Source organism: Vibrio sp. ED004, from assembly GCF_023206395.1.
Taxonomy (GTDB): domain Bacteria; phylum Pseudomonadota; class Gammaproteobacteria; order Enterobacterales; family Vibrionaceae; genus Vibrio.
This window is the reverse complement of record NZ_CP066149.1, coordinates 3,628,840-3,744,182: the sequence shown is the minus strand read 5'-3', so window position 1 is coordinate 3,744,182 and position 115,343 is coordinate 3,628,840. Positions and strand designations below refer to the sequence as shown.

Below are 115,343 nucleotides of genomic sequence, written 5' to 3'. Positions count from 1 at the left end.
GAACATACCGATTTTCTTGATGAGGTAGATGAGCGTTAGTTACTCACTTATGTTCGTCATTGAGAGAGTCTGTTCATGGGTATAGCGTGATGGTTTTCATGCTGTTAAATGAACGACAAACGATCAATCGCTACAAGCCTTCACTCAACGTTATGAGTGGAGGCTTTTCTCATAATCACGTTCAGAGTTCATTATATTAAGAACTGAAAATGTCCAGAATTACTTAATCTGCACAGTTAAGAAACCAAGTAACTTTCTGGTTGACCAGTCTTGCTTTACCACCCTTATAAGCTATTAGTTACATATTCATCATTTTAATGAATTTATTAATTACAAAACAAAGATGAATATCAACGTCACCGGCTTAAAGGGAATTAACCATGAATAATCCATCGGAACCTCAGCGTCGTTCGCTGTCTCTTTCTATTCGCAGTAAGTTCATTCTAATCAACCTCACCCTATTCATTTCTGTGTTCATCTATGCCATCTATGAGCAGATGAGTTTGGACAAGCTCGAGTCATTAGAACGGGCTGCGAATGAAAATCTCAGGAGCTCGGTTGATCTCTTAATGTTGAGGCGACACGAAAAAGACTTCTTAGCTCGCAACGACCAAAAATACGCAGAACGTTTTGATAAAACGGCCAACACGTTAAACCAAAGGCTGGTCACCTTGAACCAAATCCTCACCTCGCATGAACTTCACCTATCCGATCAAATGACTCGGATTTCAGACACTCTCTATCAGTATCAAAAGCAGTTTCATCAGATAGTCGAACAAGTGAATGACATAGAACGCACAACCACCCCACTGGGTTTTGTTGCCGTGTTAGATAGTAAAAGAACAGATTTAAAATCGGTAATTGAGCATGAATCCAGTTTGTCACTAGAACTCGCGTTGTTGGAACTGATTGAAAAAGACTTTCATTACCTTGCTCATACTAATGACCAAACCAACCGAGCTTTAGAAAATGCGCTCAAAGATTTTGAACCTTACGCTCAAGCCTCTATTGCGACAGAACAAGCGTTTGCAGACTACAAAGCTGCCGTTGAAACGCTCCTAACTGCCAATACCAACCTAGGCTTATCTGCCGAGCTTGGCCTAAGAGGCGCGCTGCGCAGCAACGTACATGAAACGGAGCAAGCGATTGAAGCCGTTCAGACAGAAATAAGCCAAGCCATTACTTCGGCGAGTACCCACACCAAAAACACACTCCACCTTTTCGGCGCGGCTATCGTCGCTCTACTCTCTTTGTTATTGGTGTTCATTGGTCGAAACATACTTGCACGTATAAAAGCAATCAACGTGATGATGGAGTCGATTGCGAATGGCGATGGTGATTTAACGGTTCGAATGAACGCAAAAGGCACCGATGAATTAGCGCAACTTGCACATTCGTTTGATACCTTCATCAATAAACTGCATGGCAATATCAAAGAGCTGTCGAGTGTGATGAAAGTGTTGACCGATAGTTCGTGTAGCTCTGAGGAAGCAGCCATCAAAAGCATGAGCAACGCAGAGAAACAGAAACAACAATCTGAATCAGTAGCGACGGCAGTTAATGAGTTGGTGATGACCAGTAATGAGGTCACTGCGAACATAGAAAATGCAGCAACTAATGCCGAGAAGATCAAAGACAACGCACATCAAGCGCTGCAAGAAACACAATCAACCAACGACAGCATTAATGTTTTGGTAGAGAACATTGCAGAGTCACAAAACTTGATTGTTCAGCTTGAAGAACAGAGTCGTGAAATCAATCAGGTCGTCACCACCATTCAAGGGATTGCGGAACAAACCAACCTACTAGCACTTAACGCCGCGATTGAAGCGGCACGCGCTGGCGACCATGGACGCGGCTTTGCAGTCGTTGCTTCTGAAGTGAGGGAGCTTTCGTTGATGACCAACGATTCAACCCATCAAATAGAATCGACCATTCACGGTTTAACCTCTGGAATCACCAAGACTGTCGCTAAAATGTCATCAAGCTTAGAACAAACCGAGTTGGTGAAACACCAAACTAAAGATGTGGTTAACGCGATTGAAGGAATACACTTTCAGGTTGGGGAGATGTTCGACTTGAACAGCCAGATAGCGACTGCGTCTGAAGAGCAATCCATGGTATCTGTTGAGATTGATCGTAACATCACCGACATCGCTCACCTCGCGAGTGATACACATACTGTGGTGTCAGGGTCAGTGCGTTGCAGTGAACAGGTGTCAAACGTGAGTGTGAAATTAGAAAAGATTGTGGCTCAGTTTAAGTACTAATGCTTTCTCGCCTTGCTTGTAGGACATAACCAGTTTAGGCAACAAACCGCGGAAATAAAAAACGCCCTTATAGCTTTCACTATAAGGGCGTTTTAGTAATCGTAACTGCGGTTATCAATAGACAAGCAGCTCTAGCCTAAAAAGACATGTCTGCTAGATATTAGCCACGTGCTTTTAGGAATTCAGCGTAAGTACCGCGGAAGTCGTTGATCTTGCCGTCACGGATCTCAAGGATACGAGTTGCTAGAGAGTCTACGAATACACGGTCGTGAGATACGAAGAACAATGTGCCTTTGTAGTTCTCAAGAGCCAAGTTAAGCGCTTCGATAGATTCCATATCCATGTGGTTCGTTGGTTCATCCATAAGAAGGATGTTTGGCTTGTGCATCATGATCTTACCAAGAAGCATACGACCTTGCTCACCACCAGAGATAACCTTTACAGACTTCTTGATGTCGTCTTGGCCAAACAGCATACGACCTAGGAAGCCACGAACAACTTGCTCATCTTCGCCTTCTTGGCGCCATTGGCTCATCCAATCAAACAAGTTCATGTCAGTCTCGAAATCGTGTGTGTGATCTTGAGCGTAGTAACCGATGTTTGAGTTTTCAGACCACTTGTACTCACCAGTGCGCGGCTCTAGAGCGCCAGCTAGTGTGTTAAGTAGTGTTGTTTTACCTACACCGTTTTCACCGATGATAGCAACACGCTCACCTACTTCGAAGATACCGTCGAACTTGTTGTATAGGTCTTCTTCAAAACCTTGAGATAGGTTTTCAACCACAAGTGCGTTACGGAATAGCTCTTTAGACTGTTCGAAACGGATGAATGGGTTTTGACGGCTAGACGCTTTAACTTCGTCTAGTTGGATCTTATCGATTTGCTTAGCACGAGACGTTGCTTGCTTCGCTTTAGATGCGTTAGCAGAGAAACGAGAAACGAATGTTTGAAGTTCAGCAATTTGTGCTTTCTTCTTAGCGTTGTCAGACAGTAGACGTTCACGAGCTTGTGTTGCAGCCGTCATGTACTCATCGTAGTTACCTGGGAATAGACGAAGTTCGCCGTAATCAAGGTCAGCCATGTGTGTACAAACAGAGTTTAGGAAGTGACGGTCGTGCGAAATGATGATCATTGTGCAGTTACGTTGGTTTAGCGTATCTTCCAACCACTTGATGGTGTCCATATCCAGGTTGTTCGTTGGTTCGTCAAGAAGCATGATATGCGGGTCTGCAAACAGTACTTGAGACAATAGAACACGAAGTTTCCAACCTGGTGCTACTTCGCTCATTAGACCGAAGTGCATAGATTCTTCAATACCTACAGCAAGAAGAAGCTCACCCGCTTTCGCTTCTGCCATGTAACCGTCCATTTCAGCGAACTGAACTTCAAGGTCGGCTACTTTCATGCCGTCTTCTTCGCTCATTTCTGGCAAAGAGTAAATGCGGTCACGCTCTTGCTTAATTGCCCAAAGCTCTTTGTGACCCATGATAACCGTGTCGATTACCGTGAATTCTTCGTAAGCAAATTGGTCTTGGTTTAGCTTAGCAACGCGCTCGTTTGGATCGTAGCTTACGTTGCCAGAAGTCGGCTCTAGTTCACCAGATAGGATCTTCATGAACGTCGATTTACCACAGCCATTCGCGCCGATTAAACCGTAGCGGTTGCCTTCGCCGAACTTAACTGAAATATTTTCGAAAAGTGGCTTAGCGCCGAATTGTTGGGTGATATTTGCTGTGGAGATCAATGCCATTACCTTCTTAATGTGAAAAACGTCGCAACGTTACTTGTTCAGGGCTTTAACTGCAAGTATTGATTGCATTTACCCGCTATTAAGTGAGTGATAACCTAGCCAAATCATAGTTTGAGCTGACTCACATTTTTGATTTCTATTTTAAGCGCAATAAAACGCCCATATTCAATAGATCGAAAGTCGCGAATGGCTGAGCAAAATCCGGTTTATATAAAGACATATACTGTGTAAATAATTAAATATATCGCACAATAAACCGTTACAACCAAACCTACTTAATACAAAGCTATTTACAACATCATCTGATGCTCCAATATTAGCCTAACCTCTGACAATTTCATGACAAAGACCTAAGAATCAGGGATAAAGTACTCGCCCCTAAAAATGGGTTCGATTTCACAAAGTGAAATTAACTAACTATAGTAATCCTAACCTCATAATTTTAAGAGACTTTTATGCGTTCATTCATGCGCTTCTTATTATTCACTTTAGCCATCGTTTCTTGGCCGAGTCTTGCTAACTTAGACTACGACTTACAATCCCAACCTCAGGTGTCTGAAGCGGCCCAAGATCTGGCTAACCGGATTGATGAACTCCCCGACCCTCTGTTTATGAATACGGCAGACAAACGCAAGGTAAACATCCTGTTGTCTCAAGTGTTGCGTATCCAAAAGCAACAGATTGCGACGTTCGATCAGCAGCTAAAAACGTATCGTGAGAAGAACGATGCCGAGCAATGGTTTGAGGTTGAGTCGAGTTACATCACGCTAAACAGCCTGAACGTCAGCAAGCAATATCTGCTTGAGCAAACTACAACGGCCAACAAAGAACGCCTTACTGGTTTCGGCCCTTATGGTGTGACTCAGTTTAAGCAAGAGTGGCAATTGACTCAGCTGAACGTTGAGTACCTTGTCTATTTCCAGACTCGTAGCTTCAAGGCGTTGATCAAAGACATCTTCATTTCACCGGTTCCGGTGATTTGGGCGTCTCTGAAAGTCTTGTTTATCTACTTTGGTTTGGTGTGGTGGCTTTCAAACGGCACTCGTTTAATCGAACTGTTTAGAATCAACTTCCTAGAAACCAAACAAAGCCCACCGTTTTGGGTTCGTTTGATCTGGTATGTGAGCCGCGCACACAGAGCGATCGCTTGGTTAATCGCAATTACGATTTCTTTGCGTATTCTGTCGAGCTTGCCAAGCCTGCAGCACCTAATCTTCCTAGAGATTTTCACATGGTGGATTCTTGGTGGCTCAATTGCGATCAGCTTCATTCTTGAGTTTGCGTATCGCATTAGCCGTACCTCAAACAACGAAGTGAGAGCGCTTCGACTATCGAGTATCCGTCGCTATGTATGGAGCTTCATTGTCGCTGGTGTGATCATGCAGGTCTCTATCAGAACATTAGGTAAAGGCACGATTTACAGCTGGATCTACAGTGCCCTGTTCTTCTGGTTCGTTTTGGTGACCATTTCTGTTCTAAGGCTATGGAGAGCAAAAGTCTTTGAAGCACTCGAACACATCACTGACAGACCAGTATGGGTGAACTGGGCGGTTAACCGTCAGAATACCTTTGTGCTTAATATTGTCGCAACAGCGATTGGTGCGTTTTGGTTGATGGTCTACAGCTTCCAACATCGCATTATGGCGCTGTTGTCCGGCTTTACTCTGTTTAGTCAGGCGCTGGCTTACCTGTTTAGAATTGAAGTGGCTAAACAGTCGGATTTGGATAAAAATCAACAGAATCTAGTGAGAATAAAGGGTGACCAAACCTTTGAATACATTCTACCGGGTTCAATAGACAGTGAACTGATTGACTACGCGGGCGATGAGGTCAAACAGCTTTCTCGCTACTTGATGTCTGACAGCCCTGCGATTTGTATTCTTTCGGGCGAGCGTGGCGTTGGTTCAACGACTTTGCTTTACACCCTATTGCACAAGGTATCGAACGCTGAGCCTATCTACGTAAGTTGCCCTTATGCGGGTTACCAAGAGCTGCTTTGTCACTTGGCGGTAAGTATTGGTTTAGAAGAGGAAGCGACTGAGATTCAAATCTTGGCGCACCTACGTAAGAGTGAAACAACCTACTTAATCGCGATTGATAATGCACAGCGTCTTGTTAAACCTATGGTTGGCGGTCTGTCTGATTTGATTCGCTTAACTAACTTATTGCGACGTTCTAAAAAGAACCACCGCATTGTGATGTCGATTGCGAAATCGAGTTGGCGCTTTGTAGACAGAGCGCGTGGTGAGCGTCTGTTGTTTGATTTGGTGTGCTTCCTTCCTCGTTGGACAGAGAAGCAAGTCGGTGAACTGCTAACAAGCCGTATCAACACACAACTAGAAAAGCCTCTGTCATTCGATGGTTTGGTCGTTCCTAAACAGTGGGACCAAGATGAGATGTCAGAGGAAGAGCGCGCACGCCAAGGTTTCTATCGTATCTTGTGGCACTACTCAGACGGTAACCCTACTGTTGCCCTGCGTTTCTTCCGTTTGTCTCTTAATCGAAACAAAGAGACGGATCAAGCAGTCGTGAGATTGTTCCATGTACCTGAAGCACAAGAGCTGGAAAACATGCCGAAACCTATGTTGGCTGTGTTGCGCTCTATCGTGCAACTGGAAATTGCGTCTCCTGAAGTACTGTCTGAGTGCACTCAGTTAAGCATTGCGGAAATAACCGGGATTCTGCGCTACTTCGAGAGCCGTGGTTACATTGGTTGGAATGAAGACAAGGCCAAGATTTCCGATCACTGGTTCCGCCACATTACTAACGTACTCGACCGTCAACATTTATTGGTGAAGTAAAATGAAGAAGTTATTTGTCCTATTACTTGTTGGCTTAGCGACGGCGGTAAGTTTCCCGACTTACGCAACGGAAGAGTTAGCCAATGTAGAAAATATCTCGAAGATCGCGAGCTTGATAAGGTGGAGTGGCGTGTTTTTCTCCATCCTCGTGATTGCTGCGATGTGGTTATTGCTTAAGTTCATTAATTCGATGGTGACGAGCTTTGGTAGCCAATTCGTGCAATACCGAATGCTGCTGCAAAAGCTTCAGTCGTTTATGCAGTTCTTCATCTATGTGAGCACGGGTCTTATCGTGTTCATGATGAGCTTTAGAATCAATGACCAAATACTGGCTCTGATTGGTGGTACCCTCGCCGTGTCAGTTGGCTTTGCGCTTAAAGACTTGGCAGCATCATTCATCGCCGGTATCACGGTAATGATTGATAGACCATTCCAAGTTGGTGACCGCGTCACGTTTGAAGGTAACTACGGCGACATTATCACTATCGGTTTACGTTCTGTACGTATGAGAACGTTGAATGACGACATCATTACGATTCCGAACAACAAGTTCTTAAACGAAGTGACCACCAGTGGTAATTATGGTGCCTTGGATATGCAAGTGGTGATTCCGTTTTATGTCGGAATGAATGAAGACATCACCCTAGCCCGTGACTTGATTCAAGAAGCGGCGTCTTCAAGTCGTTACATCCACTTACCAAAGCCCGTGACTGTTCTGGTTAAACAGACGATCACCGACAACTACCTCGCGATACAGTTGACGTGTAAGGCTTATGTGGTGGATACCGCGTATGAGAAGTTGTTTGAGACCGACATTACCCTGCGTGTGATGAAAGAGTTTAAGAAGCACAACATCAACCCACCGAAGATTTCAGTGGCAGCGCATTAGTCGCAGTTGGTTTAATGCTCGGAGAGTGAATTAATCTCCTAGTCAGTGATAAACGAAAACACCTCCGAACTTATCTCAAGTACGGAGGTGTTTTTTTATGAGGTTTTGTCTTTGTAAACGCTAAGTGCTTTTGGGTTACACCTTAAAGTACTTCAACTGTTCTGTTAAATGCTCTGTGGTGTTGGCCATTTTCTGACTATCCTCTGCCAGCGATTGTGAGGCTTGCAGTACCTCATTAGCCGCTAAGTGAATACCAGTGACACTCTCACTCATTTCCGTCGCTACTGTGCTCTGTTGTTCCGACGCTGCGGCAATCTGCGCCACCATGTCATTAGCGTTGTGCAGCTCATTCACTATCACATCCAATTGCTGACGTGTTTCGTTCGAAGCCACGACACTGTGATCTACTTTCTCATTACTGCTTTGCATCGCTTTAAAGGTACGCTCAGCTTGCTGAGTCAATTTTTCAATCGTACTTTGAACTTCGTTGGTCGAGTTCTGAGTACGACTCGCTAGATTACGCACTTCATCAGCCACAACTGCAAAACCCCTACCTTGCTCACCCGCACGTGCTGCTTCTATCGCTGCGTTGAGTGCTAACAAGTTTGTTTGTTCTGATACATCACGAATCACACCAACAACTTGGCTAATCTCAGTCACACCAGATTGCAGATCTTTGACTAGGTTATTCGCTGTCGAGATGTTCTCTGAAACCTGAGAGATGGTTGTCGACGTTATCTGCATGTTTTCGTCGTTCTGATTTGCATGGTCGACGACCTTATTGGTGCTTGCGGCTGTGTTCTCTGCATTGACTGCTACATCTGAGATAGTGGCGCTCATCTCTGTCATCGCAGTAGACAGCAATTCAAGTTGCGCGTGTTGGGAGTTAACACTGGTTGCAGCCTCTTCACTCGCTTGCGCGATATGACTCGCCATATTGCTCGATAAGTCCGCTGACTCATTGGCTGTGCGAAGCGTACTTTGCAGTTTATCGAGCATGGTATCGATCTGATGGCTCATATCACCGAGCTCATCTTTACGTGTCATGTTCATGCGCACACGAAGGTCGCCATCGGCAATCTTATGGGTGTTATCGATAAGCTTATTCAGTGGAACAAGGATGTTGTTGGAAATAGCGTAGCCCATAGCGAATAGTAAGCCTGATAAAACAACCGCTACCATTCCTTCCTTAATGGCTAAGGCATAGAACGCCTCTTGGATATCCGCGACTAAGATTCCAGAGCCGATTACCCAGTTCCATTCTGGAAATAACTGAACGTATGAGATCTTGTCTTTGAGTTCACCTTGAGGGCTCATCCATTGGTAATCAAGAAAGCCTTTCTCTTCCAGAGTACGCGAAATAGTCACCATCTCGCGCCAGTGATGCTTACCTGCGCCATCTCTCAGGTTTCCGGCATTGGTGCCGTTAAGCTCTGGCTTTAGCGGATGGCTGATGATGTTGAGCTGCTGGTTCAGAATCCAGAAGTAATTGGTGTTGTCATAGCGAAGCGTCTTGATGGCTTGTAGCGCACGATCCTTTGCGACCTCTTCACCTAGTACACCGCGTTGGCTGTAATAGTAGCTTGCCAAACTTACCGCGGTTTCGACTTGCGCACTGAGCTTATCTTGTCGCTCTTCCATAGAGCTCGCTCGCTGCTGCATTAAATTAAAGGTGGATGCCATTGCCAGTAGAACGACCGATAAAATGACGATGGAGACGAGTTTTGATTTGATAGATAGGTTACTTAATTTCATAGCTGACTGACTTTATTATTTGTTTTGATTATGGATTTTCGACCAAGTTATCAAAAATTCGTACAGTCCAGATGATATGCATCAAGATCGAAAGATATACACTGTGTTACATAACCAAAAAGAGGTATACGTCAAACAGGCAAAGGTTGAGATTTGGCTGGCGATAGATTAGTAGTGCGGGATTTTCGTGCTTGGGTTAAAACGTTCGCGTAATAGCCCAAGCGCGTTAGAAATATTATCGGGTGATAATATCGGTGAATTGGTTGTTAGTACTTATAGATTTGATACAAGCAATTGAGGTGTGGCTTTTTGTTGAAGATAGATACTAAATCGACTTCCTTTACCGACTTCGGATTCAACACGTATTTCACCGCCCGTTTGGCTCAAGATACTTTGAGAAACGGATAAGCCTAAGCCTGTGCCATCTCGCTTGGTGGTGTAGAAAGGCGAGAAAATGCGTTTCAGCTGCTCTTCCTTGATGCCGCAACCTTCATCTTCCACATGAACAATTGCCCCATGAGACACGCCATTCTCGACCCAGTCTTCACTTGAGATCGTTAATGTGCCCTGTCCGTCCATTGCGTGAATCGCGTTCATCTGTAGATTAACCAGAATTTGCAGCAATTGGTTTCGGTTAACTTCGACAGACGTTTTCGCGTGTAACTGTGATACGTACACAATCCCTTTCTTCTTGGCACCCGTTTTCACAAGCGTAATGCTCTCATCCACGATTGGGTTGATGTGTTGCCAAGTGATCTCATCTTGTACACCGCCGTGTCGGCTGTATTGAAGCAGGCTTCGTGTGATGTTTCGGATACGGTCAATCTGCTCCATGATGGCGTGGACTTCTTCTTCTACGCGGCTCACTTCATCACCTAGCTCAAACTTCATTAGTTCAACGTTGCCAAGAATCACAGCGGTTGGGTTATTGATCTCATGGGCAATGCCCGCGGTCAATTCACCTAGCGCAGCTAACTTTTCATTCACCACCAGCTTATCTCTGGCTTGATTGAGCAGTTTGATGTGCAGTTCGAGCTCTTCAGTTTTCTCTTTCAAGCTTGCCGTACGTGAGTGAACTTTGCATTCCAGTTCAGAAGCCGCTTGTTGAATCTCTTGATTACGTTCATGAAGTAAGTCCAACATTTTGTCGAACTGCTTAGCAAGCAATGTGAGTTCGTGTTGATCATCTAAGCCGAGCGTACCAATTCGCTTGTCCTGCCCCATCTGCACTAGCTTGACCACTTTATGGATGCGTTCGATTGGGTTGAAAAGATCACGCGCGCCGCGGTGAACGATCAAACCAGACGCCAACAATAAAAGTACGATGGTAATGCTGATTTCGCCAAGGTTAGTCAGATACGTTTCGATAAGCGGCCAAATCAGATAACCGGTATAAAGCATGCCAATCACATTATCGAACTGGTCATGAATGGGTTGATAAGCCGTGATGTACCAAGCGTCATAAACATACGCACGGTCTAGCCACTCTTTGCCTTCGTTTAAAACTTTGGAGTGAACTTCGTGTGAAACACGCGTACCAATCGCACGCCCTGCGCTGTCTTCGCTGCTTAAAGGTACATTGGTGCTGACACGTAGTTCATCAAGGAATACAGTGACAGTACCAATACGGCGGTTGAACCCATCGCGTTGCGGATAGATCAAGTTGCTGATTTGATCGACAAGCTGTGTGCTGTTGTTGAGCAGAATGCCGCCATCAAGAAAGCCGATCACGTGTTCATTCTTATCTCGAATAGAAACCACGGTGCGACTGACTAAGCCTCGTGTTTCAACGCTCTTCCCTTTGAGCATCGGCACTTCAGCTTTCTTTGCGAGATCACGATCTAAGGTATTGAGTTCATCTTGACTCAATACGCTGAAAAACGATTCTTTGTGGGTCAGGTTTAAGTATTCGAGCTTCTTCTCCATGCTCTCAACACTTCGCCAGCGAAGAAAGTCGAGTTCATAGCGAGATTTGTTTTCAGAAACCCAACGAATAAGATCCTCTTGCGAAAGATCACTCGTGAGTTTGACTCGGAAGTTGTATGACTCAGCAAAGGCACGAACGTTATAAGCCTGTTGGCTTTGAATCAGATGAATACTGTTGTCCGCTACGTCTAGGCGCTCATCAACATCGATCAGCGCACCCTGCCACGTGTAATGAATTGACCAATACAACGTGATAGCAACAAGTGCACACAACGTAAGAATGATCGGTGCAGATGTCAGAAACAGTAAGCGGTAACGCACCATAGTTTTGAAACGGAACGCCCACTTTGACCACCACTGACGTCTAATCGGCATATCCAGAGCCTTCTGTATTCCAATCTTTGTATTTACGCTCTAGCGTTTTGCGTGCAACGCCAAGATCTCTCGCTGCAGCAGACTTATTGCCATCATGGAAACTCACCAACTGTTCTATATGCGATTTTTCGACTTCTTTAAGCGTCCAAGTGTTTGGGTAGCCCTCCGCGGCGTCAGAGTTATTCAAGTTTGGCACTTCCGCGCCGTGTGACACCGTCACTGATATACTGGCTGGTGCTGGGTCGCCATTTACTTCACGCCAATAGTGAGCTGGTGGCTTGTCTAGCAGAATGCAGCGCTCTACTAAGTTCTTAAGTTCACGGATATTGCCCGGCCATTCGTATTCGTTCATCGCCAAGATGTCTTCATGTGCCCAGTTTGGAACGGGCATGCCTAGCTCACTTGATAATAGACGAGTGAAGTATGGAACAAGCTCGATTAGATCAGACGGACGCTCTCTTAGTGGCACCACATCAATCTTCAATACATTCAATCGATAGAAGAGATCGCGACGGAAGTGCCCTTTATCGACCTCTTCTTGAAGGTTACGGTTGGTCGCTGCAACGACACGTACGTCGACTGCAATCTCTTTCTCACTGCCGACAGGTCGGATTGTGCGTTGTTCTAACACACGTAAAAGCGCTGCTTGCATTGGCAGTGGCATTTCACCAATCTCATCAAGGAAAAGTGTGCCGCCGCTCGCCACTCTGAATAAGCCTTCACGGTTCTTCTTCGCACCAGTAAACGCGCCAGAGGTGTGACCAAACAATTCGCTTTCCAAAAGTTCTGGAGCAATAGCGCCACAGTTAATTGGTACAAACGGCCCTGTTCGCTTGCTGGCTTCATGCACGCCACGTGCAACCAACTCTTTACCTGTGCCCGATTCGCCTTCAATAAGAACCGATGCTCTTGATGGCGCGAATTGGCTGATGAGCAGCTTAAGTTGCTTGGTTTTGTCTGAACTGCCGATTAGCTCGGTTTTAATATGACGGCTAACATCGCGCTTCAACGCGTATTGCATTCTTTGGTCTAGGCGTTTATCCATGCAGCGCAGCACAGCTTGTATCATCTGCTCTAGGTTGAACGGTTTTAGGATAAAGTCAGAAGCGCCAAGCTTAAGTGCCGAGATGGTCATCTCTAAATCGGCATAGCCAGTCATAAAAATCACATCAGCTTTTCGGTCACTGTCGTTAAAGGCTTCTTCCCATTCAATACCAGAACGGCCTGGAAGGTTGATATCTAGAACAATGAGGTCGAAGTGTTCGTTGCAACGCAGAACCTCGGCTTCTTCTACTGAACCTGCGCTCGATACCTTGCCAAAGTACTTACCTAGTGCTTTCTTAAGAATTGCCTGCATCCCAATTTCATCATCAACAACTAAGACAGAAAATGCCTGATATTGAGTCAATGTGTTTGAATTGAGATGAGACGTACTTGAACTAGGTAAAGACATAATGATCAGCCGATAGGGAAAGTTGGGACAGAGTGTACCAATTAACCTTTTGATCAACAGGGTCAAAGTGCGACATTTTGTCCTAGCTCATGTTTTGATTCAATTTATAGGGGCAAATGGCGCAGTTTTGTCCGAAATAACAGCAATTTAATGAAATCTGATGCATCATTTATTGGCATTAAGCTTGCTTATAAGGTGATGATTTCTAATTACAAGAATTAGCATCTTATGTACATGCCCTTCTTTGAGCCCTTTAAAATGAAGGCATGTCATTCATTTATAACAGAATGGACATAATAATAATGAAAGCAATTCCCCTAACTATTGCAGCTCTATCTATCGTCAGTTACTCGGCTAGCAGCGCAGAAGACACCACGCATATCAAGCTTGCGACAACGACAAGCACTTACCACTCTGGCCTACTGGATTACCTACTGCCTGAATTCGAAAAAGATTCTGGCATCAAAGTAGATGTTCTTGCTGCGGGTACGGGTAAATCTCTTCGCATGGGTGAAAATGGCGATGTGGATTTGGTGATGACTCACGCACCAAAGGCTGAAGCGAACTTTGTTGAAAAAGGCTACGGCGTTTTACCTCGTAAACTGATGTACAACGACTTTGTGATTGTTGGCCCTCAAAGTGACCCGGCAAAAGTTGAATCTCAAAAAGCAGTCGCTGATGTCTTCAAAGCAATCGCAACCAATAACGTGACGTTTGTGTCTCGTGGTGACGATTCAGGTACGCACAAGAAAGAGATGGGCATTTGGGCACAAACCAAAATGGAACCAAACTTTGGTGGCTACCGCAGTGTTGGTCAAGGCATGGGCCCTACTCTGAACATGGCGTCTGAAATGCAAGGCTACACCATGACAGACCGTGGCACGTGGTTGGCTTACCAAAACAAATTGGATCTTAAAACCCTTTTCCAAGGCGACAAGAACCTATTCAATCCTTACCAAGTAATCCTTGTTAACCCTGAGCGCTACCCAAGTATTAACTACCAAGCAGCGAAAGTATTCAGTGATTGGTTGGTGAACCCTAAAGGTCAGAAACTGATTAACGACTTTAAACTGCATGGCAAACAGCTGTTTGTAGCAAGCGCAGAATAGTTTTTCGTAAGCGTAGATTCGTTTATAACAAGCTGAGAATGGTTTGTTGTAAGTGCTAATTCCAATTAGCACTACGCTTAACTAATCAGTTAACTGAAGCGATTAAAGAAACAATAGCTGGCCAATATAGGCTCAATAATATTGTGTCAGCTATGATTAACATCAGTCATTACCGATAAAGACCTATTATCGATTCACACGAGATACTTCATGACCCTATGGCAAACAACGCTTGATGCATTAAATTTACTAGTCAGTTTTGACCAAGAACTGTGGCAAATTGTAGCGGTATCCTTCAGCGTATCTTTGTCCGCCATTTCATTGGTGATTATTCCTGCAATCATCATGGCTTTCATATTGGCTTATACCGAGTTCCCCGGTAAATGGGCGCTGCTGTCGGTGATCAACACCTTACAAGCTATCCCTACCGTGGTAATTGGCTTGCTGATGTACATGATGCTCTCTCGTTCCGGCCCATTAGGTGACTGGCAATTGCTGTTCACTCAAAAGGCGATGATTCTGGGTCAGATGCTGATCTGCTTCCCTATTCTGGTTGCTATGATGCACGGTGCGCTGCAAGCCAGTGACCGTCGAGCAGTAGAAACGGCACGTACTCTTGGTGTCTCAACGACTCGAGTCGCGTGTACCTTGATTTGGGAAACCCGTTTTCCTCTACTTGCAGCTGCCATTGCTGCCTTCTCTCGTATCGTAACTGAGGTGGGTTGTTCAATGATGGTCGGTGGCAACATTATGGGAATGACTCGAAATATCCCAACGGCTATTGCTATGGAAAGTCACAAAGGCGCATTCGCACAAGGTGTCGCGCTTGGCATGGTTTTATTGGCATTGGCATTAGCCCTTAACTTTTTCCTTTCCAGTGTGAGAGGAAAAGGCTATCTAAGAACTTAGGAACGCTGTCATGAGTATAAAAATAACAACGCAGCAAATTTCAATGCGCTACAAAGAGCGTGTTTTGTTCCATATCCCTGAGCTGTCGATCGGCCCTAACGACGCTATTTATCTGAAGGGTGACAACGGTGTTGGCAAAACAACCCTACTTAAAATCTTGTCAGGTTTGATCAAACCAAGCTCTGGCCGTATTCAATGCCCAACACAAAGTTGGCAACACAACCTGTTTCCTAGGCTAAAATTCAAAGACATCATCTATCTTCATCAAACCCCTTACCTATTTGATGGCTCTGTGTACCAAAATGTCGCTTATGGCATTCGCTTTAACAAAGAGAGCCAAAAAGATAAGCGAGCTCAAATAATTAATGCTTTGAGGATGGTAGGTTTAGAAACCCTAGCAGACGAGCACATTTCCGTGCTGTCTGGTGGTGAGCGTCAACGCGTAGCAATGGCAAGAGCTTGGATTCTTAAGCCTTCAATCTTGCTGATGGACGAACCAAGTGCTTCTTTAGACAAAGAATCTATTGAAAGATTGGTGATTATGGCCGAAGATCTTCTTCAGAGAGGCGCGAGTTTAGTCATTACCAGTCACCAAACCAACGCGTTAACCGATTTGTGCAAGAAGCAGTGGTGGATCAAAGACAATACCTTGACCGAATCACCGCTTCTGCAAGTAATTAAAAAGAACAAAGCACAAGAGAATATTTATGTTGCTTCCAACGCAAACTAGTTGGGTTATTTTGGCTGGCGGACAAGCCAGCCGTATGGGCGGAAAAGATAAAGGACTCGTTGAGCTCAACGGTTCCCCGCTTATTCAATACGTTATAGACAAGCTGTCACAACAAGATGTCAGCATCACCATCAATGCCAACCGTAACTTAGACAGTTACCAAGCATTCGCTCCGGTTGTTTCCGATTCATTCCCTGATTACCCAGGTCCTTTGGGTGGTATTCACGCTGGCCTTAAAAACGCGGCGACAGATTGGGTTGGCTTTGTTCCTTGCGACAGCCCTCAAATCAGTGACGACCTTGTCGAGCGTTTTTGCGCTGCGGTAAAAGAAGACAGCGATATTCTTGTGGCTCACGATGGTGAATATAAACAGCCTGTGTTTACCCTATTTCACAAGCGTGTACTTCCAAAGTTAGAAGCCTTTTTAGAACGTGGCGACCGCAAGATCATCTTGCTGTACAAAGAGTGTGTGACTGAGTACGTCGATTTTAGCGACGCGCCAAACTGCTTTGTAAATCTCAATACACCAGAAGAACTCACCCAATTCGGAACGCTTCAATAATGAAAGATTCAAAAAAACGCCCTAACCTTCCCTTATTGGGTTTTGCTGCCTACAGCGGTACAGGCAAAACTACCGTACTTGAAGCGTTACTGCCTTTGCTTACCAACGCCGGTTTGAAAGTGGGTGTTCTTAAACATGCTCACCACGATTTCGATGTAGATACGCCGGGTAAAGACAGCTACCGCCTGCGTAAAGCTGGCGCAAATCAAATGCTGATCGCTTCACGTAACCGTCACGTGATGATGACAGAAACGCCAGAAGCCGAAGTAGACTTTGATTATCTGCTTACACGTTTTGATACCAACACGCTCGATTTAATTTTGGTTGAAGGCTGCAAGAACATCGCCTTCCCTAAGATTGAGCTTCACCGCGACGAAGTGGGCAAACCTTGGCTTTATCCAAACGATGACAACATCATTGCTATCGCTGCGGACAGCAAAGTTGAATCCGACCTGCCACAAATGGCGATCAGCGACTTAGACGCGATTCGTGATTTCATCATCGACTATGTTCAATCGTTCGACCCTGCTTCGAAAACAAGTAAAGTCGCTACGTGTGCATCATCAAAAGACAATACGCCAGTTGTGTGTTGTGACTCTTTCTCTCCAGCCGGCCTAACGGTGACTCAAGGCCAACAAAAGATTGTTGATAGCATTGATGCACTAGAGCTGATTGAATCTGTTGCGTTAGAGCAAGGCTATGGTCGTGTATTGGCTGAAGATGTTATCTCACCAATCAACGTGCCTCAGAACACTAACTCTGCGATGGACGGCTATGCCATTCGTGGTGAAGATTTAGAGCTAGATAGCTACCGTGTTGTTGCCGAAGTGATGGCTGGTCACTGCTACGACCAAACCGTTCAACAAGGTGAAGCCGTTAAGATCATGACTGGCGCGCCAATGCCTGAAGGTGTTGATGTGGTTGTGATGCGTGAGCAAGCCGTTCAAGAAGGCGGCACAGTTAGTTTCCCAGATGCGAAAATTTCAGTAGGACAAAATGTCCGTATGGCGGGTGAAGACCTCGAGATCGGTCAACCTGTCTTTACGCGTGGCACACGAATCGAAGCACCAGAAATGGGGATGATGGCGTCACTGGGTTTCGGTACCTGCCCTGTTCTCCGTAAAATGAAAGTGGGCGTGTTCTCGACGGGTGATGAAGTTCAAGCACCTGGTAGCGAGCAGAAGCCAAACTCTATCTACGATTCAAACCGTTTTACTATTATCGGTATGCTTCAAAAGCTAGGTTGTGACATCGTCGATTACGGCATCATTGAAGATGACGAACAGAAGATGATGGATGTACTTCACGCGGCTTCTTTAGAAACTGATATGGTTCTGACGTCTGGTGGTGTGTCTGTTGGTGATGCTGACTACATCAAACTTGCGTTGGACAAGTTGGGTGAGATTAATTTCTGGCGTATCAACATGCGCCCGGGTCGCCCTCTTGCTTACGGTAAAATTGAAGATAAACCTTTCTTCGGCTTACCGGGTAACCCAGTTGCTGTGATGGTGTCGTTCATTAACTTTGTTGAGCCTGCAATTCGTAAGCTGCAAGGTCAAACGAACTGGACACCAGTGAAAGCGAATGCGATTGCTACAGAACAATTACGTTCTCGCCAAGGTCGTACTGAGTTCAGCCGTGGTGTGTTCTCAATGAACGAATCTGGTGTGCTTGAAGTGAAGACGACGGGTAAACAAGGTTCAGGTATTCTACGTTCAATGAGCGAAGCAAACTGCTTAATCGAAATCTCACCAGCGGTTGATACTGTCAAAGTCGGTGAAAGAGTGACGATCATTCCATTGCAAGGTCGTGTTTGATTTTGCACATCCTTGATTTAACATAGCTTGCCAAGAAAAAGACGAAGCCCACTTATATTAAATATAAGCGGGCTTCTTTTTTGGTTCGTACTGAAAAACTAGATTGATATACCGAGTAGCTTAAACGACCGTTGGCTTATCTAACGGACAATTGGCTAAGTCGCAGTTATTCAGATAACAGTCGATTAGATTATAATTGTTACGGCCACTTTCTTTTACTCGGTACAGTTGCTTGTCTGCGATGTCACAGATCATTTTGAAGTTGCTGTCGACGTTGTCGCTAACAAGCTCAACGTTTACCCCGCCGATTGATAAGGTAAGCTGCTTGGCTCTGATCGCTTTTGGGCTAACTAACGCCAACTCAGACAAGGTATCTCTAAGCGTAACGACTTTCTCTTCGATATCTTCGCTACTTTGACCAAAGCAGATTGCCATAAACTCATCCCCGCCATATCGGAACAAGTAATCGTTCTTGGTCGAGAATGTACTTCTCAGTAAACGACTAAGAATACGAAGCGCTTCATCTCCTTGTAAGTGACCGTGAAAGTCGTTGTAGGCTTTGTACTCATCAATATCAATCATCAATACTGCAAGTGACCGTTTGTGCGTATAAGCATTACGAATCAACACAGGTGTAATTTTGTCGAGTCGATATCGATTCGATAAACCCGTTAATGGGTCTGTCGTGCTCAACACCTCAAGCGTTTGATTGACACTCTCTAAGCGCTGTCGTTGCTTTTGATTTTCAAGCGACACGGCAATAAAACTCGCCAAATGCTCGATTAACTGACAATGGTGTTGTTGGTACTGATTGGGTAAATGATGCTGTACGGACAACAGCCCTATTACTCGTTCATTGAGAATGATCGGCGTCAGAATGATGGAGTTGGTATCTGGCTTGTCTTTGACAACCACCAAGTCATCGTCTTTACGTGAGGCCTTGTCGACATAGGGCTCTAATGCATCATCGGTGACGCTGTTCAAATGCACGGTCGCGCGCTTACGAATCACATAAGTACCGACGGTTTGGTTATCTTGGCAAGTGACCTTAAGGTTTTGTACCAAACCTTGAGTATCGACAAAATACTGATAGTCGAGTATGTCGGACTCGTCATCGTACAGCGCAATACCGAATTCGAACGTCGGCAGAATCGTGTTTATCTTACTTAGGATTTCAGGAAGCACGCTATAAAGGTCTGGAGCGGTAGCAATGAACTGACCGATATCGGTAATCGCGCCCATGTACTTTTGCATTTGGGTAAACACTTCGTGCTGTTGCTTGTCTCTTAAAGTATCCACGCTTTGCAAAATACGATCGCTTTGTTTGCGTTCGTAAGCCTTGAGGTATTTTTCTGAAAGCTCAATATGTTCTGTTTGCAGTGATGCGAGACCATTACAATCTTGTCGATGGTGAAAGATTTTCGCCTTGGTCTTCGCGTAAATACTGTAGAAGTGGTAACTGTTTTTGAGCTCAAAGTTCTGCTCTAGGAAAAGGCATCGCTCTTGAGCTTGTTCAAGCTCTCCTATTTCCACCAAATATCGAAACCAACACACCAAGTTTTCCATTCGATTATGGTCGTCGTTGATTTTCAGGAAATACTGTTCCGCTTGATAGAACGCATCAAGCACATCACTTGGAGTAAAACCGCCCTGTTGAACTTCATCTTGTTGAACCCTACCTTGCTGAACCATAGTTTGGGCTAGGTATCCGTGACACAGTGCGAACGTTCTATTGCTTGAGAGTAACTCGGCTATCTTCTTCGCTTCAGCGATTGCTCGAATCGCTTGGTCAAACTCTCCGGTATACGCACAACCATAAGCGAGGTTAAGGTAGCTCACCGCACAATCTAACTGGCGGTTAGCATTCTGAGATGACGTTACCGCTTTACGTGCATATTGTTTGGCTTCTTCGAACTTCCCTAAGCTCAAATGCATGTCACTTAGGTTGCAGTAGATGAGCGCTCGAATGTTGTCATCAACAAGATGTAAGTTCTCTAACGTCTTTGCATAACACGCATAAGCCGATTGGTAGTCGCCACAGTCGTTATAAACCGACGCCAATAGACCATTGACGAAAACAGTGAGTTGAACTTCTTCTGGTTGGGTTGCATTTAGGCAGGTTTTATAATGTTCGACAGCATCAAGTAGATTGTCTTGGCGATCACTTTTGTACGCCTTCAGAAAAAGCGCAATAGACTCGGGAAACGGTTGGATTATGGTCACGGCATATCTTTCTTACTCGCGCGTCGACTTCTTCTAATCCTTTGATTCCAGGATAGTTTTGAATTCGAGTGATGATTCCCATAATCTGAGGGTAAAGCGCATTGATCATAAATTAGATTTAAGCCGATCAAACATATAAATTGTACATAGTGTACCATAAAATATTTTTGCGACTTACTGCACGCTTTATTGATATCGCTAATATTTCAAGATTTTTTATCATAACCTTGAGCCACGTACTGTTTTTATGTAGAGTGCGCGAAAGTAATAATCCTATTGGAGAGCATCATGGCTCGTACCATTCTGTATACCTATAAAGACGAAGACAAAGAGTTACTGTTTTCTAAGCAAGAACACCGCACGATCCAAGAAGCTGTAGCTGCAGCCGAAGGCATCGATATCTCTGAGTATCTTAAAACTGAGCAACAGCTTGAGTTGATTTCTGATACGAAAGCGGTTCGTAACTACCAAGACAACTACTTCCGCAAGCTTGGCTTTTCGAAGCTTACGTTGAAGCAAAAAGACAACCTTGGTGTTGGTAAAAAGAAGAAGTAAGCCCTCTAGCTCTTTTTCTTGGTATTTAGTTCTAGGCTCTAGTTTCAGGCTTTTCGTTTTGGCGTTACTAGTTAAGAGTTAAAGAAACCAAAACACCAAACAATAAAAAATGCCGCAACCTCTTTCGAGATTGCGGCATTTTTATTTATGCTTTTCAACTAGCTCAACGTTAAGTCGCGATTACTTAATGTTAAGGAATGCAGCACCACGAACGCCGCCTGAATCACCGTGTTTCGCTTTGATGATCTTAGGACACTTCGCTACAGACAGTAGGTACTTAGGCACACGCTTTGGCATCTCTTCGTAGATAAGCTCGAAGTTTGAAAGACCGCCACCCAATGCAACAACATGTGGGTCAAGACCAGTAAACAGGTTCGCGAAACAGATAGCCAATAGCTCCATGAAGCGATCAACGTGCTCAGCTGCTTTTGCTTCGCCTTCGTTGTATGCTTGAATGATCTCAATCGCTTTCTTCTTCTCGCCGTAGTAGTGCTCGTAAATCAACTCAAAGCCACGACCAGATAGGTAACTGTCTAGACAACCTTTCTTGCCACAACCACAGCCTAGTAGCGGTGCGTTATCGCCAAGGTGGAACCATGCATCGATAGGAAGGCGCATATGGCCTAGCTCACCTGCAACGTGGTTACGACCAGAGAACACTTTACCTTCGTAAACTAAACCACCACCGAAGCCAGTACCTAAAATTAGGCCAGCAACTGATGGTTCATCTTTAAGCTCATCATCCCACGCTTCGGAAAGCGCGAAACAGTTTGCGTCGTTCTCGATTTTTACACTACGGCCAATAAGCGCTTCTAAATCTTTACGTAGTGGCTTACCTGTTGAAGCAGGTACGTTAACAACCAGCATTGTGCCGTCGTCTGCGTTTTCCATGCCAGGAAGACCAAGGCCAATTTTGCCTTCGCAAGAGAGTTCGCTATCGTACTTTTTTACCAAACCAGCAATTGTATCAAGCAATAACTGATAATCATCTGTTGGTGTTGGAACACGCTCTGTTGCTACTCGCTCAAGTTTCTCATTGAATGCACCAAACTCAATTTTTGTGCCGCCAACATCGAAGCCGTAATACATGAAATCTCTCCAATTTTTCCCTAAATTCGGGCAAATAAATTCTTTAAATAAAACAACTGAGGAACATTATCCATAACACTCCCCCTACAAACCGTGATAGATAACAAACTTATCTCGTGTTCGAGTCTGTTTGAACAACAAGTCAGCACAAAGCGGTTAAAGGTTAGAGTGAAGTCTCACTTTTACTGTGTTCTATGAAAGCGTTCAGGCTAGGTTTGGTCGGATCTGACTTATAACGCGTCTTACTTAGCATGTAGCTTTCACGAAATGCTTCAAACCAAAGCTGTAAAGTCTTCGCGCCCTGCTCTTCACCTGCTTGTTTTAATACCAAGCTCGCCACTTCGGCTGTAGATAGATGTTGGTCGTTGTCTGATTTACGCATCATGTATTGAGAAACCGACTCAGGCTCGATCGATAACACAGGTAAATCTTGTAAGTATTCCGAGCGTCTGAAGATACGTCTTGCTTCACGCCAGCTACCATCGATGAAAATCAGCAGCAGCTTTTTATTTGGGTCACGCATTTGTGGTAAGTCTTGAACCACTCGCGTTTTGTCATCGGTGTAATCTTCAGGGAACACAATGACAGGCTGATACTTGTCGTCTTTCAGTACATCCAACATCTCTGCGTTGGGTTCAGTTCGATGCCAAAGGTAAACATGGCTGTCTTTTACAGTGTCCACAATCAAACGGCCTGTGTTACTCGGCTTTAAGATTTCGTTGTCTGACAAGATCAACATGGTCGCGACGTTCGTATCTATATCTGGTTGGTGTTCACAAATACAACTGTCTTGTTTGATTTTGCAGTACTCACATCGCACAACTTTACATCCGCGCGCATTAAACGGTTTGGTAGAAAGAGATAAACGGTGTTGGTATAAACGGTGGAAAGCGTGGATTCTCATGGACAATAACGATAGATAGAACTAGAAAAGTGGCACGATTGTACTTACAGTGGCTTGATAATGATAGAAGGAATTCTTATGCAAGACCCATCGCTACTTCGCCTTGTCTGTTTTATCACCGCTTTCATCTTGTGTGCATTGTGGGAGTACCGTGCTCCTCGAAAAACACTGACTCAAAACAAGTGGTTTCGTTGGGGTAACAACTTCTCGTTGATGGCGGTTAACAGCGTTTTATTGGCAATATTAATCCCCGTAGCTGCGTTTCAAGCGGCTTTGATTGCTGAGCAAAACCAATGGGGACTGTTTAATAACATTACGCTTCCTTTTGAAATCACCGTGTTTCTCTGTGTCGTGTTGTTAGACCTTGCCATTTACACGCAACATCTTGTCTTTCACCGTATTCCGCTACTTTGGAAACTTCATCGTGTTCATCACGCAGATCTAGATATTGATGTAACGACAGGCACGCGCTTCCACCCGATTGAGATGATCTTATCGATGCTGATTAAAGTGGCGTTGATTTTTGTACTCGGCGTACCGGCTTTAGCGGTCGTGATATTCGAAGTGGTGTTGAATGTGAGCGCGATGTTCAACCATAGCAATGGGCGTTTGTCATTATGGTTCGACAAACAATTACGCAAAGTGATTGTGACCCCTGACATGCATCGAGTGCATCACTCTGTGATCGTCAAAGAAACGCATTCGAATTTTGGTTTCTTTTTATCGGTGTGGGACATTTGGTTCAAAACCTATCGCGCTCAACCTAAGCTTGGCCACGACAAGGTAAGCATTGGCGTTCCTGAGATACGTGATGGAAAAGAACAAAGGCTAGATAAGTTGATTACCCAGCCATTTAGATACAACGAGAAACCGAATAATTAGACGGAAACCAAAATATTACGTTAAACCAAGAAATTACGCTTTGAGTTCACGCAGGTAGCGGTAATTAGCTGCGATTGTTTGTACGCTGGTCAGCCTTCGGTTTGATCTGATCTGGGTGGTGATCAATGGTGTTGCATCACTTATCTTCTTCCAACACATCATGCCTACTCTGTTTATGTAAGCACGTCATCATCAGTAAGTAGTTAACGAATAAACGAAAGGCAGAGTATCGAACTCTGCCTTTTTGTTTTTTCTAATAGTTGAATACTGAAACTGTCAGACTTTGCGGTTATTTTGCTGAATCAAATTGGTATTTATGAAGCATAGCTTGTTGGTGTCCCGCGATTTCTGCCACCTGTTCTGAGCTTTCAATCATGGATTCAAGCTGTAATTTAGTATTCTCACCTTGTTCAGAAACACGGGTGATGGAATGTGTTACATCGACCGTTGCACGTGCTTGTTGTTCTGTTGCCACCATAATTTGTTCAACACGTCCTTTAATCTGGCTAACTGCAACCTCAATTTTTTCAAAAGCTTGCTTCACATCGCCACTGGTTTGCAGTGCATTGGCCATTTCACTTCGAGATTCAGTAACAGACGTTCGAGAACGGTCAGCCGCAGCCACCAGCTCATTCATCATATTGCGAATATTGGTAGTTTGTTGAGATGTGCCACTCGCCAATTTACGCACTTCGTCGGCAACGACAGCAAAGCCGCGCCCTTGCTCTCCTGCTCGCGCTGCTTCAATTGCCGCATTCAGTGCTAACAAGTTGGTGTTTTCTGCGATGCCACTGATCATGTCGACCATTTCACGAATCTGTTTCACGCGGCCATCAAGGTCGGCCATTGATTCTTCGTTCATGCTTAGTGAATGTTCTAACGCTTGTAAACGTTGCTGGTTAAGCCCCACCACCTGGCTACCATTGACTGACTCGTCTTCGGCAACTTGTGCATCGTCATTGGATGCGTTCGAAATACGTGCAATTTCACCGATTGACGCTTCCAGCTCAGTAATCGTAGTGATCATATTCTGTAGCGATTCGTTTTGTTCGTTCAAGCTAGAGTTGGTTTGCTCTGCAGCGTCGTGGCTTACCTCAGCAGTTTGGTAAAGCGTTTCACAGTTACGAGTCACCAAGCGAACCGAGTCTGCGGTCGAATCGACAACGGTATTCAGCTTAGAAGCAATTACTTGTAACTCTAATGGCCCCACCAACGCACTGTGCTTCGAGAAGTCGTGATCTGCGAGCAAGCTCAATTGTTGAGTAATGTTTTTCAGCCCTTTGTTTACCCAGCGGCGCAGTACTAACCATGAGATCACAATGATCACGGCGATCACTAGTCCACTAATAAACAACACACGGTCAATGTTGGTAATGGTTTGATTTACGACCAGTTCGCTTTCATCGATCAGGTGTGCAGCGGTCGAAGATAACTGGTTCAATGTATTAATAACGGTATTCGCCAAGGTAATCACTTGGGCTAGGTTCTGCTCTTGCTGCTTAACCAGTTCCAATTTAAGCAGTATTTGTCTAATCACGCCTTCTTCTGTGAAGCCCTCTTTTACCATCTCATAAGGTGCGGTAAGGCTTGCGAACTCCGCGATGTCTGGATGCCAATCAGCAAAGTCACTGTAAGCCAAGTTAAGGCCAGCGATTCGGTTTCTCAGTTGGCGGTATTCGTCTTGTGCTTTATCGATGTCAGATTGCATCATTAGCATTAAGAAGGTGTTGGCCATTGCTGACGCGCTCGATGTAAAGCGGTTCGCGGCATCACTGGCTTCTGGGTTGTCTTCGACTAAAAACGAACTGATGCGGTTCATTTCAGGCCCGATAGAGCCGACACCGTAACGAAACTCTCCCATTTTGCTGTCGATCAGATTCTGTTTACTTTGAATATCAATTTGCGCCAACAGAACCGTATTGGTCATCTGTTGCAGTTGCGCCATATCATCAATAAGGATTTGTTGCTGTTCTAAAGAGATCGCATCAGGAAAAGATTGGGAGATAAAAAGGAGTTCCTCTAGGATTGCGTTACTCTCGGAAGCGAGTTGATCAATGGAGTCTCGTGTTGCGTTAAGTGTGTCTAAATCGGTTGATTGGGTGCTGTAAGTAAGAAGTTTGACTTGTTCTAATACGCTTTGCGTTAATTCTGCGTTGTGAAGTGCGAGTGGTAACGCCTGTTCCGATAGCGTATCGAAATACCCTCCTACTCGCTCAACACCTCTTATACTGACCATAGATAAAAAGCTGACAAGTAACAGAATGGAAATAAAGACAGCACTAACGGTTTGGATGAGCGAGAATGTATAACGTGAGGGTTTTATTGATAAATTTGTGTCGGGCATGTGAAATCCAGTTTGACTACGAAAAGAGATATCCTTAAGTTAGTCCGTATACTAGAAGTCCTTGATGACGTTTTTATTTCATTTTTTTTTCAGAAGAGTTACATATGAAATTCAGAAAAATGCTTGCAGTTACAATAACTTTCGCAACATTAGCTGCATGTAGCTCAAACCCGTCCTCCTCTCAGCTTAGTAAAACCGCACAGAAACCTTTATCAAAGTCAGAACAATTGACTACAAATGCTTATATGAGCGTGTATGAGCAGTGGAAAGGTGTGCCGTACCATTTCGGCGGAACGTCATTTAGAGGTGTAGATTGCTCCGCTTTTGTACAAATAGCCGTCCAAAATGCGACCCAACAAGCCCTACCAAGAACCACAAAAGACCAGAGCCAAAAGGGAAAAGAAATTGCGTATGAACAGGCTACGAGTGGCGATTTGGTGTTTTTTAAAACATCGATGACGGTGCGACACGTTGGCGTTTATTTAGGAAACAATCAATTCCTACATGCTTCTACATCGAAAGGTGTGATTATATCGAGGCTGGACAACCCTTATTGGGCTTCCAAGTTTTGGCACTTTAGGCGTTTATAGCGGTTCAAGAGATTCACCGCTGGACGACATAACATCAAATGTTACGGCTTAAACGCCTTTTACTATTTTAGATTGATACGCGAATAACTAGTCGTATTTAGCGACAGCCGTATCAAATAGGTTTTTCACTAACGCGATGTATTCGTCTAGGAACACGATCTGTTCGTTAGTCGCCTTCTTAGCCCACACACCTGCCAATACTTCACCTAAATCCGCAACAACGGCGTCTGCTTCTTTCAGCAGTTGAAAACGTACACTCGCGTGCAGTTCAGGGTTTTGTTCGAAGATAGCCATGATGTTCGTTGAAATCATGTCTGTAATAATGTCTTCGACACTTTCATTTCCTGTATCACCATTACCATTGGTAAATACATCTAGGTTGAATGATAGGTGCTCGATTAAAGCTAGATAGCCATCGGTTTCTACAACCACAATAAATCTCCGTTTTAAGCTCTTAAGCAGATTAACACGTTCTAGGCTAATACTATGTAAATGAAGCCATTTGTCATCATTTTATTGCTAAAAGTAATATTAAAATGATCTTTGCTAGCATTTAAGCTCAAAATTGAATCAATCTACAAACAAAGCAGAGAAATAGGACTTAACAACGGTTTCAAGTGCGATCTTGATGGGCACTCACCCCGCCTTCTACACGACGCAATTAGTGGACTATTAGTAATAGCTAAAATTTAAGCGTAGACAATAGCAAGCCACCTGCGATTTTCTAGTGAACGACCTCGAATTTGATGTCGAGTGTGAAGCTAGTTCCAAACAAGAACGCCTTGTTGTCAGACATTTTTTGTCGATTAATCAAAGGCATTGAATCAGTGCCAGTTCACAAATCCGCTAATTGATTCATATTGATATGAATTAGAGCTGAGAACATTGACCAGTACGTCTATAAATTACTCAGATTTATCCTAAACTATTGCTATTAAACGATAGTATTTCAAATCAACAGTTCTGTGAGGATTTCCTATGTGGCAGGCCATTTCTCAACAGCTTTCAGATACGCTTTTGTTCAACTTTCAGATTACTGAACGTACGAAGGTCTCTGGTGGTGACATTAACGATTGCTATATGATCAGTGATGGTAATGAACGTTACTTTGTTAAAGTGAATCAGCGTGAATTTCTACCCAAGTTTGAAATTGAAGCTGAGAACCTGCGTTTATTAAGAAATACCTCCACCGTGTATGTGCCCGAGCTTGTTCTTATTGGGAAAACCAAAGAGTGCTCGTTCATTATCCTCAATTATTTACCAACCAAACCACTAGAAACGGGCAACAACAGTTTCGATTTTGGTGTTCAACTTGCCCAGCTTCACCAATGGGGAGAGCAAAAAGAGTTTGGTTGCGATCAAGACAACTACATCGGCAGTACCCTTCAGCCTAATCCGTGGCATAAAAAATGGGGACGTTTTTTCTCAGAGCAACGTATCGGTTTTCAACTTCAACTGCTGAAAGAGAAAGGCATTAAGTTTGGTGACATCGACGATATTGTTGACGTGGTGAATATGCGACTTGCAGGCCACAACCCTCGCCCTTCTTTGCTTCACGGCGATCTTTGGAATGGCAATGTCGCTAACTCTGCGTTTGGCCCAATTTGCTACGACCCGGCTTGTTACTGGGGTGACCATGAGTGTGACTTGGCGTTAACCGAATTGTTCGAAGGTTTCCCTAAAGAGTTTTATGAAGGTTACCAAAGCGTCATGCCGCTCGACGTTGGCTATACTGATCGAAAAGATATTTATAACTTGTACCATCTTCTCAATCACTGTAATCAATTTGGCGGTCATTACTTGGCACAAACCGAAGCGTGTATTCAGAAGATTCAAGCCGTTTAATACCAATTACAGCTGTTTATAACCGAATACGATTGGTATCAGTTACAGTGAGGAGAATTTGCCATGCATAAATACACAGAGAAACATGTCTCCTGTCCGCATTGTGGGCACGGTATTAACATCACGCTTGATGCATCAAATGGTAGCCAAGACTTCTATGATGATTGTCCTGCGTGTTGCAATGCCATTCATTTGGATATGCAGGTCGACGAGGTAAGAGACAGAATCAACCTTTCGATTGATGCCGATGACGAGCAAGTATTCTGACAATCAGTTTCTCGTTTAAATAACGATCAAAAAAGAGCACCTCATGTGCTCTTTTTTAATTTGGTAACCGGTGTAATTTTATCGCCACCGACGCAATGCACTTAGTGGCTATTTTTGGTTCGCTAATACGCGCTCGACAGTATCAACAATTGCCTGTGTTTGAGGGTCGAACTCTATGTTTACTTGATCGCCTACTTCACGGACGCCAAACAGAGTGCGATTCAGCGTTTCTGGGATCAGATGAACAGAGAAACGGTTATCTTCCACTTCGCCAATAGTTAATGAGCAACCATCAACACCAATGTAACCCTTGCTCAACACATACTTCATTGATTCTTGCGGTAGTTCGAACCAAAGCGTTCGGTTGTTTTCTGTTTTAATCACATCAACTAGGTTAGCCATCAGAGTAATATGACCAGACATGCTGTGCCCGCCAATTTCGTCTCCAAACTTTGCTGCACGCTCAACATTCACTTTGTCACCTACATTAAGTTGGCCTAAGTTCGTCAGTCGCAATGTCGCTTGCATTAAATCAAAAGCAATCTGGTTTCCTGAAATTTCCGTTACCGTTAAGCAACAACCGTTATGAGCTACTGAAGCACCAATGGCTAATCCTTCAACCATTTCGTCACTTAGCTCAATGGTATGAGTTTGAAACGACTCTTTTTTGTTGATAGCAACCAGTGTTGCCATGCCTTGAACGATACCTGTAAACATAAGATTCCTATTTAGCATTTTAGTAACAGTTTTTCATAGCAGTTATTGTGACATTTCTTTATGATTCGTCCAGTGGAAGCTTAAGATCATTGTCTCTGATTCCTTCAGAATGTCCTTTCCTACACTATTATTCTAATTTTCCCTCTTATTTGGAGTTGTTTGTGCATCGTTACAAAGAAGAATCCTCGAATCTAATTAAACTTGCGACCCCAGTATTGATCGCATCCGTTGCACAAACTGGAATGGGTTTTGTTGATACCGTAATGGCCGGTGGCGTAAGTGCTATCGATATGGCGGCGGTTTCGATTGCAGCAAGTATCTGGCTACCATCAATCTTATTTGGTGTTGGCCTATTGATGGCGTTGGTTCCTGTCGTTGCACAACTGAATGGTTCTGGTCGACAAGTAAAAATTCCATTTGAAATTCAACAAGGCGCATTTTTAGCGCTCGTCATCTCTCTTCCAATCATTGGCGTGCTGTTCCAGACACAATTGATATTGGAGTGGATGGACATTGAACAACTCATGGCAGAAAAGACCATAGGTTATATGAACGCGGTGATGTTCGCTGTACCTGCATTTTTGCTGTTCCAAACCTTGAGAAGCTTTACCGATGGAATGTCTTTAACTAAGCCTGCAATGGTGATTGGTTTTATTGGCTTGCTATTAAACATCCCGCTTAACTGGATGTTCGTATACGGAAAGCTTGGTGCTCCTGCCTTGGGTGGTGTTGGTTGTGGCGTTGCAACGGCTATCGTGTACTGGGTGATGTTTGCACTGCTGTTCGCTTACGTTTTAACTTCAAAACGTTTAGCGAAAATCAACATCTTCGGTACGTTCCATAAGCCGCAACTTAAAGCTCAGATTCGCCTGTTTAGACTTGGCTTCCCAGTCGCGGCCGCTATCTTCTTCGAGGTAACCTTGTTTGCCGTTGTTTCCTTGTTGGTTGCCCCACTTGGCTCATTGATTGTTGCCGCGCACCAAGTTGCGATCAACTTCTCTTCACTAGTCTTCATGATTCCAATGAGTATTGGTGCCGCCGTGAGTATTCGTGTTGGCCATAAGCTAGGTGAAAACAATACCGAAGGTGCGAAGATCGCGACACACGTGGGCATCATTGTTGGTTTAGTGACTGCATTAATGACGGCAGCATTGACGGCCATTTTCAGAGAGCAGGTTTCATTACTGTACACAGAGAATACCGCGGTAATTACCGTTGCAATGCAATTACTGTTGTTCGCAGCGGTTTATCAATGTACCGACGCCATTCAAGTTATCGCTGCAGGTGCTTTGCGTGGCTACAAAGACATGCGATCGATCTTCAATATTACCTTTGTGGCTTACTGGTTGCTTGGTCTTCCTATCGGCTACATCTTAGGAATGACAGATTGGATTGTTGAGCCTATGGGAGCACACGGTTTCTGGGTTGGCTTCATAATTGGTCTATCTTCAGCAGCGACCATGCTTGGTATGCGCCTTCATTGGATGCATAAACAAAGTGATGAGGTGCAACTGGAGTTCAGTTCTCGATAATCTAGCCAGCAACAATTTTCGTAACTAGCATTGGTGTAACCCGCTAAGACATAAAACAAAAAAGAGCTCTGATTTTCAGGGCTCTTTTGCTTTCTAAATTATTAAAATCAAATGATTAAACAACTCAATAGTCACTCTTCTCTCTGACAAACCTTGCGAACTTTGGCTTTCCGTTTTGAGTGAGGCCGTTGTAGCGAAAAGTAATACGACTACCAATCTCGGGTGGCGACAATCTCATTTTGTCAGTAAACCCGCTGCCAATGTAAAACTCAACGCCCTGCTCGTTGTGAACTAAGATTGAGCCCATCATTCCTTTGTATTTGCCCGTTCCGGTTTTATAACCAATCACTGTGGCTTCAGCATCATGGTGCCTTTTGAGTTTTAATAAGTCATTGCTGCGACCTGCTTGATAACGGCTAGTGATCTTGCGAAGCATCAAACCCTCGCCGTCTCGCTCATCTACGTTGTCTAGTTGGTGAAACAACGTTTCTTCATTCTTAATGGGTGAATGTTCAACATAACCGACGTGTGATTCATCGATCACGCTCACCCAATGCAATATGTTGTAATAACGCTTTTGGTAATCTCCGGCTGCACCTGGCATATCGAACAGCATGAAGTCGATCTGTAGCCAAGCGGTATCACTAGGTGTGTGATCTAACACCGTTGATTGAACAAGATGGAATTTCCCTCGTCCAGCCCAAAGCTCTCCCTCTAAGTGCACTTCTGGCAAGCTCTCTGTAAACCACTTTGGTGCGTAAATTCGATTACCATTTCTTGTATAAAGATGCTTTCCATCCCATAAAGCTCGAATACCATCGAGTTTCTCACTCGTCCAATACTCAGAGACATCTATCCCCTGTTTATAGGTATTGGCTAATACTAACTGTTCAGGCGGTAAATAAGATGAGTGAGATGGCAATGAAAATGCCAAGAGTGTTGCAACCGCCAGTTTGGTTAATCTCATCATCTATTCCCTATCCGCTTCCTGTTTTGATCTGCTATTTACTCGAGTATTTTTTCCTTCAAGTATTTTTATCCTATGTGGTCTCGAATTACGGTACGTGAGATTTCCTTAGAGATGCGATCCAATCTTCAGTCTTATTTAATCTGGCGTTTCATTCGCAATATCAATCAATTGTGACTCTCAAAAATTCATTCATTTTTACTTCTCATATTGAGAAGTGGCGTTTCTCAATATGACACTCTTCTAAGATAAAACTCTAACCTATTGAAAATAAACAATATAAAAGTTGGCACATTCAGTGCAATTCTAAACTCATGCATCCAAGGAGATATCATTATGGAATTACGCAAAATTGACCTAAACACAACGACACTGACTCTTTCTATTTTCGGTGATTTAGACGCAGCGGGTAGCCGCGATGCACAGACAGACATTGACGATGTGATTTCAAATGATGTTCACAAAGAGATTGAAGTCGATTTCAGTGAAGTGCAGTTTTTGGACTCTTCAGGTGTAGGTGCGATTGTTTATATGTTCAAACGCTTAACTGAACGTGAAAGAAATATGCGCCTAGAAAACGTATCAGGTCAGCCACTAGAAATTATGAATCTACTGCGTATTGGCCACGCTATCCCTGTTAACTCAAAAAATCCTACCAATTCATGAAGATCCACTAAGCTAGAAGTAACTAAAAATAATAATAAAAAGAAAAAACAAAGGACGTTGGCATGAAAAAACTTAAAAACTACATAGCCCTTTCTCTGTCTGTCCTAGTTCTGGGTTGCACAAGTTACCCAGAACAAGGCACCGGAGGTTTAGCGGAAAGTTACGACTCGATTAACTATCAGAACTCTGACTTCTCTCCTGTCATGCCCGACGAGCCGCTTGGTCCTGAACACGGACTACGTTTTGATTGGCAACTCGCAAAACTACATTTAGATGCCTTAATCCAAGAAGGTGCCCGCTGGTGCTTCCCTGCTGCCGTTGTTCAAGCCATCGAAAAGCAAAATCGTATCGCACGAGAACTGCAAGGTGGTCTGTTACTGGACGCTGCCAACGACCTTGTTATCCAAAGAAAACGCCTTAACGAACTTGAAGTCCAACTCGACTACGTCACATCGCAAGCACGCTGTGAACCGCCAAAAAATGAAAACCAATTCCGTATGCAGTTGTCTGTGATTGAACAGCTGTATGACCTGTTAAATGTTGATAACCAATTCGCGCAAGACTCTACCGAAGTGAATCCTAAGTACATGGGGAAACTGGCTGAAGCGTCTTACATTCTAAAAGAAAACAAATCGTTAGACTTAATTGTAACCGGACACGCAGATGCGACAGGCACTGAAGAATACAACGATAAATTAGCACTTGGACGAGCAAAACAGGTCGAACGTTACCTCACTATCTTTGGCCTTAGCCCACAACGAATCAAGGCTGTGTCTGTGGGTGAAACGGTACCGCTTTTTGATGGTGAAACCGCAGGTACTCTACTAACTAACCGCCGAGTGAGCATTGAAATTATCTCGCCTAAGAACGCAGCGAAGATGGGAGGTGCACTATGAAAACACTAATCACATTGTTCATCACATTCTCTCTTTTCTTTGCGAGTTTTGTTCAAGCTAATGACGAGTTTTCAGACGCTGTGCAAGTCGGTGACCTTATCCAAGTTAATGTTCCTGGCGAAAGCAGCCTAAATACTGGCTTTCAAGTCGATAAACGTGGGCGTATCACTCTTCCTGAAGTTGGAACAGTATTTGTTGCAGGTTACGACACTGAGCAGCTGAACAAAGTTGTCCTAGAGGCTCTGTCTACCGCTTATAAAGATCTTTCGAATGCATCTGTATATGTAAAAGAGCAACAGATCATTATTTATGTTCAAGGTTACGTAGAACAGCCGGGCGAATACACGCTTGCGTTAGGTTCTAGCATCCAAATGGCGTTGTATGCAGCGGGCGGTTTACGTCCGGGGGCACAGCTCGACAAGCTGATCTTAAAACGTGGCGCCGATAAGAAAGAGTTCAACTACAAACGTTTTCTGGATTCTGGTGATGAAGCTAATCTACCGCCCCTGCAATCGTTAGACTCTTTGTTTGTTCCAGCCTCTCCACTAGTAGGCAACATCGAGCAAGAGTTTGATGCAGCAAAGCTTGCTAACTCTGGTGACAGTGCGGATTCTCGCAACGCGATTAAAGTGTTTGGTGAGGTAAACGCACCCGGGTCGTTTACTTACAAAGAGAACACCGACCTAGTTGATGTGCTGATGCGCTCTGGCGGCGTAACCCGTTATGCCAGCGTCGAGCAAATTCGCGTCATTTCGAACAACACACCTACTTTGTTTAATCTTAAACGTTACCTAGATTCTGGGGATGAAAGCTTGTTGCCCGCTCTTCAACCCGGCTCAACCATTTTTGTACCGAAACAAGAAGAAGAGATTAAATCGGGTGCGAACATGGTTTACGTAATGGGTGAAGTTGCTGCTCCCGGCGCTTTCGAAGGTAAAAGAGACGCGACCTTCATGGATATCCTTGCGAATGCAGGCGGCCCGACTCGATTTGCAGAATCACGACAAATCCGTGTAATCAAAGCGGATGGCAGAGTGCTTAAGTTTGATTTAGCTGCGTATACAGAAGGCTTACCTAACTCTAACCCACCTAGCATTAAAGCTGGCGATGTGATTTTCGTTCCAGAGAAAACCGACATGAATGAGAAGTCTTGGTTGAAGATTACGCCAGACAGAGCGGTTAATGTTATTGGTGAGGTAAACCGACCGGGTCGTATTGAATGGTCAGATGAAATGAACTTCATGGGACTATTGGCTCACGTTGGTGGCCCTACGCTACGTGCTGACACCTCGAAAATTGAAGTTGTGACGGGTAGAAAGCTAGTCGTGTTTAATCTGGATGATTTTATTCGTAATGGTGCGCCACGAAATCAAATGCCTCAAATTCGAGCGGGTTCTATTGTGCGTGTTCACGACTTACCACAAGATCCTTCAGACAATAAATCACAATGGGTTCGTCAAAGCTCAGATGCGTCAATCTACATCTTCGGGCAAGTGAATGCACCTGGTCGTTACGTGTTTAACGACAACATGACCATCTTAGATATCTTAGATATCTTAGCAGAAGCGGCGGGCCCTGGCCCTACTGACAATGCTTACGTAGAGAAAATTACTATTGTGAACATGTCTTGTTGCCAAGGCCAAGCTCGAACCTTCGATCTTGTTGAGTTCAGTAAAACGGCGAACATCTACAACCTAACAGTGCTGCGTGCAGGTGATACGATTTACATTCCAGACCGTCGTGAAAGCTTTATCGAGAAAGCCCGTGTTGGCTTAGATGACATCCTCCGTATTACCACCACCATCGTGTTAATAGGAGCGTTATAATGACTATTTCAGCAACGCATGCCGAAGTTGAACAACTGTACTTAGCTTCAGAACTGAATGGACAACGCTCAATCTGTGTGACGGCTTGCCACTCAGGTGACGGCGTAACATCTGTCGCAACGGCATTGGCCGAACGCTTCTTGTTAGCAGGTCACTCTACCTTGTATGTTGACCTCAACTTATTTAACTCTGCGTTTAAGAACTTGCACATGCTTGAAGAAGAACACACAGCGCAGCTTATTGAGCACGTAGTGTCTCAACGGATGTTTATTGGTGTCCCTGCTCCGCAAGTTGCATCAACACAGCTTGCTTATAAAGATCCAGCGACACTTAAAAAAGCTGTGACTCAATGGTTAAGTAAATACGACCGTGTCGTCATCGATACCTCGCCACTGCTTAATATCAACAAAGGTAATATTCCAGCTCAATCTGTTGCAAGCGCGTGTGATTGTGCGTTACTTGTCGTTGCTTACGGTGAAACGTCGACTCATCACCTAGAGCAAGCCAAGAAGCTTCTCGATGCACAAAGCATTTCACTGATGGGTTGTGTGATGAACATGAAGAGCAACCCAAGCTTCGCTCAAGAGCTGATTCGACAAATTAATCGAATGAAGTTTCTGCCGTCTAAGCTTCGTGACCGCCTAGCCAACAAGCTTTATCAAAATGAGTTTTTGAACCTACCTATGTAGCATCTCTTATAAGGTATGACTGCTGTCATTTTAAAAGTGACAGCCTCCACTCTGGTTGGTGTTAGAAGCAACTTACGCTCTGCCTGAACAAATCTTAGTTTATTATTTTTGGCGAAATTAATGCTAAAAATAAGATTTTTAAGAACATTCAACGCATTTCACACACGCCAATTATGGTCTTACCACCTTCAATTCCACTCAAAGATCAACAGCCTTTGGCCTAACTTTCGCGGTAATGTGACACAGACTGTTAAAGCGCCATGTAAATCGCATCAAAGATGGAATTCGTACGATTATTCCCTAAGATTATAAATAGAGGTGGTTTTTGACGAATTTGTAATAGTTTGACAAAGTTATCCGATGGCTGTGAAACACAGTGGATAAATCAAGCAAATCACACTTTATGCTTTGTTGGTTTACCTACTCATACTCCCACCATCCCTCCTTCTGCTCAAATGGTTCAAATACACGGAAAGGATCACCATCGAGCAATTTAGTTAGTCAACAGACCTTGATTAGCTTGGTTGTATTATTAAAGAGAAAGGAAACTCAATATGAAATACAAGTTAAGCTCCGTATTTTTGTTAGTTGCAGCAGCCTGTGGTCATGCTAACGCTGGAGAATGTGGCAGCGTAACAATCGCAGACATGAACTGGAACTCTGCAACTTTAATCGCCAACATTGACCAATTTATCCTAGAACACGGATACGGTTGTGATGCTGAACTTATCCCTGGCGACACAATGCCAACTGGCACGTCGATGATTGAGAAAGGCCAACCGGATGTTGCACCAGAGCTTTGGAGTAACAGCCTTAAAGATGCCCTTGATAAAGGTGTTGAAGAAAAACGTCTTCGCTACGCAGGTAAAGCACTTGTGAATGGTGGTGAAGAAGGTTTTTGGGTTCCAGCCTACCTCGTTAAACAAAACCCAGAAATGGCAACCATTGAAGGTGTACGTAAAAACGCATCTTTGTTTAAGCACCCTGAAGACCCAGATACATCCGCATTTTACAGCTGCCCAGCAGGTTGGAACTGTCAAATCAGTGCCGCGAACTTGTTTGACGCACTTAATCTAGAAGACAGTGGCTTTACTATTGTCGACCCAGGCTCGAGTGCCGGTTTATCTGGTTCTATCGCGAAAGCTTACGAACGTGAAGAAGCTTGGTTTGGTTACTACTGGGCACCGACTGCGGTTCTTGGTAAGTACGACATGGTGAAAGTCGACTTTGGCAGTGGCGTTGATAAAGAAGAGTTCATCAACTGTACCACTCAAGAAGGCTGTGAATCACCAAAAGCGACCATGTACCCGCCTTCACCTGTCCACACTATTACCACTGAAAGTTTCGCGTCACGCGCACCGGAAGCGTATGACTACTTTACAAAACGTGGTTTCACCAACGATAAAATGAACGCACTTCTTGCTTGGATGGAAGACAACCAAGCCGATGGTGAAGAAGCGAGTATACATTTCTTAAGCGAATTCCCAGAAGTATGGCACCCATGGGTTTCAGACGAAGTCGCTAAGAAAATTGAAGCTGAGCTGTAACTGCTAGATTTTAAAACTAGCTATATTTCAGCAAAAACTAGACTTCACTAAAACGGAAATAACGTCGCTATACTTGATGTTATTCATAATTCGGAGCCTTGTTCTTACACGTATTCTGTGAGTATTAAGGACAAGTCGCACCGAACTATAAGGATATAAAATGGCCGACAGCAATTGGTTATCAAGCTTTCCAGAGATGGAACGCTCTGATTTACGAGCAATAAAAAAAGCGCTAGATGGTGCTTACCGCGAATTTTCCCGTGAATACGGCGAAACGATTGAATCATTATTTGACCCTCTTCTCTCTTTCCTTGTTTGGTTTGAAAAACTCCTCATTTCTACTCCGTGGCTGATCGTTCTTGGTGTGTGTACTGCCTTGGTATACGCCGCGAGTCGATCATGGAAACTGGCATTAGGTTGTGTCGTTTCACTGTTTCTCATTGGTTACTTTGGAATGTGGGAAGATACCATGCGGACACTCAGTATCATCACTGTGTGTACCTTAGTCTCGATTTTCCTCGGCATCCCGATTGGTATTGCGATGGCACGTTCTAATCGTGTGCAATCCGTCGTGACACCGTTACTCGATATCATGCAGACCATGCCTGCATTCGTTTACCTGATCCCAGTGGTTATGCTACTTGGTATCGGTAAAATCCCAGGTCTAATCGCTGTAGTTATTTACGCAATCCCTCCTGTAATTCGTCTAACTAATTTAGGCATCCGCTTGGTTGATAAAGAAGTGCTAGAAGCGGCAACCGCCTTTGGCGCGAGCAAGAAACAGCGTTTGTGGGGTGTTCAATTACCGCTAGCTATGCCAACAATTATGGCGGGAATCAACCAAACTATCATGATGGCACTGTCGATGGTGGTTATTGCGTCTATGATCGGCGTTAAAGGCTTAGGCCAACCAGTTCTTAAATCCATTACCAACCAATACTTCACTTTGGGCTTGATGAACGGTTTTGCCATCGTTGCCCTCGCGATTCTATTTGATCGAGCTTCACAGGCTTATGCGCGACGCACCAATGCGCACCTAGGAGGATTCAAACATGACTAAACCATTAATCGAAATTAGTGGCCTGTTTAAAGTGTTTGGCCCTAAGCCGCAGTCGGTGATGAACCGAGTTAAGAACGGTGAACACAAAGACGAGATTCTTGCAGATACCGGCCATACTATTGGTTTGAAGGAGATTAACCTCGAAATCAATCGTGGCGAAATCTTCGTTATCATGGGGCTTTCAGGTTCTGGTAAGTCGACCTTGATTCGACACTTCAACCGTTTGATTGACCCAACCGAAGGCAAGATCACGGTTGAAGGCATTGATGTAATGAGCCTCAACACTAAGGAATTGGAAGAGTTCCGTCGTCATAAAATGTCGATGGTATTCCAGCGCTTTGGCCTAATGCCTCACCGAACTGTGGTTGAAAACGTTGCATACGGATTGGAAGTTCAAGGCATCAAGAAAGAAGACCGTTTAGCGAAAGCGAACGAGTGGTTAGAGACTGTGGGTTTGAAAGGCTACGGTAATCAGTACCCTGCCCAACTGTCTGGCGGTCAGCAACAACGTGTCGGTTTATCACGCGCTCTGTGTACTAACGCTGAAATCTTGCTGATGGATGAAGCCTTCTCGGCTCTCGATCCGTTGATTCGTAGCGAAATGCAGGACCAACTTATCGAGCTGCAAGAAAAGCTTCATAAGACGATTGTTTTCATCACCCATGACTTGGACGAAGCTCTGCGCTTAGGTGACCGAATCGCAATCCTCAAAGACGGTGAGCTGGTACAACAAGGTACGCCACATGAGATTCTTTTGAACCCTGCCGATGATTACGTCGAAGCGTTCGTAAAAGACGTTAACCGTGCCCGAGCATTGACTGTAGAAACAGTGATGCAGCCTCCCCTCTACCGCATTACTTCGGAAACCATTGAAGGTGCTCTTGCTCAGATGAAGATGCTGAAAAACGATTACGCTTATCATGTGACCGATGACGGCTATCAGGGCTTAGTGACCCAAGAAAGCCTGCAAGACGCGGTTGAAGATTCCTCAGTGCATGATTTCAGTGAAGAGATTTACGAAGAAGTGCCAGCGGTGTTGCCTGACGCTGTAATCGAAGAAGTTCTGCCAGACACCATGTCTTGTGACTACTCTCTTCCTGTTGTCGATGAGGACGGTAACCTTAAAGGTGAACTTGAGAGAAGTGCTGTAGCGGATATCTTCTCTGAAAATAGCGAGGAAGAGGTAGAACCTTCCCCAAAGCCAAAGATTGATAAAGCCTCTTAGCCTGAACGCTATTTTTCTTTAATTGGACAGAATCTATCCTTAGCGTAACTGGATTCTACGCACCAACTTAACCTAGGCCACTGCATTGATTTGATGCAGTGGCCTTTTGTTTTGTTCAGCCTTGTCTAAGGCCGCTCCTCTTTGCGAATCGTTTGTTAGACACTTAAGTTTATATTTCACAAGTAAAAACACTTAAAATCAACTTGTTACATCCATAGTCTGAGTGTTCCAAAACGTCCCTCAACACGATTTAATTCCATAGTTTTTAAGGCAAGCAGTTGAAATTATTCTAGAAAATGACTAAAACTTAATAGTACCAATGAATATTAAGCTCAAGCAGACGTATTGGATTACGACTCAACAAAAGGACTTCGTTTGATGAATTCGACTTTAACGTCAGACACACCTCAAAATGTAACTAACCAAGTAGGCCTCGAGCTTGTTGATGAAAGCGTTCTGGAACAAATGATTCGAGACACCAGTGCGGACATTATCCCCATATTAATCGACCATTACGTGGCAGAATCACAAACTCGTTTAGTGGCGATTAGAGAAGCGACAAGCAATCGAGACGCTCAAACACTCGAATTCGAGGTCCATACTCTCGGAAGTACGGCGTTATCATTGGGAAATCGCCCTTTGGGAGAGCTATCTCGTGCTCTAGAAAAGCAATGTTTAGAACAAAGCCATGATTTGGCATTCCAACAAGTTGATGAATTACTCGAACTTGCAGAGCGTTCAATCAAAGCCTTGCTTGAAAGAAAAGAGGCAGGCTTCAGTTAACTTGGTTGTTGCACATCGGGATCAAATGAACACTCAACATAGTCGCTGTTAATACAGTTTCCATTAAGATGCGAACCATCATGAACGACAATACAAAAAATCATACAGGCCGCTTGTTAAGAGATTGCATGCGGTAGATAACAAATACACATGACTCGTATTGATGGTTACCTATCACTATGTTATTGATTGGTTAGGATAAAGTTTCAAAAGGAATATACAATGCGCCCTAAAGTATTGTTAGTTGAAGACTCCACCTCACTCGCCGTACTCTACAAGCAGTACGTAAAGGACGAGCCCTACGATATTTTCCACGTCGAAACCGGCGCGGAAGCTAAGGCTTTTATTGAGAGGCACGCCCCACAGCTTGTTATTCTCGATCTCAAGTTACCCGACATGCCAGGGGAAGAAGTATTAGATTGGATTAGCGCAAATGAAATACCGACCGCCGTCATTATCGCGACAGCACATGGCTCAGTAAACATTGCGGTAGACCTTATTCAGCGCGGTGCAGAAGACTTCTTAGAAAAGCCCATTCAAGCCGATCGACTCAAAACTTCTGTTCGCTTGCATCTAAAGAGAGCGAAACTCGAAAACCTTGTCGATAACATGCAAAGCAAGTTCGATCGTGACCGATTCCATAATTTCATCGGCTCTTGCCTACCCATGCAGGCGGTTTACAAGATCATTGATTCCGTCGCCCCTACCACTGCTAGCGTATTCATCAATGGCGAAAGTGGTACAGGTAAAGAAGTATGTGCTGAAGCCATTCACCAAGAGAGTCAACGTAACGGTAAACCCTTCGTTGCCATTAACTGTGGTGCTATCCCTCGAGACCTAATGGAGAGCGAAATCTTCGGTCACGTAAAAGGTGCGTTTACCGGTGCAACAACCGACCGCAAAGGCGCGGCGATGCAAGCCGATGGTGGCACTCTATTTCTTGATGAGCTTTGTGAAATGGAGTTAGAGATGCAGAAGAAGCTATTAAGATTTTTACAAACTGGTACTTTCATACCATTAGGTGGCAATCAAGAAATCAGAGTTAATGTCAGAATTATCTGTGCAACCAACCGTGACCCTCTGGTCGAAGTTGCAGAAGGCAGGTTCCGTGAAGATCTTTACTACCGTGTGCATGTTGTGCCAATCGAGATGCCACCTCTAAGAGAACGTGAGGGGGACATTATTATTTTGGCCGATTACTTTCTGGGACTATATGCTAAAGAAGATAACAAAAAATTTGATTCAATAGATATAGAGACGCAAAATATCCTCAAACGATATAACTGGCCGGGTAATGTACGCCAGTTACAAAACGTAATTCGTAATATTGTAGTTTTAAATAATGAAGCTTGTATAAGAAAGGACATGTTACCACCTCCTATCAACTTAACAACCGTTCCACAACCGATGTCAATAAAAAAAGAAAACCAATTGAGTGAAGCCTCATTAACAATGATCGATAAGTTTGAAACCAGAAACCAGAAATATCTTGAAAAAGCACTAGCAGATAAAAACAAAGCGTCCTCCGTACTAACTCTGATTAGTAATAATGGTAATGTTCGACCTATGTGGAAAATAGAACGTGAAACGATTCAACATGCTATAAATTATTGTGATGGGAACGTAATTAATGCTGCCGTATTATTAGAACTTAGCCCTTCTACAGTTTACCGTAAGAAACTGATTTGGGAATCAGAAGACGGGAATAAAAACATCAAAAACTCTTACACTTAGCATTATTTTACACATAACAATAAGCGAGATTAACAATAACCTCGCTTACTTATAATTATTGTGAAACATTCATTGAGAACGTCGTTCCTGGATTGTTGATTGACGCTGTTAAATGAGCATCATCGTTAGACTGGTTAACAGTAATGGTTGCATTATCGGGAAGGCTATTGGCATAAATATACGCATAAGCATTGTCCCCGTTTTGATTTACATTGGTGGTTACATACGAAGCATCACCATATAAGTTAAGGCTTAGGTTAACATCTACACCATTTTGATTTAAGTTATACGCACTTGAATCAGTATTAACACTAAGATTCAGATTAGCATCACTATTAACCGTTGTATCATTCATATTGATTACGTGATTCACAGTATTGCTATCACCATTAACTGACATATAAGCACTAACGTTACCGGTAGTGTCATAGGTCGACGTTATTTGATTACTATCACCCTGAACATTGTGTGTCATTGTCAGCCCCTTTGGCTTAATAGTGTCGCCAACAGTGATGGTAGAAATATTACTGTCGCCAGAATGATGTATGTTAAGGTTATTCCAACTGCTTGAATCTATCTGACCTGTATCTACATTTATATTAATGTATGCACTGTTGTCATTCCCATTTTGGCTTGCAGTGAAAGATGTAAGGCCATTCAAAATAGCATTTTCAGGGAGAGTGGTTGAATCTGTCTTTTGAATTTTATTTCCAGCCCCGGCTGATTGCGTAATATTTACTTGGCTTAATTGCTCAGCATTATCGAATTGCTGAATTCTAATTTCATTTGCATTGACATTTAATGATATTATTACAGCTAAAGTAGTCGTTGTATAAATATAACTTTTCATATTAAATTCCTTCTTCATATATCCCACAATCCTACTTCTAACACATAACATTTTATGTTTAGGGTGGCATTGCAACAATGGGAGATTAAACAACCTCCCTTATGTACATTTATTGTGAAACATTCATTGAAAACGTTGTTCCTGGATTGTTGATTGACGCTGTTAAATGAGCATCATCGTTAGACTGGTTAACAGTAATGGTTGCATTATCGGGAATGCTATTGGCATAAATATACGCATAAGCATTGTCCCCGCTTTGATTTACATTGGTGGTTACATACGAAGCATCACCATATAAGTTAAGGCTTAGGTTAGCATCTACACCATTTTGATTTAAGTTATACGTACTTGAATCGGTATTAACACTAAGATTCAGAGTAGCATCACTATTAACCGTTGTATCATTCAAATTGATTACGTGATTCACAGTATTGCTATCACCATTAACTGACATATAAGCACTAACGTTACCGGTAGTGTCATAGGTCGAAGTTAAATTGTTGTCATCACCTTGAATATTATGTGACATTGTCAAGCCTTTGGGCTTAATCGTGTCGCCAACAGTGATAGTGGAAACATTACTATCGCCAGAATGATAAACACTCAAACTGTTCCAACTACTCGAGTCTGTCTGACCAGTATCTACATTTACATTAATGTATGCGCTGTTATCGCTTCCATTTTGGTTTGCAGTGAAAGATGTAAGACCATTCAAAATCGCATTTTCAGGAGAGTGGCTGTGTCTGCCTTTTTTGAATTTTATTCCCCGTACCTGTCGATTGCGTAATACTTACTTGGTTTAATAGTTCACCATTATCAGATTGCTGAATTCTAACTTCATTTGCATTGACATTTAGTGATACCATTACAGCTAAAGTAGTCGTTGTATAAATATAACTTTTCATATTAAATTCCTTCTTCATATATTCCACCACCCTAGTTCTAACACATAACATTTTATGTTTAGGGTGGCATTGCAACAATGGGAGATTAAACAACCTCCCTTATGTACATTTATTGTGAAACATTCATTGAAAACGTTGTTCCTGGATTGTTGATTGACGCTGTTAAATGAGCATCATCGTTAGACTGGTTAACAGTAATGGTTGCATTATCGGGAAGGCTATTGGCATAAATATACGCATAAGCATTGTCCCCGCTTTGATTTACATTGGTGGTTACATACGAAGCATCACCATATAAGTTAAGGCTTAGGTTAGCATCTACACCATTTTGATTTAAGTTATACGTACTTGAATCAGTATTAACACTAAGATTCAGAGTAGCATCACTATTAACCGTTGTATCATTCAAATTGATTACGTGATTCACAGTATTGCTATCACCATTAACTGACATATAAGCACTAACGTTACCGGTAGTGTCATAGGTCGAAGTTAAATTGTTGTCATCACCTTGAATATTATGTGACATTGTCAAGCCTTTGGGCTTAATCGTGTCGCCAACAGTGATAGTGGAAACATTACTATCGCCAGAATGATAAACACTCAAACTGTTCCAACTACTCGAGTCTGTCTGACCAGTATCTACATTTACATTAATGTATGCGCTGTTATCGCTTCCATTTTGGTTTGCAGTGAAAGATGTAAGACCATTCAAAATCGCATTTTCAGGGAGAGTGGCTGTGTCTGCCTTTTGAATTTTATTCCCCGTACCTGTCGATTGCGTAATACTTACTTGGTTTAATAGTTCACCATTATCAGATTGCTGAATTCTAACTTCATTTGCATTGACATTTAGTGATACCATTACAGCTAAAGTAGTCGTTGTATAAATATAACTTTTCATATTAAATTCCTTCTTCATATATTCCACCACCCTAGTTCTAACGCTTTCTCCGTTATATCTAGAATAGACTGGTTCGATTGCTAGTCGAGTTGCAACACTTACTGGTTCGTTATATGACCCTCCCATCTCTAATTGCATTAAATTGTCATCGAAAATTTTGTATGAGTTTATTCCCAGACATGGATATTATTGTTTTCTTAGAGATACTACTGAGTAATATCTCGCCTGTTTTAACTGATACAGCTCTTAAAGATACGGTCACGGTGTCTACCGAATACTCGCTAGACAGCGAAAATCATTAAAGAAAAACCACCAGCAGCCTGTTTGTTATTGTGGTCATAAGCTATTACTCCCCAGTGAATACAATACTTGGTACTTTCAAAACTCCTAAACTCTTTGGGCTGACCGATACCGAAGCTAATTGTCTTTCATCTAACATTTGGGCAAGAAACGTTCTGTCAATAACTTTATAAAGCTTCCCATCATTTAACCCAGAAAGCGAGTGCATTAACATAGAATCAAGACCTTGAGGAACAGCAGTAGAAGCTTCTTGATATAATAAGCCTTGTTTTCTTTGTCCTGAAAAGTCGGAAAAACGATAGACAGTTACATTCATGGGTTTAGAATGTTCTGGATAGATAATTTCACTATCAAATTTAACATTATTTTCCGTATATGGTTTTCGACTATGTTTTTCTATGGAAGAGCACCTATATTTAAAACAAAAGATAAAATAATAATTATAATTCTCATTTTTAATCTCAATCCCTGAACTGATAGTTCAATGTTTTGGTCTCCATTCTCACCCGATATGTTTATTGTTAAAATATCACCATTTTTTTCATAATCTAGGTTTTAAGCCATCTGACACATTTAGTACACACCATTGAAGTACTTGGTATGCATGGCGCGTTAAGAATGAAAGAGCTCGCTGAAAAGTTGGGTATCACCACGGGTACGCTTACTGTTCAAATCGAAAAGTTGGTTAAAGCTGAATTGATTGAGCGCCATGAACACCCAACGGACCGTCGTGCAATTGTGGTGGCATTGACCGATGAAGGTCAGAAGATCCACGTTCACCATAACCAACTCCACTTGAATTTGGTTAATGAGCTGACGCAAGACATCGAAGAAGACGAAAGAGCGGTGTTGTTGAAGTGCCTAACCAAGATGGTGAAAGCGTTTTAGTCAGCCTTAAGTTCAAACACTCGCTGATTCGCTATAAGGCGATTGACTAGAAATCTAAAAATGGACCTGACTCGAATTGAGTAGGTCCATTTTTATTGCCGTTTCCGCTCGACTATACAATCACCACTCGATGGGTTCACCGTTTGAAAATCAAGTCGAAATCTCCAATATTGCTCTTCGCTCGTGCTCATCTGATGAGCCAAAAAAGTGTCACCTATAACTGGTAGGTCAATAATTGACCAAGGCGTTTTAATTCAGAGCCTTACATAGCAGTGCATTCAGGCCTTCACACCCCGTCAAATAGCTGTCTCTCACTTTTATCATTCAACTAATGTATATGTAACTTATTTGTGTTATTGATAAATTTAACTTTAGTGAGTAGTCTCATTCGTTGTTTAAATGCAATTGAGAACGTTATAGCTAGTGGACTCAGAAGCCACAGTTTTAGACGCTCATTATCGGTAAAAGCCATAACAATAATCAATTCGCACGAGTTGGGTATCCATTCTTCGATGCGATTCATTTAGATACTCATAGTTAATTTAGTAAAGACGAGCCACGTATATGAACATAAAGAAAAAGCTCTATTCGCTGGGGATGTTCTCCATCTTCGGCATGATTTCATTGCTGTTTACCACATCGCAATTTGCAGACACCACAGCTCAAATGAGTGAAGCCAAACAAATCACCAAAGATCTCGAAGTGCGATTGCTCAACCTTCGCCGTAACGAGAAAGATTTCTTACTGCGTAGCGATATGAAATACCTCGACAAGTTCGACGTAAACTACAACAAATTCTTAGCGTCTGAATCTGAGCTAGATGCTGTGCTCAGTGAGCTAGGTTTAGCCAACAGCACACATCTACGTGAAGACATCGAAACTTACCACACTAGTTTTGTTAACTTAGTTAAAGCGAGCGAAGTCTATGGGCTAGCGCGTGACAAAGGCTTGCTAGGCGAGTTTCATGTTTTGCTCGATAACATCAGTGCGACGGCCAGCGCTGAACAAAAAATCGAGCTTTACTTGTTCAATGACTTAATTGAAAAAGGTAACTTCGATCCGAGCGTACTTTCTATCACTTCTAACATGAGTAGTTCGGCAGCTTTGATAGACGCTGCTCGCCAAGTGGTTGAACAGAAAAGAGTGATAGGTTTACAGCATAACGAAGGATTGTTAGGTGAAGCGCGCTCTGGTTCACACGTTATCGAGACTCAGTTTAAAGAGTTCTCTGCGGTGCTAGACCAACAAACGCAGCAAGAGATGGACAAACTGTCGCTGATTAACAACATCCTTTGCGTCACGTTACTTGTCTCGATCATTCTGTTCAGCTGGTTAATTGTCCGTTCTATTATCGGCAAGATAGAGTCGTTACTCTCGGTGATCCGCAATATCGTTGATTCAAACGATGTGTCTATTCGCTCACACCTCGATGGTAAAGACGAACTCAGCACGCTAGGTCAATAATTCAACCAATTGCTTGACCAACTGGAAGGGCTTATCGCAGCATCTCAGTCTAAATCACTGCAACTGACACAAAGCACATCGAACATGCATGACGAGTTAGAATCAGTAATCAAACAGTTTGAAGTGCAAGCTAACCATACCTCTACCATGACAACCTCAGTGCAAGAAATGGTACTCACGATTGGTGAGATTTCAGAAAGCACATCGGTTGCGGCTGAAGGTGTACATCAAGCGAAAGTTAATGCCGACAAAGGCCGCGAAGTGGTTGTCGACACCATCAGCAATATTACTCAGTTGTCTGAACGCCTTTCAAGCAGCCAAGATTCGATCAGCTCGTTAAACCATCATGTTGATCAAATTGGCGATGCAGTCAACATCATTCAAGGCATTGCAGAACAAACCAACTTATTGGCATTGAACGCAGCCATTGAAGCAGCGCGTGCGGGTGAACAAGGTCGTGGTTTTGCCGTTGTTGCCGATGAAGTAAGAGCACTGGCTAGCAGAACGCACCAATCAACCACTGAAATCACCAGCGTTGTGACGGCAATTCAAAGCCAAATGAACGCTTCGATGACCGAGATTGGAGAATGTAACCAACAAGGCCAACTGACTCTGAAAGATTCTGAAGAGCTCGATGCGAGCTTGCAACTTATCTTGAGCGATATGGAGAACATCCAAGGTAACTCAGAGCGAATTGCCTCTGCGATTGAAGAGCAGGGTGCAGTAATGGCGCAAGTGAGCGACTCAATCACCGAGCTGAATACCATTTCAAACGACAACAATGCTTCGGCGCAGCACTGTTTGGTTGAAGTGGATAAGGTCGCAGAACAAGCCAACGACATGGACCAAGCGGTCGCACAGTTTAAGACTTCGTAAACATTCAGAGCAAACTAAACCAAAGGCGTGGATCATCTGCGCCTTTTTTGTGGCTGAGATTCAACTAGTTAAATGACGACAATAAAAAACGGCCCGATCTGGGGGAAGATCTGGGCCGTGATATTACACCTTAATAAGGATAATTACTTATTTCGGCCTTCCAGCACATCCAGTGCCAGTTCAACCGCTTTATCAATATTATCGCATCCCGCTAACTTACCTGAGCTGATAGGACCAAGCACATTAGCGTATAACGAGAGCTGCTTGTTAAATGGCAGGCTCAACTGCTCATATAAACGCTGGCGAATCTCGGCATGTTGCTCAGGAGCATGAGCAGCAAGGCTTTTCAAAGTGTCATAAACAAGAGTGGTGGTAGTGTTCATTGGTCTCTTTATCATTAAGTGGGATGCGCTTATTTTATAATCTTTTTCATGTTCTTTTACTGTGATATATGTCATACAATATTATTAATGTTTTTATCTTTTGAATCTAATGAGAATAAGGCATTCCAAAATAGACTTAAGTATCTGTGAAATATAACTAAAATAATGACAAACTATCGAATAGACGAACGTATTGGCGCGTTTCTGGCAAACGGTTAAAGCTATAGGAAGAGGAACAACATGCACTACGACGTATTCAACGGAGACGCAGATGGCATAATCGCGTTGTTACAGCTGCGATTAAGTGAGCCAAAAGAGAGCGTGCTCATTACTGGCGTAAAGCGTGATATTAAGTTGGTTTCTCAAGCCGTGTCCCAAATCGCAGAGCAGGACGATCACGCGAGCGTAGACTCTGTCACTGTGTTGGATGTGTCGATGGAGAAGAACTTACCTGCATTACAGTCGTTGCTCGATAACGATATAAAGGTGTTTTATTGCGATCATCACCGCACGGGAGATATTCCTCAATCTAAGTACCTTGATACGCTGATTAACACAGCTCCGGAATGTTGCACCAGTTTATTAATCAACCAAAAGCTAAAGGGTGAGTATGTTGCATGGGCAATTGCGGCGGCATTTGGTGATAACTTAAAAGCGGTAGCGACACTACTAGCAACAGCTAGTGACTTTGACCAATCCCAAACTGACTTTTTAGAAGAACTGGGTACGCTCATTAATTATAACGGCTATGGCTCGTCGTTGAGTGATTTACACTTCACGCCAACTGAGCTTTACCAAGCTCTTTATCAATATTCGAACCCGTTTGATCTCTTGGATGATAAAGACTCCGTATTTTTTCAACTTCGTGCCGCTTATCAAACTGACAACCAACAATTATCAAACCTAACCCCAATCTACGAGAGTGACGTCGCGCGAGTGTTTGAGTTGCCAGGGGAAACTTGGGCAAGGCGTATTAGTGGAGTCTTTGGGAATGAAATCGTTAATCAAGATCCAGATCGAGCGCAAGCCGTATTAACCCAAAACCAAGATGGCGAATCTTATACTGTGAGTTTGCGAGCGCCGTTATCTAATAGAATGGGTGCTGATGAAATTTGCTCTAGTTTTGATACGGGTGGTGGGAGAAAAGCCGCAGCTGGTATTAATCAGCTTAATGAAAATAATAAGATGAATTTTATTTCCAAAATTGAGACTTATTATTCATCTGTTGGCGAATGAATGACCTGAAAGTTTAAGATTTAAACCGCCCAAAAGTATGCTTTATTACTTTGAACTTCAATTCCTGACCTAAACCTCTAGCATATTTCAAGCTATTGGTGCTCATTGATTTTAGTGATGTCACTCGCAATGTAAAACTTCCTGTCGCCAGTGCTAGCGGGGTCTGCGAAGGTTGGTTTTCATTTTTCAACTCAACATTTTTTACCGATTGGATTATTTTAGAAGTTACTTAATTACCTCGGTGAATTAAGTGGCTTAATTTATTTTTCTGATAAATAGTTTGAGCGATAAATATCTATTTTTAGCATTCTAATTTGAATGAAAAGTCAAAGTCATATTGATTCTAATATTCAATCTGTGACTTAAAATCACAAGTTAAATCAAAGGTCATCTTTTCCTATAAATTCCATTACTTATCTATAAATATTCATGGCTAAAATGAATTGGTTCGGTTGTGATTGGCACAGCTGTTGAGTAAGGAAGTGGGACTAATGTTGAAACGTAAAGCTCTACAATTAGCAGTATCGGTCGGCATGGCGGCAATGTCTGGTGCTGTTTATGCGAATGGTTCAGACATGACAAATCCAGATTCTGGTGTCGTGGTGGGGTATTGGCACAACTGGTGTGAGGGTGGTGGTTACCAAGGCGGTAATGCGCCATGTGTGACACTGGACGAAGTGAACCCGATGTACAACATTGTGAATGTGTCATTCATGAAGGTTTACGACGTGGCTGATGGTCGAATCCCAACTTTTAAACTGGACCCAACCATTGGGCTTTCAGAAGAACAGTTTATTGACCAAATCTCTGAACTCAACAAGCAAGGTCGCTCTGTACTGATAGCGCTGGGTGGTGCAGATGCACACGTAGAGCTTGAAACCGGTGACGAAAGAGCCTTTGCTGATGAGATCATTCGACTTACTGAACGCTACGGCTTTGACGGTCTTGATATCGACCTAGAGCAAGCGGCAGTAACCGCAGCAAACAACCAAACTGTAATTCCAGATGCACTAAAGCTAGTGAAAGAACACTATCGCGCTGAAGGCAAAAACTTCCTTATTACTATGGCGCCTGAATTCCCGTATCTAACGACTGGCGGAAAATACGTACCTTACATCGACAATCTAGAAGGTTACTATGACTGGATTAACCCACAATTTTACAACCAAGGTGGCGATGGCATCTGGGTTGAAGGTGTTGGTTGGATCGCTCAAAACAATGATGCGCTAAAAGAAGAGTTCATCTACTACATTTCTGATTCTCTAATCAACGGTACGCGTGGCTTCCACAAGATCCCACACGACAAACTTGTGTTTGGTATCCCTTCAAGTATCGATGCAGCAGCAACCGGTTTTGTTCAAGAGCCACAAGATTTGTATGACGCGTTCGATAGCCTTACGGCGCAAGGTCAGCCTCTGCGCGGTGTAATGACTTGGTCTATTAACTGGGACATGGGTACTAATAAGAACGGCCAGCAATACAACGAACAATTTATTAAAGACTACGGCCCGTTTGTTCATGGTCAAGTGACACCGCCGCCAGTTGAAGGTGAACCTGTACTGAAAGGTGTTGAGAACTCGCGCGTTTTACACGGAACGGCTTTCGACCCAATGGAAGGCGTAACCGCAACAGATAAAGAAGATGGCGACTTAACATCATCTATTGATGTTGAAGGTTACGTTGAAACCAGTGTTATCGGTACTTATGTTCTGACTTACCGTGTGAAAGACAGCGACAACAATGAAACAACCAAAGCAAGAACAGTAGAAGTTTATAGCCAAAAACCCGTTTTCGATGGCGTATCAGATACAACAGTAATACTTGGTACTGCATTTGATCCGATGGCTGGTGTGACTGCAAACGATGCTGAAGATGGTGATCTAACGAGTTCGATTACACACACAGGCAGTGTCGATGTGAATGAAATGGGCAACTACACGCTTGTATATAGTGTGACAGACAGTGCTCATCAAACCGTCACTGCAGAGCGTAAAGTGTCTGTGACTGATGGTTCTAACTGTGCAGCAGCATGGGATGCCGGCACCGTTTATGTTGAAGGTGACCAAGTATCACACGATGGCGCAACGTGGGGAGCGGGTTGGTATACTCGCGGTGAAGAGCCAGGAACGACAGGTGAGTGGGGCGTTTGGAGAAAGGTTTCAGACAGCTCATGTGGTGGCAACCCTGATCCAGGTGACGACCCAGAACTGAACGTATCTGGCCTTAAGTCAGAATATGTACTGAATAACGGCAATGTACGTTTAGAGTTCACACTGACATCAAACGAAGCGCTAGATGTGACAGCGATGGTAATTGACAGCGCAGGTACTGTCGTTGAGCAGACAAAAGTTAACCTAACTGACAGCCGTGCAATCACAACGGATCTGTACGATGTAGCCGAAGGCCAATACAAGCTTGAAGTCGTAGGTAAAGCAACAGACGGCGAAATGGTAATGATCGATAATTCATTCGCTATCAAAGAAGAGGGCGGCACAACGCCACCTCCAGGTGATTACCCTCCGTATGAAGCCGGAACGAATTACGAAGCGGGCGATATTGTAGTCGGCAGCGACAATGGTTTATACGAATGTAAGCCTTGGCCATACACGGCTTGGTGTGCAAGCGCATCTTACGCTCCGGGAGATAGCCAATATTGGCAAGATGCTTGGACAAAGCTTTAATCAACTAGCTCTGTAGACTAAGCACCATAAAGTAAAAGATCAAAGAGAGGCCATCATGCCTCTCTTTTTTATTTGGGTAATCCACTCATGAGTTCGGTGTTATTGATGTCACCACTTTTACTGACGGCACATATAGCGGCTAGGGCGACAAGAGACTTTGCTTTAGATCAAAATAAGAGTGATTATCAATTGTATTACTTGTCTGAAAACTGCACTATGCGCTCACTGAATTTTCAATTTTGTAAATATTTAAATAATGAATCTTGCGCAAGTCGATCTTAACCTCTTAGTCATCCTCAAACACCTTCTTGAAGAAAAACACGTATCCAACACCGCACTAGCCCTTGATATGAGTCAGCCAACCGTGAGTCGTTCGTTGCAAAAGCTACGCACGGTGTTTAACGATGACTTGTTAGTGAGAGCGGCTTACGGTTATGAGCTAACACCAAAAGCAGAAGCCATTAAACAAGATCTTAATTCTGTACTGACACGTTTAGAGAAGCTAGTTCACGGCGATGTTTTTGAACCACAAACGAGTGACAGCACCGTTCGTTTTTTCGGCTTGGTTCCACAGGTTTCTCACTTGTTACCTAAGGTCGTTTCTGAGATTCGCAAGCAAGCACCGAACATGGTAGTCGATATCGATTCCATTCCGAAGCGTCATTTCGAGCCTTTACTGTCTGGTGATGCGCACTTCGTACTGTCGACACATGAGCCATTAAGCTCAGAGCAGAACTTGTACCGAATGTTCGTGATCAGCCGTGATTATCGTTTATTGATGAGCAAAGACCATCCGTTGGCAGATAAAGAGATCACAGTCGATGACTTGCTTAACAGTCAATTAGGTCAGATCTCATTGCAAGGGGACAAGAAGCTCTCTATTGAGAACCGATTTAAAGATCTAGGTTTGATTGATAAACAGCGCCAGTTATCGATTCCAATTCAGTTGTCTAACTTCAACATCGCTGCAGATATTGCAGAGACGACTGACATCATCTTCCACCTTCCTACACCGTTTGCTACGCAAGCGGCCAAGCAACGTGACTTAATTTGTAAACGTGTGCCGAAAGCGATCAGAAGCCCGTCAGAAGATGTGTACCTTTACTGGCATAAACGTTTCCACAATGACCCTATGTGCCGTTGGGTGCGAGAGCTATTCAAAGACCTATACGCTTGAATCATTCGAGTGATGAATGTAATCTTTGAGTATCTATAGGAGTGAATATGGATCTTTTAACTTATTTGAAAGGTGAATAGCGAGAATCGATTTTTGACATGAAACTTTCATTGATAAGAGTGGTAGTAGGTTGTTTAATGCAAACCATTATCATTATCATTACCAATTACATATAAGAATGAATATCATGTCTGAGAGATCCCTTTTTACTCGTAAGCCTTTATCGATCGCAGTCGCTGTTATTTGTACTTCACTTTCGCCAAACCTATTAGCGCAAGAGGAAGTGAAGGATATAGATGAGCAAATGGTGGTTACGGCAACTCGTACAGAGATGGCGTTAAAACAAGCACCAGCTTCAATGTCGGTTATCACTGCTCAAGATATCGAAGACAGCCCAGGTATTACCTTGGCAGACATCGTTGCTGAATCAACGAGTGTTGAGTCTGACTTCGATAGCACACGTGCTGGCCGTCAAATGATCTCTATTCGTGGTATGGATTCTGATTACACGCTCATCATGGTAAACGGCCGTCGTCTAAGTTCGGCAAGTGCCATCATCCGTGGCAACGACTTCGACCTTTCTACTATCCCTGCTGATTCGATCGAACGTGTTGAAATCATCCGTGGCCCAATGTCTGCACTTTACGGTTCGGATGGTATGGGTGGCACAATTAACATCATCACGAAGGCTCCTGAAAACGATTGGAGCTCTACACTAAGCATGGACAACTCTTCACCTATGGATGGTAACGGCGGCCAAGAATACTCGGTTGGCTTAACCACATCAGGTGCTCTAATTGAAGATGAGTTGTACGCACGTGTTTCTGTAAACCAAACCAGTCGTAATGCATGGCAGCCATACTCAGGTACACACAGTTCTGGTTATGATCGTGAAGATATTACTGCATTAGAAGGCCGCGACACTCTTAGCCTATTAGCAAGCCTTTCATGGCACGCGACGGATAATCAAACCATCGATTTTGATTTTGGTTACAGCGACGACGAACGTGAATCAGCGGCAAAAAGTGCAAAATCGGTTATTGAGTCAGACACTCGTGTAGTGCGTCACAGCCAAGCAATTACACACAGTGGTTTCTGGAGCTGGGGTGATACTCAAGTTCGTTATTCACGCGAGAACGTAACAGATAACGATGCCGCCGATCTAGGCAACAACTTCAGCAGCGATATCGAAGAGCTAACTCAAATTGTTGAAGCATCTGCTACTACTTACCTTGGTGACAGCCACACGCTGACATTTGGTATGGACTACCAGTTAAGTGAATTAACTAACAAAGAAAACCTATCAAGCGGAACTTCTGAAGCATATCAAGGTGCATTGTTTGTACAAGACCAATGGGTCATGACAGACAGCCTAACCGCAACGATCGGTGGTCGTTTGGATAAGCACGAATTGTACGGCGAAGAGTTCAGCCCACGTGTGTATTTGGTTCACCAAACAACGAATGACCTAATCATCAAAGGTGGTGTAGGCAAGGCATTCAAGGCGCCAACATTGACTCAAAACCAATCTGACTACACAGTATCAAGCTGTAAGGGTGGTTGTGCGTTGGTGGGTAATGAAGACCTAAATCCAGAGACAAGTATTAACTACGAACTTGCGACGGTATACACACAACCACGTTGGAATGTAGAAGCAGCATTGTTCCGTAATGAGATTAATGACCTAATCGAAAGAACGCAGGGTTACTGCCCGCAAGGTGGTGATTGGAACGAAAGTGCTCTTCAATGTGAAAACCCTGACGGTACACCAACGGGAGATTTAGGCGCGAAGACGTACCAAAACGTGTCTGAAGCTATCATTCAAGGTGTTGAGCTTGGCGGTATGTACCAAATCTCTGACGAGTGGGCAGTTTCTGGTAACTACACTTACCTAGATACAGAAGATAAGTCGACAGGTGAAGAGCTACTTGAGCGTTACAAGCATTCAGGCTTTGTGAAGCTTAACTGGAACCCAACTTACGATCTAAGTACCTTCGTCAGTGCGCGTTACCGTGGTGAGCGTCAGATTGACGGCGACCTAACGCAAGACGCTTACACAACATTGAACATCGGTACGGTTTACAATGTGAATGATTCAGTGCGACTACGCGCAGGTATCTCAAATCTAACAGATGAGTCAGTATCGGAAGAGTTAGAGTACATTGGTTATGTTGAAGAGCCACGTACTTACTACGTAGGTATGACTGCAGACTTCTAATCAACCTGCGTTTGATTCGATAGATAAATTTAAAACAAACAACCCACAGGACTTAACGTCGTGTGGGTTCTTTTGATTTGGGAGCTCGTAACTTGAGTGAGCTTAGGTGTCGAACAGTATTAGCTTTTTACACAAGTAATAAGAGCATTGCCCGATTGGGTATCCCACGGCAACAACTTATCGTAATCGTGTTCAAAGACATGAACTTCAAAGTAGGCTTTGAGTATTTCAATCAACTCTTGGAACGAGAAGGCCACCATTGGGTGTTCATCATTCCATATTTGACTTTCGCCAGCGGTTGTCTTCTCTATACTGAGTTTCAACGCCTGTTTGTCACCTTCGCCTGAATAATACCAACCCGAACGGAAAGTAAAATCATCCTGCTCTTGGTTAGTTGTGTGTCGAACAAAAAGATCATTACAGATCTTGTCTTTGTCGACCACATTGAAGCAGAACACACCGCCTTGTTTTAGCGCTTTATGAACGCTGGCAATGCACTCTTTTAACTTCTCAATACCATCGTTGTAGTGGATGGAATACAAGAAACAAGTTATAAGGTCGAACGGCTCAGACACTTCAAAATTACTCATGTTCTGCACTGAAAAGTTAGCTTCAGGGCAGCGTATTTGAGCGATGTCTAACATGGGCTGGTTTAGGTCAAGTCCATTGCTTTGATAGCCGTAATCAATAAAGTAACGAACGTGAGGACCCGTACCACAACCAAGGTCTAGGTGAGTTTTTCCTTCATTTCCAAAAATCTGATGTAGCCTACGAACGCAGTTACTTTGCGCTTGGTAGTCAATATCAACACACATTAAATCATAGTAACCAGATAGGTCGGTATAGAGCGCGTTGGCGGACATGTTTGCCTGCAGCATTTGCTGAAAAAATTGGGGTGGCGCATAGTAAACTAGAACTTAAAAATAACAAGAAAATCTTGGTTCAGTTTACTGGTTTAAATGACCTTTTCTTAATGCTTAGCAATTGTTTCATGAGCAACATTCTACACATGCGCCTTCGTGGTTTACCGAGACTCTATTTTTTCCGTTTGATTTAGCACGATAGAGCGCGTCATCTGTAACTCGAATCAATGTATTGAGGGAATTGCTGGTACGAAGGATGCAGCTGTCGGTAATGCCAATACTGACGCTTGATTGAAACTTGGTGCGGTTGAACCCCAAGAATTGATGAGTTCGAAACTCTTCGCAAATACGCTCCCCCACCACTCGTGCTTGAGAATCTGCAGTATCGAGGGCGGTCGCGTGAGTCGTTTGTTTTTTTGGAAAGAAGACGATAAATTCTTCGCCACCCCAGCGTCCAACCACGCCGTTCAAGGCTTTGACGTGCTTCTTAATGGTATTCGCGAGGGTGCGAATTACATCGTCGCCAACACTGTGCCCAAATTGGTCGTTAATCTTTTTGAAGTCATCAATATCAAGCAGTAGGCAAGACATCTCAGTTTGTTCTTTTAACGGCTTCTTTAACCAATCGTAAATGGCACTGCGGTTGAACACCTGCGTTAAGTCGTCGTGAAGTGCGCGGTGCATGAGTTCTTGTTCTAATATCACCTTATCGGAAACATCTTCTACTACCACTTGAATGGCTTTCTCGCCTTCCCAGTTGATGATGTTGTCGTAGATATTGAAGTGTTTTTTACTGCCATCAAAACATTGGTTTTCAACCACCGAACTGAAGCTTGGCGTATCACCGGCAAGAATACTCTGGCAGCGTCTCATGGCGTTGGTACGATTGTCCGGCGGGATAATTGAAATGATGGAATCCATGGCAAGCACTTCTTCTATTGATTTGGCGCCTAGCATTTCAACCCATGCTTGATTGACCATAAGCGGTTTGAAGTTTCGATGTACGAGCACGCCTTGTTTAGAGCTATTGAGCAGAGCTCGATACATCTGATCCTTTTCTTTATGGCGTCGCTCTGCGGCGATGACAGACGTGATATCAATGAGCATGACGCGAAGTGCAGGGCGATTATTGACCATAATGCATTGAGCGAGGCTGAACAATGAGAGGAAATTTCCTTTCACGGGGACATCTGTATAGATCTTACCGTTTTGCAGTTTGCCTTTAATCGCAGAAAGGTAACGTTCACGGACAGAGCCGCGATAATGCTTGGGTATTAGCGAGTAGACAAAATCAACGTTGTTGAGAAGAGCTTCGCGGGTATCGTAACCGAAGATCTTAGCGATGTTTTGGTCGACATCGATGACACGGTGATCTTGTAGCGTAATGTAGCCCTGTGCAGAATCGAAATTCTGGCAACGTGTGGCTGTGGTTAAATCTAATTGGATACTCATATTGACCTGACTACTTATCCTCTCACCGGAAACAGGTGCTTTTTATGAATGGTGGTGTCGTGAATAGATTTTGATTGCTGTATATCGGCAAGGTCTTTAAACACGCAGCACGACAAATGTCGCGAGACTATGTAAGTAAAGTATAATATTCGTAATCTTTCGAGGGTACCGTAATTTTACTGTATCGAAAATGGATTAAAAATTTATTAAGGATAATTAAAGGCTTATGGAAATAAAAATTGATGACTTGTCTGGCGGAGAGGTGATTGGGCTACTTGAAGAACATTTAGCTGATATGTACGCGACATCGCCACCAGAAAGCGTTCATGCACTTGACCTTGATGGGCTAAAGTCACCAGAGATAACATTTTTCAGCGCATGGCAAGACAGCCAGTTACTGGGCTGTGTCGCGATTAAAGAGCTGGATACTCAACATGCTGAACTTAAGTCGATGAGAACTTCTCAATTTGCACGTAAATCTGGTGTTGCTAGCCAACTTCTGCAACATGTTTTGGATACAGCAAGCGCTCGCCAATATCGACAAATCAGCTTAGAAACTGGCTCTGAAGATTACTTTAAACCTGCGCGTAACTTGTATGAGAAATTTGGCTTTGGTTATTGCGAACCTTTTGCAGATTACGAGCTCGATCCTCACAGTCAATTTATGACTATCGAACTGCGCTAGTGCAAGCTCAGAAGCTAATGTCCAAAAACAAAAAGGTTGCCGATAGCAACCTTTTAACTCTGAATCAATAACAGATGATTAAAGCGTTAGCGAGTTTCTAGCTCCGCGAAAATGGCTTCGGCATCGACAACGCTTCCTGAGATTGAAAGTGTGCTGAACGGAACCAAATCGTCAGGGCTAGAAGGCTTTTTAACCAGCAGCTCAGGGTAGACTTTCGATTCGCCCATCAACATTGCCTTGAGCTCTTTGACGGATAGGTCAGGGTAGCGAGACCAAACTAATGCCGCGACGCCAGACACGACAGGTGCAGCCATGCTCGTACCACTTTTCGAACCATAGGTGTTACCCGGTGTGGTTGACAAAATGCGGTAGCCCGGAGCAAACACATCAACTGATTTCTGACCAAAGTTACTGAAGCTTGCGACTAAGGTTTCGTCTGCGTATTTCGCAGATGCACCCACATCTAACCATGTTGAGATAGGCTTCGAGCGGTAATGCTTAGCGTAGCGGTTTGGAAAGCTTGGTTTGATGTCGTTGTCGTTACGGCTGTTACCCGCAGAGTGAACAATTAGCACGCCTTTACGAGCCGCATAACGGAAAGCATGGTCGACAATGTACTTACGTGGTGAATAACTTTTACCGAAACTCATATTGATGATTTTCGCGCCGTTATCGACTGCGTAACGCACGGCGTTGGCAATGTCTTTGTCTCGCTCATCGCCGTTTGGAACCATACGTACTGCCATGATTTGAGCATGATCCGCGACACCATCAATACCGATAAAGTTATTACGTTCTGCTGCAATAATTCCGGCCACGTGAGTACCGTGTGAACCTACAGGACCTTTTACATCGTTGTTTCCGTATCCTTTTTCCCAAGGGTTAGAAATGTCGTCCCAAACAATATCACCACGTGTATCAAGATCTAGATTAAGGTGGAAATCTAAAGAGTCTTGATAGCGACTGCGACGTGATTCTAGATATTCAAATGAGTACCATGAATCAAACACACTCAAAAGTCCTTCAGCAGCGGTTACGACGCTAGCGTTCTCGCTATCTAATAGTGTTTTTAAACCGTTGGTAGAAAAGTCTTTCTGATCGACGTATTGAAGAATTTGTTCTTTGAACGCATTGGCTTGCTCAGTTGCTGTCGTTACGCGATTCAATGCATCTTGGTCATCTTTCAAAGAAGACAAGTAATCCGCTTCTACCGCTTTAAAGTAAGCTCGCTTCTTACGCGGAATCCAATGACCCTTCTCTTTTAGCTTAAGGTATTTTTTGTATTCTCTGGTGACTTCTAATGTATCTTGATCCACGTTAATGCCGAGTGAGTTACCAAGAAAGTTCCAACCGTGGACATCATCGATGTAGCCATTGCCGTCGTCATCGATTCCGTTGTCGGGGATCTCGTCTTCGTTGGTCCATAGTTTGTTTTTAAGATCTTCGTGTTCCACATCAACGCCCGAATCAAGAACGGCCACGATGACAGGTTGTGGTTGAAGAGGGGGCATTAAGTAGTCGTATACCACATCAGAACCCACGCCTTGGAGTCTGGTGTAACTTGCCGAGAGGTTAAACCAATCGCCACGTTGTTCGTCAGCGTTACTCATCATCCTCATAGAGAAAAATGCGGGTTGGATGGTTTCTCGTGAGTAATCCTCAACTATCGTCCCTTTTACATCCTGAATGAAGGGCGAGTTGGTAGGTTGCAGCTCTGGACTATTTTCATTAAGAGCCGAGGCAGATACGTGAGCCGAAGCCATAATGGCCAAAGCGAGAGTGGTAAGTCTGTGTCCGTGATTCATCTGTGTTGCATCCTTATCATTGTGAGACTGAATAGTTGTTTGCCTAAAACGGATACTTAGGAAAGTTGTTTAAGAAGCACTTGCTAAGTTCGTTATACGAGTGGGAAAAGCCCGCTCAAAAAGCAGTCAAAAGGTAATATGCAATCAGACTTGTATCATTCGTTCGGTCAATGAAATGGTAGGAAGATCTCACTGTGATCGATTTTAAAGTCTTAAAGTTTGAGCTGAATTCTATTAATAAAAACAATATTTATAAAATAAAGACACAAGAATAAAGGTGTTTAAAATCAATTGATTAGTTTGTTAATTATTTGAAATGCACGTGAAAACTAAAGTGAGAGTCAGTCTTAGAAAAAGCGGATGTGTGCATTTAAGTACTGCTATTTCCGCTTCTCCAATCGTCAAATACATGTGATAAGAGGCGCTGATGGTGACAGGCCACTTGTTAACAATATGATAATTTGGCTACTATTATCGCCCATACACTCGTAACTACTTTTAAAGACCTTTCTCATGTCGACTTATTTTGCTGGTTTTTCTCTTGGTCTTTCGCTGATTCTTGCGATTGGTTCTCAAAACGCGTTTGTTTTAAAACAAGGTCTCAAGAACCAACATGTTCTGGCCATTTGTGCGGTGTGTGCGATTTCTGATGCGCTGCTGATCAGTTTTGGGGTAACGGGCTTTGGTGCGATTGTTAAACAGTTTCCACAAATAGAGCAATTTGCTCGTTATGGCGGAGCTATCTTTTTAGGCGTCTACTCGTTCTTAAGCTTCCGCTCTGCATTCACTGAAAACCACGCTCTGGAAGCAAGTGCAGAAACTAAAGATTCATTAACCAAAGCGATAGCCATGTGTTTGGCGTTCACTTGGCTAAACCCGCACGTCTATTTGGATACGGTAGTCCTGCTTGGTTCTATTTCGACTCAATATCAACCTAATCAAATGTTATTTGGCGCAGGGGCGGTAACGGCTTCGTTTGTGTTCTTCTTTTCGCTAGGTTATGGCGCTCGATTCTTGGCACCAATGTTTAAGAACCCAAGAGCATGGAAGGTATTAGAATTTATCGTCGGTGTGATCATGGCATCTATTGCAATATCTTTGATCGTTTAATCGACCAGATTTGGTGATTCAAAGTTTCTGTATTTCACTATTTCCATAAAAATGGAATTATTTTTCGTCTTTTGGTTTTGGTGTTCGTCTTAGGGGGGTAAACAGAAATTAATGACCTAATTCGGAGTCACCATGATTAAATTGATTAGCTTTAAAAATTGCCCATTTGTTCAACGTGTTATGGGTTCGCTTGTAATGAAGAATGTACCGTTTGAAATTGAATATATTGAACTAAGCGACAAACCACAGTGGTTCTTGGATATTTCGCCAAACGGTCAAGTGCCTGTGTTAGTGACTGAAAACGACACGGTATTATTTGAGTCTGACGCTATTGTTGAATACCTAGATGATAAATATGCGCCAATTGAAGAGGTGACTGCCGAGCAAAAAGCATTAGACCGTGCTTGGTCTTATCAAGCGAGTAAACATTACATGCCTCAATGCGGCACTATGGGTAGTAAAGATAAAGAGACCTTTGAAACTCGTTTGGCAAATCTTCAAAAAGCCTTCCTAAAAGCAGAAAAGAAACTAGGCGAAACAGTATTCTTTAAAGGCGATTACATCTCTAACGTCGACATTGCTTGGCTACCGTTATTACACCGTGCATCGGTGATCAAAGAGCGTTCTGGTTTTGATATGTTGGAAGGTTTCCCAAAAGTACAGAAGTGGCAAGCGGCTTTGATTGAATCTGGATTGACCGATAAAACCGTTCCTGAGGATTTTATTGAGAAATTCAGTGGCTTCTATTTAACGAACAACTACTTGGCAAGCCTAGCAGAAGCTCGTTAATAATATTTATACAACTTGATATATATTTTAATAGCAGGTCGTACTAAATAAATCACCTCAAAAAAATAAAACTCCTCTATTTAAATATAGTGTGAGTTTTTTAATTTTATGAGTAAGAAAAACAATCCAAACAACTAATTTTAGTTACTTCTCTCACATCGTAATTAGCTAGTAAAATTAATGATTTAAGCTGGTTTTATAAGTCAAATAACGGCTTGTCTATTTTTAATTTCAGTCATTTCATTGCAATGAAATTATCAATTCTCACAAATGAGACTTTGTTAGATATCACCATTTGTTCATTTGATGAACACAAAATGTTGTGATAATTTCTCATTCACTCTATAAGTGAACAGTGTTTTATTATTCGTTTGGAGTTGTTTATTTAATTTATTTTAAACAGTAACGCAACCGGTGGAATAGTGTCGGATAACTACCAGCGATTGGTTAACGTTACTGTAGGACAAACTAAAAAGGGTATTTTCATGCTTAAATCAACATTTCTATTGGGCCTAGTTGGCTTGGTTTCACTTCCTACTTTTGCTGCTGGTATTGAAGGTGGTCCATACATTGGTGCTGGCCTTGGTGTATATCAAGATTCAGATACTGACGGCGCAGGCAGTTTAGACGCTGAAAGCATGGGATATAGCCTTTACGGTGGTTACCAATTTAACCGTATCGTTGGTATTGAGCTTGGTTATACAGATTACGCTGATTACGAGTCATATGGCACTAAGGTATTCTCACCAACATCGTTTTCTGTGGCAGCAAACCTAGGCTACACCTTCGACAACTCAATTCGTCCGTTTGTGTTGGCGGGCTTGAGCTATGTCGATCTAAACTCAAACAGCGCTAGTGCTTTTGATGATGACTCTGGTGCAGGCTTCCATTTCGGTGTTGGTGTTGAATACACGCCAGTAGAAAACCTGACACTTCGTCTGATTTCTCAAGCCGATGCAGTAAACATTGAATTCTTCGATAAGCAAACGGGTAATAGACTACAAAGTCGTGATGTTGCGTTCAGCACAGTAACACTGGGTGCTTCATACAACTTCTAATTGCTTAGCATTTGAATTATAGATATAGCCCATGTTGTCGAATGATAACGTGGGCTTTTTTCGGGTAATAGATTCGTAAATTATGACTCAATAGGTTCGTAAATATAGTCATAATGTGTAGAATCCTATTTTTGCCAAAGTCGAGAAATACAGATGTCTGAACTAATCCAACAACAAATCGGAAATATCGCGTTAGTCGTAGAGAACTATGATGATGCGATCGAGTTCTATACCAAGAAACTTCAATTCACTCTGATCGAAGACACCAATCTAGGTGGCGGAAAACGTTGGGTACAGGTATCTCCTCCGAATTCAAACGGAACGAACTTATTACTGGCTCAAGCAAGTAATGAAGAGCAGAAGCAGTCCGTGGGTAACCAAACCGGTGGTCGCGTTTTTCTGTTTCTACAGACCAATGATTTTTGGCGTGACTATGAGCTGATGAAAACAAATGGCGTTGTATTCAATGAAGAACCACGAGTAGAAGAGTACGGGACTGTGGTTGTGTTCCAAGATCTCTACGGCAACAAGTGGGACTTACTTCAACTAAATCGCCCAAACCATTAAGCTTTAACTTAGCTAGATTTACACATCAAAACCGCTCTAACTTTGAGCGGTTTTTTTATATAACAAACAACGTTCAATGAAGTGTTGAACACAGAGCCTATAAAGCCTGAAATTAGTTGGTTTTCACAAGCTTATAAAAGGGAAATATCTGAACTATTTTGGTAGATTATGAGTATTACCGACTTCCAGTGAGCAGCAATGAAGATTCTTCACACGTCCGATTGGCACCTTGGCCAAAACTTCTACAATAAAAGCCGTAAGAATGAACACGAGCGGTTTTTACAATGGTTACTTGAGCAAGTTACTGAGCACAACATCGACGCGATTATTGTTGCTGGCGATATTTTCGATACCAGTACGCCGCCAAGTTATGCGCGTGAGATGTATAACAAGTTTGTTGTCGACTCGAATAAGATTGGCTGCCAATTGGTGCTATTAGGTGGAAACCATGACTCGGTGTCTGTGTTGAAAGAGACACAGCAATTACTGAAGTACATGGGTGCTGATGTCATCCCAAATACCAACGAAGATCATGCGACACAGGTTGTCGAGCTCAAAGGTAAAACGGGTGATGTAGAAGCCTTGGTGTGTGCCATTCCATTTATTCGTCCTCGCGATGTGTTGACCAGTCAAGCTGGTGTGTCTGGTGTTGAGCGCCAAAAACAGTTGGGTGATGCCATTAAGCAGCATTATCAAAGTGTTTACGATGCGGCTGTCGCAAAGCGTGCGACGTTTGAAAACAGCGAAAACATGCCAATCATCGCGACCGGTCACCTAACCGCAATGGGGGTTCAACAGTCAAATTCCGTGCGGGATATTTATGTTGGTAACCTCGATGGTTTTGCTGCTGATGGTTTCCCTGATGCTGATTACATTGCACTTGGTCATATTCACCGCCCACAAGTCGTGGCGAAGCGTGAATACATTCGTTATTCCGGCTCTCCAATTCCACTCAGCTTTGATGAGCTTAAGTCTCAGAAACAGGTCTGTGTGGTCGAATTTGTAGAAGGCGAGCGCACCATTTCTCAACTGGCTGTCCCGACATTCCAACCGCTTGCTGAGATCAAAGGCGACTTGAGTGAAATTGAATCTCAACTGAACCAATACATTGGCTCAGATGGGGAACTGAGTGTTTGGTTGTCGATTGAAGTTCAAGCGCAAGATTACCTTTCAGATCTCCAAGAACGCATGCGTGCCTTGACTGAAGGTTTGAACGTAGAAGTGTTGCAACTTCGCAGAGCGAGAGAACGTCGAAATCAAGCTTTAGAGCAAGAGTCCGCAGAAACGCTGTCTGAGCTGAGCCCTATGGATGTGTTTACTAAGCGTATTGCCTTAGAAGAGTTTGAAACGGACTCTGAAAAAGCGCGCTTAGAGCGAATGACTGTGAAGTTTAAGCAAGTCATGGTTGAAGTGTCTGAAAGCGCTCAAGCACCAAACAAAGTAGAAGAGTAACGAGTATGAAGATTTTAAGCCTAGAATTTGAAAACCTTAACTCTTTGAAAGGTCGTTGGAAGCTCGACTTTACCCAATCACCGTTTGCAGAAAATGGTCTGTTTGCCATTACAGGTCCAACCGGGGCGGGCAAAACCACCATTCTTGACGCGATCTGTTTAGCGTTATTCCACCGAACGCCGCGTTTGAAGAGTATTGCGAAAGGGAATAACGAACTGATGACGCGCGGTACTGGCGAATGTTTTGCTGAACTTGAATTCGAAGTTCAAGGTAAAACCTACCGTTCTAACTTCCATCAAAAACGTGCCCGAGGTAAACACGATGGTGCATTGCAAACACCGACTTGTGAATTTGCGGATGCCGACACCGATAAAGTCTTAGAAACCATGTTAACCAAGAAGACCAAGCTGGTTGAGCAGGTAACGGGTTTGGACTTTTCACGCTTTACTAAATCGATCATGTTGTCTCAAGGCGAATTTGCTGCATTCCTCAATGCCAATGCAAATGATCGTGCCGAGCTGTTAGAAGAGCTAACGGGTACCGAAGTTTATAGCCTGATTTCAGAGCGTATTTACGATCACTTTAAATCGAGTGAAGAAGCACTGAATCACCTGAAAGCGAAAGCCGAGGGTGTGAGCTTATTGTCTGAAGAGCAAATCCAAGAGCTTACAACGGAACGAGAAACCCTTGAAGCCGAACAAAAGCGTTTCGCCGAGCAACTCAAGGAGTGGCAAGCCCACCTGAGTTGGTGGAAAGACGTGACCAAAGCGCAACACACTATTGCGACGAGCGAGCACGACTTAAAAACTGCGCAGGATGAATTGCAACATAACCAAGCATCGTTGGCACGCTTGGCAAATAGCGAACCAGCTGAAAAACTGCGCCCGCTGCATAAAGATTTAAAGCGTTGCGAGCAAGAGGTAAGTACCACTCAAGCTAACCTAAATAACAGCACTAAATTACTGGCAGTTCGTGACGCGGAGAAACAAGACGCACAAGCTAAGCTGACGCAAAGCAGCGACGCTGTTCAGAAGATAAAAACTGAACAACAAGATCAAGAGAAGATCATTGAGCAGGTTCGTCCGCTAGATAACCAAATTGCAGTGCTTAAAGACAAGCAATCTGCTGCAGTTAATTCAGCGAATGTACTCAATGAACAACACTCGCAGCAGCGCAATCATCAGCTTGTATTAACGAAGCAGATCGATGAGTTGAAACAGCAAGAAAAGCTCAGCTCTGATTACTTAACAGCCCACCAAGCCGACCAACAGTTAGAAAAATACCTAGGCCAGTGGCAAGCCAAGGTAGAGCAAGTTCGCGCTTTAGAGCGTCAGCATTCAGAACAGTTGAACTCGGCTAAGCAAGCTTTATCGGCTCTTGATACTCAGCAAGCGGTTATAAAAAGTGCGCAACAAGCCAAAGCAACACAAGATCAAACCTTAGCTGAATTGGTTGTGACAGAAAACAATACCAAGCAGCAATGGGAAGACTTGCAAGGCAATACCAGTGAACAAGTGTTACATACTCAAAAAGAGTTGTTGGAGTTTTGGAATCGCAACACGCACTCGTTACTGGACATTAATCGTAGTTTTTTAAACGCTCAGCAACAGCTTGGGGCTAAAACTCAAGCGCATCAAATTAATACTCAGCAAGCTGATAAGCTTTCGAAAGAACGCGAAGTGCTAGTCGAGCGATACAAAGAGAAAGAGACATCGCTTGAACGCTTAACCTTGTTGATCGCGCAAGAAGGGGAACTGGCAAAATACCGAGCAGCTTTAGAATCTGGATCTGAATGCCCATTGTGTGGCTCAACAGATCATTCGATAGAACAATCGCAAGACATTGCAAACTTGGTTGCCCAACAAGAGCGTGAAAAGCATGAGTTAGCAATTATCAAGAAAGACGGTCAAGAGCATCGCCAAAAGCTAGATTCTCTTGCTCCTATGATTACTGCGCTCAACGATGATATTCAGCGCGCTCAAGCGGACATTCAACAAGCTCAATTGAACTGGCAAGGCATAATTGGCAAGCTTCAACAGAGTTTGTCTGATTTCCCTAACACAGCTCCAGAGTTGGCATTGTTAACGGTTAACGATTTAGGTAACGAAGCTGCAGTGATGACGTTTGCAGAGCAATGTGAGCTTCAACTCAATCAAACCTTGCTCCAGTTGAAAGCACTCGTCGATGCTAAAACTTTGTTTTCTGAAGCTGAGAAACAGCGTTTATCGGCGAGAATGACGGCAGACAAAGCGCAAGCAAACCTAGAACTGGCCGAGCAACGCTTAGAGGATCTCAACAAGCAAAACCAAAGTGTAAACGAACAGATAAACCACACGGCTCAACAGAAAGATCAACAATGGAGCTCGCTAAAAGAGAGTATTTTTGAAACCTCTATCGAAGCGCCTGAACTTGAACACATTGACGCTTGGTTCGCTGAAAAGCTCCAAGCATCAAACACATGGATGCAAACAAAACAACAACACGCCGAACTAGAGAAGCAACTGATTACTCAATGTGCAGAGCAAAAAACGTTGGATGACAAGCTAAGCAGTGTGCAGAAAGAGCTCGATACGTTAAATAAAGAGAGCGGATCGTTAGCGGCGGAATTGGCTCGCATCGGCTCGGAAAGGGTGCAATTGTTTGGTGAGAAAGACATTCAAACTGCCAGCAATGCGATGAAGCAGAAAGTGGCGGATGCGGTCACTGCATTTGATGCTGCTCAGGTGGTTGTTAACCGCTGTGAACTGGAACATCGAACCGAGCAAACGAAACATACTGGTTTCTCTGATGAATTGGTGAGTAAGCAATCAAGCCACACGCAAGCAACGACTGCTTGGGTCGAAGCTTTACAAGCGAGCCCATTCGAAGCTGAAGTTGATTTTGAAGCCGCATTGTTAGACGAAGAAGTTCGTACCCAACTGCAAAACCTTAAGAAGTCGTTAGACGAGGCAATTGTTAGTGCGCAAGCAAGGTTAAACACCGCTAAAGCAGCCCAAGTGGAGCTACAAAACCACGACAATGCGCAAACATGGCAAGAGCAAGATCAACAGCAAGTAGAAGAAGCAACGACGGAATGCCAAAACGCGCAACAAAGTCATGCGACGAAGATCGGTGCGATTTCTGCCAACCTTGAAACGGATCGTCAGAATCGCAGTAACCAGCAAGACTTGTTCAAACAGATTTCTGATCAGCAAGTCGAATTTGATGATATCTCTCGTCTGAATTCGTTAATTGGTTCTAAGAATGGTGACAAGTTCCGTAAGTTTGCACAGGGGCTGACTCTGGAAAACTTGGTCTATTTGGCGAACAAGCAACTTCAGCGTTTGCACGGTCGTTATGAGTTAAAACGTAAAGCCGACGATGGCTTAGAGCTGCAGGTATTGGATACGTGGCAGGGCGATGTGATGCGAGATACCAAAACTCTGTCAGGCGGCGAAAGCTTCTTGGTGAGTTTGGCGTTGGCATTAGCACTTTCTGATCTTGTGAGTTACAAAACCAGTATTGATTCTCTGTTCTTGGATGAAGGGTTTGGTACGCTTGATAGCGACACATTAGACATCGCACTGAATGCGCTCGATAACCTGAATGCGTCAGGCAAGATGATTGGCGTGATCAGCCACGTTGAGGCACTCAAAGAGCGAGTGCCAGTTCAATTGAAAGTGACAAAGCACTCTGGCCTTGGTGTCAGTGAGATGGAGAAGCAGTACAAAGTTGTCGCGTAGATTTCCATGTGACTGGTGCTTGATATTGGAAGCATAGCCAGTTGAACCGAAATGGATTCAGTTGTGGTAAAAGCAGATCCCCGACTCAGTCGTTCCTCCTTCTCGAGGATGACGGAGTCGGGAATTGTCATCAATCACTCTGTCGTTATTCCATAAAGTGAGGAACGAGCGTAATAGGAAATCTAGGTTTGTTGGTATTACCTCCGCTATTCCCTAAAGTGAGGAACGAGCGTAATAGGGAATCGAGCTTTGTTCGTATTACTTTCGTTATTCCCCAAAGTGAGGAACACACGTAATAGAGAATCTAGGTTTGTTCGTGTTACTTCCGTCATTCCCTAAAGCGAGGAACGAGCGTAATAGGAATCTAGGTTTGTTCGTGTTACTTCAGTCATTCCCCAAAGTGAGGAACGTATATGGACTCCCCTAGTATTGCAAGGAAACGAGTAAAGGTACGCAAGTGCACGTATATTCGGTTTCTTTATGGGGAGCTACCCCGAACCTCTATGGCTTAATCCACTCAGCAAAAGTTCTTATCGAGCGTGTGGTGTATTATCACCTTCGTCCCTCTCAGAGTTTCTCTTGCTTGCTATGCTCACTCTTTACCATAATTTACTTGCTTACATGGGGGGATTGATGTCTCCCTTAACCTTATAAAATCAATTGTTAAGCGAGTAACGTTTCATTATAAGATCGATTGCTCTTCAGCATGGCACAAGCCATTCTGATCGTTTTGTTAGCAAGGGCGACAACTACTTGGTTAAACGACTTTCTTTCTAACAAGTTTCGTATCCAGCAACTTAAGCGATCTTCTTTATCTCGGATATTCGCTACCACTGCTCTTGCTCCATGAACGACAAGAGAGCGTAAGGTTTTATCACCTGATTTACTTATTCCGTGGTTTTTGTTCTTACCACCACTGCCAGTATGAGCCGGAACTAAACCTAAGCTCGCACTAGCCCCTCGCCCATTTCTATAGGCCGAAGCGTCACCTAGGCGGGAAAAAATGGCACTTGCAATCACCCAACGTACACCTCGTAAAGTGATTAATAACTGGCAAGCGGGTATTTGCTTTGCAAAGTCTATAAGTTGCGATTCAACTCTCTCGATAGGCTCATCAAGACTTAGTAGCTGAGCATGTAATTCTCGGAGAACGAATCGAGTTGTCAGTGTTAATTCATTCTCTGCATCTTCGATAACGAGAGGGAGCAGTTCTCGCAGTTTATTGGCTCCTTGTGGGAAGGTAATTCCACATTCCGCTGCATAGCCACGGATCCGTAGACTTACTGCTGTGCGTTGTTTTATATAGCTTTGTCTTAAACTCAGCAGCATAGCGATATCTTGCTGCTCAGGTGTTTTTACTGGTACCGCATGAATATCGGAGCGTAAGGAAGCTTCGTAAATCGCGATAGCATCATTAGCATCGTTCTTATTACCACAGCGATATGGCTTCACTTTTTGGGGAGGTATCATTTTGACGGTATGACCACGGCTTTGAAACGTTCGTCCCCAATAATGAGATGCCGCACAGGCCTCTATGCAAATGGTCGCGCCAGGGTGTTGGCTGATGACCGTTAGCATTTTCTTTTTAGACATAGCTTGGTTCAACTTACGCTTTCCATGGCGGTTAAATACCGCGACTTGAAAGACGGATTTGGCTAAATCAATCGAGATTGTGTTAAATTTATTCATAGTATGGGCTCCTGTTTTGGTTCGCACCTGTAACTTTAGCTGACACTGTCAGTTAAGGTGGGGAGTCCATACCATTGAGTGTAGTAGAGAATCTATGTTTGTTGTTATTACTTTCGTCATTCCCTAAAGCGAGGGACGAGCGTAATAGGGAATCTCGCTGTTTAGCATGTTGAATGAGAGCGCTACACAGAAGGAGCCGCGCATGCACAAGAAACCACATCTCCCAACGAAGACATGTCCTGTTTGCAACAAATCTTTCTCGTGGCGTAAAAAGTGGCAGCGTTGCTGGGATGAAGTTATCTATTGCTCTGAACGTTGCCGTCGTCATAAATCTAAGCCTTCATAACATCCTTCCACATAGAATCCTACTTTCGTAACTCCAAATTGAAGAACTCCTTTCGTTTCTGATTCATTTAATAAGTCTTTAATCGCTTATCCCTTCATTTCTTAAGTTTATATTTCTATCTGTAAGATAAGTGATGTATAAAGGCGGCATGAAGATACCTAAAAGAATACAGCCTTTAGTTGACGATGGTTTAGTCGACGAGGTGACAAGCCAACTTATGAGTGGCAAAGAAGCATCGGTGTACATTGTACGCTGCGGCGATACGATCCGTTGTGCCAAGGTATATAAGGAAATTAGCCAGCGTAGCTTTAAAAAAGCGATAGCATACCGAGAAGGCCGAAAGGTGCGTAATAGCCGCCGAGCGCGAGCTATGGAAAAGGGCTCTGGTTTTGGTCGCGAGCAACAAGAGAAGGTGTGGCAAAGCGCTGAAGTGGATGCTCTATATAAGCTAGCCGAAGCGGGCGTTCGTGTGCCTGTTCCTTATGGCTGCTTTGACGGCGTATTGCTGATGGAATTGGTTACGGACGACGAAGGTTACGTTGCCCCAAGACTAAATGATGTGGTGATGTCTCCAGAGCAAGCTATTGAACACCACGCAGTGATGATGACTTACGTGGTTAAGATGTTGTGTGTCGGTTTGATCCATGGTGACTTGTCTGAATTCAACGTATTAGTTGACGAATACGGTCCAGTGATTATCGATCTACCACAAGCAGTTGATGCTTCGGCGAATAACAATGCTGAATGGATGCTGACTCGTGATATCAATAACATTCGTGATTATTACGCACAGTTTGCACCTGAATTAGCAAAAACTGAGTATGCCAAGGAAATGTGGGCGCTCTACGAAAAAGGCGACCTTAAGCCAGACAGCAAGTTAACTGGCGAGTTTACAGAAAGTGATGCTTTGGCAGACATCGATGCGATTATGCATGAGATAGACGCGGCCAGAATTGAAGAGCAACACCGACGTGAACGTGCTAAGGAAGAGAAAGACGGAGTGGACGAGAGTAAGTTTAATTGGGCTGAGTCTTAAGCCTTTGAATTATTATCTGCTTTAAATCAGCACTTCCTCAAACCAAATAACCCAACAGAGCATCCACTCGGTTGGGTTTTCTTTTATTCGTTCTTACCAAGTCAGTTGTTCACCATCGTATGCGTAAAAATGTCCGGTTTGTTCAGGCGTCGCAGTGCGAATAATATCGACCAATTGATGGGCGACATAACTCGATTCAAACAGCTTTCCTTGAGGCACATTATTTTGAAAAGGCTTAGATAGAGCGGTATCGGTTGTGCCAGGGTGCAGTGCTAACACCGTGCCTTTTTTGAGTGTTCGTAGCCATTCAATCGACATAGTTTTGATGAACATGTTAAGCGCGGCTTTGGATGAACGATAGCTATACCAACCGCCTAATCTGTTATCTGAAATGCTGCCTACCTTAGCTGATACCACGGCAAATTTTGGATTGTCGCTGGCTTTAAGGATTGGAGTGAAGTGCTTAGCCAATATCAAGCTAGGTAGGGTATTGACGGAGATGTTTTTCAAGAAGAACTCTGGGTCGATAGACGACAGATTCTTTTCTGGCCCTAAGTCTGGCGTATGCAGCATACCGACGCAGTTAATTAACCAATCTAATCTTTCGAATTGAGTGCTGAGCTCTTTTATATCGACTTCGCTAGTCGCATCGACTTGGTGCCAATGTAGACGGTGATCTTCTAGTTCAGGTTGTTGCGAGTGATAAGTGGCGTCGACATGCACATCGAGAAAATCAAAGCGAGACAGCTCAGACAATAGGTGCTTAACCACGGCAAAACCGATGCCGCCGCTACCACCTATAACCAATATGTGTAATCTGAGTTGCTCCACCATTATAAGTCCTCCAAGTTAGTCATTCGTTGTTCTGCGGTATCAAGTATTGTTTGCTGATCGTGTTCGTCCATATTGTCCCAAGAGCGATACAGCATCCCCATTCGAGGGTTTCGATTTAATGCTTCACGGTGTTGATTCATAAAACGCCAGTACAAGCTATTGAATGGACACGAGCGTTCACCACTACGTTCTTTAATCTGATAATGGCAGCCTTTGCAGTAGTCACTCATGCGATTAATGTACGAACCGCTGGCAGAGTATGGTTTGGTTCCTACGATCCCGCCATCCGCAAACAGTGCCATACCTCGCGTATTTGGCATTTCGACCCATTCAATGGCATCAACGTAAATGCCAAGGTACCAACTGTCGACTTGGTCGGGTGCGATGCCCGTGATTAAGCAGAAGTTGCCCGTGACCATGAGCCTTTGAATATGATGCGCGTAAGCAAACTCCAATGACTGACCAATCGCGTGCTTCATGCAGTTCATTTTGGTTTGACCATCCCAGAAGTAATGAGGCAATTGACGATCGGCGTCGTAGTGGTTTTTGTTGGCGTACGCAGGCATGTTCGCCCAATACACCGCACGTATGTATTCACGCCACCCCAGAACTTGACGTACGAAACCTTCGACCTGTGCAATATCGATAGTTGGAGTGTTTGACTTAGAAGAAGCTTGGTAGGCGGAAAGTGCCGCATCAATGACTTCTTTGGGGCTAAGAAGTTTGCTGTTCAATGAGAACGAAATACGGCTGTGATACAAGCTCCATTTAGAGTCGTGTTCTGTGGTCATCGCGTCTTGAAAGTGTCCAAACAGCGGCAAACAGACTTGGCAGAAGTGGGCGAGCAGAGACAAGCTTTGCGCGCGATTGACTGGCCATAATAACTGGTTACCAACTGTCCCTATGGTTTCTACTTGATGGCGTTCGATCCTTTCTAAAATAGATGATATATCGTTCGCAAACATCAAAGGCTGTGGCAGGTTATCAATGTCTTGCTTCTTAAGCTTCTTACGGTTATTTGCGTCGTAGTTCCATTTACCACCGACCGGCTTTCCGTCTTCTAATAGAATGTTGAAACGCTTTCTCATTCGACGATAGAAGTGTTCCATCATGATGTGTTTGTCTTTCGGAAACTGCTGTTCAATTTCGTCAAACGGGAAGAGGAAGTGCTCTGAATCGCAGCAACCTTTGATCGCTTTGGGCAACTTGAGCTGGTTCAACTGCTGTAATAGGCGGTATTCGTCGGGCCTTTGGTATTCGAACTTTTCAGCGTCAAACTCATGTGTGTAATGCTGTAGCAATGCATCGAGGTTGTTGAATTGTGCCGTGTCATCCAAGGTTAGGTGTAATACTTGATGGCCGCGTTGTGTCAGTTCCTCAGCGAAGTAGCCCAAAGCAGAGAAGAACGCAGCGACTTTCTGTACGTGTGACGCTACGTAGTCGGTTTCTTGTTTCAATTCGGCGATGAGGTAAATCACTTCATCGCTAACATGATCAAACCAAGAGTGCTCAATGTTGAGCTGGTCACCCAAGAGAAGGCGCACGGTTTTGTATTTCATATTACGTCCTGGTATCTAGGTGTGGCTGAAGCTTCGTCTTCACGGTGCCATTTGTTTATAAATGTATGCTCCGGGTCATACGTCTCTGTCTGCTTAACTAAGTCGAAATGGCGTGATTTAGGTTGCGCTTGATTGGCACCGTCTTTCTTGTTGGCCTGACTGTTTGTTTGAGAGTTGAGCGCCCCAGCAATATACGCCCAGTTACCCCAGTTTGAAGCTACGTCATAGTCGATGAGCTGGCTCTCGAAGTAAGCTGCACCATGTCGCCAATCGATCCCTAATTCATAAATCAAGCAGCTCGCGACAAGCTGTCTTCCTCGATTAGACATATAACCTGTGGCGTTAAGCTGGCGCATACAGGCATCGACAATTGGGTAGTTGGTGTTGCCACTTTTCCATTTGGCGAAGCAGAGGTTCGATGATGTTGAAGCGTGTTGATTATCGAGTTCATTGTTTGTGCCAAACAGTGACGAGCCGAGCGATAAGCCTTTCCAATAGAAGTACTCACGCCATAACAACTCAAAGTAGATCCAATAAGTCGAGTCGTTCGCTCCGTGTTGTGCTTCAAACTGTTTTAAGTGGCGGTAGATTGTTTTCGGAGAAACACAGCCAAGTGCCAACCAAGGCGAGAATTTGGTTGAGTTTTCGATTCCATCAAACGCATTCCGTGTCTGTTTGTAAGAGCGGGCATAGCTCTGTGAAAAGTAGTGCTTTAAATGAACCAAACCGGCTGTTTCGCCGCCTAGATATACCGAAGAGAGAGGACTCTCAGTTAAGGCCTCAGACTCGTCAAGTAGAGATGTGGGAGTTGGTGGAAGTTGGGAAATGACCGTTTCAGGAGTATCAATATCCGTGTGCTCAACTTGCATTCTGAACTTGGTAAACGAACGTGGAAGCTTTGATAACTCAAACGGCAGTTCACCTTGCTCAAACAAAGTAGTGTGGTGCGACAAACTCGATATCAAATTTGGGTGTTTGTTTAATAACTCGTTTGTGAGAGATTTCTCGTCATAACCACAATGTGCGCTTGCGAAAAAGTGTGTGACGTTTTGTGAAGCAATAATATGACTGAGTGTTGGAACGCTTGTATTTAGCTCCAGTAGATTCTGACTTAAACGAATGAATTTTTGTCCAAGGCCTTCTAAATTCGCTGCAAGATTGCCTATTGACTGCGAAATGAAATCACGACGATGGGAACCGTATTCAAGCTCTTGGGCGAAGTCTGCGGAGAATTGAGACAGGCTTGGTTCGACGATCACGCAGATGAGTTCATCGACACTCTGTGCTGCATGATGGAGTAACAGATTGTCTTTGATTCTTAAGTCATTTGTAAACAGATAGAGGCCAATCTTTTTCATTGCTTACACTCGTTATTTTTTAATTATTAGACGCTTACGAGTTGATAGGCTGACAAGATCACAAATGATTTCAGCGAGTGAATGATAGTTAGATTGAGTTTAAGAAGGTGATTTAATAGGGGGAGGCTCAGCCAACCAATAATACCGATAGAGGTTGGCAAGACAGGATATTTCTAGGAGGGGCGTTAAAGCCTCTATTCCATAGGAACGACTAGAATATCGATAGGAGAGGTGTCGATGATCTGTTTCGAATGGGAAATAAGTTTATGCCAAAAATCATGGTGGTGACCACACATCAATAGGTCGACGTTGTTTGCTTCGATGGTATTTTTGAGTTTATCGTTCAAATCGCCCGTACCCACGAAAATATGCTTGATAGGGTGCTTTGCATAAGCCTCAAACTCTTTCAGGTGATTAACTGCATCTTCATTGATGGGTAAATCACCGTCGTTCCCTTGAATATCAACGAGTTCAGGATAAATTTCACCATGGGTACCGTCGATATAAACAAACGAAATACCCGCATCGAGTTTATCGGCGAAGAAAGCCGCTCTATCAATAAGTACTTTGGTGTCTTCAGATAGTTCAACGGCGACTAGAATATGTCGGTATTCCATAATTTAAGCCTTTTATTGTGGGTTATGTATCAAGCATAGTTTTTGTTGGCGCAAATGATATCGAAGAGGTCTCATATTGCGCAAAATCATCATTCAAAGATCTTCTAAGTACCCTCGTATCTATATCGCTTTGATTGATAAGAAATTTACAAAAGGTTGTTATAGTGGTTCGAGCGTTAGCTTATGCTAGTAGATAGGCTCGACAGTCCAACGCGCCATTAACGAAGAGGCATCAATGACAGCATTACTTACCATTCCCACTCGAACACTTGGCTTTGATTACGATATTGAGATCAGTGATTGGTCGCAAAAGCTCGTGGGCTTTCATGTGTTCGAAGATGGTAGACGCCCGCTTGATGGTGGCATTGGGTTAAGTCTCAATCTTGTGGAGCAGTTTGATGTTAATGGTCGCTGGTTAGAATCCTTGCCAGCTCGTTATCGTGAAATCACAGATGACTTTCCAGAGTATCAGTATCAAATGCTATGGTTGGCTGCGAACACCTATGAAGCGGCACAACTGCTTGAATTAAGGCCCGTTATCTTGGCGATGATTTGCATGAAATACAGTGTCGATAATCAGAAAGCATTAGAGCTGAGCCGTTTAGGACAAAAGAAGATCTTAGCCAAGTTGGGTTTAGACAGCAGCAAAGCGACGCTGAAATTTATCGATAAGCTAGAGCTGCACTACAACGTTGGTGACGAGCTCGACCACATCGTTCGAATCCTTGAGCCATTACAAAGGCGCGTTCTTAAGTTTAAGCACTACTCAAAGGTCGGCTACACAGCACTGCGTTTGGACCAAGTACATCCATTTTTGACAGGCAGTCGACTCGGTATTGCGATGGTTGAAGAGGGCAGGCTCAATGCTCCATCGAAGATGGCGATGTTCCAAGATGCAATTTTGTTAGGGCAGGATTTAGAAATTGATGATCCTCTGCGCTCGATTACCAGCCAAAACTCATTCGCGATGTTTGAACAGCTTCATGATAGATGGACGGAACAGCGTCAACTGCGTCGTCTAGAAGGCAGTCGCCCATTAGACATGGATATTCCTTATCCTGTGCCTCTACTTGGTAATGACAACATCCACCCAATTACCGATTACTACGACCTCGAGAAAGAGGGTATCGAGCAAAAACACTGTATAGGCGTGTACCATAATAGAATCATGAGTGATCGCTATGTGGTGTTTAGAGTGTTGAAACCTCAGCGTTTGACCATAGGCTTGCGCCGTGTTCCTAGCAAAGTATTTCCGTTTGAAATTGACCAAATCTGTGGCAAAAGGAATGCACCGCCGTCTGAATCTGCTCTGCAAGTTATCCATGATTGGTTAGAAACGAGCAAGCAAAAGTATCCGAAGTATCGTCGTGAATAAGTTATCGTCGTGAAGTTGAAGGAAAATCAGTATGTATCAGCAAGGCGATTTATGTCCTCATTGTGGTTTGATTATTGTTATGCCAACTGACTTACAAACCGAATGCTTAGGCTGTGGAGAAGAGATTAATCAAGAACCAGACGATGAACATTATGAGGAAGAAGAGTAGTGATATTCGTCTTCTATCCCTACATCAAAAGTCATGATCTACAGCCCTATTTATCCAGTATTTGAAAAGGAATTTTGAATGCAGAAAGTCGTCTTCAGACAATGTGACCAACACTCACCACACTGGCGACAGCTCGAACGTCTTTTTCAAAGCGAATGGGCGGACTTTGAGTTTAAAACGGCCTATCCAGAGCAATCAACCCCCGACAATATTCAATTGCCACCAGTACTCGTAGTGCTTCGCGAAAATGTCGTGATTGGCGGTTTGGCGTATTCCCATTTTCAAGAACCTCATAAAGTGAGGGATGTAGTATGGATCAATGCCGTTTATGTGGATGAGGAATGGCGCGGTCAAGGCATTGCGAGTGAGTTGATCAAGCGTGCGGTCGAGCAAATGCCAGGCTTCTATCAGTCTGCAGCGTCGCAAGATTCAACGTCTGATCTTTACGCCTACACTAATATTCCGTCTTTGTATCTCTCCCTTGGTTGGTCAACCGTCGATATAGAAACCGATCCCGACCATCATGTGATGAGCATTCCTATTTAAGTTGGTTAATCAGCGCAATCGTTATTTATCAAGTTGGCAATAACACACGGTTAAATACGCTTGCTGTTGTTCTAAGTACCTGTACTGGCAGGTTATTGCCCTTAAATCACTTCTTGCTACACTGTCACTTATGATGTCGTGAGTTTGCAAAATGACTTGTTGTGATAATGCAAATTTAACACCGACTTTGTCTATCGCGATCAGTGTTGCAGAGCCAAAATCCAAGCTGTTAGTCACAAATCGACCCAACGCTTTATAGATGGCTTCCTTAGCCGAAAATAGTAATGTCACAGCTTCTGAATAAGTCATCCCAAACTTCAGCATAAGCTCTATCTCATCAACGTTTGCCACCATGTTTCCGATATCACGACATACGTCATTTGTTATTGAGTGTTGAATATCAATCCCGATGCTTTCTCTGTTTGAATTGCGAGAAGGTAAAACCGCGATACAAGCCAAGTCTTCACTGTGGGAAATTGAACCCGCAACACCTGAAGGCAACGTTGGGCTTCGGGCAATGTTTGGCTCAAGCCTCTGATGCGCGAAGCCCAGTTGTTGTAACTCCTTTGCGACCAAATAACGCCCTGCAAAGTATTCGGCCTTCCTTTTGTCGACCGAATGAGTAATTGCGATGGGGCAGTACACGTTAGTTATATCAAATAGCTTGTCATTGAAGTGCCGTTTATCAAACTGCGCGATATGGATATCAATCTTTTTATCATTGAAGCCCAAGCCTGTTGTAAAACAGAATTCATCGACCATAAACGGATGATCCAGTGGTAATGGGTGAAAGGTGCTGTTCTTCATTGGCTTAACCATTTTGCAACAAGGTGAATAATCCGTAACAAGCGTATGTGATTCATCGTAAGAACGCTAACCCTTTAAATTATAGGGAAAAAGCTCGTATGGCATATAGTTTAATCTAAATGAAAATCGTTTGCATTTGAATTTTTGCAAGTGTATAAAAGCGTGTCTGTTAATGATTTTATGAATATGTTCGTATTTCATTAATTTTTTAGTGAATGATGTGTTTTAAGGTTGAAGATATGCTCGAAGCAAAGGGACTCGGTTTTAGCGTAGGGGATAAACAATTGCTCAAGACATTTGATGTGTCGTTTGAGCAAGGAAAAATTTACGCTTTAGTTGGGCACAACGGCTCCGGGAAGTCGACCTTATTAAAGTTGCTCGCTAAGCAACAGCACGCCACTTCAGGTGATATTTTTCTTAAAGATAAACCTGTAGCTAAGTGGTCAGATAAAGATTTCGCTCAGCAAATTGCCTACTTACCACAACATTTACCCGCAACCGATAGTCTATCAGGCAAAGATCTTGTGAGCTTTGGTCGTTACCCTTGGCATGGCTTATTAGGCCGACTCTCAAGTAAAGATAAGCAATACGTTCAAGAGGCGATGCAACTCACCGACACTATCCAATACGCTGATCGTTTAGTCGATACTTTGTCGGGTGGTGAACGCCAGCGTGTGTGGCTTGCGATGCTGTTGGCTCAGCGCACCAAATACCTATTGCTCGATGAACCACTAGCAGCGCTCGATATTGGTCATCAGATTGAAATGCTGACATTGATTAAGCAATTGAGTGAAACGTTAGAGATCGGTGTGATCATCGTGATACACGATATCAACATGGCAGCGCGCTTTTGCGATCATATCATTGCCCTTCATAGCGGGGAGCTATTGGTCGAAGGCGTGGTTGATGAAGTGTTCAAAGAGTCGATATTGAAAGACATCTATGGTGTACCTATGCACATTACTCAGCACTCGGCGGGTTACCCAGTCGCAATGCCTGGTGATTTGGAGACAGCATGATGTTTAGCCGTTATCTTCAACCTAGCTTTGTTCGTATGAACATTAGGCACTCCGTTGTTTCGAGTCTTGTTTGTGCGAGCTTATTGGCTGTTATTCCCGTTTCCGCTACTGAAAAAGACATGCTTGATGTTAGCGCAGCTCCAAGCCCGCGCTTAGTTTCGATTGATTGGACTCATACCGAAACGCTTTTGGCATTGGGTGTAACGCCAGTCGCCGTTGCTCAAATACCCGATTATAACTCATGGGTGAAATCCCCAGAGATTCCTCAAACCGTTGCGGATGTTGGCTTGCGAACGCAGCCGAACCTTGAACGTATTCATGAGCTTAAGCCAGATAAAATATTGCTCTCGCCGATGTTTTCTACGTTGGAAACTCAACTAAGCAAAATTGCGCCTGTCACGACGATTGGTTTGTACCGAAGTGGTGATGTGGATTGGTCAGCGTTAGAGCGCGTCACGCGACAATTAGCTGAGGTATCTGAAAAAGAGCCCCAAGCTGAAACTTTGATTGCACAGGCAAATGCAGAAATGGGTCGTTTAGGCACGCAGCTACCAAATAACGCGCCCGCTATGTTGATGGTGCAGTTCATGGACACTAACCACGTCCGCGTCTTTGGGAACAACAGTCTTTACAAAGCGTCAGTCAACAAGATTGGTCTTGAATCCGCGTGGAAAGGACAGACAAACGCTTGGGGATACAGTTTAGTCGGGGTCGACCAGCTGATCGGTGTTGATGGGCAAATTGTTATTATCTCTCCAATGCCTGCTGGAACAGAAGAGAGCCTGAAACAAAATCAGTTTTGGCAATACATAGTGAAGGAGTCGGGATATCCGGCGTTACAAGTTCCCGCTGTTTGGAGTTTTGGGGCTATTCCTTCCGCCACACGCTTTGCTCGTTTTATTGTGTCTGAACTGAATCAGGGAGAAGTGAAATGAGAGCTCTCTCGTTTGGTGTTTTGACACTGTTAATGGTGTCTACGTTGGCACTCATCGGCCAACACTTATCTGTTTCTCAGTTTGGACTGAGTCGGCTATCGAGTTTGTGGAGTGCAGACTTTTCTTCTCCTGATTCAGTGAAACTGCATTTGGCGTGGTGGCCAAGGCTGTTTTCCACACTGTTGTCAGGTGCTGCGCTAGCCGTTGCGGGTGTGTTGATGCAGCAAGTGCTTAGAAACCCATTGGCATCGCCTTCGACTTTAGGTGTTGCGAGCGGTTCAAGCTTTGCCCTTATGTTGGCAACCTTGTATGCCCCTTGGCTTTTAGAGTGGTCGTATTCGTTGGTCGCCCTTATTGGTGGCATTTCTACGATTGGTTTGGTGTTCGCATTGTCGTGGCGACGTGCCTTATCTCCAACCGTGGTCATTGTTTCTGGCTTAGTGGTCAACCTCTATTTTGGTGCTGTCAGCACCGTCTTGTTGATGATGAACCAAGATAAGCTCAACGGTTTGATGATTTGGGGCGCAGGTTCACTCGTACAAAGCGGGTGGGAAGATGTCCAGTACTTAGCTCCGCGCTTGGTTATCGCAAGTCTTGCCGCGTTTCTGTTTGCAAAGCCACTAAGTTTGCTCCAGTTATCAGAGCAGGGTGCTAAGAGCTTAGGTGTTTCATTACCTAAATTGAGAGTCGCTTGTCTTGGATTAGCAGTATTACTTACAGCTTGGGTTGTTAGCGCTGTGGGTGTTATCGGGTTTGTCGGTTTAGCTGCGCCAGCATTAGCACGTTTAATGGGTGTGCACCGTTTAGTGCCTAAGTTATTGGTTTCGATGGTACTTGGTGGTTTGTTATTGAGCCTTACTGATCTCTTGATTCAACAGCTGCCGGGCATTATGTCGATGTTTATCCCAACAGGTGCAGCAACCGCAGCGTTGGGTGCGCCACTGTTGTTGTGGCTATTGCCTAAGTTATCAATGAAAAGCCAGTCACAAACCCAGACTGTCTTAACGCGTCATAAGGAAGTGGCATCACGTTTAAACAAACATGCCGTGGTGTTGGCGAGCCTAGCTATTGCTTTGTCGCTGGTGGTGTTCAGTTTATTTTCAGTACAGACAGAAGGTTGGCGCTGGTTATTTCAAACTCAAGATTGGGCGATGCTTGAATGGCGTTTACCTAGGTTAGCCGCAGCTGCATTGGCGGGTGGCATGTTGGCGGTCGCTGGCACGATCGCTCAACGCTTGAGTGGTAATCCAATGGCGAGTCCTGAAGTTATCGGTATCAGTTCGGGTACGGCGTTAGGGTTGATCATCGCGATCTTTGCCGGGCTTGGAAGTAGCGTTATTGGTTTATATGTTGGTGGATTCATTGGTGCGGTATGTACTTTGGGCATCATTGTATTGCTCAATCAGAAGTCTGGTTTCCAGCCTGAAAGAGTTTTGCTGACAGGTGTCGCGATAACGGCATTAATGAATGCAGTACAGAGCTTTGTTTTAGCGGGCGGCGATCCAAGAAGTTATCAAGTTTTGGCTTGGTTGGCAGGTTCAACGTATTACGTCACCGAAGCAACGCTTGTTCCGTTATTGATATCGTCGGTTGTATTTATCTCGTTAGGTTTTCTCTGTGCGCGATGGTTGGATGTATTGCCGCTAGGGCAGGCGAGCGCGCAATCTCTAGGCATCAACGTATCAAAATCTCGAATTCTGTTGTTGGTGCTGGTCGCGTGCTTAACCGTGAGTGCAACACTGGTGGTTGGCCCGTTGAGCTTCATTGGGTTGATGGCGCCGCACATGGCTAAGCTTTTCGGATATAGCCGTGCCAAAGAACACCTTATCTGCTCTTCGCTAATCGGTATGGCATTGATGTTGTTCTCAGATTGGCTTGGTAGGCAATGGCTTTACCCACAAGAAATTCCAGCAGGTTTAGTGGCTTCGATTATCGGAGGCATGTACCTGATGTGGGGGCTGAGAAGGCTTTAGTGGAATGATGTTGATGACACCATTCTGATTGCTAATTGCTAATTGCTCGGTGGTGTAAACAACGCAGAAACAAAACAACAAAGTCACTTGGTTAGGCTTAAACGGGATTACCTTATCAATTTATCGATAATGATAATCACAATAATAATTAATTAAATGGTATGTGAGATGGGATTAATCCTATTACTGGCTGAAAAACAGAAAAAGTCATTGTCCCTTGTGATCTTGTTAAGTATTGCGAGCGCGTTTCTTAGTGTAGGGGTAATTGCGTTTATTCAGCACAAGTTGCTCGAGAGTAGTGAGCCACTTTCTAACACTTTGCTCCAGTTCACCTTGTTGTTGATTGGTTTGTTGGTGACAGCCACTTTCGCACAGGTCGCACTTCATAAATTGGGTCATAAGTTCGTTTACAACAAACGTTGTGAATTGGTTTCTCAACTCTTGAATACCGATATCGAACAAGTTGAAAAAGTAGGAAGTGCAGGGGTGCTTGCTTCACTGAATACCGATATTCGAAATATCACTATCGCATTCGTACATTTACCAGAGTTGATTTATGGCTTAGTGCTAACAGCGGTGGCTTTGGCCTACTTGGCTTTTTTGTCTATGCCATTGTTTGGTATCAGCTTATTAATGCTCTCTTTAACGGGTGTTGTTGGCTATATACTCGTTACACGCATCATCAAGCACGTTAAACAGGTTCGTGAATATGACGACAAACTGTATCACGATTACCAGTCTTTGATTGATGGTCGTAAAGAGCTCTCGTTAAATCCATTCAGGGCCAAACGTTACTTTGATGAAACTTTTTCGGCGAATGCGGAAGGCTATCGAAAAGAAGTGACACAAGCAGACATCTTAAATGGTTTTGCAGCCAACATGGCGAACACCGTTGTATTGGCGTTAATCGGTTTGAATTTTTACCTTGCGACGGGTTTGGGGTGGGCATCACTGGAAGTCGCTTCTACGTTCGCCTTAGTTGTGCTGTTCATGAGAACGCCATTGATGTCGGCAGTCGGCTCAATTCCAACATTGATCACCGCCAACATTTCGATGAAGAAATTGTCGTCGTTAGACTTGAGCACCGAACTAAGCCTCAACCCGAAGCTCGCGCAAACCAAAGTCTTCAATTCACTTGAACTCGTAGGTACCAGCTATCGATATCGTTCAGATTCTGATGGTGACTCTTTTGGTGTCGGTCCGATTGACATCAAGATCGAACGTGGTGAACACATCTTTATTATTGGTGGGAATGGTAGTGGAAAATCGACCTTTGCTCGCCTTCTAACAGGGCTTTACCGACCGCATTCTGGCCAGGTTTATGTCGATGGTAACGAAGTAACTCAAGAACATTGGCAAGACTATCGCCATCAATTCTCAGCAGTGTTCAGTGACTTTCATCTGTTTCATCAAATCGTCGATGGTGAAGGCCAAGACATCGAAAACCAAGATATTGATGAGTGGATGATACGACTTGAAATGGCGCACAAGGTCGAACATCAGCAAGGTAAGTTGAGCGACGTGAGATATTCGCAAGGTCAGCGGAAACGACTGGCATTGATGATGTCAGTACTCGAAAAACGTGGATGCATTCTACTTGATGAATGGGCCGCTGATCAGGACCCAAGATTCAGAAAACTCTTTTACCGCCAGCTACTTCCGCTACTTAAACAGCGTGGTGTGACTGTTATCGCGATTACTCATGATGACGCTTATTTTGATGCCGCAGACCGAATTTTCAAAATGGATACCGGCAACCTCATTGAGTTGAGTAAAGGGAATTTAGCTCAAGCGCACCAAGCACTAGAAAGTGTTGTCGCTTGAGTTTTTAAGAGCCAAGTTAGGCTCAAAAACACAATAAAACAAAGTTAGTTGAGGAAAGAATGAGTATTGATAGCCCAAATACAGAATTTACCGTTGTTATAAACGCGCAAGAACAATACAGCATTTGGCCAACTTATCACTTAGTGCCAAACGGTTGGATTGAGGTTGGAGTAAAAGGCAACAAAGAACATTGTCTTGAACACATCCGTGAAGTTTGGACCGATATGCGCCCGAAAAGTTTACGCGACGCGATAGCTGCCCTAGAAAACTAAACCCATTTAGCTTTTAGCCAATACCTGTACTTTTCGCCTGTCGTGGGCGAAGAGAGGGTTTCTGCAACCAAATTTCATGCTTAGGTAATAAAATGTCAGTGGATGATGAACAAATTTTGGATTCCGTAACACCTTGGAATCCGCTCTCATACTCTCAACAACGCTTGTGGTTATTTCAGCAATTACAACCGATGAGCCTAGCCTATAACTTGGGTGGCTTACTTTGGTTTGAAGGTAACGGTGTTACTGTTGAAAAGCTTCAACATTCATTAAACGAAATGGTATCGGCATTTCCTTCGTTACGTAGTCAGTTTGCTGAAGTTGAGGGAAAAGCCGTTCAACGAGTGATGCCTTTTAGTCCTGTTGAACATGATTATATCGACATGCGGGGTGATTCGAATACCGTCGAGTTTATCAATCAGGATGCTCGCCAACGTTGGCAACAGACTTTCAACTTGGTGGAAAGCAACCTAGCACGCTGCTGTATTTATCAAGTCGCTGAGCATCGCTTTGCTGTGTTGCTTGCGACACATCACATCGTCACTGATGCTTGGTCATTTCAAATCAAAATTAAGATGCTGGTGAATTCGGTTGCAGGTAAAATCTACAATGGGAAAGAGGTTCAAAGTTATCTTGACTACGCAGCAGAGCAGACCAGTGCAGAAACGTCTGATCTCTATAAGCAACAGAAAGCAGCATGGGTCGAGAATCAGTTTATCGGTGAAGAGTCGCTCTCGATCTCAAATCTTAGCGACCAATCGCGAGATACTTACGGGGCGAGACATGAGCTTGTTAGCTTGTCTAACGAAACCAATGAATCAATCAAAAAGTTAAGCAGTGAGTTAGGCGCGACCAAGTTTGAGGTGTTAGCGTCTGCAATGATGCTCACGCTACGCCAGTATTCTTCTAATGTTCATCCTTCTATTTGTGTCCCTGCGCTAAACCGTAATGCTAAGAATCGCAGAACGGTTGGCTTTTATGTGAATAGTGCGGTGATGGGCTATCGCATTGACGCAGAAATGACGCTGTCTCAATTGGTCAACAACACTCAGGCTTCAATGAAAGCGTCGCTAGCCTACGAAAGTACACCATTAGAAGCGCTAACCTGCGACTTACCACTTCCTACAACGGCACTGAACTTCCGGAATCATGGTGGTAAATTCTCGCTGAACACCAACGGAGTTTCGGCCGAGTTTGAAGAATTCCCAGTACTAGAAACTCCATTTGAATTGGTGTTGGACGTTATTAATAAAGGCGACGCTCCACTGCGGTTTGTCTATGCAAAAGAGAAGTTCACTCGTCCGTTTATCACCAAATTCATCGAGAGCTTTAAAGTAAACTTAACGACCATTGTTCAATCACCAGATGCAGCTGTAGCGTCGGTAAATGCAATCTCAAGCAAGGACATGAGGTTAATAGACCAATATGGTTCGGGTGATCATTCTTGGCACTATCGTCCGTTTACTGATTTAGTGACGGAGCAAGCCGTTAAGTGCCCGAATAGTATTGCGTTAAAACACCAAAATGAGTCAATGAGCTATCTAGAGTTGGAGACTCGTTCAAACCAGTTGGCGCATTCGATTTTGTCTCAAAAGACCACGTCAAAATCACCGATTGGTGTGATGATGGAGCGTGGCGTCGATATGATCGTGTCAATGATCGCCGTTCTGAAAGCGGGCGCGCCTTTCTTACCCTTAGACCCAGATTACCCAACCGAACGATTGAATTTTATGTTGGAAGATAGTGGGGCAGAACTACTCCTGACTCATTCTAAATCTAGGTCTAGATGCACCGATGCATTAAACAGTAGTGATGGTGTTACTCAGTTCTGTGTTGAGAGTGCAGAGCTTTCAGGTTTGCCTTCAGATAATTCTTTTAAACGTCCGTTGGCCGAAGAGCTGGCCTATATCATCTATACCTCTGGTTCAACGGGAAAGCCAAAAGGCGTCACCATATCTCATGAAGGTTTGAGCATGCACGTTCAAACGATTGGTCAGCGATATGGCATGAGTGAAGATGACGTTGAACTGCACTTTGCATCGATTAGTTTTGATGGTGCGGTTGAACGTTGGACTGTGCCTTTAGCCTTTGGTTCTCGCTTGGTGATTCGCGATCAAGAGTTATGGACTGCGGAAAAGACCTGCGATGTACTGCAACAAGAAAAAGTGACCATCGCTTGTTTTCCTCCAAGCTATGTCGGTCCGTTACTCGACTGGATTGAAGCGACAAAACCGCCATTGGCACTGCGGTCTATTACTTTGGGTGGTGAAGCGTTCACTCGAGAGACCTTTGAACGAATCCAAGACGTGTTAGCGCCCCCACGAATCATTAACGGTTATGGTCCAACAGAAACGGTTATCACGCCGATGATTTGGGAAGCGTATGCACAAGATTCAATGGAGAGCGCATACGCGCCGATTGGAACTCCAGTCGGTGACAGAAAGCTGTATGTACTTGATTCTGAGTTAAGCCAAGTGCCATTTGGCTGCAGTGGTGAGTTGTACATTGGTTCTGAAGTGGGTTTAGCTGAAGGTTATTTGAAAAAGCCTAATTTAACTGCTGAACGTTTTGTTCCTGATCCATTTTCTAATAATGGCGAGAGGATGTATCGAACGGGTGACCTCGTTCAGTGGCGCGATGATGGCATCATGGAGTACCTAGGTCGGGTAGACCAACAGGTTAAAATTCGTGGGTTCCGTGTCGAACTAGGGGAGATCGAATCCCAACTTCAGGCGCTTTCAGGTGCGGAGTTCTGTGCTGTTGTTGATCACGAATCTCCTACGGGTAAAAAGCTTGTCGGTTATGTTCAGCTAAGTGAAGGGCAACAAAGCGAGACTCAAGCAAATGAGGTCGAACTAAACGATGTTTTATCGCGAAGTACTCATAGAAATGAAGAAGCGCGATGGATTGAACAATTGGGACAAACGCTGCCTGATTACATGGTACCTGCCTGTATTACTGTGCAAAACAAGTTGCCACTGACACCTGCAGGTAAGGTTGATAGAAAGCAATTGCTTGCGCCTGATTGGTCTGAGCTTCACACCGAACAAGGTAAAGTTGAGAACGAACAACAACAACTTCTGGCTGATATTTGGTGTGATCTACTTAAGGTTAAGAGTGTTGGAGCGAATAGCCAATTCTTTGCGCTAGGTGGTGACTCGATTATGGCTCTTCAACTAGTCGGAAAGTTGCGTCAACAAGGTTTGATGTTATCGCCAAAACAAGTTTTCGATTTTCCGAAGTTAAGTGATATGGCGGACAATCTGACAGAAACCAAGCTGGTCAAAGCTGAGCAGAATAAGCTCCAAGGGGAAGTCGCACTGCTACCCATTCAGCAAAGATACATTGATCATTTTAAACTGAGTCGTTGTAATCAATTTATCCAGTTTAATTGGCACTACCCAGTAGATGTTGAACGATTGACTGCTTCATTCAAAGGTCTTGTTGAACACCACGACGCATTGAGACTGCACTTTGCTCATTCGTCGGACTCTTCATTAAAAGCGACGGCAAATTATCAAGACAATGCCGAGTTTGCTATTCATTCATTTGAAGACGAGATAAACCTTACACAAGTTCAGGCGAGCATAGATCTAACTCACGGTGTCATTGGTGCTGTCGGAACTCGCAGCCTGAACAAACAGGGAGAACTTGGTCAGCAAAGCGAAATTTTAATTGCGATTCACCATCTCGTTGTAGACGCACTTTCGTGGCCTGTGATTATTGAAGATCTTGCTAAGCTTTATAATGCATATCAAGAAGCTTATGACACTCAAGATTCGTCCCAAAAAGCATCACCTGAACTCTTATTGGGTCAAAAGACTCATCATCAAGGTAACTGGGGCCATACCTTAAGTACATTGACGATATCTGAAGATCAAAAAATGTACTGGACAGAGCAAACGAAATCACCGCTTTATCCTACAAAACGTGGAAAGCCAATTGCGATGCAATGGCATACTCCTTTATCAAAAATCAATGCTCTAAATAAAGCTGGCCAAGAATTTGCTCGCCTCACTCCGGAACAAATTGCATTCATTGTGAGTGCTTTAACGGTCAGTTCGTTAAACCAAGGAAAGGCGTTAACCATTCATCGTGAATCTCACGGTCGCTATACCGAAAACTCCGGGGTTGATTTAAGTCGAACTGTCGGGTGGTACACATCATTATATCCGCAAGCCGTTCCTGCTCTTGATTCGTTGGAAGAGTGGGTTAAATCCCTCAAAGATAATTGTAATGCAGACGAGTTTGGCGGCGTCACGTTTCATGCTGGCGTAATGCAAAATCTTTGGCCTCATGTTGGTGATATGGATGTGCTGTTTAACTATCTAGGCAATCTCACTCAACAGATGAATGACGCGGTTGAGGTAACAAATACGGGCTTATGGCGTGATGAATCAAACGCTGCAGATGCGGCGATCGTTATCAATGCTTCTGTGCACACTGAGCACTTAACATGGGATGTTGAGTTGGATAGCCACAGTTTCAAACAAGTTGAAGTTGAGGCACTACATGCGGCATTTGATAGCAGCATCGAACGTTTACATGAACTGTTTATTGAAGCCAATCCGGTATTGACCACCAGCGATGTACCATTGGTTGAATTGACCCAAACCCAATTAAATCAACTTTGTGCTGGTGCAAGTTTATCAAGTCCATCAGTTGCATCAAGCTCATTACCTCGAACAATTTTACCGTTATCAACCTTACAACAAGGTCTCTATTTCCACGCGAAGCTCTCTGAAAGTAATAGTACGTACGTCAATCAGATAACGTTGCCTTTAAACAACGTTGATGTGACAAAGATGATTGATGCTTGGCAAGGTGTAATGAATAGACACCAAATGCTGCGTTCTACATTGTTCTCATTTGATGGTGGGGCTTACCTTGCCGAATGGCCAGAGCTTAGTCTGGATTACACGATATTGGATGTTCGAAAGCGTAGCCAATTTGACCTTGATTCCTACAAACAGAAAACGATTGAGCAAGGCTTTGAGTTAGAGCAGTTTGTTGACCATGCAAAAGTAAAACCTTTGTGGCGCGTCGATTTCGTTCAAACCCATGATGATCAAGTGCAATGTATATTTACGATCCACCACATTCTAATGGATGGATGGAGTACGGGCGTACTACTCAGCGATTTGTTTGCCTTGTATCAAGGCCATACTGTTGCACCAGTCAAAGGTGAGTTTTCAGACTATTTGTCTTGGATACAGAACCAAGATAGTCAGCAGTCTAATCAGTATTGGCAGCGCTACCTTCAAAACATGGAATCACCAACACGTTTGGTTGAATCTTTTGGAAAACCGAATGCCGAGGTCACTGAGTCTAACGTATCCAGATTCCATCGTTACAATGACGACTATTCATCTGAGACCATCAGCGAATGGTTACCTAAGCTAAAACAAGCGGGTGTGACGCTTAACACGTTAACTCAAGCAGCTTGGCTACTGACATTGAATCGCTTCACCGGGCAAGAGAGCCCAGTTTTTGGTAATACGGTAGCGGGGCGTCCGACAGAACTGGCTCATAGTGATTCGATGGTGGGTTTGTTTATTAATACGTTGCCTATCTCACATCGAATTGATCTTTCTAAATCAGTATCTGAATGGATGTTAGAGATTCAAACATCATCCAGTGATCAGCGTGAGTTCAGTTATTCTTCTCTGTCTGATATCCAAGCACAAACTGGGTGGTCTGGTGAGAATCTATTCGACACCTTAGTGGTTTTTGAAAACTACCCATTGGATGAAGCACTTCTAAATAGTGAAGGGAACGGTGAATTTAGCATTGGTGAGCCAGAAAGTTATGAGTTTACCCATTACCCGTTAACCTTGGCTATTTTGCCGAGCGAGTCGCTTCGCATTGTTTTTGCTTACGACGAGGGCAAGTTTACACCCCAGCAAATAGAAGCCCTGTGTGCGACTAATCGACACTATCTAACTCAACTTGTCCAACACTTAACGGCAGACTTAGGACGACTGCCAGAATTGGCTCCAGAGCAGGTGAGTGAGCTTGGGTCATTTGACCGTGAACCAGAGGCTTGGACGTTTGAACCGTTTACCGACTTAGTAGCAAAGCAGATGTTACTGCGTCCTGATAATGAAGCGCTAGTATCGAACGTTGAGGTTAATAATGGACAACAAAGACAGCATTTAACTTATCAGCAGGTGGTTGAACAGAGTGAGGCGATAGCTTCAAGGCTCATTACTGAAGGTGTTGAACGCGATGATATTGTTGGTGTGCTCTTTGAGCGTGACTGCAATATGCTGGTGGTAATGATGGGTGTCATGAAAGCAGGCGCGGCTTTCTTGCCACTAGATCCTTCATACCCCCAAGAGCGCTTAGACTTTATGGTCAAAGATAGCGGAGCGCGTGTTTTGGTTCATGATTTATTAAGTGAATCGTTAGCGAATCGTATTAAGAACCAAGCTAAAACTATCGGCTATAGCTCGTTTGATTTAACTGAAACCCTCAGCCAAAAGCCTGCGATATTACCTGACCAACTGGCTTACATGATCTACACATCGGGTTCGACTGGCAAGCCGAAAGGGGTTTGTGTGTCGCAACAAGGGTTGAGCATGCATGTCCAAACTATCGGACAGCGATACGGCATGACAGCAAACGATGTAGAGCTACATTTTGCGTCAATCAGCTTTGATGGCGCCATTGAACGTTGGACTGTGCCATTGGCATTCGGTTCACGCTTGGTTATTCGAGACCAATCATTGTGGAGCGCTCAACAAACCTGCGATGTATTAACACGTGAACAGATCACTATTGCGTGTTTCCCACCAAGTTATGTGCTGCCGCTGTTAGAGTGGATTGAGGGCTGTAACCCCGAACTCTATGTGCGTTCGTGGACATTAGGTGGCGAAGCCTTCACTCGTGATACCTATTTCCAATTGCAACGCGTTCTAAAACCTAAGCGAATCATTAATGGTTACGGGCCAACCGAAACCGTTGTCACGCCAATGATTTGGGAGGCGTATCCAGAAACCGAATTAGAAAGTGCTTACGCACCTATCGGGAAAGCCGTCGGAAATCGAACTTTATACGTGCTGGATTCGGCATTAAACCGTGTTCCTGCAGGTGTTTCAGGAGAGCTCTATATAGGGGAAGAAGTTGGGCTCGCAAGAGGTTACTTTGAACGTCCTGATCTAACATCTGAACGTTTTATTCCTGATCCATTCTCAAGTAATGGTGAGCGAATGTATCGAACTGGAGATGTGGTGAAATGGCGTTCAGATGGCGTTATGGAGTATCTCGGTCGTAGCGACGAACAGGTTAAGATGCGAGGGTTTAGAGTTGAGCTTGGTGAAATAGAATCTCGCCTACAAAAGATCACCGGTTCGGAGCAGTGTGCGGTCATTGCTTGTGACAGCCCATCAGGTAAACAGCTGGTGGCATATATACAAAGCGATAACGAGCTATCTAATGATAAGGCTCTGAAAGATCTTGCCAGAGATCTTCCTGATTACATGGTGCCTAGCCAAGTTGTCAAAATGGATAAGATTCCTTTAACTCCAGCAAGTAAAGTCGATAAAAAGCGCCTACCGATGCCAAACTGGCAAGAGGAAGCTAGCTCAGAGTATATAGCGCCAATTGGGGAGATGGAGTTAGCGTTAGCAAATCAATGGCAAGTGCTATTTAGCAAAGAGAAGATAAGCCGTGAGGATGACTTCTTTGCTTTGGGCGGTCAATCGCTATTGGCGACCCAACTTGTAGGAAGGCTGAACCAACAAGACAACATCAGGCTGCCGTTACAGGCGGTATTTGATACGCCATTGCTTAAAGACCTTGCTGCTCAATGTGTGGTGTTAGACCCTCAAAGTCGAAGAGAAATGGCTGTCATCGAGCGCGTGTCACGACTGCCATACATGCCGGCTTCTGCTGTACAGAAACGATTGTGGTTCGTTCAACAACTGCTACCAATCAGTGCCGCTTACCACATGCCTTTAGGACTTAAATTTAATGGGGATGTGAACGTCACGGTTCTTGAGCGAGCAATCAATATTCTGATTGCTCGTCATGAAATCTTGAGGACGAACTTTAGCCAGGTTGAAGGTGAGCTGATGCAATCTATTCATGCTGAGCGAGAAGTTCCTCTTGGTCTCCATGCTCACTTTGCATCCGATGAACACAGGTTGTCTGCGTACCAAGATCTGATTGCTAAACCGTTTGATTTTTCTGAAGGTTCGCTGATTCGATTTGATTGGATAATCGGTAAACCTGAGACATCAGCGAATGTTAAACAGGGCGAATTGCTTATTGTCGCGCACCATATTATTTGTGATGGAATCGCCATGCAGCAACTGCTTTCAGAATTGGCTGATTGCTATGTGTCCATGATCAGAAGTGAAGAGAAAACGAAACGACAGGGGCTACGAACACCTGAAATTACGAATGATTTTCAGTACGCAGACTATGCGAATTGGCAAAAGCAGTGGCTTGAATCTGAAGAAGCATCCGAACAAAAAGCATGGTGGTTGAATGCGCTGAAATATGACATTGAACCACTGGTATTGCACAGTGACTTGTCGAGAGAACAAGCGGATACGCGAGGTAACCGACTCCACTTTGAACTGACAAGTGAGCAAGTTTCCAATATCACTGCATTAGCTGTATCGCATAACACGACTCCTTTTAATGTCATGCTGACGTTGTGGCACTTGCTGATGCACAAGTATTCCGGCCAAGAGCAAGTACGTGTTGGTGTGCCAGTTGCGGGTCGAACGCAGATTGAAACACAGACGATGCAAGGCTGCTTCATTAACAGTTTGGTTATTCCGGCTCAATTTAGTGGAGAACTGTCTTTCTCTGGTTTACTGAATCAAGTGAAGTCATTCACCGAACAGGCACTACAGCGACAAGGCTTCCCATTTGAAATGTTGGTTGAATCACTGGGGATTACCGGAAATCTGCGCTACCACCCAGTGTTCCAAACCAGTTTCAACTTCCAGAGCTTTGATGAGCAATCCTTGTTCGATTGGCAAGGACTCGATGTCGAGCCATTTGATCCGGGTGTTGTGAATGCTCAGCTCGAAATCGGTATGGATATCCAACAGATGTCCGAAAGTAAGTGGCTTGGTTTCGTAAGCTATGTGTCTCCGATTTTCACGCAAGATTTCGCACAAGCGTTGCTTGAGCATTGGCTATTACTTTTAGATAGGATAGCTACAAATAGTGATAAGTTAGTTAGCCAACTTCATTTGATCGATGAGAATGCAACACAACAAAGTCGAGCGTTCAATAACACCTCCCTTGATTGGGGTACGTTCGTGACGCCGTCACAAGCGATTCAACAGCAAGCTGAAAAAACACCAGATGCCGTCGCCTTATCTATGCAAGGTAATACCCTTACATACAAACAATTTGATGATCGTGTCAACCAACTCGCTAACTGGCTGCGTGAGAGAGGGGTTACTAATGAAACGCGTGTTGGTTTAGGACTTGAACGTTCGTTTGACTTAGTGGTTGGTTTGCATGCTATCACTCGTGCCGGTGGTGCTTATGTGCCATTGGATCCAAGTTATCCGGCAGAACGACTTCAGTATATATTGCAGTCGGCGAATATAGACTTGCTGCTTACGGATTCAAGCTCAATGCACTTGTGGCCAGAAAGTGAGGGCTGCGAATATCTCGATTTAAGCCAGCTAGATACGTCAGCGCAGTCATCAATGCCACCATTAGTTCACTGGCATCCAGAGCAGGCGTTGTATGTGATCTTTACTTCTGGTTCAACGGGCCTGCCAAAAGGAGTGGTGAACACCCAAGCCGCATTACAAAACCGTTTGAATTGGATGCAACAAGAATATGCACTCAATGAATCCGATTGTGTGTTGCAGAAAACGCCATTTAGCTTTGATGTTTCGGTATGGGAGTTCTTCTGGCCATTGATGACTGGTGCACGCTTAGCGATCGCGCCGCCTGAAGCTCATCGCCAATCAAGTGTCCTATCCGAAGTCATTCAACAAGAACAGGTGACAACACTTCATTTTGTGCCATCGATGTTGAACGCATTCTCGGTAGAAACAGACATATCAGACTGTGTCTCTTTAAAACGCATTATCTGTAGTGGTGAAGCACTACCTGCCGACCTTGTTGATCAAGTGCTTAATAACGCTCCAGTTGAATTACATAACCTATACGGGCCTACAGAAGCGGCTATCGATGTGACGTATTGGCCGTGTGAGTTACCCGTGTCTAAGCGTATCCCGATAGGTTATGCGATCAGTAATACTCAGCTACATGTACTTGATGACAACTGGAACCCTGTGCCGATTGGTGTTCCTGGTGAATTGTATTTAGCGGGTATTGGATTAGCGCGTGAATATCTAGCTCGCCCGGACCTTACCGCAGACCGATTCGTACCCAATCCGTTTGGCGCATCAGGAAGCCGAATGTACCGAACGGGTGATCAAGTTATTCAACTTGCTGATGGTCGATTGGAATATTTGGGTCGTTTGGATAACCAAGTCAAAATTCGCGGTTTGCGCATTGAGTTAGAAGAAATCGAAAATGTGATCAATCAACTCGAATGGGTAGAAGAGTCTGCTGTGATTGCGTTTAAGCATCAAACTGGCGACCAATTGGTTGGCTATGTCATCGACTCCAATTGGGATCAAGACAAACCAGATCTTGTAAACAAACACCTTTCTGAACATCTCCCTGACTACATGGTGCCAAGTATATTGGTTGGGTTGAGTGAGATGCCACTTTCTCCAAACGGTAAGCGTGACAGAAAGGCTCTGCCGGCTCCGGAATGGCAGTCAATCGAATACCGCGCTCCCGAAACGGAGTTGGAATTGTGGTTTGCGAGTAATTGGGAAGAGGTTCTAGAAGTCCCTCAAGTGGGCTTAGACGACAACTTCTTTGCTCTGGGTGGTCATTCACTATTAGCAACTCGAGTGGTCGCTAAGGCACATCAAGAGCTTGGTTTAGAGGTGGTACTGAAAGACTTTTTCGAGGCCAATAACCTGCAGGCGTTAACGGATAGCTTGCAAGCTCAATATCAAACACAAAATGAACATCAACAAGACGAATTCGATGCCATGGCAGCATTGATGGACGAACTGGAGCTGCTATGAACGACCCAATAGACAAGAACAATCTACAAACAAAGAGTCAGTCAAAAGCGACGACTCAACCCAAGGCGACTAACCAAGGACAAATCGATAGACACGCGTTAGCAAAACGTTTTCTACAACTGGGAAAACCAGAGCAAATCAAGTTTATCGAACTGCTGAGTAACAAAGGTTTAGATTTCGAAAAACTACCTATTGTTGCGGTTGGTTCTGAGCAGAAAGTCTCGCTGTCTCCGGCACAACAACGTTTGTGGGATATTTATCGTCTAGACAAAGGCAACAGTGCCTACCATATGTCGGGGACGTTCAAAGTTAATGGTGATTTGGATATTGACCGATTAACCCAGCTCGTCAACCAAGTCTTAGAACGCCATGATGTGTTGAGAACACGCTTTATTACCAGTGCCACAGAGCAGGTTATTCAGTTTGTCGACAAAGCGGCGGTGATGCATCCGGTTGGTGTTGATGCTCAAAGTTGGAATCAAGAGCAAATTCAAGACGCCGAGCAGGAGTTTATTGGCAAAGCGTTTGAGCTTGAGACTGAACTGCCAATTCGTATGCAATGTTTACGAACCGGTGATCATTCGTGGAAGCTACAGCTTGTCATGCATCACATCGTTTCTGATGGTTGGTCGATTGGCGTATTTTTAAATGAACTCGTTACGCTTTATCAACAAGGTAAATTGCCAGAGTTAGCGATTCAATATCGTGATTATTCTCATTGGCAAAGCGCGTTATTGGATGCGGGGAAAGGGCAGCAACATATTGAGTTTTGGAAGCGTGAGCTTTTACAAACAGATCAAAGCCCACTGTTCCCTTGGCATAGTGACGTTACACCAAATCAAAGACGCATTGCTGGTTCGATCAGCTATGAACTCAATGAGTCGCAATCTGACAAACTAAAACAGATTGCGCGTCAGTTGTCGGTAACGACTTCGAGCTTATGGTTAGGGATATGGCAGGCTGCTTTAGCCAAGGTAACGTATCGCACAGATATATCAGTCGGTGTACCGATGGCGAATCGTACCCGCCACGAAGTGTCTAATCTGATAGGCTTTTTTGTGAATACTATGGTTATTCAGCAATCCATAACGCCTAACAGCTCTTTATCTGATGTGATTGAAGGAGCCCACAACAAAGTACTTGAGGCGCAAGAACATCAACTATTGCCATTCGATCAGTTAGTCAGTGCTTTCACGGCTGAGCAAAACGACGGTGAGCCAAAGAATTACGAACGAAAAGCAGGACAAACTCCCTTGTTTCAAGTGCTTTTTAACCATCAAAGTTCGTTGGCTGATGAGATTCAATTAGATAGCCAACTTACATTGAAGGCTGAGCAACAAAACGGGGAATTTGCGTTATTCGATATTGCACTGGATATCCGTGAGACAGAGCGAAAAATAGGTGTCGTGCTCACGTATTCAAAGGATCGAATCGATTCTGATGTGATGGTTGAGTTGAATGCTGTACTTGAACATCTCATCGGCAGTCTGGAGTCGCATGTAGATAACAACCTGGCCCGAATCAATCACCTCACACGACACGATGCATCTGTTTTAGAAAAACTATCGCAACCAGAAGGTGAGTGGGAGTTTCAGTCAATTGTTGAACTTATTGGAGTTCAAGCCAAAGCACGACCTGATGCCATCGCACTAAAGCATCAAGACTTTGAGTTGAGCTACACGCAATTGGATTCGGCATCATCAGAATTGGCGTCCAAACTTGTCGCTAAAGGCGTAGTTCGAGATCAAGCGATCGGTGTGTTGTTCGAGAGAGGCGTCGAAATGATTGTCTCTATGGTTGCAGTCATGAAGGCGGGCGGGGCATTTCTACCACTAGACCCTGATTATCCAACTGAGCGTCTTGCATATATGGTTCAAGATTCTAAGGCGGGGTTTGTGATTACCCAGCAAGGCCTAGAGCTCCGTTGGCAAAACATTCAATCTGAGTTTGACGTTTCATTACCAAAAGTAAGTTCTTTCATTTATCGCCAGCAAGACTTAACTCAATCTTTAGGTAACGGACAATGTTTACCAACTGAATTAATGCCAACGATACTCCCTGAACAATTGGCATACATCATTTATACCTCCGGTTCGACAGGTAAACCGAAAGGCGTGGCAGTCAACCACAATGGTTTGTCTATGCACGTTCAAACTATTGGCAAGCAATATGGTATGACACCAGAAGACGTTGAGCTGCACTTCGCTTCGATTAGCTTTGATGGTGCCGTTGAGCGTTGGACAGTGCCGTTAGCTTTTGGTAGCAAGCTTGTCATCCGAGATCAAGAGTTGTGGAGTGTTGAGAAAACTTGCGAGGTGCTGTGCAATGAAAAGATTACCATTGCCTGTTTCCCGCCGAGTTACGTGGGTCCGTTGCTTGATTGGATTGAATATCAAAAACCATCTATCAATGTCCGCTCCTGGACACTTGGTGGCGAAGCCTTTACCGCTGAAACCTATCAACGTTTGCAAAAGGTCGTGAACCCTTCGCGTATTATCAATGGTTATGGTCCAACAGAAACCGTAGTCACACCGATGATTTGGCGTGCATACCCTCAGGATAAATTGGACAGTGCGTATGCTCCGATTGGTCAGCCTGTCGGCGAACGTCGTTTGTACATATTGGATTCGCAACTCAATAAGGTCGCACTTGGCGCCGTTGGGGAATTATACATCGGCGGTGAAGTCGGGTTGGCTCGTGGATATTTAGACCAACCGGATTTAACTTCTGAGCGGTTCATACCTGATCCTTTCAATACAGATGATACGACTAGTCGAGATAGCTCTTACAAACGAGCAGGCCAACGTATGTATCGCACTGGTGATTTGGTTCGTTGGAATCAAAGTGGCGTGATGGAATATATAGGGCGCGTGGATCAGCAGGTTAAAATCAGAGGGTTTCGAGTTGAGTTAGGAGAAATTGAAAGCCGCCTTCAAGCACTATCTAAGGTTGAGCATTGCGTTGTTGCAGTGAAAGAGGCCGGCCAACAAAAACAGTTGTTTGGTTATTTGCAGAGTAGCGAGCCTGACCGTTTTGATCTTGATGAGATTCTCGAAGCGCTTTCACGAGAGTTACCCGATTACATGGTCCCAAACCAATTAATGCTCTTGGATAAATTGCCTTTAACACCTGCTGGTAAAGTTGATAGAGCCTCGCTCCCCGCTATGGATGAGAACGTTCAATCGATCGCGACAGTTGTGTTACCTGAAACCGAACAAGAGGCGTTGCTCGTAGATATATGGCAGCAGCTACTCGGCATAGATCAAGTGAGTTGTGCGGATAACTTCTTTGCATTGGGAGGTGATTCGATACTTTGCTTGCAAATGGTGAGTAAAGTACGCGTTGCGGGCTACAACTTAACACCACAGCAAGTCTTTGAAGGCAAAACGTTAACTGACCTAGCCGAAGCCTTGGATATCCATAAGGCAGCAACAGAGCGTGTTTTGACCGAAGAAGTGTTTGGCTTAATGCCGATCCAGGCTCATTTCTTTGCTCAAGAGTTTCCTGAGCCTGATCATTGGAATCAGCATATCTGTGTTGAGCTTAAGCAAGACATGAATACCGACTATCTGGAATTGGCGATTCAGGCGTTGGTTAAACAACACCCAAGTTTGAGGCTCGCATTTAAACAGCATCAAGGTCGTTGGAAACAACAGTATCAACCTTATCAAGAACGCCAATACCTTTGGATAAGCTCAGTGAGCTCTGAAGATGCATTTTCAGCATTTGCACAAGAGATTCATCAAAGCATGGATATCGATACTGGTCGATTAATTCAGGCCGGTTACGTGCAATGTTCAGAATCCCCAAATCGCTTGATGATAGCTATTCACCACTTAGCTGTGGATGGTGTGTCTTGGCGAATTCTGTTAGATGACCTTTGGAAGGTGTATCAACAACAAGTTGCGGGGCAAGCTATCCAGTTAATGCCGAATTCGAGTGAAATCAATGAAACCGTCCGTCAAGTTGAACACTGGTCGACTACTGAGCAAGGAAAGTTGATGCAATACGCTTGGCATAAGTTGGTCCAGAAATCGTCAAATTCAGTCAAGAATAAGCAAGAGCTTCCTCCTGCGCTTTATCAAAATAAACAGGTTTACAAAACTGAACTATCGAATGACTTCACTCAAACGTTATTGCGTGTTTCAAACACCAATCACGGAGATATCCAAAGCGTGTTGATTGCTGCATTAGTGTCAGTATTAACAAGTGAAGCGCAATCTGAGATTCCTCTGTATTTAGAGGGACATGGTCGAGAAGATTCTGTTTTCTCAGGCGTTGATCTATCAAGAATGGTGGGTTGGACGACCAGTTTGTACCCAATGATTGGGCATTTCCAACCTGATATTCTTGATGTGCTCAACCAAACCCAAAGCTATCAAGAAAGCGTTAAGAAAGATGGCGGTATCGGCTATGGCGTAAGGTATTTAAACAAAGACACGACCGATAGTTTTCGAGCAAGCGCAACGTTTAACTATCTCGGCCAGTACTCAAGTGACGGCTTCGCACACTGGTGTACACCTATCGAAGACGGAAGCCTACCTCAATCCGGACTAAATCAGATGTTGACGCCACTTGTTGTTAACTCTCAGGTTGTGTCTGGGCAGTTAAGCCTGTCATGGGAGTTTTCGAAAACGCACTATTCATTAGCGGGCATCGAGCAAATAGCAGAGCAGTATGTTGAGCGTTTAACGGCGCTTGTCAGTGCTATGAAACAAGAAGCGAAAGTAACAAATAGTAATCAGAGCTTAGCCAATCTGCGACTGGTAGAAAAACTCAATAATACAACGTGCGAGAATGAACCTGTTTTCTGTATTCACCCTGTGACAGGGCGTGTGACGGGTTACCAGAGACTCGCACAAGCACTCGAAGGAGATAGAAGTGTATTTGGCATAAAGTCACAGAGCTTTGTATCAGAGAGCGTATTTGATTCCTCGTTTAATGATATGGCCGAGACGTACTACCAAACGATCAAACAGATCCAGCCTCATGGTCCTTATCGATTAGTCGGATGGTCATTAGGTGGGGCACTTGCTCAGGAAATCTCATTACGTTTAGAGAGGAATGGCGACGATATAGCGTTTGTTGGGTTACTCGATTGCTATGTGCCAGGCACTGAAATTGCTGAAGACCAATGGGACTCACCAACCTCAAAAACCAAACTCATGGAACATATTTCATTGCTGCTTGGTTCAATTACGAAAGCGCAGGGGCAGAGATGTTTAGAGTTGCTCGATTCAGTACCTCCTCAAAGGTGGCCAGAAGTCTTTAATACATGGTTGGCGGAAAATAACTTCGACCGCTACATGGCGGACAACGCAAAACAAATGCTCTATAGCTGGGCTGTTGAACAACACATGCGTGCTTTGTGTCGCGGGTATCAATTACCGAGCATAAAAACCCAATTGCATTGTTGGTGGGCAGGACAGCCAAATGGTCGCTCAGAGCTGTTATCAAAAGGGTTGAATAAGCATAACAACCTCCAATATTCCGCTGTTATAGACACGGATCATTTAGGTATCGTTCAGAATAATCAAGTAATCAAAGACTTATACAGACATTTGTATTGTGAATAATTTTATAAATATCTATTGCTGAGATGTTTTATTTTGAAAATTACGTGGTACACTCCGTTAAATTATTAATCGCAATGATAACTATTATCGTTATTGTTTGTGTTTTTATTGCAATTGGTTCATAGCCGTATTGAAGGAGAAATATATGAATCGGCACTTTATGCGCACCCCAACAGCACTTGCGGTCGCTTTAGTTATAACGTCAGGAATGGTTCAGGCCAACGAAGATGAAACCGTTGTTGTTATTGGTCAGCAGCTAGAAGACAGTTCAGTCGGTCCAGATTTTAGTTACGTGGGATTAAGCAGTCGCACGGCAACCAAAACAGACGTTGCGATAGGCGAGACGCCACGTGCAATTTCTATTGTTACTCGTGAGCAGATGGACGACCGAGCGTCAATCAGTATTGCCGATGCATTGCAATACACACCGAGTATCCAAGCGAATTATTTTGGTGAAGACAACAAGCAAGATTGGTTTGTTATCCGTGGTTTTCAGCAAGCAAACAGTGGCTTGTATCAAGACGGAACGCGTTTGTATTCATCCGGTTTCTACAGTTGGCAAATCGACCCGTTTGGTTTGGAGCGTGTAGAAATCTTACGTGGTCCAGGATCAGCGTTGTACGGCCAAACCCCTCCTGGTGGTGTTATTAACGTAATCAGCAAGCGCCCACAGTTTGATGGTGGTTCGGGTCAGTTTGCTATCGAATACGGTACTGATGATCGCAAGCAAATTAGCTTAGATGTGAACTCTGAAGTTAACGATAAAATGGCGTTTCGCCTGCAAGCACTTGGTCGTAAAAATGGCAGTCGTGTCGATGGTGTAGAAGCTGAACGCATTTTTATCGCTCCTTCTCTGGCTTATAAATTCACAGACGACACAAAAATCACACTGCTAACTAGCTACCAGAAAGATGATTCCGACCCGTACCTACAGTTTTTACCAATGGAAGGAACGTTAACCTCGAATCCAAATGGCAAAATCAGTGATAGCACAGCAGTAGGTAATACAGATTGGGAAACGTTCGAGCGTGAACAACTGTCATTAGGTTATGAATTTGAACACCATTTCAATGACAGTACCTACTTCATGCAGAACACACGTTACAGTAAGATGGACATTAACCTCCGTCAAATGTACACGATTGGTTACGCGAAAGATTTGGGTTATGGCCCGTTAGATCCAACTAATACTTCTGTTGTTCGTGGTGCAACGACAGAAGAAGGTACATCTGATGCATTTAACATTGATAATCGTGTAGTTCATAAGTTCACTACAGGTGCTGTAGACCATACTCTTTTAGCAGGTATTGACTATCAAACCATTGATATTGAAAATAAAGACTACCCCCTAAACAGTTTAACAGGGGACCCTGTTGTCCTGTCTGACGGCAACCCATTGTTCAACATATTCAATCCAAGCTACGGTACAAACATTTCGCTGTTCAACCCAACTAATAACCAGATCTATACAGAAGCAGATCGTGAAACGACGAAAACCAAAAACAATCAATTAGGTTTGTATTTACAAAATCAAATGATGATTGCGGATAAGTGGGCAGTACAAATCGGTGTTCGTTACGACGATTCCCAAAACAAGACTCACAACACCACGACAGGCAAGAAAACTAAGGTTGATAACGAAGAATGGACAACCAACTTAGGTGTTGCTTACCTAATGGATAATGGCTTTACGCCATACGTTAGTTACGCACAGTCGTTCAATCCTATTATTCAACTTGACGTAAATGGCGACCCGGCTAAACCAGAACGCGGCGAACAGTATGAAGTGGGTTTGAAATACCAACCGCGTAGCTTTGAAGGCTACTTCAACATAGCGGCATTTGAAGTCTCGAAAGAAAACCTAGCACGCACTGTTAATAGCCAGTTAACGCAAATTGGTGAAGTTCGTAACCGTGGTATTGAACTAGAAGCCGTGGCTAACGTAACAGAAGAGCTAACGTTAATTGGTAACGTGTCATTCATTGATTCTGAAATAACAGCAGATTCGACAAGCAGTAATGTAGGTAACACGCCATCACAAATTGCTGACCAACTTGCTTCAGCTTGGGCAAATTACCGCTTCCTAAATGGTCCTCTTGATGGCTTAACGATTGGTGCAGGTGCTCGTTACGTTGGTGATTCATACGCCGATAATACAGAAACGAACGTTGTTCCTTCATACACATTATTTGACGCAACATTAAGCTACCGTATTGAAGATTACAAGTTCCAAGTTGCAGCGAAGAACTTAGCAGACAAAGAGTACGTGGCTACGTGTGATTTCTACTGCTTCTACGGTGATCGCCGTAACGTAATTGCGAGCGTAACCTATGACTGGTAACCGCCAGCCTTTGAACACTCTGCCCGATGGGCAGAGTGTTTCTCTAAGTGAGGCACAAGACAGTTACTGCGTGGAAGTAAGTTCCGGTGTGGTTGAAGTGGTGCGTGAAACAAATCAGTTTTGGCGTTTAACTCAAATGACAGCGCTCAATACGGAGCAACTTTCTGCATTTGCCATTCTGTTCTCTGCTAACCCTGAGATTCGAACGATTGAACTCGGACAGTTTAAAAGCGAAGTGTTGGATTCTTTGTGTTTTGAAACTGCTGAAGGTTTAAAGGTGTTATGGCGTGAAGCCGTTATGCAAACACCTGATCTTTGGCTAAAAAACCAGAATCATAACCTTTACCCGCATAAGCAAATCCTCGACGCAGCAGGGTATCATCCGGCGAGACCCAAGCCCTTATTGGGTGAGTTGTATCGCCGTTATATTCCCGATCTTAACGCTGTTCTCACTCTCGAAGGCTTAGATGTCGACAAGCACTTAACCCTCTTCAATAAGTGGCAAAATAGCCAACGTGTTGCGAATTTCTGGGAGCAAACTGGCTCACTGGAAGAACACAAACAGTACTTAGAAGAATCACTTAAAAACACCAAAAATCAGCTTCTTATTGTGTGTTTAGACAATCAGCCTTTCGCCTACGTCGAAGTGTACTGGACCAAAGAAGACCGAATCGCACCTTATTACGCGGCAGGGGATTATGACCGGGGTATTCATATGCTGGTCGGTGAAGAATCCCACCGTGGTGCACATAAAGTAGCGGCTTGGCTGCCTTCCGTTTGCCACTTCATCTATCTATCAGATCCCCGTACAGAAAAGATTGTTAGCGAGCCAAGAGCCGATAACGACAAGATGATCGGATATCTGCAGAAATATGGATTTGCCAAAGTAAAAGAATTTGAATTTCCGCACAAACGTGCGGCTTTAATGTGTCAGTTGAAAGACAGCTTTTTCAGTAACGAGTTCTAATAATGAAGCGGTAAGTACTGGTAAAGGGAGTCGGAATAGGGGCCTTGTACCCAACAATTATCATGAGGTTATACATGACGAAACAAATTAAGGAATATGATGTTCTCGGAGTAGGGTTTGGCCCTGCTAATTTATCGATAGCCATTGCGTTAGAAGAGCAAGCTAAAGATAAAGGCTTAAGTTATTGCTTCTTGGAGCAAAAACCTCATTTTGAATGGCACGGCGGTATGTTGCTTGATGGAACAAGAATGCAAATATCTTGTTTGAAAGATCTGGTGACGTTACGAAACCCAACAAGCCCATACTCGTTCGTAAACTATTTGCACACCAAAGACAGACTCAACGCTTTCATCAACCTTGGTAGCATGAACCCTTCCCGTGTTGAGTTTAACGACTACCTGACTTGGGTTGCTAATCAATTCTCAGAGCGCGTAAATTACGGCCAACGAGTTATTGATATTGAAGCGATTGAAGAAAACGGTCATAGCTCAAAAGTAAAAGTTACCTCTACCGATATACACGGCAATCAGACGGTTCGAATCGCTAAGAACCTTATTGTTGGTATGGGAGGAATGCCGAAGCTACCGAAACAGTTCGAAGGCCATGATAATGAAAAAATTATCCATTCTTCTAAATACAAAGTATGGCGCGAGACCTTTAAAGGAAATTCAGAGCCTAAAATCGCGATAGTCGGAGCTGGGCAGAGCGCTGCCGAAATATTCGTTGATCTAACAAACCGTTATGCAGATGGCGAGATTCATATGGTCAACCGTCGCTTCGCATTACACCCTGCCGATGACAGTCCGTTCGTTAATGAAGTGTTCGATCCTGATTTCACTGACCACATGTATGAAAGCACGCAAGAGCAGCGCGATCATATTCTTTCTCGTTTTAGTGCTACCAATTACTCGGTAGTCGATACAGAAGAGCTCAACGCGATTTATGAGCTGCTTTACTTGCAGAAAGTAACGGGTGAAGGTAACCATCAACATCTACGTTGTCATGACATTCAAGAGGTCGCGCAGAAAGATGACAAAGTCGCATTGCGCTTGAATGACACGATCAACAAAATACAGACATGGAATGAATACGATGCCATCATTCTTGCTACTGGTTATCGATACGATGAGTTCAACCAAATGCTGAGCTCAATTGAACCTTTGATTGATAGTAAATCGGTAGGGCGTTCATACCAATTAGACATGAAGCCAAGCTGTGACGTCAAAATCTTCCTACAGGGTTGTTGTGAATCTTCTCATGGCCTGAGTGACACGCTTCTTTCAGTGTTGGCTGTTCGTTCTAAAGAAATTGTGGATGAGCTTCTTTCTAGTTCTAACCAAACGGTTGAGACTGAAAAAGCGTAATCAACATAGCTACTTAGCGCCGAGCCCTTGAGTTTGGCGCTAATTTTCTAGAGACATATTTTCTAGATACATAGCTCGCTCGCCTATTTTTATACTTGTTCGCTACCTTTCGCTTATTCCTACCAATAATATTTTTACTTCAGTCATCGTTATTCTGAGCTCAACACTGAATTCTGTTACTGCTGGGTTTATCTTGGGTTCAAACAGAGCAACTATCGCCGATAAATCAAACAACTAGACGCTGATTAAAACTATCAATACGATTTATTACAGCAGTTGTTGAGCACAAAGCCTATATTGACTAGAATGACGCACTTTTTTTATTTACGTACATACAGGTAATGAACATGAGCGATACTAATTCAAGACCAGCTTTACCAGATCATCTTGCAGGCAACCCACGCAGCCCACACCACGTTGCTGAGTGTTTCGAATACCCAATCGGCATTCGTCTAAATGGTAAAGAGCGTACTGATGTTGAAGAATACTGCATCAGCGAAGGTTGGGTTAAGATCCCTTCTCCAAAAGCGCTAGATCGTTTTGGTCAGCCAATGCTTATTACTCTAAAAGGCACTGTAGAAGCTTTTTACATCGACGCATAATCACTTCGTGTGGCTAGCTAATACAAAGTAATTAGTTAATGTTTGTCTAATTAGCCAACATAAAGCCACCAAGCGTTATCACCTAAAAGGGTCTAGAGAAATCTAGACCCTTTTTGTTTGCATTGATTTTGGCGAACTTCTTTAACCAATAGCCCAAACCACCTTCATAACTCGACAGATTTAACCAAAATTGTCGTTATTCACTATGCATTCGCAGTAATAACAAAGTTGCTGTTGGTTGATCTATGTTCGCTCGCTCTTTTCTTGTGCATTTACATTCGAAATTTCTGATGTTTAATTAGACAAAACCCCACAGGAACATGAAGCGTAGTCTAATTAAATGAAACTAATTTGCTGTATTTAAAGTAATTAATTGTTAATAGCTATCTCTGTCACAGAAATTAATCCTGAAGCACATACAATTCCCTTAATTTCGAATGAGCGCTATATTTTTTCGTTCGAGCATTTTATTCTTCCTTCGCCCAATAATATGAGGTTCCTATGTTTGGAATATTCAAACCTATGGCGCATATCGATCGCTTATCATCAGATAAAGTCGATAGCACCTACACACGACTACGATGGCAGCTGTTTCTTGGCATCTTCGTTGGCTATGCGGGTTACTACTTAGTCCGTAAAAACTTTAGTTTGGCGATGCCTTATCTCATTGAGCAAGGCTTTAGCCGCGGAGAACTAGGGATTGCATTAGCGGCGGTATCTATCGCTTACGGCTTATCTAAGTTCTTAATGGGCAGTGTTTCTGACCGTTCTAATCCTCGTTACTTCCTCAGCGGTGGTTTGTTAATGTCGGCACTGGTGATGTTCTGCTTTGGCTTTATGCCATGGGCAACAGGCAGCATTACCGCGATGTTTATCCTTCTGTTTTTGAATGGTTGGTTCCAAGGTATGGGCTGGCCAGCGTGTGGACGAACCATGGTTCACTGGTGGTCACGCAAAGAACGCGGCGAGATAGTGTCGGTATGGAACGTCGCGCACAATGTTGGCGGCGGTTTGATTGGTCCAATGTTCTTGTTGGGGCTGTGGGCTTTTAACGACGATTGGCGAACCGCTTTTTATGTTCCTGCATTTTTTGCCACTCTCGTTGCTGTCTTTGTTTGGTTTACCGTAAGAGATACGCCTCAGTCTTGTGGTCTACCTCCAATTGAAGAACACAAAAACGACTACCCAGATGATTACGACAAGTCTCACGAAACAGAGATGACAGCAAAAGAGATCTTCTTTAAGTATGTCTTTAATAACAAACTGTTGTGGTCAATCGCTATCGCGAACGCGTTCGTTTACCTGATTCGTTATGGTGTACTTGATTGGGCGCCTGTTTATCTAAAAGAAGCGAAAGACTTCTCTGTAGATAAATCGTCTTGGGCTTACTTCTTATACGAGTGGGCAGGTATTCCGGGCACGCTACTGTGTGGTTGGATCTCAGATAAGTTATTCAAAGGTCGCCGTGCGCCTGCTGGTATCTTGTTCATGGTGCTAGTGACTATCGCAGTATTGGTTTACTGGTTTAACCCTGCGGGTAACCCAACGGTTGATATGTTGGCTCTAATTGCGATTGGCTTCCTAATTTACGGTCCTGTAATGCTAATCGGCCTATACGCACTTGAGCTTGCCCCTAAAAAAGCCGCGGGTACAGCGGCTGGCTTAACCGGTTTGTTTGGTTACTTAGGCGGTGCGGTTGCTGCAAACGCAGTATTAGGCTTCATGGTTGACCATTACGGCTGGGATGGTGGTTTCACAATCTTGGTTGGCGCTTGTATCGCTTCAATCATCTGTCTGGTGTACGCGTTTATTGGTGAACGTAAGCACCATAAAGAGAAAAGCCTTGAGCGCGAGAAAGAAGCCATAGCTTAATCACTCGTTAACTTGATCGTTTGTTAAGTGAGTTTTAACAAACACAACCATACTAATAAATGACAGAGGCAGGGATAACCTGCCTCTTTGTTATCAAGGAATATAACAATGAAAACAACGTCACTGTCCCTAACTTTATTGGCACTGAGCTTATCGGCCAATGCACTTGCTGATCCTTTAGTTATTGCTCACCGAGGTGCATCGGGTTACTTACCAGAGCACACATTGCCAGCAAAAGCGCTCGCGTATGCGATGAAACCTGACTACATCGAACAAGATGTCGTGATGACCAAAGACGACCAACTGGTGGTACTTCACGACCATTATCTAGATCGCGTTACTGATGTTGCAAACCGCTTTCCAGATCGTGCACGTGACGATGGTCGCTACTACGCGATAGATTTCACGCTTGCTGAGATCAAATCATTAAAGGTGACAGAAGGTTTTAACCTTGATGAGCAAGGCAACAGAGTGGCAGGGTATCCAACTCGCTTCCCAATGTGGCAGTCTGATTTCCGCGTACCAACGTTTGCAGAAGAAATTGAAATGATCCAAGGATTGAATAAGACACTTGGTTACGACGTAGGTATCTACCCAGAAATCAAAGCGCCTTGGTTCCATCTCCATGAAGGCAAAGACATCTCTAAAGCGGTACTGGCGACCTTGCATCAATACGGTTACTTAACAAAAGACGATAAGGTCTATTTGCAGTGTTTTGACGCTAACGAATTGCAACGCATCAACGATGAACTTATGCCAGCGATGGAAATGGACTTGAAACTCGTTCAGCTCATGGCTTACACCGATTGGAACGAAACCATGACTTATAAGGGAGATAAGGCGACACCTTACAGTTACGATTGGATGTTTGAGAAAGGCGGGATGGCAAAGGTTGCGACCTATGCAGATGGCATTGGCCCGTGGAAACCTATGCTGGTGGACGACGCATCGACCAAAGAGAACATCATCATTAAACCGTTGATGAAATCTGCCAAAGAGGCTGGCTTAGACGTTCACCCATATACGTTCCGTGCTGACCCAGGTCGAATTCCGGGCTATGCCGATAATTTCGATGGCATGTTGGATGTGTTCTACAACCAAGTGAAAGTAGACGGCGTGTTTACTGACTTCCCAGATAAAGCGGTAGAGTTCCTTAACCGTTAAGTTATTTACAGTTTCAAAACACGAACTATGAAGAGCTAAAAGCAAAGTTCAAAGCCGCTTTTAGCTCTTCCTTATAAGCCTCGTGTCCATTCAAATCCCCATTTTGACATTCCTCAGGTTTACACCGATCTCGCACCTTGATAGGTTACCAACATCACAGTCAGTCGCTTGCCTAAAGGCTGGTATTCACTGAACCTTATATTGAAATTGGAACCATCATGGAAGAAAGAAGCCAAGCTTATCTCGATAGCTACCTAAACTCACTGCCGGAAGAAATGGCCAAGAAGCACACCTCATTCAGTGCAGACTATTTCTGTGGAGACGAATACAACGCGAATTTGTGCGCACAACTGATATTGAAAGGCGAAAAGCAGGCGTCTTGCAGCCTTGAATATTGGTACAGCCATGAAGATGAAGTGATGCCTGTTGTCGGCCACTTACAAGTTGTTACCGATTGGGAAGGTAAGCCTATCTGTATTGTTGAAATCACGTCTGTTTCCTTGTGTCCATACAATCAAGTGACCGCTGAATTTGCTGCCGCAGAAGGTGAGGGTGACAAAACTCTAGCATGGTGGAGAAAAGCGCATTGGAACTTTTTCTCTCGTGAATGTGAAGAACTCAAGATCACACCAAGTGAAGGCATGATGTTGGTACTTGAGCGTTTCAAAGTGGTTCATCAATAAGAGTAAGATTAAAAAGTGCCCATTGGCTTGATTGAATCTTAAGCCATGGCACTTTGATCTCGAAAAGCAGTCAAGCAATACAACAAGGAGTGTGTAGTGAAAATTGCAATATTGGATGATTATCAGAACGTAGTAAAAAGCCTTGCGTGCTACAACAAGTTAGAACAACACGAGGTTAAGGTATTCACAGAAACGTACCGTGAAGACGAACTTGCGCAGAAGTTACACGACTTTGAAGCACTCGTGCTCATCCGAGAACGTACTGAAATCACCGAGTCGTTACTATCCAAGCTACCCAATCTCAAGTTAATCAGCCAAACAGGTAAAGTCAGTAACCATATCGACCCGCAACTGTGTGAACGCCTCGGTGTGAAAGTGCTGGAAGGGCGCGGTTCACCAGTTGCACCTTCTGAGCTGTGTTGGGCGTTGATCATGGCGGCATCTCGTCATATTCCTACTTACGCTTCAAACCTCAAACAGAACCAATGGCAAGATTCAGGCTCACTTGGTTTAGGCAGAACATTAAAGGGCTTAAAGCTCGGTATTTGGGGCTATGGAAAAATCGGGAGTTGCATCGCGCAATACGCCAAAGCATTCGGTATGAATGTGCTTGTGTGGGGAAGCCAAACCTCAAGAGACCAAGCACAGGCCGACGGATTTGAAGCGGCAGAAAACAAACACGCGTTTTTCAGTAATGTCGATGTACTTTCTTTGCACCTACGCTTGAATGACGCCACTAGAGGCTGCGTTACTGCTGAAGATCTTGGCTTAATGAAGCCAGACTCACTGTTTGTGAATATCAGCCGAGCGGAGTTGGTCGAGCCAAAAGCCTTGTTTAATGAACTCACCAAGGTAGCCAGCAAACGAGCGGCGATTGATGTTTTTGAAATTGAGCCCGCAACGTCAGAGAGTGAACCTCTGTTAGCCTTGCCAAACGTCACAGCGACACCGCATTTAGGCTACGTTGAACAAAATAGCTACGAACTCTACTTTGATATCGCTTTTGACAACATTCTGTCCTATCAAATGGATGGCATATCAAGCTAGAATCTGCCCAAAGAAAAAAGGTAGAGAAAGTATGAGCTTAACAATCAGACAAGTCACCGTAGATGATGCTCAGGGTATTATCGATGTATTAAACCCAATCATCATCGAAGGGCGTTATACCATCTTAGATCAGACGTTTACGTTGGATGAAGAGAAAGGTTTTATTGAGTCGTTTCCCGAACGTGGTGTGTTCAGTGTTGCTGTTAACCAAACGACTAATCAATTACTTGGTTTTCAAAACGTAGAGCCGTTTGCCTCTTATACAAAAGCTTTTGATCATGTGGGTATTATTGGAACTTATGTAGATGCAAACAGCCGTGGGCAAGGCGTTGCAAAACAGTTATTTGAACATACATTCGAAGTCGCAAAAGCCAAAGGCTACGAAAAGCTTTTTGCCTATGTTTTAGCTGGTAACGAACGCGCATTAGCGGCTTATCTCAAACAGGGTTTTGAAACTGTCGGGATAGCAAAGAAACACGCTAAGATTGGCGGCCAGTACTATGATGAGATTCTTATCGAGAAGTTCTTATAAGTACGGCGAAACATTCGCTACATCATCGATGCAGGAGGCATGATGAACAAAGCTACAAAATCAACGGTTTCAACTAAGCTGACTAAAACCGTCTTATTTGATTGGGGCAACACCTTAATGATCGACTTCCCAGACGCACAAGGGAAAATGTGTGACTGGGAAACCGTAGAAGAAGTGAGTGGGGCACAAGCCTTGCTCGCTCAATTGTCGAAGCATCACAACATATACATTGCGACGAATGCAGCCGATTCCAGCAAAGGTGACATCATCCGTGCATTTGAACGTGTCGGATTGTCCCAATACATTGATGGCTACTTCTGTAAGGCGAGTATTGGCTTATCCAAATACGATTCTGGTTTCTATCCTGCCATTATTGGCAAACTCGATATCGAACCCCAAGATGTCACCATGATTGGCGATGCTCTAGAAAAAGACATTTATCCTGCGTTAGAAGCGGGCTTGCAAGTGGTATGGCTGAACACGGAAGAGGCGACCGCAGATTCGAAGTTACCTATTGTTGAGATTCAAAACCTGACCCAATTACTGGGGTTTATCAATGAATGAGCATTCTGAAATCTGGCGTCAGTATTATCAAAAAGCCTTAGATAAACCCCATTCAAAAAGAACAGAATTCGCTACAAAGCTTAACGAGTCGCGCTTAAACGTCGCGATTGATTGCGGCTGTGGTACGGGTAGTGATATCGACTTTTTAGAGCAGCAAGGTTACCAAGTGTACGGGTTTGACGTTAATCCTGACTCGATATCAATATGTCGAGACAGGTTTGGCGGTAAGCCTTTGGTCGAGATATCTCAAAGTGCATTTGAAGATTATGATTACCCAAAAGCTGGGCTTGTTATTGCCAACTCGAGCCTATTTTTTGCAGAGCCAACTCAGTTTGATGAAACGTGGCAACGAATCATCAATAGCATTGAAATCGGTGGTGTATTCGCAGGCGATTTCATGGGTGTCGATGATAGCTGGGCTCATGGTTATCGCACCTCCACAATGCCACTCATCAAAGCAAAAGTGTTGAGCTTGTTTGATGACTTCGAGGTTATACGTTTTCATGAGCGCGACGAACAAGCGCTAACCTCATTAGGTAAGATGAAGCACTGGCACACTTATTCTGTTATTGCCATTAAGCGAAGTTCGACACCGTAATTTCGACCTAAAACTAGCCGCGCGTTGGTTTTGAAGCCAACCTCTCATTTGTTATCTGTTGAATGCTCTAAGCTAAGCCTAGATTTCGAATAGAAGGGCTAGGTTATGAGTGTTGAACGTCATGGAATATCGGTTGGAATTGAACGTGTTAGCTGCGAAACCATCATCGTGTTTAAAGCGAAAGGAAAGCTGACGCACGACGATTATCAAGCAATGATACCAATCTTCAAAACAACAATAGAAGAGCTCGACTCTTCCGCATTGAAGATTCTGGTCGACATCTCAACATTAACTGGTTGGGAGCTGCGCGCCGCATGGGACGATTTCAAACTCGGACTAGAACTCAACTCTAAGATAGACAAGATTGCGATTTACGGCGATAAAAGCTGGCAAGAACTCGCATCAAAAGTCGGTAGCTGGTTTGTGTCTGGCGATATTAAGTCATTTGAAGAATACGACTCTGCCATTGAGTGGTTGATTGACTAATGTATTTGCAGTTCAGTTGTTGTCGC

General features: G+C 43.8%; 84 protein-coding genes and 3 pseudogenes (1 of these 87 running past the window's edge). 61 read left to right on the top strand and 26 right to left on the bottom strand.

Annotated elements, in window-relative coordinates; all coding sequences use genetic code 11:
- Both cydX and ITG10_RS17105 read left to right on the top strand, forming a co-directional pair.
- A protein-coding gene (gene cydX / locus ITG10_RS17110) for a cytochrome bd-I oxidase subunit CydX (RefSeq protein WP_128644359.1) crosses the window boundary here: on the top strand, positions 1–39 show its final stretch. It extends 72 nt beyond the left edge of the window; the window shows 39 of its 111 coding nt (coding positions 73–111); its start codon lies beyond the left edge, outside the window; the stop codon is at positions 37–39.
- Between the two features lie 341 nt (positions 40–380).
- On the top strand, positions 381–2,270 hold the full coding sequence (locus ITG10_RS17105) for a methyl-accepting chemotaxis protein (RefSeq protein ID WP_017630671.1): 1,890 nt from the start codon (positions 381–383) through the stop codon (positions 2,268–2,270).
- 160 nt (positions 2,271–2,430) lie between these two features.
- Here the strand turns inward: ITG10_RS17105 and ITG10_RS17100 are convergent, their stop codons facing one another.
- Positions 2,431–4,014 carry an ABC-F family ATPase gene (locus ITG10_RS17100; protein WP_026084225.1) on the bottom strand — a complete coding sequence of 528 codons (1,584 nt, stop codon included), beginning with the start codon at positions 4,012–4,014 and terminating at the stop codon, positions 2,431–2,433.
- Between the two features lie 461 nt (positions 4,015–4,475).
- Here ITG10_RS17100 and ITG10_RS17095 point away from each other — a divergent pair, with 461 nt between their 5' ends.
- Both ITG10_RS17095 and ITG10_RS17090 read left to right on the top strand, forming a co-directional pair.
- Positions 4,476–6,821, top strand: a complete 2,346-nt coding sequence (locus ITG10_RS17095; RefSeq protein WP_017630673.1) for an AAA family ATPase — start codon at positions 4,476–4,478, stop codon at positions 6,819–6,821.
- 1 nt (position 6,822) lies between these two features.
- Positions 6,823–7,710 (top strand): mechanosensitive ion channel domain-containing protein, encoded by an 888-nt coding sequence (locus ITG10_RS17090; RefSeq protein ID WP_248386551.1) that lies wholly within the window; start codon positions 6,823–6,825, stop codon positions 7,708–7,710.
- Positions 7,711–7,845: 135 nt separating this feature from the next.
- On the opposite strand, the gene ITG10_RS17085 is transcribed toward ITG10_RS17090, so the two are convergent.
- The 3 genes from ITG10_RS17085 to ITG10_RS17075 form a co-directional block, all read right to left on the bottom strand.
- A complete protein-coding gene (locus tag ITG10_RS17085; protein WP_026084181.1) occupies positions 7,846–9,465 on the bottom strand; it encodes a methyl-accepting chemotaxis protein in 1,620 nt (539 codons plus the stop codon).
- 273 nt (positions 9,466–9,738) lie between these two features.
- Positions 9,739–11,766, bottom strand: coding sequence for a cache domain-containing protein (locus ITG10_RS17080; RefSeq protein WP_248386550.1), 2,028 nt, complete (start codon positions 11,764–11,766; stop codon positions 9,739–9,741).
- The gene (locus ITG10_RS17075; RefSeq protein ID WP_026084182.1) at positions 11,756–13,219 is read right to left on the bottom strand and encodes a sigma-54 dependent transcriptional regulator; all 1,464 of its coding nucleotides are present in this window, start codon (positions 13,217–13,219) and stop codon (positions 11,756–11,758) included. The genes ITG10_RS17080 and ITG10_RS17075 overlap by 11 nt, the downstream gene beginning before the upstream one ends.
- A 302-nt stretch (positions 13,220–13,521) precedes the next feature.
- Here ITG10_RS17075 and ITG10_RS17070 point away from each other — a divergent pair, with 302 nt between their 5' ends.
- From ITG10_RS17070 to ITG10_RS17050, 5 genes are all read left to right on the top strand, one after another.
- Entirely contained in the window at positions 13,522–14,328 is an 807-nt protein-coding gene (locus ITG10_RS17070; protein WP_017630259.1) for a substrate-binding domain-containing protein, read from the top strand.
- A 210-nt stretch (positions 14,329–14,538) separates the two neighbouring features.
- On the top strand, positions 14,539–15,237 hold the full coding sequence (locus tag ITG10_RS17065; protein ID WP_132968372.1) for an ABC transporter permease: 699 nt from the start codon (positions 14,539–14,541) through the stop codon (positions 15,235–15,237).
- 10 nt (positions 15,238–15,247) lie between these two features.
- A complete protein-coding gene (locus ITG10_RS17060) occupies positions 15,248–15,967 on the top strand; it encodes an energy-coupling factor ABC transporter ATP-binding protein (RefSeq protein WP_017629968.1) in 720 nt (239 codons plus the stop codon).
- Positions 15,945–16,529: a molybdenum cofactor guanylyltransferase MobA gene (mobA, locus tag ITG10_RS17055; protein ID WP_046224284.1), complete on the top strand. Its 585-nt coding sequence runs from the start codon at positions 15,945–15,947 to the stop codon at positions 16,527–16,529. Before ITG10_RS17060 ends, mobA begins: the two co-directional genes overlap by 23 nt.
- Entirely contained in the window at positions 16,529–18,346 is a 1,818-nt protein-coding gene (locus ITG10_RS17050; RefSeq protein WP_017629910.1) for a bifunctional molybdopterin-guanine dinucleotide biosynthesis adaptor protein MobB/molybdopterin molybdotransferase MoeA, read from the top strand. Before mobA ends, ITG10_RS17050 begins: the two co-directional genes overlap by 1 nt.
- A 120-nt stretch (positions 18,347–18,466) precedes the next feature.
- Here ITG10_RS17050 and ITG10_RS17045 read toward each other — a convergent pair whose 3' ends face one another.
- Positions 18,467–20,569, bottom strand: coding sequence for a GGDEF domain-containing protein (locus ITG10_RS17045; RefSeq protein WP_017629909.1), 2,103 nt, complete (start codon positions 20,567–20,569; stop codon positions 18,467–18,469).
- A gap of 288 nt (positions 20,570–20,857) precedes the next feature.
- Between ITG10_RS17045 and ITG10_RS17040 the strand changes: the two genes are divergently transcribed.
- Positions 20,858–21,124 (top strand): DUF2960 domain-containing protein, encoded by a 267-nt coding sequence (locus tag ITG10_RS17040; protein WP_017629908.1) that lies wholly within the window; start codon positions 20,858–20,860, stop codon positions 21,122–21,124.
- Positions 21,125–21,304: 180 nt separating this feature from the next.
- Here the strand turns inward: ITG10_RS17040 and nagK are convergent, their stop codons facing one another.
- Positions 21,305–22,213 carry an N-acetylglucosamine kinase gene (gene nagK / locus ITG10_RS17035; protein WP_017629907.1) on the bottom strand — a complete coding sequence of 303 codons (909 nt, stop codon included), beginning with the start codon at positions 22,211–22,213 and terminating at the stop codon, positions 21,305–21,307.
- A 163-nt stretch (positions 22,214–22,376) separates the two neighbouring features.
- On the bottom strand, positions 22,377–23,123 hold the full coding sequence (locus tag ITG10_RS17030; RefSeq protein ID WP_248386549.1) for a tRNA-uridine aminocarboxypropyltransferase: 747 nt from the start codon (positions 23,121–23,123) through the stop codon (positions 22,377–22,379).
- A 72-nt stretch (positions 23,124–23,195) separates the two neighbouring features.
- Here ITG10_RS17030 and ITG10_RS17025 point away from each other — a divergent pair, with 72 nt between their 5' ends.
- Positions 23,196–23,999 carry a sterol desaturase family protein gene (locus ITG10_RS17025; protein ID WP_017629899.1) on the top strand — a complete coding sequence of 268 codons (804 nt, stop codon included), beginning with the start codon at positions 23,196–23,198 and terminating at the stop codon, positions 23,997–23,999.
- Positions 24,000–24,288: 289 nt separating this feature from the next.
- Here ITG10_RS17025 and ITG10_RS17020 read toward each other — a convergent pair whose 3' ends face one another.
- On the bottom strand, positions 24,289–26,343 hold the full coding sequence (locus ITG10_RS17020) for a methyl-accepting chemotaxis protein (RefSeq protein WP_026084141.1): 2,055 nt from the start codon (positions 26,341–26,343) through the stop codon (positions 24,289–24,291).
- Between the two features lie 104 nt (positions 26,344–26,447).
- On the opposite strand from ITG10_RS17020, the gene ITG10_RS17015 reads away from it, so the two are divergent.
- Complete coding sequence (locus ITG10_RS17015) at positions 26,448–26,933, top strand: NlpC/P60 family protein (RefSeq protein WP_026084142.1); 486 nt, start codon at positions 26,448–26,450, stop codon at positions 26,931–26,933.
- Positions 26,934–27,020: 87 nt separating this feature from the next.
- Here the strand turns inward: ITG10_RS17015 and ITG10_RS17010 are convergent, their stop codons facing one another.
- The gene (locus ITG10_RS17010) at positions 27,021–27,365 is read right to left on the bottom strand and encodes a DUF3802 family protein (protein ID WP_017629902.1); all 345 of its coding nucleotides are present in this window, start codon (positions 27,363–27,365) and stop codon (positions 27,021–27,023) included.
- 546 nt (positions 27,366–27,911) lie between these two features.
- On the opposite strand from ITG10_RS17010, the gene ITG10_RS17005 reads away from it, so the two are divergent.
- Positions 27,912–28,778: a fructosamine kinase family protein gene (locus ITG10_RS17005; protein ID WP_017629903.1), complete on the top strand. Its 867-nt coding sequence runs from the start codon at positions 27,912–27,914 to the stop codon at positions 28,776–28,778.
- Positions 28,779–28,841: 63 nt separating this feature from the next.
- Positions 28,842–29,045, top strand: a complete 204-nt coding sequence (locus ITG10_RS17000; protein WP_017059600.1) for a CPXCG motif-containing cysteine-rich protein — start codon at positions 28,842–28,844, stop codon at positions 29,043–29,045.
- A gap of 108 nt (positions 29,046–29,153) precedes the next feature.
- On the opposite strand, the gene ITG10_RS16995 is transcribed toward ITG10_RS17000, so the two are convergent.
- Positions 29,154–29,762 carry a riboflavin synthase gene (locus ITG10_RS16995; protein WP_017629904.1) on the bottom strand — a complete coding sequence of 203 codons (609 nt, stop codon included), beginning with the start codon at positions 29,760–29,762 and terminating at the stop codon, positions 29,154–29,156.
- A 161-nt stretch (positions 29,763–29,923) separates the two neighbouring features.
- On the opposite strand from ITG10_RS16995, the gene ITG10_RS16990 reads away from it, so the two are divergent.
- Positions 29,924–31,294, top strand: coding sequence for an MATE family efflux transporter (locus ITG10_RS16990; protein WP_176681209.1), 1,371 nt, complete (start codon positions 29,924–29,926; stop codon positions 31,292–31,294).
- A 124-nt stretch (positions 31,295–31,418) separates the two neighbouring features.
- Here ITG10_RS16990 and ITG10_RS16985 read toward each other — a convergent pair whose 3' ends face one another.
- Entirely contained in the window at positions 31,419–32,264 is an 846-nt protein-coding gene (locus ITG10_RS16985) for a DNA ligase (RefSeq protein WP_348983559.1), read from the bottom strand.
- 333 nt (positions 32,265–32,597) lie between these two features.
- Between ITG10_RS16985 and ITG10_RS16980 the strand changes: the two genes are divergently transcribed.
- The 9 genes from ITG10_RS16980 (at position 32,598) to ITG10_RS16940 (ending at position 42,687) form a co-directional block, all read left to right on the top strand.
- Positions 32,598–32,927, top strand: a complete 330-nt coding sequence (locus ITG10_RS16980) for an STAS domain-containing protein (RefSeq protein ID WP_017631387.1) — start codon at positions 32,598–32,600, stop codon at positions 32,925–32,927.
- Between the two features lie 62 nt (positions 32,928–32,989).
- Positions 32,990–33,823 carry an OmpA family protein gene (locus tag ITG10_RS16975; RefSeq protein ID WP_248386547.1) on the top strand — a complete coding sequence of 278 codons (834 nt, stop codon included), beginning with the start codon at positions 32,990–32,992 and terminating at the stop codon, positions 33,821–33,823.
- Positions 33,820–35,649, top strand: coding sequence for an SLBB domain-containing protein (locus tag ITG10_RS16970; protein WP_017631385.1), 1,830 nt, complete (start codon positions 33,820–33,822; stop codon positions 35,647–35,649). Before ITG10_RS16975 ends, ITG10_RS16970 begins: the two co-directional genes overlap by 4 nt.
- Positions 35,649–36,338, top strand: a complete 690-nt coding sequence (locus ITG10_RS16965) for a chromosome partitioning ATPase (protein ID WP_017631384.1) — start codon at positions 35,649–35,651, stop codon at positions 36,336–36,338. Before ITG10_RS16970 ends, ITG10_RS16965 begins: the two co-directional genes overlap by 1 nt.
- Before the next feature lie 554 nt (positions 36,339–36,892).
- A complete protein-coding gene (locus ITG10_RS16960) occupies positions 36,893–37,885 on the top strand; it encodes an ABC transporter substrate-binding protein (RefSeq protein WP_017631383.1) in 993 nt (330 codons plus the stop codon).
- 160 nt (positions 37,886–38,045) lie between these two features.
- The gene (locus ITG10_RS16955; protein WP_017631382.1) at positions 38,046–38,945 is read left to right on the top strand and encodes a proline/glycine betaine ABC transporter permease; all 900 of its coding nucleotides are present in this window, start codon (positions 38,046–38,048) and stop codon (positions 38,943–38,945) included.
- Positions 38,938–40,170 (top strand): glycine betaine/L-proline ABC transporter ATP-binding protein, encoded by a 1,233-nt coding sequence (locus ITG10_RS16950; RefSeq protein ID WP_017631381.1) that lies wholly within the window; start codon positions 38,938–38,940, stop codon positions 40,168–40,170. Before ITG10_RS16955 ends, ITG10_RS16950 begins: the two co-directional genes overlap by 8 nt.
- A gap of 378 nt (positions 40,171–40,548) precedes the next feature.
- Positions 40,549–40,953 (top strand): Hpt domain-containing protein, encoded by a 405-nt coding sequence (locus ITG10_RS16945; RefSeq protein WP_017631380.1) that lies wholly within the window; start codon positions 40,549–40,551, stop codon positions 40,951–40,953.
- 222 nt (positions 40,954–41,175) lie between these two features.
- Complete coding sequence (locus tag ITG10_RS16940; protein WP_017631379.1) at positions 41,176–42,687, top strand: sigma-54 dependent transcriptional regulator; 1,512 nt, start codon at positions 41,176–41,178, stop codon at positions 42,685–42,687.
- Between the two features lie 55 nt (positions 42,688–42,742).
- On the opposite strand, the gene ITG10_RS16935 is transcribed toward ITG10_RS16940, so the two are convergent.
- The 5 genes and pseudogenes from ITG10_RS16935 to ITG10_RS16915 all read right to left on the bottom strand — a co-directional run bounded on the left by ITG10_RS16935 (position 42,743) and on the right by ITG10_RS16915 (position 45,962).
- Entirely contained in the window at positions 42,743–43,537 is a 795-nt protein-coding gene (locus ITG10_RS16935) for a hypothetical protein (RefSeq protein ID WP_248386545.1), read from the bottom strand.
- A gap of 109 nt (positions 43,538–43,646) precedes the next feature.
- Positions 43,647–44,144: a hypothetical protein gene (locus tag ITG10_RS16930; RefSeq protein WP_248386543.1), complete on the bottom strand. Its 498-nt coding sequence runs from the start codon at positions 44,142–44,144 to the stop codon at positions 43,647–43,649.
- A 118-nt stretch (positions 44,145–44,262) separates the two neighbouring features.
- On the bottom strand, positions 44,263–44,442 hold the full coding sequence (locus ITG10_RS16925; RefSeq protein WP_248386541.1) for a hypothetical protein: 180 nt from the start codon (positions 44,440–44,442) through the stop codon (positions 44,263–44,265).
- 109 nt (positions 44,443–44,551) lie between these two features.
- On the bottom strand, positions 44,552–45,346 hold the full coding sequence (locus ITG10_RS16920; protein WP_248386539.1) for a hypothetical protein: 795 nt from the start codon (positions 45,344–45,346) through the stop codon (positions 44,552–44,554).
- Positions 45,347–45,491: 145 nt separating this feature from the next.
- A pseudogene (locus tag ITG10_RS16915) lies at positions 45,492–45,962 on the bottom strand (CsgG/HfaB family protein).
- A 260-nt stretch (positions 45,963–46,222) separates the two neighbouring features.
- Here ITG10_RS16915 and ITG10_RS16910 point away from each other — a divergent pair.
- Together ITG10_RS16910 and ITG10_RS16905 are read left to right on the top strand one after the other, a co-directional pair.
- Positions 46,223–46,534 (top strand): annotated as a pseudogene (locus ITG10_RS16910) (MarR family transcriptional regulator); the annotation flags it as partial.
- Between the two features lie 615 nt (positions 46,535–47,149).
- Positions 47,150–48,874, top strand: a pseudogene (locus tag ITG10_RS16905) (methyl-accepting chemotaxis protein).
- A gap of 143 nt (positions 48,875–49,017) precedes the next feature.
- Here the strand turns inward: ITG10_RS16905 and ITG10_RS16900 are convergent.
- Positions 49,018–49,257 (bottom strand): PAS factor family protein, encoded by a 240-nt coding sequence (locus tag ITG10_RS16900; RefSeq protein WP_004733935.1) that lies wholly within the window; start codon positions 49,255–49,257, stop codon positions 49,018–49,020.
- A 240-nt stretch (positions 49,258–49,497) separates the two neighbouring features.
- Between ITG10_RS16900 and ITG10_RS16895 the strand changes: the two genes are divergently transcribed.
- The 4 genes from ITG10_RS16895 to ITG10_RS16880 all read left to right on the top strand — a co-directional run bounded on the left by ITG10_RS16895 (position 49,498) and on the right by ITG10_RS16880 (position 56,569).
- Positions 49,498–50,493: a DHH family phosphoesterase gene (locus ITG10_RS16895; RefSeq protein WP_017629828.1), complete on the top strand. Its 996-nt coding sequence runs from the start codon at positions 49,498–49,500 to the stop codon at positions 50,491–50,493.
- 491 nt (positions 50,494–50,984) lie between these two features.
- A complete protein-coding gene (locus ITG10_RS16890; RefSeq protein ID WP_017629827.1) occupies positions 50,985–53,174 on the top strand; it encodes an immunoglobulin-like domain-containing protein in 2,190 nt (729 codons plus the stop codon).
- A 256-nt stretch (positions 53,175–53,430) separates the two neighbouring features.
- The gene (locus tag ITG10_RS16885; protein WP_017629826.1) at positions 53,431–54,351 is read left to right on the top strand and encodes a LysR family transcriptional regulator; all 921 of its coding nucleotides are present in this window, start codon (positions 53,431–53,433) and stop codon (positions 54,349–54,351) included.
- Between the two features lie 187 nt (positions 54,352–54,538).
- Positions 54,539–56,569: a TonB-dependent receptor gene (locus ITG10_RS16880; protein ID WP_017629825.1), complete on the top strand. Its 2,031-nt coding sequence runs from the start codon at positions 54,539–54,541 to the stop codon at positions 56,567–56,569.
- Between the two features lie 119 nt (positions 56,570–56,688).
- Here the strand turns inward: ITG10_RS16880 and ITG10_RS16875 are convergent, their stop codons facing one another.
- Positions 56,689–57,432: a class I SAM-dependent methyltransferase gene (locus ITG10_RS16875; RefSeq protein ID WP_026084133.1), complete on the bottom strand. Its 744-nt coding sequence runs from the start codon at positions 57,430–57,432 to the stop codon at positions 56,689–56,691.
- 126 nt (positions 57,433–57,558) lie between these two features.
- Positions 57,559–58,884, bottom strand: a complete 1,326-nt coding sequence (locus ITG10_RS16870) for a sensor domain-containing diguanylate cyclase (protein WP_248386538.1) — start codon at positions 58,882–58,884, stop codon at positions 57,559–57,561.
- Positions 58,885–59,110: 226 nt separating this feature from the next.
- Here ITG10_RS16870 and ITG10_RS16865 point away from each other — a divergent pair, with 226 nt between their 5' ends.
- Positions 59,111–59,569 (top strand): GNAT family N-acetyltransferase, encoded by a 459-nt coding sequence (locus tag ITG10_RS16865; RefSeq protein ID WP_248386489.1) that lies wholly within the window; start codon positions 59,111–59,113, stop codon positions 59,567–59,569.
- An 86-nt stretch (positions 59,570–59,655) separates the two neighbouring features.
- On the opposite strand, the gene ITG10_RS16860 is transcribed toward ITG10_RS16865, so the two are convergent.
- Positions 59,656–61,374 (bottom strand): S8 family peptidase, encoded by a 1,719-nt coding sequence (locus tag ITG10_RS16860; protein ID WP_026084132.1) that lies wholly within the window; start codon positions 61,372–61,374, stop codon positions 59,656–59,658.
- Between the two features lie 513 nt (positions 61,375–61,887).
- On the opposite strand from ITG10_RS16860, the gene ITG10_RS16855 reads away from it, so the two are divergent.
- The 6 genes from ITG10_RS16855 (at position 61,888) to ITG10_RS16830 (ending at position 70,072) form a co-directional block, all read left to right on the top strand.
- On the top strand, positions 61,888–62,484 hold the full coding sequence (locus ITG10_RS16855) for a LysE/ArgO family amino acid transporter (RefSeq protein ID WP_017629821.1): 597 nt from the start codon (positions 61,888–61,890) through the stop codon (positions 62,482–62,484).
- A gap of 132 nt (positions 62,485–62,616) precedes the next feature.
- Positions 62,617–63,273: a glutathione S-transferase family protein gene (locus ITG10_RS16850; RefSeq protein ID WP_248386537.1), complete on the top strand. Its 657-nt coding sequence runs from the start codon at positions 62,617–62,619 to the stop codon at positions 63,271–63,273.
- Positions 63,274–63,758: 485 nt separating this feature from the next.
- On the top strand, positions 63,759–64,331 hold the full coding sequence (locus ITG10_RS16845) for a porin family protein (RefSeq protein WP_017629819.1): 573 nt from the start codon (positions 63,759–63,761) through the stop codon (positions 64,329–64,331).
- Between the two features lie 153 nt (positions 64,332–64,484).
- Entirely contained in the window at positions 64,485–64,898 is a 414-nt protein-coding gene (locus tag ITG10_RS16840) for a VOC family protein (protein WP_017629818.1), read from the top strand.
- 198 nt (positions 64,899–65,096) lie between these two features.
- A complete protein-coding gene (sbcD, locus tag ITG10_RS16835) occupies positions 65,097–66,350 on the top strand; it encodes an exonuclease subunit SbcD (RefSeq protein ID WP_017629817.1) in 1,254 nt (417 codons plus the stop codon).
- A 5-nt stretch (positions 66,351–66,355) separates the two neighbouring features.
- The gene (locus tag ITG10_RS16830; RefSeq protein ID WP_017629816.1) at positions 66,356–70,072 is read left to right on the top strand and encodes an SbcC/MukB-like Walker B domain-containing protein; all 3,717 of its coding nucleotides are present in this window, start codon (positions 66,356–66,358) and stop codon (positions 70,070–70,072) included.
- A gap of 663 nt (positions 70,073–70,735) precedes the next feature.
- Here ITG10_RS16830 and ITG10_RS16825 read toward each other — a convergent pair.
- Positions 70,736–71,761: an IS110 family transposase gene (locus ITG10_RS16825; protein ID WP_248386536.1), complete on the bottom strand. Its 1,026-nt coding sequence runs from the start codon at positions 71,759–71,761 to the stop codon at positions 70,736–70,738.
- Between the two features lie 202 nt (positions 71,762–71,963).
- On the opposite strand from ITG10_RS16825, the gene ITG10_RS16820 reads away from it, so the two are divergent.
- Both ITG10_RS16820 and ITG10_RS16815 read left to right on the top strand, forming a co-directional pair.
- Entirely contained in the window at positions 71,964–72,107 is a 144-nt protein-coding gene (locus tag ITG10_RS16820; RefSeq protein ID WP_128644442.1) for a DUF2256 domain-containing protein, read from the top strand.
- Between the two features lie 148 nt (positions 72,108–72,255).
- On the top strand, positions 72,256–73,143 hold the full coding sequence (locus ITG10_RS16815) for a PA4780 family RIO1-like protein kinase (RefSeq protein WP_026084457.1): 888 nt from the start codon (positions 72,256–72,258) through the stop codon (positions 73,141–73,143).
- 93 nt (positions 73,144–73,236) lie between these two features.
- Here ITG10_RS16815 and ITG10_RS16810 read toward each other — a convergent pair whose 3' ends face one another.
- The 4 genes from ITG10_RS16810 to ITG10_RS16795 form a co-directional block, all read right to left on the bottom strand.
- Positions 73,237–73,977 carry an SDR family oxidoreductase gene (locus ITG10_RS16810; protein WP_017632941.1) on the bottom strand — a complete coding sequence of 247 codons (741 nt, stop codon included), beginning with the start codon at positions 73,975–73,977 and terminating at the stop codon, positions 73,237–73,239.
- Positions 73,977–75,536, bottom strand: a complete 1,560-nt coding sequence (locus ITG10_RS16805; protein ID WP_017632940.1) for a cryptochrome/photolyase family protein — start codon at positions 75,534–75,536, stop codon at positions 73,977–73,979. Before ITG10_RS16805 ends, ITG10_RS16810 begins: the two co-directional genes overlap by 1 nt.
- A complete protein-coding gene (locus ITG10_RS16800; RefSeq protein ID WP_017632939.1) occupies positions 75,533–76,894 on the bottom strand; it encodes a DASH family cryptochrome in 1,362 nt (453 codons plus the stop codon). Before ITG10_RS16800 ends, ITG10_RS16805 begins: the two co-directional genes overlap by 4 nt.
- Positions 76,895–77,088: 194 nt before the next feature.
- A complete protein-coding gene (locus tag ITG10_RS16795) occupies positions 77,089–77,511 on the bottom strand; it encodes a universal stress protein (RefSeq protein ID WP_017632938.1) in 423 nt (140 codons plus the stop codon).
- Between the two features lie 235 nt (positions 77,512–77,746).
- On the opposite strand from ITG10_RS16795, the gene ITG10_RS16790 reads away from it, so the two are divergent.
- From ITG10_RS16790 to ITG10_RS16780, 3 genes are all read left to right on the top strand, one after another.
- A complete protein-coding gene (locus ITG10_RS16790) occupies positions 77,747–78,886 on the top strand; it encodes a PcfJ domain-containing protein (RefSeq protein ID WP_017632937.1) in 1,140 nt (379 codons plus the stop codon).
- Positions 78,887–78,917: 31 nt separating this feature from the next.
- A complete protein-coding gene (locus tag ITG10_RS16785) occupies positions 78,918–79,055 on the top strand; it encodes a hypothetical protein (RefSeq protein WP_017632936.1) in 138 nt (45 codons plus the stop codon).
- Positions 79,056–79,133: 78 nt separating this feature from the next.
- Positions 79,134–79,601, top strand: a complete 468-nt coding sequence (locus tag ITG10_RS16780) for a GNAT family N-acetyltransferase (protein ID WP_017632935.1) — start codon at positions 79,134–79,136, stop codon at positions 79,599–79,601.
- A gap of 21 nt (positions 79,602–79,622) precedes the next feature.
- On the opposite strand, the gene ITG10_RS16775 is transcribed toward ITG10_RS16780, so the two are convergent.
- Entirely contained in the window at positions 79,623–80,408 is a 786-nt protein-coding gene (locus ITG10_RS16775; RefSeq protein WP_026084456.1) for a 4'-phosphopantetheinyl transferase superfamily protein, read from the bottom strand.
- Between the two features lie 239 nt (positions 80,409–80,647).
- On the opposite strand from ITG10_RS16775, the gene ITG10_RS16770 reads away from it, so the two are divergent.
- The 19 genes from ITG10_RS16770 (at position 80,648) to ITG10_RS16680 (ending at position 115,317) form a co-directional block, all read left to right on the top strand.
- The gene (locus ITG10_RS16770; RefSeq protein WP_026084455.1) at positions 80,648–81,427 is read left to right on the top strand and encodes an ATP-binding cassette domain-containing protein; all 780 of its coding nucleotides are present in this window, start codon (positions 80,648–80,650) and stop codon (positions 81,425–81,427) included.
- Positions 81,424–82,362: an ABC transporter substrate-binding protein gene (locus ITG10_RS16765; protein WP_017632932.1), complete on the top strand. Its 939-nt coding sequence runs from the start codon at positions 81,424–81,426 to the stop codon at positions 82,360–82,362. Before ITG10_RS16770 ends, ITG10_RS16765 begins: the two co-directional genes overlap by 4 nt.
- Entirely contained in the window at positions 82,359–84,335 is a 1,977-nt protein-coding gene (gene fhuB, locus ITG10_RS16760; RefSeq protein ID WP_017632931.1) for a Fe(3+)-hydroxamate ABC transporter permease FhuB, read from the top strand. Before ITG10_RS16765 ends, fhuB begins: the two co-directional genes overlap by 4 nt.
- Positions 84,336–84,503: 168 nt before the next feature.
- A complete protein-coding gene (locus tag ITG10_RS16755; protein ID WP_017632930.1) occupies positions 84,504–86,159 on the top strand; it encodes a multidrug ABC transporter permease/ATP-binding protein in 1,656 nt (551 codons plus the stop codon).
- A gap of 59 nt (positions 86,160–86,218) precedes the next feature.
- Entirely contained in the window at positions 86,219–86,431 is a 213-nt protein-coding gene (locus tag ITG10_RS16750) for an MbtH family NRPS accessory protein (protein ID WP_017632929.1), read from the top strand.
- A 92-nt stretch (positions 86,432–86,523) separates the two neighbouring features.
- A complete protein-coding gene (locus ITG10_RS16745; RefSeq protein ID WP_248386535.1) occupies positions 86,524–97,521 on the top strand; it encodes a non-ribosomal peptide synthetase in 10,998 nt (3,665 codons plus the stop codon).
- Positions 97,518–103,097, top strand: a complete 5,580-nt coding sequence (locus tag ITG10_RS16740; RefSeq protein ID WP_017632925.1) for a non-ribosomal peptide synthetase — start codon at positions 97,518–97,520, stop codon at positions 103,095–103,097. The genes ITG10_RS16745 and ITG10_RS16740 overlap by 4 nt, the downstream gene beginning before the upstream one ends.
- 160 nt (positions 103,098–103,257) lie before the next feature.
- On the top strand, positions 103,258–105,438 hold the full coding sequence (locus tag ITG10_RS16735) for a TonB-dependent siderophore receptor (protein ID WP_017632924.1): 2,181 nt from the start codon (positions 103,258–103,260) through the stop codon (positions 105,436–105,438).
- On the top strand, positions 105,428–106,405 hold the full coding sequence (locus ITG10_RS16730; RefSeq protein ID WP_017632923.1) for a GNAT family N-acetyltransferase: 978 nt from the start codon (positions 105,428–105,430) through the stop codon (positions 106,403–106,405). The genes ITG10_RS16735 and ITG10_RS16730 overlap by 11 nt, the downstream gene beginning before the upstream one ends.
- A 74-nt stretch (positions 106,406–106,479) precedes the next feature.
- Entirely contained in the window at positions 106,480–107,769 is a 1,290-nt protein-coding gene (locus tag ITG10_RS16725) for a lysine N(6)-hydroxylase/L-ornithine N(5)-oxygenase family protein (protein WP_017632922.1), read from the top strand.
- A gap of 347 nt (positions 107,770–108,116) precedes the next feature.
- Complete coding sequence (locus ITG10_RS16720; RefSeq protein ID WP_017059204.1) at positions 108,117–108,371, top strand: DUF3297 family protein; 255 nt, start codon at positions 108,117–108,119, stop codon at positions 108,369–108,371.
- A gap of 501 nt (positions 108,372–108,872) precedes the next feature.
- Positions 108,873–110,243, top strand: coding sequence for a glycerol-3-phosphate transporter (gene glpT / locus ITG10_RS16715; protein ID WP_026084454.1), 1,371 nt, complete (start codon positions 108,873–108,875; stop codon positions 110,241–110,243).
- Positions 110,244–110,351: 108 nt separating this feature from the next.
- Entirely contained in the window at positions 110,352–111,407 is a 1,056-nt protein-coding gene (gene glpQ, locus ITG10_RS16710) for a glycerophosphodiester phosphodiesterase (RefSeq protein ID WP_017632920.1), read from the top strand.
- A 218-nt stretch (positions 111,408–111,625) separates the two neighbouring features.
- Positions 111,626–112,090, top strand: coding sequence for an ASCH domain-containing protein (locus tag ITG10_RS16705; protein ID WP_017632919.1), 465 nt, complete (start codon positions 111,626–111,628; stop codon positions 112,088–112,090).
- A gap of 96 nt (positions 112,091–112,186) precedes the next feature.
- Positions 112,187–113,137 (top strand): D-2-hydroxyacid dehydrogenase family protein, encoded by a 951-nt coding sequence (locus tag ITG10_RS16700; RefSeq protein WP_017632918.1) that lies wholly within the window; start codon positions 112,187–112,189, stop codon positions 113,135–113,137.
- Between the two features lie 31 nt (positions 113,138–113,168).
- A complete protein-coding gene (locus tag ITG10_RS16695; RefSeq protein WP_017632917.1) occupies positions 113,169–113,669 on the top strand; it encodes a GNAT family N-acetyltransferase in 501 nt (166 codons plus the stop codon).
- 42 nt (positions 113,670–113,711) lie between these two features.
- On the top strand, positions 113,712–114,233 hold the full coding sequence (locus ITG10_RS16690; RefSeq protein WP_248386503.1) for an HAD family hydrolase: 522 nt from the start codon (positions 113,712–113,714) through the stop codon (positions 114,231–114,233).
- Positions 114,226–114,831: a class I SAM-dependent methyltransferase gene (locus ITG10_RS16685; RefSeq protein WP_017630827.1), complete on the top strand. Its 606-nt coding sequence runs from the start codon at positions 114,226–114,228 to the stop codon at positions 114,829–114,831. The genes ITG10_RS16690 and ITG10_RS16685 overlap by 8 nt, the downstream gene beginning before the upstream one ends.
- 105 nt (positions 114,832–114,936) lie before the next feature.
- The gene (locus ITG10_RS16680; protein WP_017630826.1) at positions 114,937–115,317 is read left to right on the top strand and encodes an STAS/SEC14 domain-containing protein; all 381 of its coding nucleotides are present in this window, start codon (positions 114,937–114,939) and stop codon (positions 115,315–115,317) included.
- Positions 115,318–115,343: the final 26 nt, after the last annotated feature.

Coding starts and splice junctions, on each gene's coding strand:
- ITG10_RS17105 (WP_017630671.1), top strand. CDS start 381: ATGAATAATCCATCGGAACCTCAGCGTCGTTCGCTGTCTCTTTCTATT.
- ITG10_RS17095 (WP_017630673.1), top strand. CDS start 4,476: ATGCGTTCATTCATGCGCTTCTTATTATTCACTTTAGCCATCGTTTCT.
- ITG10_RS17090 (WP_248386551.1), top strand. CDS start 6,823: ATGAAGAAGTTATTTGTCCTATTACTTGTTGGCTTAGCGACGGCGGTA.
- ITG10_RS17085 (WP_026084181.1), bottom strand. CDS start 9,465: ATGAAATTAAGTAACCTATCTATCAAATCAAAACTCGTCTCCATCGTC.
- ITG10_RS17080 (WP_248386550.1), bottom strand. CDS start 11,766: ATGCCGATTAGACGTCAGTGGTGGTCAAAGTGGGCGTTCCGTTTCAAA.
- ITG10_RS17075 (WP_026084182.1), bottom strand. CDS start 13,219: ATGTCTTTACCTAGTTCAAGTACGTCTCATCTCAATTCAAACACATTG.
- ITG10_RS17070 (WP_017630259.1), top strand. CDS start 13,522: ATGAAAGCAATTCCCCTAACTATTGCAGCTCTATCTATCGTCAGTTAC.
- ITG10_RS17065 (WP_132968372.1), top strand. CDS start 14,539: ATGACCCTATGGCAAACAACGCTTGATGCATTAAATTTACTAGTCAGT.
- ITG10_RS17060 (WP_017629968.1), top strand. CDS start 15,248: ATGAGTATAAAAATAACAACGCAGCAAATTTCAATGCGCTACAAAGAG.
- mobA (WP_046224284.1), top strand. CDS start 15,945: ATGTTGCTTCCAACGCAAACTAGTTGGGTTATTTTGGCTGGCGGACAA.
- ITG10_RS17050 (WP_017629910.1), top strand. CDS start 16,529: ATGAAAGATTCAAAAAAACGCCCTAACCTTCCCTTATTGGGTTTTGCT.
- ITG10_RS17040 (WP_017629908.1), top strand. CDS start 20,858: ATGGCTCGTACCATTCTGTATACCTATAAAGACGAAGACAAAGAGTTA.
- nagK (WP_017629907.1), bottom strand. CDS start 22,213: ATGTATTACGGCTTCGATGTTGGCGGCACAAAAATTGAGTTTGGTGCA.
- ITG10_RS17025 (WP_017629899.1), top strand. CDS start 23,196: ATGCAAGACCCATCGCTACTTCGCCTTGTCTGTTTTATCACCGCTTTC.
- ITG10_RS17020 (WP_026084141.1), bottom strand. CDS start 26,343: ATGCCCGACACAAATTTATCAATAAAACCCTCACGTTATACATTCTCG.
- ITG10_RS17015 (WP_026084142.1), top strand. CDS start 26,448: ATGAAATTCAGAAAAATGCTTGCAGTTACAATAACTTTCGCAACATTA.
- ITG10_RS17005 (WP_017629903.1), top strand. CDS start 27,912: ATGTGGCAGGCCATTTCTCAACAGCTTTCAGATACGCTTTTGTTCAAC.
- ITG10_RS17000 (WP_017059600.1), top strand. CDS start 28,842: ATGCATAAATACACAGAGAAACATGTCTCCTGTCCGCATTGTGGGCAC.
- ITG10_RS16995 (WP_017629904.1), bottom strand. CDS start 29,762: ATGTTTACAGGTATCGTTCAAGGCATGGCAACACTGGTTGCTATCAAC.
- ITG10_RS16985 (WP_348983559.1), bottom strand. CDS start 32,264: ATGATGAGATTAACCAAACTGGCGGTTGCAACACTCTTGGCATTTTCA.
- ITG10_RS16980 (WP_017631387.1), top strand. CDS start 32,598: ATGGAATTACGCAAAATTGACCTAAACACAACGACACTGACTCTTTCT.
- ITG10_RS16975 (WP_248386547.1), top strand. CDS start 32,990: ATGAAAAAACTTAAAAACTACATAGCCCTTTCTCTGTCTGTCCTAGTT.
- ITG10_RS16970 (WP_017631385.1), top strand. CDS start 33,820: ATGAAAACACTAATCACATTGTTCATCACATTCTCTCTTTTCTTTGCG.
- ITG10_RS16965 (WP_017631384.1), top strand. CDS start 35,649: ATGACTATTTCAGCAACGCATGCCGAAGTTGAACAACTGTACTTAGCT.
- ITG10_RS16960 (WP_017631383.1), top strand. CDS start 36,893: ATGAAATACAAGTTAAGCTCCGTATTTTTGTTAGTTGCAGCAGCCTGT.
- ITG10_RS16955 (WP_017631382.1), top strand. CDS start 38,046: ATGGCCGACAGCAATTGGTTATCAAGCTTTCCAGAGATGGAACGCTCT.
- ITG10_RS16950 (WP_017631381.1), top strand. CDS start 38,938: ATGACTAAACCATTAATCGAAATTAGTGGCCTGTTTAAAGTGTTTGGC.
- ITG10_RS16945 (WP_017631380.1), top strand. CDS start 40,549: ATGAATTCGACTTTAACGTCAGACACACCTCAAAATGTAACTAACCAA.
- ITG10_RS16940 (WP_017631379.1), top strand. CDS start 41,176: ATGCGCCCTAAAGTATTGTTAGTTGAAGACTCCACCTCACTCGCCGTA.
- ITG10_RS16935 (WP_248386545.1), bottom strand. CDS start 43,537: ATGAAAAGTTATATTTATACAACGACTACTTTAGCTGTAATAATATCA.
- ITG10_RS16925 (WP_248386541.1), bottom strand. CDS start 44,442: ATGAAAAGTTATATTTATACAACGACTACTTTAGCTGTAATGGTATCA.
- ITG10_RS16920 (WP_248386539.1), bottom strand. CDS start 45,346: ATGAAAAGTTATATTTATACAACGACTACTTTAGCTGTAATGGTATCA.
- ITG10_RS16900 (WP_004733935.1), bottom strand. CDS start 49,257: ATGAACACTACCACCACTCTTGTTTATGACACTTTGAAAAGCCTTGCT.
- ITG10_RS16895 (WP_017629828.1), top strand. CDS start 49,498: ATGCACTACGACGTATTCAACGGAGACGCAGATGGCATAATCGCGTTG.
- ITG10_RS16890 (WP_017629827.1), top strand. CDS start 50,985: ATGTTGAAACGTAAAGCTCTACAATTAGCAGTATCGGTCGGCATGGCG.
- ITG10_RS16885 (WP_017629826.1), top strand. CDS start 53,431: ATGAATCTTGCGCAAGTCGATCTTAACCTCTTAGTCATCCTCAAACAC.
- ITG10_RS16880 (WP_017629825.1), top strand. CDS start 54,539: ATGTCTGAGAGATCCCTTTTTACTCGTAAGCCTTTATCGATCGCAGTC.
- ITG10_RS16875 (WP_026084133.1), bottom strand. CDS start 57,432: ATGTCCGCCAACGCGCTCTATACCGACCTATCTGGTTACTATGATTTA.
- ITG10_RS16870 (WP_248386538.1), bottom strand. CDS start 58,884: ATGAGTATCCAATTAGATTTAACCACAGCCACACGTTGCCAGAATTTC.
- ITG10_RS16865 (WP_248386489.1), top strand. CDS start 59,111: ATGGAAATAAAAATTGATGACTTGTCTGGCGGAGAGGTGATTGGGCTA.
- ITG10_RS16860 (WP_026084132.1), bottom strand. CDS start 61,374: ATGAATCACGGACACAGACTTACCACTCTCGCTTTGGCCATTATGGCT.
- ITG10_RS16855 (WP_017629821.1), top strand. CDS start 61,888: ATGTCGACTTATTTTGCTGGTTTTTCTCTTGGTCTTTCGCTGATTCTT.
- ITG10_RS16850 (WP_248386537.1), top strand. CDS start 62,617: ATGATTAAATTGATTAGCTTTAAAAATTGCCCATTTGTTCAACGTGTT.
- ITG10_RS16845 (WP_017629819.1), top strand. CDS start 63,759: ATGCTTAAATCAACATTTCTATTGGGCCTAGTTGGCTTGGTTTCACTT.
- ITG10_RS16840 (WP_017629818.1), top strand. CDS start 64,485: ATGTCTGAACTAATCCAACAACAAATCGGAAATATCGCGTTAGTCGTA.
- sbcD (WP_017629817.1), top strand. CDS start 65,097: ATGAAGATTCTTCACACGTCCGATTGGCACCTTGGCCAAAACTTCTAC.
- ITG10_RS16830 (WP_017629816.1), top strand. CDS start 66,356: ATGAAGATTTTAAGCCTAGAATTTGAAAACCTTAACTCTTTGAAAGGT.
- ITG10_RS16825 (WP_248386536.1), bottom strand. CDS start 71,761: ATGAATAAATTTAACACAATCTCGATTGATTTAGCCAAATCCGTCTTT.
- ITG10_RS16820 (WP_128644442.1), top strand. CDS start 71,964: ATGCACAAGAAACCACATCTCCCAACGAAGACATGTCCTGTTTGCAAC.
- ITG10_RS16815 (WP_026084457.1), top strand. CDS start 72,256: ATGAAGATACCTAAAAGAATACAGCCTTTAGTTGACGATGGTTTAGTC.
- ITG10_RS16810 (WP_017632941.1), bottom strand. CDS start 73,977: ATGGTGGAGCAACTCAGATTACACATATTGGTTATAGGTGGTAGCGGC.
- ITG10_RS16805 (WP_017632940.1), bottom strand. CDS start 75,536: ATGAAATACAAAACCGTGCGCCTTCTCTTGGGTGACCAGCTCAACATT.
- ITG10_RS16800 (WP_017632939.1), bottom strand. CDS start 76,894: ATGAAAAAGATTGGCCTCTATCTGTTTACAAATGACTTAAGAATCAAA.
- ITG10_RS16795 (WP_017632938.1), bottom strand. CDS start 77,511: ATGGAATACCGACATATTCTAGTCGCCGTTGAACTATCTGAAGACACC.
- ITG10_RS16790 (WP_017632937.1), top strand. CDS start 77,747: ATGACAGCATTACTTACCATTCCCACTCGAACACTTGGCTTTGATTAC.
- ITG10_RS16785 (WP_017632936.1), top strand. CDS start 78,918: ATGTATCAGCAAGGCGATTTATGTCCTCATTGTGGTTTGATTATTGTT.
- ITG10_RS16780 (WP_017632935.1), top strand. CDS start 79,134: ATGCAGAAAGTCGTCTTCAGACAATGTGACCAACACTCACCACACTGG.
- ITG10_RS16775 (WP_026084456.1), bottom strand. CDS start 80,408: ATGAAGAACAGCACCTTTCACCCATTACCACTGGATCATCCGTTTATG.
- ITG10_RS16770 (WP_026084455.1), top strand. CDS start 80,648: ATGCTCGAAGCAAAGGGACTCGGTTTTAGCGTAGGGGATAAACAATTG.
- ITG10_RS16765 (WP_017632932.1), top strand. CDS start 81,424: ATGATGTTTAGCCGTTATCTTCAACCTAGCTTTGTTCGTATGAACATT.
- fhuB (WP_017632931.1), top strand. CDS start 82,359: ATGAGAGCTCTCTCGTTTGGTGTTTTGACACTGTTAATGGTGTCTACG.
- ITG10_RS16755 (WP_017632930.1), top strand. CDS start 84,504: ATGGGATTAATCCTATTACTGGCTGAAAAACAGAAAAAGTCATTGTCC.
- ITG10_RS16750 (WP_017632929.1), top strand. CDS start 86,219: ATGAGTATTGATAGCCCAAATACAGAATTTACCGTTGTTATAAACGCG.
- ITG10_RS16745 (WP_248386535.1), top strand. CDS start 86,524: ATGTCAGTGGATGATGAACAAATTTTGGATTCCGTAACACCTTGGAAT.
- ITG10_RS16740 (WP_017632925.1), top strand. CDS start 97,518: ATGAACGACCCAATAGACAAGAACAATCTACAAACAAAGAGTCAGTCA.
- ITG10_RS16735 (WP_017632924.1), top strand. CDS start 103,258: ATGCGCACCCCAACAGCACTTGCGGTCGCTTTAGTTATAACGTCAGGA.
- ITG10_RS16730 (WP_017632923.1), top strand. CDS start 105,428: ATGACTGGTAACCGCCAGCCTTTGAACACTCTGCCCGATGGGCAGAGT.
- ITG10_RS16725 (WP_017632922.1), top strand. CDS start 106,480: ATGACGAAACAAATTAAGGAATATGATGTTCTCGGAGTAGGGTTTGGC.
- ITG10_RS16720 (WP_017059204.1), top strand. CDS start 108,117: ATGAGCGATACTAATTCAAGACCAGCTTTACCAGATCATCTTGCAGGC.
- glpT (WP_026084454.1), top strand. CDS start 108,873: ATGTTTGGAATATTCAAACCTATGGCGCATATCGATCGCTTATCATCA.
- glpQ (WP_017632920.1), top strand. CDS start 110,352: ATGAAAACAACGTCACTGTCCCTAACTTTATTGGCACTGAGCTTATCG.
- ITG10_RS16705 (WP_017632919.1), top strand. CDS start 111,626: ATGGAAGAAAGAAGCCAAGCTTATCTCGATAGCTACCTAAACTCACTG.
- ITG10_RS16695 (WP_017632917.1), top strand. CDS start 113,169: ATGAGCTTAACAATCAGACAAGTCACCGTAGATGATGCTCAGGGTATT.
- ITG10_RS16690 (WP_248386503.1), top strand. CDS start 113,712: ATGAACAAAGCTACAAAATCAACGGTTTCAACTAAGCTGACTAAAACC.
- ITG10_RS16685 (WP_017630827.1), top strand. CDS start 114,226: ATGAATGAGCATTCTGAAATCTGGCGTCAGTATTATCAAAAAGCCTTA.
- ITG10_RS16680 (WP_017630826.1), top strand. CDS start 114,937: ATGAGTGTTGAACGTCATGGAATATCGGTTGGAATTGAACGTGTTAGC.